Source organism: Protaetiibacter intestinalis, from assembly GCF_003627075.1.
Lineage (GTDB): Bacteria > Actinomycetota > Actinomycetes > Actinomycetales > Microbacteriaceae > Homoserinibacter > Homoserinibacter intestinalis.
Genome location: NZ_CP032630.1, coordinates 2,940,566 through 3,052,428, shown reverse-complemented (window position 1 = coordinate 3,052,428; position 111,863 = coordinate 2,940,566). Strand labels below are relative to the sequence as shown.

111 protein-coding genes, 2 tRNA genes and 5 pseudogenes (2 of these 118 running past the window's edge) are annotated in these 111,863 nt (G+C 67.6%); 53 read left to right on the top strand and 65 right to left on the bottom strand.

Annotated elements, in window-relative coordinates; genetic code table 11:
- The 4 genes in view from D7I47_RS14425 to der are tightly spaced (at most 11 nt apart) and all read left to right on the top strand, a layout consistent with a single transcriptional unit that may run on beyond the window.
- Positions 1–606, top strand: the 3' portion of a protein-coding gene (locus D7I47_RS14425) for a pseudouridine synthase (protein WP_120763696.1). 177 nt of this gene lie to the left of the window's left edge; 606 of the gene's 783 nt are visible here — the last part of the coding sequence; the start codon falls outside the window, past its left edge; its stop codon occupies positions 604–606.
- The gene (locus D7I47_RS14420; RefSeq protein ID WP_120763695.1) at positions 603–1,694 is read left to right on the top strand and encodes a prephenate dehydrogenase; all 1,092 of its coding nucleotides are present in this window, start codon (positions 603–605) and stop codon (positions 1,692–1,694) included. The genes D7I47_RS14425 and D7I47_RS14420 overlap by 4 nt, the downstream gene beginning before the upstream one ends.
- Positions 1,694–2,356 (top strand): (d)CMP kinase, encoded by a 663-nt coding sequence (cmk, locus tag D7I47_RS14415; RefSeq protein ID WP_120763694.1) that lies wholly within the window; start codon positions 1,694–1,696, stop codon positions 2,354–2,356. The genes D7I47_RS14420 and cmk overlap by 1 nt, the downstream gene beginning before the upstream one ends.
- Before the next feature lie 11 nt (positions 2,357–2,367).
- A complete protein-coding gene (gene der, locus D7I47_RS14410) occupies positions 2,368–3,909 on the top strand; it encodes a ribosome biogenesis GTPase Der (protein ID WP_120763693.1) in 1,542 nt (513 codons plus the stop codon).
- On the opposite strand, the gene D7I47_RS14405 is transcribed toward der, so the two are convergent.
- Positions 3,906–5,375 carry an MDR family MFS transporter gene (locus D7I47_RS14405; protein ID WP_120763692.1) on the bottom strand — a complete coding sequence of 490 codons (1,470 nt, stop codon included), beginning with the start codon at positions 5,373–5,375 and terminating at the stop codon, positions 3,906–3,908. The genes der and D7I47_RS14405 overlap by 4 nt on opposite strands.
- Positions 5,376–5,444: 69 nt before the next feature.
- On the opposite strand from D7I47_RS14405, the gene D7I47_RS14400 reads away from it, so the two are divergent.
- The gene (locus D7I47_RS14400) at positions 5,445–6,026 is read left to right on the top strand and encodes a TetR/AcrR family transcriptional regulator (RefSeq protein WP_120763691.1); all 582 of its coding nucleotides are present in this window, start codon (positions 5,445–5,447) and stop codon (positions 6,024–6,026) included.
- Positions 6,027–6,035: 9 nt separating this feature from the next.
- Here the strand turns inward: D7I47_RS14400 and D7I47_RS14395 are convergent, their stop codons facing one another.
- Positions 6,036–8,363, bottom strand: a complete 2,328-nt coding sequence (locus tag D7I47_RS14395) for a CotH kinase family protein (RefSeq protein ID WP_170154390.1) — start codon at positions 8,361–8,363, stop codon at positions 6,036–6,038.
- 8 nt (positions 8,364–8,371) lie between these two features.
- Complete coding sequence (locus D7I47_RS14390; RefSeq protein WP_120763689.1) at positions 8,372–9,349, bottom strand: phosphodiester glycosidase family protein; 978 nt, start codon at positions 9,347–9,349, stop codon at positions 8,372–8,374.
- 106 nt (positions 9,350–9,455) lie between these two features.
- On the opposite strand from D7I47_RS14390, the gene D7I47_RS14385 reads away from it, so the two are divergent.
- The 7 genes from D7I47_RS14385 (at position 9,456) to D7I47_RS14355 (ending at position 15,852) form a co-directional block, all read left to right on the top strand.
- A complete protein-coding gene (locus tag D7I47_RS14385; protein ID WP_120763688.1) occupies positions 9,456–10,409 on the top strand; it encodes an L-lactate dehydrogenase in 954 nt (317 codons plus the stop codon).
- Positions 10,410–10,636: 227 nt separating this feature from the next.
- The gene (locus tag D7I47_RS14380; RefSeq protein ID WP_120763687.1) at positions 10,637–11,749 is read left to right on the top strand and encodes an ABC transporter substrate-binding protein; all 1,113 of its coding nucleotides are present in this window, start codon (positions 10,637–10,639) and stop codon (positions 11,747–11,749) included.
- A 2-nt stretch (positions 11,750–11,751) separates the two neighbouring features.
- Positions 11,752–12,579 (top strand): ABC transporter ATP-binding protein, encoded by an 828-nt coding sequence (locus tag D7I47_RS14375; RefSeq protein WP_120763686.1) that lies wholly within the window; start codon positions 11,752–11,754, stop codon positions 12,577–12,579.
- Positions 12,580–13,398, top strand: a complete 819-nt coding sequence (locus D7I47_RS14370) for an ABC transporter permease (protein WP_120763685.1) — start codon at positions 12,580–12,582, stop codon at positions 13,396–13,398. It abuts the gene before it with no gap.
- Entirely contained in the window at positions 13,395–14,294 is a 900-nt protein-coding gene (locus tag D7I47_RS14365; protein WP_120764006.1) for an ABC transporter permease, read from the top strand. Before D7I47_RS14370 ends, D7I47_RS14365 begins: the two co-directional genes overlap by 4 nt.
- 27 nt (positions 14,295–14,321) lie before the next feature.
- Positions 14,322–15,428, top strand: a complete 1,107-nt coding sequence (locus D7I47_RS14360; protein WP_120763684.1) for an endo-1,4-beta-xylanase — start codon at positions 14,322–14,324, stop codon at positions 15,426–15,428.
- The gene (locus tag D7I47_RS14355) at positions 15,418–15,852 is read left to right on the top strand and encodes a GNAT family N-acetyltransferase (RefSeq protein ID WP_227000721.1); all 435 of its coding nucleotides are present in this window, start codon (positions 15,418–15,420) and stop codon (positions 15,850–15,852) included. Before D7I47_RS14360 ends, D7I47_RS14355 begins: the two co-directional genes overlap by 11 nt.
- Positions 15,853–15,948: 96 nt before the next feature.
- Here the strand turns inward: D7I47_RS14355 and D7I47_RS14350 are convergent, their stop codons facing one another.
- Entirely contained in the window at positions 15,949–17,202 is a 1,254-nt protein-coding gene (locus D7I47_RS14350; RefSeq protein WP_120763683.1) for an HNH endonuclease signature motif containing protein, read from the bottom strand.
- 99 nt (positions 17,203–17,301) lie between these two features.
- Complete coding sequence (locus D7I47_RS14345; RefSeq protein WP_120763682.1) at positions 17,302–17,826, bottom strand: adenine phosphoribosyltransferase; 525 nt, start codon at positions 17,824–17,826, stop codon at positions 17,302–17,304.
- Positions 17,827–17,871: 45 nt separating this feature from the next.
- Here D7I47_RS14345 and D7I47_RS14340 point away from each other — a divergent pair, with 45 nt between their 5' ends.
- Positions 17,872–18,114, top strand: coding sequence for a DUF4287 domain-containing protein (locus tag D7I47_RS14340; protein WP_120763681.1), 243 nt, complete (start codon positions 17,872–17,874; stop codon positions 18,112–18,114).
- Positions 18,115–18,158: 44 nt separating this feature from the next.
- On the opposite strand, the gene D7I47_RS14335 is transcribed toward D7I47_RS14340, so the two are convergent.
- A complete protein-coding gene (locus tag D7I47_RS14335; RefSeq protein WP_120763680.1) occupies positions 18,159–18,797 on the bottom strand; it encodes a GNAT family N-acetyltransferase in 639 nt (212 codons plus the stop codon).
- 109 nt (positions 18,798–18,906) lie between these two features.
- On the opposite strand from D7I47_RS14335, the gene D7I47_RS14330 reads away from it, so the two are divergent.
- From D7I47_RS14330 to D7I47_RS14320, 3 genes are all read left to right on the top strand, one after another.
- Positions 18,907–19,521: a TetR/AcrR family transcriptional regulator gene (locus D7I47_RS14330; RefSeq protein WP_157981747.1), complete on the top strand. Its 615-nt coding sequence runs from the start codon at positions 18,907–18,909 to the stop codon at positions 19,519–19,521.
- Positions 19,522–19,550: 29 nt separating this feature from the next.
- Positions 19,551–19,620: transfer RNA gene (locus D7I47_RS14325), tRNA-Pro, on the top strand.
- A gap of 21 nt (positions 19,621–19,641) precedes the next feature.
- Positions 19,642–19,715 (top strand) — tRNA-Pro (locus D7I47_RS14320).
- 207 nt (positions 19,716–19,922) lie between these two features.
- Here the strand turns inward: D7I47_RS14320 and D7I47_RS14315 are convergent.
- The 20 genes from D7I47_RS14315 to D7I47_RS14220 all read right to left on the bottom strand — a co-directional run bounded on the left by D7I47_RS14315 (position 19,923) and on the right by D7I47_RS14220 (position 37,870).
- Entirely contained in the window at positions 19,923–21,089 is a 1,167-nt protein-coding gene (locus D7I47_RS14315; protein WP_319592669.1) for a tyrosine-type recombinase/integrase, read from the bottom strand.
- A gap of 43 nt (positions 21,090–21,132) precedes the next feature.
- A complete protein-coding gene (locus D7I47_RS14310; protein WP_024357612.1) occupies positions 21,133–21,348 on the bottom strand; it encodes a helix-turn-helix transcriptional regulator in 216 nt (71 codons plus the stop codon).
- On the bottom strand, positions 21,345–21,908 hold the full coding sequence (locus D7I47_RS14305; protein ID WP_120764004.1) for a hypothetical protein: 564 nt from the start codon (positions 21,906–21,908) through the stop codon (positions 21,345–21,347). Before D7I47_RS14305 ends, D7I47_RS14310 begins: the two co-directional genes overlap by 4 nt.
- Before the next feature lie 15 nt (positions 21,909–21,923).
- The gene (locus tag D7I47_RS14300; protein ID WP_120763677.1) at positions 21,924–22,376 is read right to left on the bottom strand and encodes a single-stranded DNA-binding protein; all 453 of its coding nucleotides are present in this window, start codon (positions 22,374–22,376) and stop codon (positions 21,924–21,926) included.
- Positions 22,377–22,429: 53 nt separating this feature from the next.
- Positions 22,430–24,226 (bottom strand): type IV secretory system conjugative DNA transfer family protein, encoded by a 1,797-nt coding sequence (locus D7I47_RS14295; protein ID WP_120763676.1) that lies wholly within the window; start codon positions 24,224–24,226, stop codon positions 22,430–22,432.
- Positions 24,223–24,780, bottom strand: a complete 558-nt coding sequence (locus D7I47_RS14290; RefSeq protein ID WP_120764003.1) for a hypothetical protein — start codon at positions 24,778–24,780, stop codon at positions 24,223–24,225. The genes D7I47_RS14295 and D7I47_RS14290 overlap by 4 nt, the downstream gene beginning before the upstream one ends.
- Positions 24,780–26,327, bottom strand: coding sequence for an ATP-binding protein (locus D7I47_RS14285; protein WP_120763675.1), 1,548 nt, complete (start codon positions 26,325–26,327; stop codon positions 24,780–24,782). The genes D7I47_RS14290 and D7I47_RS14285 overlap by 1 nt, the downstream gene beginning before the upstream one ends.
- Entirely contained in the window at positions 26,324–27,160 is an 837-nt protein-coding gene (locus tag D7I47_RS14280) for a hypothetical protein (protein WP_120763674.1), read from the bottom strand. Before D7I47_RS14280 ends, D7I47_RS14285 begins: the two co-directional genes overlap by 4 nt.
- A gap of 52 nt (positions 27,161–27,212) precedes the next feature.
- Positions 27,213–28,673 carry an SCO6880 family protein gene (locus D7I47_RS14275; protein WP_120763673.1) on the bottom strand — a complete coding sequence of 487 codons (1,461 nt, stop codon included), beginning with the start codon at positions 28,671–28,673 and terminating at the stop codon, positions 27,213–27,215.
- A gap of 6 nt (positions 28,674–28,679) precedes the next feature.
- Positions 28,680–30,152 carry a conjugal transfer protein TrbL gene (locus tag D7I47_RS14270; RefSeq protein ID WP_193726489.1) on the bottom strand — a complete coding sequence of 491 codons (1,473 nt, stop codon included), beginning with the start codon at positions 30,150–30,152 and terminating at the stop codon, positions 28,680–28,682.
- A gap of 40 nt (positions 30,153–30,192) precedes the next feature.
- Entirely contained in the window at positions 30,193–30,462 is a 270-nt protein-coding gene (locus D7I47_RS14265) for a DUF6112 family protein (RefSeq protein WP_120763671.1), read from the bottom strand.
- A gap of 79 nt (positions 30,463–30,541) precedes the next feature.
- Positions 30,542–30,808, bottom strand: coding sequence for a DUF6112 family protein (locus D7I47_RS14260; RefSeq protein ID WP_120763670.1), 267 nt, complete (start codon positions 30,806–30,808; stop codon positions 30,542–30,544).
- A complete protein-coding gene (locus tag D7I47_RS14255; protein ID WP_120763669.1) occupies positions 30,808–31,983 on the bottom strand; it encodes a M23 family metallopeptidase in 1,176 nt (391 codons plus the stop codon). Before D7I47_RS14255 ends, D7I47_RS14260 begins: the two co-directional genes overlap by 1 nt.
- A gap of 14 nt (positions 31,984–31,997) precedes the next feature.
- On the bottom strand, positions 31,998–32,693 hold the full coding sequence (locus D7I47_RS14250; RefSeq protein ID WP_120763668.1) for a hypothetical protein: 696 nt from the start codon (positions 32,691–32,693) through the stop codon (positions 31,998–32,000).
- A 76-nt stretch (positions 32,694–32,769) separates the two neighbouring features.
- Positions 32,770–33,846 carry a ParB/RepB/Spo0J family partition protein gene (locus D7I47_RS14245; RefSeq protein WP_120763667.1) on the bottom strand — a complete coding sequence of 359 codons (1,077 nt, stop codon included), beginning with the start codon at positions 33,844–33,846 and terminating at the stop codon, positions 32,770–32,772.
- Positions 33,843–34,703, bottom strand: coding sequence for a serine/threonine-protein kinase (locus tag D7I47_RS14240; RefSeq protein WP_120763666.1), 861 nt, complete (start codon positions 34,701–34,703; stop codon positions 33,843–33,845). The genes D7I47_RS14245 and D7I47_RS14240 overlap by 4 nt, the downstream gene beginning before the upstream one ends.
- An 80-nt stretch (positions 34,704–34,783) precedes the next feature.
- The gene (locus tag D7I47_RS14235; RefSeq protein ID WP_120763665.1) at positions 34,784–35,215 is read right to left on the bottom strand and encodes a hypothetical protein; all 432 of its coding nucleotides are present in this window, start codon (positions 35,213–35,215) and stop codon (positions 34,784–34,786) included.
- A complete protein-coding gene (locus D7I47_RS14230; protein WP_120763664.1) occupies positions 35,212–35,868 on the bottom strand; it encodes a DUF2637 domain-containing protein in 657 nt (218 codons plus the stop codon). The genes D7I47_RS14235 and D7I47_RS14230 overlap by 4 nt, the downstream gene beginning before the upstream one ends.
- Positions 35,865–36,779 carry a bifunctional DNA primase/polymerase gene (locus D7I47_RS14225; RefSeq protein ID WP_120763663.1) on the bottom strand — a complete coding sequence of 305 codons (915 nt, stop codon included), beginning with the start codon at positions 36,777–36,779 and terminating at the stop codon, positions 35,865–35,867. The genes D7I47_RS14230 and D7I47_RS14225 overlap by 4 nt, the downstream gene beginning before the upstream one ends.
- Entirely contained in the window at positions 36,779–37,870 is a 1,092-nt protein-coding gene (locus D7I47_RS14220; RefSeq protein WP_450091339.1) for a serine/arginine repetitive matrix protein 2, read from the bottom strand. The genes D7I47_RS14225 and D7I47_RS14220 overlap by 1 nt, the downstream gene beginning before the upstream one ends.
- A gap of 562 nt (positions 37,871–38,432) precedes the next feature.
- Here D7I47_RS14220 and D7I47_RS14215 point away from each other — a divergent pair.
- Positions 38,433–39,361: pseudogene (locus D7I47_RS14215) on the top strand (integrase core domain-containing protein).
- A gap of 296 nt (positions 39,362–39,657) precedes the next feature.
- Here the strand turns inward: D7I47_RS14215 and D7I47_RS14210 are convergent.
- The 4 genes from D7I47_RS14210 to D7I47_RS14195 form a co-directional block, all read right to left on the bottom strand.
- Positions 39,658–40,329, bottom strand: a complete 672-nt coding sequence (locus D7I47_RS14210; RefSeq protein ID WP_120764002.1) for a TetR/AcrR family transcriptional regulator — start codon at positions 40,327–40,329, stop codon at positions 39,658–39,660.
- 78 nt (positions 40,330–40,407) lie between these two features.
- The gene (locus tag D7I47_RS14205; protein WP_120763661.1) at positions 40,408–41,223 is read right to left on the bottom strand and encodes an oxidoreductase; all 816 of its coding nucleotides are present in this window, start codon (positions 41,221–41,223) and stop codon (positions 40,408–40,410) included.
- A 39-nt stretch (positions 41,224–41,262) separates the two neighbouring features.
- On the bottom strand, positions 41,263–41,955 hold the full coding sequence (locus D7I47_RS14200) for an SDR family NAD(P)-dependent oxidoreductase (RefSeq protein ID WP_157981746.1): 693 nt from the start codon (positions 41,953–41,955) through the stop codon (positions 41,263–41,265).
- Between the two features lie 56 nt (positions 41,956–42,011).
- Positions 42,012–42,986: an aldo/keto reductase gene (locus tag D7I47_RS14195; protein ID WP_264371274.1), complete on the bottom strand. Its 975-nt coding sequence runs from the start codon at positions 42,984–42,986 to the stop codon at positions 42,012–42,014.
- Between the two features lie 566 nt (positions 42,987–43,552).
- On the opposite strand from D7I47_RS14195, the pseudogene D7I47_RS14190 reads away from it, so the two are divergent.
- Positions 43,553–44,675, top strand: a pseudogene (locus D7I47_RS14190) (IS3 family transposase).
- A 102-nt stretch (positions 44,676–44,777) separates the two neighbouring features.
- Here the strand turns inward: D7I47_RS14190 and D7I47_RS14185 are convergent.
- The 6 genes and pseudogenes from D7I47_RS14185 to D7I47_RS14165 form a co-directional block, all read right to left on the bottom strand.
- A pseudogene (locus D7I47_RS14185) lies at positions 44,778–44,930 on the bottom strand (IS3 family transposase); the annotation flags it as partial.
- A 16-nt stretch (positions 44,931–44,946) separates the two neighbouring features.
- Complete coding sequence (locus tag D7I47_RS15140) at positions 44,947–45,285, bottom strand: transposase (RefSeq protein WP_227000719.1); 339 nt, start codon at positions 45,283–45,285, stop codon at positions 44,947–44,949.
- Complete coding sequence (locus D7I47_RS14180; RefSeq protein ID WP_227000717.1) at positions 45,186–46,022, bottom strand: IS110 family transposase; 837 nt, start codon at positions 46,020–46,022, stop codon at positions 45,186–45,188. Before D7I47_RS14180 ends, D7I47_RS15140 begins: the two co-directional genes overlap by 100 nt.
- 198 nt (positions 46,023–46,220) lie before the next feature.
- A pseudogene (locus D7I47_RS14175) lies at positions 46,221–46,559 on the bottom strand (transposase); the annotation flags it as partial.
- Positions 46,560–46,655: 96 nt separating this feature from the next.
- A complete protein-coding gene (locus tag D7I47_RS14170) occupies positions 46,656–46,850 on the bottom strand; it encodes a hypothetical protein (protein ID WP_157981745.1) in 195 nt (64 codons plus the stop codon).
- Complete coding sequence (locus tag D7I47_RS14165; protein WP_157981744.1) at positions 46,844–47,059, bottom strand: hypothetical protein; 216 nt, start codon at positions 47,057–47,059, stop codon at positions 46,844–46,846. Before D7I47_RS14165 ends, D7I47_RS14170 begins: the two co-directional genes overlap by 7 nt.
- A 643-nt stretch (positions 47,060–47,702) precedes the next feature.
- Between D7I47_RS14165 and D7I47_RS14160 the strand changes: the two genes are divergently transcribed.
- The 3 genes and pseudogenes from D7I47_RS14160 to D7I47_RS15300 all read left to right on the top strand — a co-directional run bounded on the left by D7I47_RS14160 (position 47,703) and on the right by D7I47_RS15300 (position 51,379).
- A complete protein-coding gene (locus D7I47_RS14160) occupies positions 47,703–48,674 on the top strand; it encodes an alpha/beta hydrolase fold domain-containing protein (RefSeq protein ID WP_120763655.1) in 972 nt (323 codons plus the stop codon).
- A gap of 748 nt (positions 48,675–49,422) precedes the next feature.
- Positions 49,423–50,196, top strand: coding sequence for an IclR family transcriptional regulator (locus tag D7I47_RS14155; protein ID WP_405083442.1), 774 nt, complete (start codon positions 49,423–49,425; stop codon positions 50,194–50,196).
- A gap of 98 nt (positions 50,197–50,294) precedes the next feature.
- Positions 50,295–51,379, top strand: a pseudogene (locus tag D7I47_RS15300) (IS110 family transposase).
- A 448-nt stretch (positions 51,380–51,827) separates the two neighbouring features.
- Here D7I47_RS15300 and D7I47_RS14145 read toward each other — a convergent pair.
- The 4 genes from D7I47_RS14145 to D7I47_RS14130 form a co-directional block, all read right to left on the bottom strand.
- Complete coding sequence (locus D7I47_RS14145; RefSeq protein WP_120763653.1) at positions 51,828–53,048, bottom strand: glycerate kinase; 1,221 nt, start codon at positions 53,046–53,048, stop codon at positions 51,828–51,830.
- Positions 53,049–53,061: 13 nt separating this feature from the next.
- Positions 53,062–54,843 carry a glyoxylate carboligase gene (gcl, locus tag D7I47_RS14140; protein WP_120763652.1) on the bottom strand — a complete coding sequence of 594 codons (1,782 nt, stop codon included), beginning with the start codon at positions 54,841–54,843 and terminating at the stop codon, positions 53,062–53,064.
- Positions 54,844–54,927: 84 nt separating this feature from the next.
- The gene (locus D7I47_RS14135) at positions 54,928–55,806 is read right to left on the bottom strand and encodes a 2-hydroxy-3-oxopropionate reductase (RefSeq protein WP_120763651.1); all 879 of its coding nucleotides are present in this window, start codon (positions 55,804–55,806) and stop codon (positions 54,928–54,930) included.
- A 29-nt stretch (positions 55,807–55,835) separates the two neighbouring features.
- Positions 55,836–56,621, bottom strand: a complete 786-nt coding sequence (locus D7I47_RS14130) for a hydroxypyruvate isomerase family protein (RefSeq protein ID WP_120763650.1) — start codon at positions 56,619–56,621, stop codon at positions 55,836–55,838.
- Between the two features lie 192 nt (positions 56,622–56,813).
- Between D7I47_RS14130 and D7I47_RS14125 the strand changes: the two genes are divergently transcribed.
- The 6 genes from D7I47_RS14125 (at position 56,814) to D7I47_RS15125 (ending at position 62,261) form a co-directional block, all read left to right on the top strand.
- On the top strand, positions 56,814–58,292 hold the full coding sequence (locus D7I47_RS14125) for an FAD-binding oxidoreductase (protein ID WP_120763649.1): 1,479 nt from the start codon (positions 56,814–56,816) through the stop codon (positions 58,290–58,292).
- Complete coding sequence (locus D7I47_RS14120) at positions 58,292–58,726, top strand: GlcG/HbpS family heme-binding protein (protein WP_120763648.1); 435 nt, start codon at positions 58,292–58,294, stop codon at positions 58,724–58,726. Before D7I47_RS14125 ends, D7I47_RS14120 begins: the two co-directional genes overlap by 1 nt.
- A 31-nt stretch (positions 58,727–58,757) precedes the next feature.
- Entirely contained in the window at positions 58,758–59,531 is a 774-nt protein-coding gene (locus D7I47_RS14115) for an electron transfer flavoprotein subunit beta/FixA family protein (RefSeq protein WP_120763647.1), read from the top strand.
- A gap of 1 nt (position 59,532) precedes the next feature.
- Positions 59,533–60,522: an electron transfer flavoprotein subunit alpha/FixB family protein gene (locus D7I47_RS14110; RefSeq protein ID WP_120763646.1), complete on the top strand. Its 990-nt coding sequence runs from the start codon at positions 59,533–59,535 to the stop codon at positions 60,520–60,522.
- Between the two features lie 269 nt (positions 60,523–60,791).
- Complete coding sequence (locus D7I47_RS14105; protein ID WP_319592668.1) at positions 60,792–62,003, top strand: cytochrome b/b6 domain-containing protein; 1,212 nt, start codon at positions 60,792–60,794, stop codon at positions 62,001–62,003.
- A gap of 51 nt (positions 62,004–62,054) precedes the next feature.
- The gene (locus tag D7I47_RS15125) at positions 62,055–62,261 is read left to right on the top strand and encodes a TSUP family transporter (protein WP_227000713.1); all 207 of its coding nucleotides are present in this window, start codon (positions 62,055–62,057) and stop codon (positions 62,259–62,261) included.
- A gap of 341 nt (positions 62,262–62,602) precedes the next feature.
- On the opposite strand, the gene D7I47_RS14095 is transcribed toward D7I47_RS15125, so the two are convergent.
- The 6 genes from D7I47_RS14095 to D7I47_RS14070 all read right to left on the bottom strand — a co-directional run bounded on the left by D7I47_RS14095 (position 62,603) and on the right by D7I47_RS14070 (position 68,114).
- Positions 62,603–63,361 (bottom strand): helix-turn-helix transcriptional regulator, encoded by a 759-nt coding sequence (locus D7I47_RS14095; protein WP_227000711.1) that lies wholly within the window; start codon positions 63,359–63,361, stop codon positions 62,603–62,605.
- 229 nt (positions 63,362–63,590) lie between these two features.
- Positions 63,591–65,198 carry an ABC-F family ATP-binding cassette domain-containing protein gene (locus D7I47_RS14090; protein ID WP_120763643.1) on the bottom strand — a complete coding sequence of 536 codons (1,608 nt, stop codon included), beginning with the start codon at positions 65,196–65,198 and terminating at the stop codon, positions 63,591–63,593.
- Positions 65,199–65,221: 23 nt separating this feature from the next.
- Positions 65,222–66,340 carry a radical SAM protein gene (locus D7I47_RS14085; protein ID WP_120763642.1) on the bottom strand — a complete coding sequence of 373 codons (1,119 nt, stop codon included), beginning with the start codon at positions 66,338–66,340 and terminating at the stop codon, positions 65,222–65,224.
- The gene (gene rpmF, locus D7I47_RS14080) at positions 66,337–66,522 is read right to left on the bottom strand and encodes a 50S ribosomal protein L32 (RefSeq protein WP_120763641.1); all 186 of its coding nucleotides are present in this window, start codon (positions 66,520–66,522) and stop codon (positions 66,337–66,339) included. Before rpmF ends, D7I47_RS14085 begins: the two co-directional genes overlap by 4 nt.
- 484 nt (positions 66,523–67,006) lie before the next feature.
- The gene (locus D7I47_RS14075) at positions 67,007–67,432 is read right to left on the bottom strand and encodes a hypothetical protein (protein WP_120763640.1); all 426 of its coding nucleotides are present in this window, start codon (positions 67,430–67,432) and stop codon (positions 67,007–67,009) included.
- A gap of 130 nt (positions 67,433–67,562) precedes the next feature.
- Complete coding sequence (locus D7I47_RS14070) at positions 67,563–68,114, bottom strand: CGNR zinc finger domain-containing protein (RefSeq protein WP_120763639.1); 552 nt, start codon at positions 68,112–68,114, stop codon at positions 67,563–67,565.
- A gap of 152 nt (positions 68,115–68,266) precedes the next feature.
- Between D7I47_RS14070 and D7I47_RS14065 the strand changes: the two genes are divergently transcribed.
- From D7I47_RS14065 to D7I47_RS14045, 5 genes are all read left to right on the top strand, one after another.
- On the top strand, positions 68,267–68,710 hold the full coding sequence (locus D7I47_RS14065) for a VOC family protein (RefSeq protein ID WP_120763638.1): 444 nt from the start codon (positions 68,267–68,269) through the stop codon (positions 68,708–68,710).
- Positions 68,711–68,750: 40 nt separating this feature from the next.
- Positions 68,751–69,074, top strand: coding sequence for a hypothetical protein (locus tag D7I47_RS14060; RefSeq protein WP_157981743.1), 324 nt, complete (start codon positions 68,751–68,753; stop codon positions 69,072–69,074).
- A gap of 25 nt (positions 69,075–69,099) precedes the next feature.
- Entirely contained in the window at positions 69,100–70,398 is a 1,299-nt protein-coding gene (locus D7I47_RS14055; RefSeq protein ID WP_120763636.1) for a cytochrome c biogenesis protein/redoxin, read from the top strand.
- A gap of 80 nt (positions 70,399–70,478) precedes the next feature.
- Positions 70,479–71,912 (top strand): dihydrolipoyl dehydrogenase family protein, encoded by a 1,434-nt coding sequence (locus tag D7I47_RS14050; RefSeq protein WP_120763635.1) that lies wholly within the window; start codon positions 70,479–70,481, stop codon positions 71,910–71,912.
- Positions 71,913–72,157: 245 nt separating this feature from the next.
- Positions 72,158–73,204: a zinc-dependent alcohol dehydrogenase gene (locus D7I47_RS14045; protein WP_170154389.1), complete on the top strand. Its 1,047-nt coding sequence runs from the start codon at positions 72,158–72,160 to the stop codon at positions 73,202–73,204.
- Between the two features lie 5 nt (positions 73,205–73,209).
- On the opposite strand, the gene D7I47_RS14040 is transcribed toward D7I47_RS14045, so the two are convergent.
- On the bottom strand, positions 73,210–74,100 hold the full coding sequence (locus tag D7I47_RS14040; RefSeq protein WP_120763633.1) for a LysR family transcriptional regulator: 891 nt from the start codon (positions 74,098–74,100) through the stop codon (positions 73,210–73,212).
- A 110-nt stretch (positions 74,101–74,210) separates the two neighbouring features.
- Between D7I47_RS14040 and D7I47_RS14035 the strand changes: the two genes are divergently transcribed.
- Genes D7I47_RS14035 through D7I47_RS14025 form a run of 3 tightly spaced genes read left to right on the top strand, consistent with a single transcriptional unit; the run spans position 74,211 to position 77,436 of the window.
- Entirely contained in the window at positions 74,211–75,062 is an 852-nt protein-coding gene (locus D7I47_RS14035; RefSeq protein ID WP_120763632.1) for an isocitrate lyase/PEP mutase family protein, read from the top strand.
- Positions 75,063–75,104: 42 nt separating this feature from the next.
- Complete coding sequence (locus tag D7I47_RS14030; protein WP_120763631.1) at positions 75,105–76,496, top strand: MFS transporter; 1,392 nt, start codon at positions 75,105–75,107, stop codon at positions 76,494–76,496.
- 28 nt (positions 76,497–76,524) lie between these two features.
- Positions 76,525–77,436 (top strand): alpha/beta fold hydrolase, encoded by a 912-nt coding sequence (locus D7I47_RS14025; RefSeq protein ID WP_120764001.1) that lies wholly within the window; start codon positions 76,525–76,527, stop codon positions 77,434–77,436.
- A 635-nt stretch (positions 77,437–78,071) separates the two neighbouring features.
- Here D7I47_RS14025 and D7I47_RS14020 read toward each other — a convergent pair.
- From D7I47_RS14020 to D7I47_RS14010, 3 genes are all read right to left on the bottom strand, one after another.
- Positions 78,072–78,941 (bottom strand): IS110 family RNA-guided transposase, encoded by an 870-nt coding sequence (locus tag D7I47_RS14020; protein WP_227000709.1) that lies wholly within the window; start codon positions 78,939–78,941, stop codon positions 78,072–78,074.
- Between the two features lie 125 nt (positions 78,942–79,066).
- Positions 79,067–81,499 (bottom strand): glycoside hydrolase family 2 TIM barrel-domain containing protein, encoded by a 2,433-nt coding sequence (locus D7I47_RS14015; RefSeq protein WP_120763630.1) that lies wholly within the window; start codon positions 81,497–81,499, stop codon positions 79,067–79,069.
- A 65-nt stretch (positions 81,500–81,564) separates the two neighbouring features.
- The gene (locus tag D7I47_RS14010; protein WP_120763629.1) at positions 81,565–82,950 is read right to left on the bottom strand and encodes an MFS transporter; all 1,386 of its coding nucleotides are present in this window, start codon (positions 82,948–82,950) and stop codon (positions 81,565–81,567) included.
- A gap of 112 nt (positions 82,951–83,062) precedes the next feature.
- Here D7I47_RS14010 and D7I47_RS14005 point away from each other — a divergent pair, with 112 nt between their 5' ends.
- Together D7I47_RS14005 and mobF are read left to right on the top strand one after the other, a co-directional pair.
- A complete protein-coding gene (locus D7I47_RS14005) occupies positions 83,063–84,040 on the top strand; it encodes a LacI family DNA-binding transcriptional regulator (RefSeq protein ID WP_170154388.1) in 978 nt (325 codons plus the stop codon).
- A gap of 459 nt (positions 84,041–84,499) precedes the next feature.
- A complete protein-coding gene (mobF, locus tag D7I47_RS14000; RefSeq protein WP_227001000.1) occupies positions 84,500–88,045 on the top strand; it encodes a MobF family relaxase in 3,546 nt (1,181 codons plus the stop codon).
- A 25-nt stretch (positions 88,046–88,070) separates the two neighbouring features.
- Here the strand turns inward: mobF and D7I47_RS13995 are convergent, their stop codons facing one another.
- Entirely contained in the window at positions 88,071–88,481 is a 411-nt protein-coding gene (locus D7I47_RS13995; protein ID WP_227000706.1) for a hypothetical protein, read from the bottom strand.
- 80 nt (positions 88,482–88,561) lie between these two features.
- Positions 88,562–89,557: a DNA-processing protein DprA gene (gene dprA, locus D7I47_RS13990; protein WP_120763999.1), complete on the bottom strand. Its 996-nt coding sequence runs from the start codon at positions 89,555–89,557 to the stop codon at positions 88,562–88,564.
- A gap of 204 nt (positions 89,558–89,761) precedes the next feature.
- Here dprA and D7I47_RS13985 point away from each other — a divergent pair, with 204 nt between their 5' ends.
- The gene (locus D7I47_RS13985) at positions 89,762–90,193 is read left to right on the top strand and encodes a sulfate permease (RefSeq protein WP_227000704.1); all 432 of its coding nucleotides are present in this window, start codon (positions 89,762–89,764) and stop codon (positions 90,191–90,193) included.
- A 224-nt stretch (positions 90,194–90,417) separates the two neighbouring features.
- Here the strand turns inward: D7I47_RS13985 and D7I47_RS14830 are convergent, their stop codons facing one another.
- Positions 90,418–90,687: a hypothetical protein gene (locus D7I47_RS14830; protein WP_157981741.1), complete on the bottom strand. Its 270-nt coding sequence runs from the start codon at positions 90,685–90,687 to the stop codon at positions 90,418–90,420.
- A gap of 372 nt (positions 90,688–91,059) precedes the next feature.
- Here D7I47_RS14830 and D7I47_RS14825 point away from each other — a divergent pair, with 372 nt between their 5' ends.
- The 5 genes from D7I47_RS14825 to D7I47_RS13965 all read left to right on the top strand — a co-directional run bounded on the left by D7I47_RS14825 (position 91,060) and on the right by D7I47_RS13965 (position 95,050).
- Positions 91,060–91,557, top strand: a complete 498-nt coding sequence (locus tag D7I47_RS14825; protein ID WP_157981740.1) for an ATP-grasp domain-containing protein — start codon at positions 91,060–91,062, stop codon at positions 91,555–91,557.
- Positions 91,554–92,201 carry a hypothetical protein gene (locus D7I47_RS13980; RefSeq protein WP_157981739.1) on the top strand — a complete coding sequence of 216 codons (648 nt, stop codon included), beginning with the start codon at positions 91,554–91,556 and terminating at the stop codon, positions 92,199–92,201. The genes D7I47_RS14825 and D7I47_RS13980 overlap by 4 nt, the downstream gene beginning before the upstream one ends.
- A 278-nt stretch (positions 92,202–92,479) precedes the next feature.
- Positions 92,480–92,740 carry a helix-turn-helix transcriptional regulator gene (locus D7I47_RS13975; protein ID WP_170154387.1) on the top strand — a complete coding sequence of 87 codons (261 nt, stop codon included), beginning with the start codon at positions 92,480–92,482 and terminating at the stop codon, positions 92,738–92,740.
- The gene (locus D7I47_RS13970; RefSeq protein WP_120763625.1) at positions 92,733–93,914 is read left to right on the top strand and encodes a tyrosine-type recombinase/integrase; all 1,182 of its coding nucleotides are present in this window, start codon (positions 92,733–92,735) and stop codon (positions 93,912–93,914) included. The genes D7I47_RS13975 and D7I47_RS13970 overlap by 8 nt, the downstream gene beginning before the upstream one ends.
- Positions 93,911–95,050 (top strand): nucleotide kinase domain-containing protein, encoded by a 1,140-nt coding sequence (locus D7I47_RS13965; RefSeq protein WP_319592667.1) that lies wholly within the window; start codon positions 93,911–93,913, stop codon positions 95,048–95,050. Before D7I47_RS13970 ends, D7I47_RS13965 begins: the two co-directional genes overlap by 4 nt.
- A 9-nt stretch (positions 95,051–95,059) precedes the next feature.
- Here D7I47_RS13965 and D7I47_RS13960 read toward each other — a convergent pair whose 3' ends face one another.
- Both D7I47_RS13960 and D7I47_RS13955 read right to left on the bottom strand, forming a co-directional pair.
- Positions 95,060–96,052 (bottom strand): thymidylate synthase, encoded by a 993-nt coding sequence (locus tag D7I47_RS13960; RefSeq protein WP_120763623.1) that lies wholly within the window; start codon positions 96,050–96,052, stop codon positions 95,060–95,062.
- 6 nt (positions 96,053–96,058) lie between these two features.
- On the bottom strand, positions 96,059–96,682 hold the full coding sequence (locus tag D7I47_RS13955) for a hypothetical protein (RefSeq protein WP_120763622.1): 624 nt from the start codon (positions 96,680–96,682) through the stop codon (positions 96,059–96,061).
- 67 nt (positions 96,683–96,749) lie between these two features.
- Between D7I47_RS13955 and D7I47_RS14820 the strand changes: the two genes are divergently transcribed.
- The 4 genes from D7I47_RS14820 (at position 96,750) to D7I47_RS15280 (ending at position 100,657) form a co-directional block, all read left to right on the top strand.
- Entirely contained in the window at positions 96,750–97,556 is an 807-nt protein-coding gene (locus tag D7I47_RS14820; protein ID WP_157981738.1) for a rubredoxin-like domain-containing protein, read from the top strand.
- Complete coding sequence (locus tag D7I47_RS13950) at positions 97,553–98,014, top strand: TIR domain-containing protein (RefSeq protein WP_120763621.1); 462 nt, start codon at positions 97,553–97,555, stop codon at positions 98,012–98,014. Before D7I47_RS14820 ends, D7I47_RS13950 begins: the two co-directional genes overlap by 4 nt.
- Positions 98,015–98,273: 259 nt before the next feature.
- Complete coding sequence (locus D7I47_RS14815; protein WP_157981737.1) at positions 98,274–100,013, top strand: tetratricopeptide repeat-containing protein; 1,740 nt, start codon at positions 98,274–98,276, stop codon at positions 100,011–100,013.
- Positions 100,014–100,027: 14 nt separating this feature from the next.
- A complete protein-coding gene (locus D7I47_RS15280) occupies positions 100,028–100,657 on the top strand; it encodes a TIR domain-containing protein (RefSeq protein WP_120763619.1) in 630 nt (209 codons plus the stop codon).
- A 248-nt stretch (positions 100,658–100,905) separates the two neighbouring features.
- Here D7I47_RS15280 and D7I47_RS13935 read toward each other — a convergent pair whose 3' ends face one another.
- Positions 100,906–101,517 (bottom strand): NAD(P)/FAD-dependent oxidoreductase, encoded by a 612-nt coding sequence (locus tag D7I47_RS13935; protein WP_120763618.1) that lies wholly within the window; start codon positions 101,515–101,517, stop codon positions 100,906–100,908.
- Positions 101,514–102,959 carry an MDR family MFS transporter gene (locus D7I47_RS13930; RefSeq protein ID WP_120763617.1) on the bottom strand — a complete coding sequence of 482 codons (1,446 nt, stop codon included), beginning with the start codon at positions 102,957–102,959 and terminating at the stop codon, positions 101,514–101,516. Before D7I47_RS13930 ends, D7I47_RS13935 begins: the two co-directional genes overlap by 4 nt.
- Positions 102,960–103,034: 75 nt before the next feature.
- Between D7I47_RS13930 and D7I47_RS13925 the strand changes: the two genes are divergently transcribed.
- Positions 103,035–103,664, top strand: coding sequence for a TetR/AcrR family transcriptional regulator (locus tag D7I47_RS13925; RefSeq protein ID WP_120763616.1), 630 nt, complete (start codon positions 103,035–103,037; stop codon positions 103,662–103,664).
- Positions 103,661–104,281: a class I SAM-dependent methyltransferase gene (locus D7I47_RS13920; protein ID WP_120763615.1), complete on the top strand. Its 621-nt coding sequence runs from the start codon at positions 103,661–103,663 to the stop codon at positions 104,279–104,281. Before D7I47_RS13925 ends, D7I47_RS13920 begins: the two co-directional genes overlap by 4 nt.
- Positions 104,282–104,377: 96 nt before the next feature.
- Here D7I47_RS13920 and D7I47_RS13915 read toward each other — a convergent pair whose 3' ends face one another.
- Both D7I47_RS13915 and D7I47_RS13910 read right to left on the bottom strand, forming a co-directional pair.
- On the bottom strand, positions 104,378–104,593 hold the full coding sequence (locus D7I47_RS13915) for a hypothetical protein (protein WP_120763614.1): 216 nt from the start codon (positions 104,591–104,593) through the stop codon (positions 104,378–104,380).
- A gap of 192 nt (positions 104,594–104,785) precedes the next feature.
- Entirely contained in the window at positions 104,786–106,051 is a 1,266-nt protein-coding gene (locus D7I47_RS13910) for an NADH:flavin oxidoreductase/NADH oxidase family protein (RefSeq protein WP_120763613.1), read from the bottom strand.
- Between the two features lie 88 nt (positions 106,052–106,139).
- Between D7I47_RS13910 and D7I47_RS13905 the strand changes: the two genes are divergently transcribed.
- Positions 106,140–106,577: a MarR family winged helix-turn-helix transcriptional regulator gene (locus D7I47_RS13905; RefSeq protein ID WP_120763612.1), complete on the top strand. Its 438-nt coding sequence runs from the start codon at positions 106,140–106,142 to the stop codon at positions 106,575–106,577.
- Between the two features lie 16 nt (positions 106,578–106,593).
- Here D7I47_RS13905 and D7I47_RS13900 read toward each other — a convergent pair whose 3' ends face one another.
- Entirely contained in the window at positions 106,594–107,313 is a 720-nt protein-coding gene (locus tag D7I47_RS13900; RefSeq protein ID WP_120763611.1) for an SDR family oxidoreductase, read from the bottom strand.
- A 153-nt stretch (positions 107,314–107,466) separates the two neighbouring features.
- Here D7I47_RS13900 and D7I47_RS13895 point away from each other — a divergent pair, with 153 nt between their 5' ends.
- Entirely contained in the window at positions 107,467–107,817 is a 351-nt protein-coding gene (locus tag D7I47_RS13895) for a winged helix-turn-helix transcriptional regulator (protein WP_227000702.1), read from the top strand.
- Here D7I47_RS13895 and D7I47_RS13890 read toward each other — a convergent pair.
- Positions 107,778–108,422 (bottom strand): hypothetical protein, encoded by a 645-nt coding sequence (locus D7I47_RS13890; RefSeq protein ID WP_120763609.1) that lies wholly within the window; start codon positions 108,420–108,422, stop codon positions 107,778–107,780. The genes D7I47_RS13895 and D7I47_RS13890 overlap by 40 nt on opposite strands.
- Positions 108,423–108,614: 192 nt before the next feature.
- Here D7I47_RS13890 and D7I47_RS13885 point away from each other — a divergent pair, with 192 nt between their 5' ends.
- On the top strand, positions 108,615–109,097 hold the full coding sequence (locus D7I47_RS13885; RefSeq protein ID WP_227000700.1) for a nitroreductase/quinone reductase family protein: 483 nt from the start codon (positions 108,615–108,617) through the stop codon (positions 109,095–109,097).
- A 22-nt stretch (positions 109,098–109,119) separates the two neighbouring features.
- Here D7I47_RS13885 and D7I47_RS13880 read toward each other — a convergent pair whose 3' ends face one another.
- Complete coding sequence (locus D7I47_RS13880; RefSeq protein ID WP_120763608.1) at positions 109,120–110,451, bottom strand: threonine/serine exporter family protein; 1,332 nt, start codon at positions 110,449–110,451, stop codon at positions 109,120–109,122.
- Positions 110,452–110,459: 8 nt separating this feature from the next.
- Positions 110,460–110,741, bottom strand: coding sequence for a GNAT family N-acetyltransferase (locus D7I47_RS13875; RefSeq protein ID WP_120763607.1), 282 nt, complete (start codon positions 110,739–110,741; stop codon positions 110,460–110,462).
- Between the two features lie 41 nt (positions 110,742–110,782).
- On the opposite strand from D7I47_RS13875, the gene D7I47_RS13870 reads away from it, so the two are divergent.
- A complete protein-coding gene (locus D7I47_RS13870) occupies positions 110,783–111,271 on the top strand; it encodes a glutathione peroxidase (protein WP_120763606.1) in 489 nt (162 codons plus the stop codon).
- Positions 111,272–111,306: 35 nt separating this feature from the next.
- On the opposite strand, the gene D7I47_RS13865 is transcribed toward D7I47_RS13870, so the two are convergent.
- Together D7I47_RS13865 and D7I47_RS13860 are read right to left on the bottom strand one after the other, a co-directional pair.
- Positions 111,307–111,675: an RNA-binding S4 domain-containing protein gene (locus D7I47_RS13865; RefSeq protein ID WP_120763605.1), complete on the bottom strand. Its 369-nt coding sequence runs from the start codon at positions 111,673–111,675 to the stop codon at positions 111,307–111,309.
- On the bottom strand, positions 111,668–111,863 hold the 3' portion of the coding sequence (locus D7I47_RS13860; protein WP_120763604.1) for a protealysin inhibitor emfourin. The gene runs 158 nt beyond the window's last position; the window shows 196 of its 354 coding nt (coding positions 159–354); its start codon lies beyond the right edge, outside the window — the gene reads right to left on this strand; its stop codon occupies positions 111,668–111,670. Before D7I47_RS13860 ends, D7I47_RS13865 begins: the two co-directional genes overlap by 8 nt.

Sequence of the window (111,863 nt, the reverse complement as noted above, 5' to 3'; positions counted from 1 at the left end):
GGGGTGCCGATCCAGCTCGACACCGCCAAGCGCTACCTCATGCTCAACAAGCCGAAGGGCGTCGTGAGCACGATGTCCGACGAGAACGGCCGCCCGGACCTCTCGCGCTACGCCGAGCAGGCGGGCGAGCGGGTGTACAACGTGGGCCGGCTCGACGCCGAGACCACGGGGCTCCTCGTGCTCACCAACGACGGCGAACTCGCCCACGTGCTCGCGCATCCCTCCTTCGGCGTCGAGAAGACCTACCTCGCGACGGTGCGCGGCGTCGTCAAGCCCGACGCCCTCCGACGGCTGCGGCAGGGGGTCGAGCTCGACGACGGCCCGATCGCCGCGGATCGCGCCCGGGTCGTGGGGGAGCCCTCGGGCGGCCGCACGATCGTCGAGGTCACGCTGCACTCCGGCCGCAACCGCATCGTGCGGCGCATGCTCGCCGAGGTGGGGCATCCCGTGATCGAGCTCGTGCGACGCCAGTTCGGGCCGCTGCACCTCGGTTCACTCGGAGCCGGGCGGATGCGCGACCTCACTAAGGTGGAGGTCGGATCGCTGCTCGCCCTCGCGCGCGACGCGGCGGAACCCGACGCGAAGAACGCGAGAAGGAAGCCATGAACGACCGCCGCCTCGCCGAGCAGGTGCGCATCGTCGGCTCGGGACTGCTCGGGGCGAGCATCGGGCTCGGCCTCAGCGCGAAGGGCGTCGACGTCATCGTCGACGACGCCTCGCCCTCGACCCGCGCCCTCGCGATCGCCTACGGCGCCGGCCGCGCACCCGCCGTCGACGACGCCCCGGGGCTCGTCGTCGTCGCCGTGCCGCCCGATGTGACCGCCGACATCGTCGCGGCGGAGCTGCAGAAGTACCCCGACGCGCTCGTCACGGACGTCGCGAGCGTCAAGGTCGCACCCCTCGAGGAGCTGCGCGCCCGCGGTGCCGACCTCTCCCGCTACCTCGGCTCGCATCCCATGGCGGGGCGCGAACGCGGGGGAGCGGTCTCGGCGCGCGCCGACCTGTTCGTCGGGCGGCCCTGGATCCTCGCGGGCCACGACGCCATCAGCTACCGGCGGGCGGCCGCCATCGAAGACCTCGTGCTCGACCTCGGCGCCGTGCCGATCGAGATGGACGTGCACGATCACGACCGCGCCGTCGCCCTCGTCTCGCACGCCCCGCAACTCGTCGCGAGCCTGCTCGCGAGCCGCCTGCGCGAGGGCTCGGGCTCGGCTCTCGGGCTCGCGGGCCAGGGGCTCCGCGACACGACCCGCATCGCCGCGAGCAACCCGGCGCTCTGGGTGCAGATCCTCGGCGCGAACGCGGCCGAGATCGCGGCCGTGCTGCGGCCGCTGCGCGCCGAGCTCGACACCGTGATCGCGGCCCTCGACGACCCGGAGGCCTCGGCATCCCGCCGGACGATCGCCGAGGCGCTCGCCGCCGGCAACGACGGCGTCGCGCGCATCCCCGGCAAGCACGGCCAGGACAAGCGTTTCACCGCGCTCGTCGTGAAGGTCGACGACAAGCCGGGCGAGCTCGCACGCCTGCTCACCGAGATCGGCGAGGAGGGCGTCAACATGGAGGACCTCCGCATCGAGCACTCGCCCGAGACGAAGGTCGGCTTCGCCGAGATCTCCGTGCTGCCGGAGGCCGCGCACCCGCTCGCCGCGGCCCTCGAGGCGCGCGGATGGACGCTCATGGAAGCGGAACGGTGATGGCCGTCGTCGTCGCCGTCGACGGGCCCGCGGGCTCGGGCAAGTCGAGCGTGAGCCGCGCGGCCTCGCGCGCGCTCGGCTACGCCTTCCTCGACACCGGGGCGGCCTACCGCGCCCTCACCTGGCTCGCGCTCGAGCGCGGGGTCGACACCGCCGACGCGGATGCCGTGGTCGCGCTGCTCGGCGACTTCGCGTACACGACCGAGGTGACCGACGCCGGCACGGTGGTGCGGGTCGGCGACGCCGACGTCACGATCGCGATCCGCGAGCCGCGCGTCTCGGCGCTCGTGAGCGACGTCGCGCGCATCCCGGAGGTGCGGACGGCCCTCAACGACGCGTTCCGTCGGCTCATCCGGGCCTCGGATGCGCCCGGCATCGTCGTCGAGGGACGCGACATCACGACCGTCGTCGCGCCCGACGCCGAGGTGCGGATCCTGCTCACCGCCGACGAAGCCGTTAGGATTGCCAGGCGATCGGCCGAGCTCGCCCCCGGTGCCGCCTCCACGGCGGAGCAACTGCGCGAGCGGGACCGCCGGGACGCCCAGGTGGTCGACTTCCTGACCGCGGCGCCCGGGGTCACGACGATCGACTCCACGCACCTGGACTTCGCCGGCACCGTGCAGGCGGTCGTCGAGCTGGTGCACGACACGATCCCCCACTGACAGGACACGACATGACCGAGCGCGACCACGACCGCTCCGACGCCGAGTTCGACGCCGACGACGACTTCGACGCGATCGACCCGGAGCTCGCCGAGCGGCTCGCCGAACTCGACGACGACGTCGCCGAGCAGCGCGCCGCGTCGCTGCGCGCGGGACTGGCCGACTACGAGCTCGACGAGGACGACCTCGAGGTGCTCGAGGCCGCCGAGGCGGGACCCGACGGCATCACCTACCTGCCGGCGCTGCCGGTGCTCGCGATCGTCGGCCGGCCGAACGTCGGCAAGTCGGCGCTCGTCAACCGCATCCTCGGCCGTCGCGAGGCGGTCGTCGAGGACGTTCCGGGCGTCACGCGCGACCGCGTCTCGTACAAGGCCGAGTGGCTGGGCAGGCGGTTCACCCTCGTCGACACGGGCGGCTGGGAGCCCGACGCCCGCGGCATCAACGCCTCGGTCGCGGCGCAGGCGGAGGTCGCGGTCGACCTCGCGGATGCCGTGCTGTTCGTCGTCGACGTCAACGTCGGTGCGACGGCGACCGACGAGCACGTCGTGCGGATGCTGCGCGGTTCGAAGAAGCCCGTCATCCTCGTCGCGAACAAGGCGGACGACGCCATCAAGGACCCGCAGGCCGCGGAGCTGTGGAGTCTCGGCCTCGGCGAGCCGTGGCCCGTCTCGGCACTGCACGGCCGCGGGGTCGCGGACCTGCTCGACCACGCCATGACGGTGCTGCCGGAGGTGTCGGCGGTCGCCAAGCAGGAGATCGGCGGCCCGCGCCGGGTTGCGATCCTCGGGCGCCCGAACGTCGGCAAGAGCTCGCTGCTCAACAAGGCCGCGGGCGAGGAGCGCGTCGTCGTCAACGAGCTCGCGGGCACCACGCGCGACCCCGTCGACGAGCAGATCGAGCTCGGCGGACGCATCTGGACCTTCGTCGACACGGCCGGCATCCGCAAGCGCGTGCACCTGCAGCAGGGTGCCGACTTCTACGCGTCGCTGCGCACCGCCGCCGCGCTCGAGAAGGCGGAGGTCGCGGTGGTCGTGCTCGACGTGACCGAGCCGATCAGCGTGCAGGATCTGCGCATCATCGACCTCGTGCTCGAATCGGGCCGTGCGCTCGTGCTCGCCTACAACAAGTGGGACCTGCTCGACGACGACCGCCGCCGCTACCTGGAACGCGAGATCGAGCAGGATCTCGCCCACGTCACCTGGGCGCCGCGGGTCAACATCTCGGCCCGCACCGGGCGGCACCTCGAGAAGCTCGTGCCCGCCCTCGAGACGGCCCTCGAGAGCTGGGACACCCGCATCCCGACGGGCAAGTTCAACGCGCTCATCGCCGAGCTCACCGCCGAGCACCCGCACCCGGTGCGCGGCGGCAAGCAGCCCCGCATCCTGTTCGGCACCCAGGCCTCCACCCGCCCGCCGACCTTCGTGCTGTTCACGACCGGGTTCCTCGACCCGCAGTACCGCCGCTTCATCCAGCGCCGCCTGCGCGAGGTCTACGGCTTCGAGGGCACCCCGATCGTCGTCAACATGCGCGTCCGGGAGAAGCGCAAGCGCTAGGCCGCTTCCGCCTCGGCGACCTCCGCCTCCTCGAGGGTGGGCTCGTCGTGCCCGCGGCCGGGCAGCACGAGGCTCAGCAGCATGGCCGCGACGGCGACCGCCGTCGACACCCAGAACGCGACGTCGAAGGCGCGTGCGGCATCCTGCGGTCCGTGCACGACCTCCATGAGGCTCGTGAGCACGACCGCGAGGGCGGCGGTGCCGAACGCGCCGCCGACCTGCTGGGCGATGCGGGTGATCATGGTCGCCTGGGGGATCTCGTCGTGCTCGAGCCCCGTCATGGACACCGTCATGAGGGGGATGAGCACCGTGCCGAGGCCGAAGCCGCGCACGGCGACCGCGATCGAGAGCCACAGCACCGAGGTCTCGGCGTCGGCGAGGGCGAACGGCACCGTGCCGAGGGCGATGAGGGCGAAGCCGGCGACCGTGAGGGCGCGCGGGCCGATCCGCTCGAGCAGCACGCCCGCGACGGGGCGCGCGAGCAGCGAGCCGACGCCCTGGGGGATGAGCAGGAGGCCCGCCGCGAGCACCGTCTCGCCGCGCAGCACCTGCCAGTAGAGCGGGAACAGCAGCATCGCCCCGAACAGCGCGGCCCCGGAGAGCATGAGCACGCCGGTCGCCCCGGCGAGGGAGCGGTGCGAGCCGAGCAGGCGCAGCCGCACGAGGGCGCTGTCGCGACGGCGCAGCGACCACGCGACGAACGCGATGACGAGCGCGAGCCCGGCGGCGAAGGGGGCGAACACCTCGACGCGGCCGAGGCTGTCGCCGGATTCGACGTTCGAGAGCCCGAGCAGCAGCAGTGCGAGGCCGGGGATGAGCAGCACGAGCCCGACGACGTCGAGGCGGGCGCGGGTGCGCCGCGCGGAGTCGTCGGGCAGCTTCCAGACCGCGAGGGCGATGCCGACGAGCACCACGGGCACGTTCACGAGGAACAGCCACTGCCAGCTGAGGCTGCCGAGGATGAGACCGCCGATGACCGGCCCGAGGATCGGCCCGAGGGCGACGGGCACCGTGACGACGGCCATGATCCGCCCCATGCCGCGCGTGCGTCCGCCGGCCGCCTGCATGGCGAGCGACTGCATGAGCGGGAACAGGATGCCGCCGCCGATGCCCTGTACGACGCGGAACGCGATGAGGCTCGTGGCGTCCCACGCGGTCGCGCACAGCACGGAGCCGAGCAGGAACACGCTGAGCGCGATGATCCACAGCCGCTTGCCGCCGATGCGGGCCTGCGCCCAGCCGACGAGGGGGATCGCGGCGGCGAGGGCGAGCAGGTAGGCGGTCGAGATCCACTGGATCGTGGAGACCGGCACGTCGAACTCGCGGGCCAGCGAGTCGAGCGCGATGGCGACGATCGTGGTGTCGAGGATGCCGGCGAAGGCACCGACGATGAGGATCCAGGCCGTGCGCATGACGCCGGGCGGGATGGCGGTGTCGGCGGGCACGGGGGTGGGGCGAGCGTTCATGGGGGCGGCTTTCACATAAGAAACGTTTGTGTCTCTTGGGAAGATACGCCGATGCGATAAGATACGCAAGTGACTCTTGAGAAGGCGACGCGCCGCCGCGGCACGGAACTCGAGGACGCCATCCTCGACGCCGTCTGGGACGAGATCTCGGAGAAGGGCTACGGGGGCCTCACCTTCGAGGGCGTCGCGAGCCGCGCCCAGACGAGCCGTGCCGTGCTCTACCGACGCTGGCCCACGCGCGAAGAGCTCGTCCTGGCGGCGATCCGCCGGCTCGGCGCCCGCACCCCGACCGTCTCGCCCGACACGGGCAGCCTCCGCGAGGACATGCTCGCGCTGCTGCGCTTCTCCAACGAGCACCGGCTCGGCATGTGGGTCGTGCTGAGCGTGCAGCTCGCCGGCTTCTACGCGGAGACCGGCATCACCCCGGCCGAGCTGCGCACGCAGATGCTCGGCGAGCGGCCGAGCCTCGTGCCCGCGATCCTCGCCCGCGCCGCCGAACGCGGCGAGGCGCGGGCGGACGTCTCCGAGCGCGTCGCGCGTTCCGCCTTCGACCTGTTCCGCTCGGAGGCGATCCTGCGGCTCGGTCCGGTGCCCGACGAGGTCCTCGTCGAGATCGTCGACGAGGTGTTCCTGCCGCTCGTGCGCGCCTGAGGCGGGGCGTCAGCCGATCCCGAGCTTCGTGCGGATGGCATCCGCCTCGTCCGCGACCGTCGCGGCCGGCACGAGGTCGGCGGCACCCGCGTCGAGGGTCTGCTGCCAGTCGTCGACGAGCTCGGCGGCGACCCCGCTGTCGACGAGCTGCGCCTGCAGCGTCGCGGCCGCCTGGGCGTAGAGCTCCGCGAACGCGGGCACGTCGAGGAAGCGGTCGCGCAGGACGCTGCCGCCGCCCCGGCCGCCGCCACCCGCGCCGTCCTGGCGCGGCGCATCGCCCTGGCCGCGATCGCCCCCGCCACCCCCGCGATTCCCGCCGTTGCTGCCGCCGAGCGCGAGGTTCAGATCCCACGTGACGACCGTCGCGACGCCGGTGGCGTCGTCGACGTAGAGGTACCAGTTGTTGCCGGGGCCGTCGATGTCGTCGGTGTTCGACACCAGATCCTGGAAGGCGAGGTAGCGCGCGAAGGCGTCGACATCTAGGTGCTCGGCGAGCTCCGCGGCGAAGGTCGCGTCGTCGGACTCGTTCACGAACCTCAGGAACGAGATGAGGGCCGCCAGCTCGTCGTCCCCGCCCTCCTGGTCCCACGAGTCGGCGTAGGCGTCGGGATCGTCGCCGTGGTACTCCTCGTCGCCGCCGCTCTCGGCCTTGTACAGCTGGCCCGCGGCGCCGAACTCCTCCTCCGCCCACGCCCCGGTCGGGTTCTCGATCACGAGACGCAGTGCGGCATCCCCGTCGCCGACCGAGAACCGCACGGCGGTCGCGTTCTCGGCCGCGAGCCCGGCCGCCCGCAGCAGCCCGAGCGCGACCGCCTCGTTGAGCGAGGTCGCCGAGTCGTTGCCGCGCACGACGAGCTCGGTCTCGCCCTGGTAGCTCTGCTCGTCGACGTACTTGTCGAGCCGGATGATCCACGGGATCTCGGCGAGCGCCGTGTCGCTGTCGATCCGCCGCAGCGAGGAGTTGCCCTTGAGCTTGATGCCCACGTGGTCGATCGTCGTACCGTCGATCGTCACGTTGACCTCCGCCCAGTCCTTCTCGCCCGTCTCGAGGTACGTCGAGACGAGGCCCTCGAGCACGGCGTCGTCGGCGTCGACGCTCACCTCGTGCACGAGCGAGGTGTCCCAGAGATCCGCATCCGCGGCGGGGCTCGGCTCGGAGGCCGTGGTCGTCGAGCCGGAGGCGACGGCGCAGCCCGCGAGCACGAGCACCGACGCCCCGGCGACGGTCGCGCTCGCGGCGCGGCGGATGCGGTGCCCGCGGTGCGCCCGGGCCGGCCGCACCCGGCGGGCGAAGACGAGCACCCGCTGCACCGCGAAGGCGACGAGGAACAGCACGAGCTCGACCGTCACCTTGACGGCGAGCAGTGCGACGCCGAGGGAGGTGAGCGCGGCGAGGGCCAGATAGTTCACGCCGAGCACCATCGTGGCGAGCGCCGCGTAACGCAGCGCCTGGCCGCCCCACGATCCCGCGCGCGCCCGGAACACGTAGCGGCGGTTGAGCACGAAGTTCACCGAGCCGCTCACGAGCCGCGCCCCCACGACCGCCGCGAGCAGCGGCGCCCCCAGCAGCACGAGCCCCTGCAGCAGCACGACGTCGACGAGGAACCCCGCGAACGACGCCGCGAGGTAGCGCAGCAGGGGCCGCATGACGAGCGCCGAGTCGCGCAGCGGACGGAAGTGGCTCGCGGCGTTGCGCTCGAGGTAGACGGTCTCGATCGGCACCTCGACGACGGGCACTCCCGCGCCGCGGCAGGCCAGCAGCACCTCGAGCTCGTAGGCGAAGCGCTCGCCCGGAACCTCGAGCATCCACGCGATCCGCTCCGCCGGGATGCCGCGCAGCCCCGTCTGCGTGTCGCGCACGCGGTAGCCGGCGGCGAAGCCGAACAGTGCCGTCGACACCGCGTTCCCGAATCGGCTCCGCGCCGGCGTCCCGGTCCCGAAGGTGCGCGCACCCAGCACGAGGGGACGCCCGCCGGCATCCGGGTGCGGCACCCCGTCGGTTCCCCGCCCGCCCGGCCCGTCGAGCCGTTCGGCGACGCGGAGGATGTCCTGCGCGGTGTGCTGGCCGTCGCTGTCGGCCGTCACGACATCCGCGCCCGGATGGTGCTCGAGCGCGTGGCGCAGCCCCGTGCGCAGCGCCGCGGCCTTGCCGAGGTTGCGCGGATGCGTGAGCACCTGGGCGCCGAGCACGCGCGTCGCGTCGAACACGGCGCGGAAGGCGGGCCCCGAGCCGTCGTCGACGACGACGATCGCGAGCTCCGGTGCCATCCGCCGCAGCTGCGCGACGAGCGGGGCGAGCCGGTCGCCCGGCTCGTAGGCGGGGATGAGCACGATCATGGGCCGCCTCATCCCGCGATGTAGAGGATGTCGGAGGTGCCGCGCTCGCCGCCGTTGCTGGGCGAGTTGATCACCTCGCCGCCGAAGTACATGGTGGACGAGCCGCCGCCGTCGAGGTTGTAGGCGGTGCTCGCACCGAGGGAGATCATGATGTCGGCGAGCCGGCCGAGCGTCACGCCCTCGCTGTAGCCCTTCTGGCGTCCGTCGACGACGACGAACACGAGGTGGTTGTCGTCGATCACCCCCACCGCCGTGCGCGGCTGGGCGCCCTGGATGGAGTGGTTGCCGAAGTTGGTGTCGACCTCAGCCTCGTCGATCCCGTCGACCGCCTCGCCGTGCTCGACGATCGCCGGGCCGAAGGAGAGCGTGTTCCAGACGCCCGCGTCGAGCAGCTCCCGCGCGCTCGTGGCGGTCTCGTCGTACACCTCGACGTGGCCGTCGGTGTAGAAGGCGAGACCCTCCCGGGCGCCCTCGTCGCGGTAGATCACGCCGTTGCGGATCTCGATGCCCGTGTCGCGGAAGCCGTAGTAGTCGCCGTTGATCGCGAACACGGCGTCGTGCGCCGCGGCGATCTCGGAGGTGGTCTGGATGATGTTGGTGCCGAAGGAGTCGTCGGCGAACGCCGAGCGCAGCACGGTCGCATCCGCGAGCGTCACGTCGGCGATGTAGTAGGTGACGGTGTCGTCCCCGGAACCCGTGGTCACCGTCGAGACGGCGATCGTCGCGTCGTCGCTCGTGTAGGCGTCGGCGGTGAGGGTGCCGTCGTCGTCCGACACCGTCTGCGCGGTGCCGTTCCGCTGCTCGAGCGCCCGCACGTCGGAGACCTCGACGTGGGGGATGAGGAAGCGGTCGGCCGCCCACCAGACACCGCCGCCGACGACGAGGGCCGTCGTCGTGCCGACCGCGATGAGCACGGTGCGCCGGGTCACGCCGGGGCCGCGGTCGCGGCGGGTGCCGTCGTCCGGGGTCGGGGGCGTCGTCTCCATGCACCGAGGATGCGGGGGGAGCTTGAGCGGCGAGCCAGGGGAGTCTTGGTCGGGGCTGGGACTTCCGGCCTGTCGTGATCCGGGGGATCTCCGCCATGATCGGAGCATGGCCGTCATCGAGAACGCGAAGCTGTCCGTCATCGGCGCAGGCGCGGTGGGCACCTCGCTCGCCTACGCCGCGCTCATCCGCGAGTCGGCGCGCGAGGTGGCGCTCTACGACATCGACGCGGCGCGCGTCGACGCCGAGGTGCTCGACCTCGCGCACGGCACCCCGTTCACGGGCACCTCGCGCATCTCTGGCGGGGCAGACCTGGATGTCGTGGCCGGCTCGAACGTCGTCGTCATCACGGCCGGCGCCAAGCAGAAGCCGGGGCAGACCCGGCTCGAGCTGGCCGGCGTCAACGTGGGCATCATCCGCGACCTCATGCCGAAGCTCGTCGAGCGGGCCCCGAACGCCGTGTTCGTGATCGTCTCGAACCCGTGCGACGTGCTCGCGGTGGCCGCGCAGCGCTTCTCGGGGCTGCCCGCCTCACGCGTCTTCGCCTCCGGCACGGTGCTCGACTCGGCGCGTCTGCGCTGGCTGCTCGCCGAGCGGCTCGGGGTGGCGGCGTCGAGCACGCACGCCATGATCATCGGCGAGCACGGCGACTCGGAGTTCGCGCTGTGGTCGCAGGCGCGCATCGGGCCGGTGCCGCTCGGCCACTGGGATGCGGGCGGCGGGCCCCTGCCGCGCGCGGAGCTCGACCGCATCGCCGACGACGTCAAGAACGCCGCCTACACGGTCATCGCGGGCAAGGGCGCCACCAACTACGCGATCGGGCTCTCGGGCGCGCGCATCGTCGAGGCGATCCTGCGCGACGAGGGCGCCGTGCTGCCGGTGTCGAGCGTGCTCGACGGCTACCACGGCGTGAGCGGCGTGGCCCTCTCGGTGCCGAGCGTCGTGGATGCCACGGGCGTGCGCCGGGTGATCGACGTGCCGTTCGACGAGGACGAGCAGGGACGCTTCGCGGCATCCGCCGCCGCCATCCGCGCCTCGCTCGACTCGCTCGGCATCGAGTAGTCCGCGCCGCGCCCGCGCGCGCGAGCCCTGTTCGGGAGGATGACGCGCCGCGCCCGGACCCGATTCCCGGCATCCGGCGGCGTGTCGTCCTCCCGAACGAAACCCGGATGGCGGGAGGAGCGGGCCCGTAACGTGCCGGAAATACTCCGGCACGGATGGCGAAACGTGACAGGGATAGCGTCGGCGGCATCACATTCCCGCCCCGTCCCGAAGGGATCCGCATCCGCATGGCATCCAGCCCCGCGCACCGCACCGTCCGTCGCATCACCGCCGCCCTCGCCGCCTCCGCCGCGGCCGCGCTCGTGCTCTCCGCGTGCGCCACCGGCGACACCCCCGCACCCGGAGGCGACGGCGATGCCGCCTCCTACGGCGAGATCAGCGTCCAGTACTCCTGGATCAAGAACGAGGAGTTCGCGGGCGAGTTCTACGCCTACGAGAACGGCTACTACGACGAGGCCGGATTCTCGAACGTCATCGGCGTCTCCGGCCCCGACACCGGCGTCGCGAAGCTGCTCTCCGGCACCGTGCAGGTGGCGCTCTCCGACGCCGCCTCGGTCGGCGCGGCCGTCGCCGAGCAGGATGCGCCGCTCAAGATCATCGGCGCCACCTTCCAGAAGAACCCGTTCACGATCCTGTCGCTCAAGGACGGTGCGGACATCGCGACGCCCGAGGACCTCATCGGCAAGAAGATCGGCGTGCAGGACTCGAACGCGAGCGTCTTCCAGGCGATCCTCAACGCCAACGGAATCTCGCCCGACCAGGTGACGGTCGTGCCGGTCGACTTCGACCCGACCCCGCTCATGAACGGCGACGTCGACGGCTTCATGGCCTACCTCACCAACGAGGCGCTCACGGTGGAGCTCGCGGGCTACGACATCACGAACCTGCCGTACGCCGACAACGGCGTGCCCTACGTGGCCGAGACCTTCACGGTGACCGACCAGTACCTCGCCGAGAACCCCGAGCTCATCAAGGCGTTCCTGACCGCCGAGATCAAGGGCTGGACCGACGTCTTCACGAACTCGACCGACGACTCGGTCGCGCTCATCGAGAAGTACTACAACAAGGCGGCCGCCGACAACGCCGACGGACTCGAGTCGGTCTTCGGTGCGCTCGACCCGGTGAAGACCGGCAAGGGCCTGGAGGCGGAGAAGGAGCTCATCTCGACCGCCGACACGGAGGCGAACGGCCTGTTCACGATCACCGACGAGCTCAAGGCGCAGACGGTGGCATCCCTCGCGGCCGCCGGCTGGGAGGTGAGCGTCGACGAGCTGTTCGACACGACGATCATCGACGAGATCTACGCCGAGAACCCCGAGCTGAAGGCGTACCTTCCGTAATCATGGTCCTCTCTGCAACACCGGACGCCGGTGCCCAGGTCACCCTGGGCACCGGCATCCAGATCTCCGGGCTCAGCAAGTCGTTCGAGGTGGGGCGCGGGCGCACCGTGCAGGCTCTGCAGGACACCGAACTGCACACCGACCAGGGCTCGTTCCTGGCGCTGCTCGGGCCCTCCGGATGCGGCAAGTCGACGATCCTGCGCATCCTCGCCGACCTCGAGTCGCCCACGACGGGCGAGGTGCGGGTCGACGGTCGCACGCCGCACGAGCTGCGACGCGACAGCCAGCTCGGCATCGCCTTCCAGGATCATGCCCTGCTCGCCTGGCGGAGCGTGCGCGCCAACATCCGGCTGCCGTACGAGGTGGCCGGGGCGAAGGCGGATGAGGCGTACATCGACGAGCTCATCTCGCTCGTCGGGTTGACCGGTTTCGAGAAGGCCAAGCCCGCACAGCTCTCGGGCGGCATGCGCCAGCGCGTGTCGATCGCCCGCGCGCTCGCCCTCAAGCCCTCCGTGCTGCTGCTCGACGAGCCCTTCGGCGCGCTCGACGACATGACCCGGCAGAACCTCAACCTCGAGCTGCTGCGCATCTGGACCGAGAAGCCCGCCACGACGCTGCTCGTGACGCACGGCATCGCCGAGGCGATCTTCCTCTCCGACCGGGTCGCGGTGATGTCGCCGCGACCGGGGCGCGTGAAGGAGATCATCGAGGTGGACCTGCCGCGGCCGCGCACCCCCGACATGATGCGCTCGCCGGAGTTCCACGCGCTCGTCGACCGGGCATCCGAGCTGCTGTTCGGGGCCGACGGTCACGCCGAGGCGGAGTCCTAGGTGGCGCGGCGACGCATCCCCGGGTGGCTCGCGGGCATCATCGGCGCCGTCGTGCTGGTGGGGGCATGGTGGCTGCTGTCGGCCACGGTCTTCACGCCACCCCCCGGCACCGATTTCACGCCCGTGCCGAGCCCGCTCGCGGTCGTGCAGCAGCTCGTCGCCGACGGGCCCGCCGCCTACTGGAGCGTGTTCCAGGTGACGATCACCGAGGCGCTGCTCGGCTTCGCGTGGGGCAACGGCATCGCGCTGCTGCTCGCCTCGATCGTGCTGCTGCTGCCGAGGCTCGAACCCGTGGTGACGCAGATCGCGGTCGTGTCGTACTGCCTGCCGGTCGTCGCGGTCGGCGGCATCTCGATCGTCGTGCTCGGCGGCGCGAAGCAGCCCGGCGACCCCTCGGCGACCGCCATCTTCCTCGCCGCGCTCGCGGTGTTCTTCACGACGGTCGTGGGGGCGCTCGCCGGCTTCCGCGCCGCCGACCGCGCGAGCCTCGACGTCGTGCGGGTGTTCGGCGGCGGACGCTGGACCCAGCTCGTCAAGGTGCGGCTCATCGCGGCCTCGCCCGCCATCCTCAACGCCCTGCAGATCGCCGTGCCGAGCGCCTTCCTCGGCGCCGTGCTCGGCGAGTACATGGGTGCCACCGATCGCAGTGTCGGCATCACCCTCATCCGCCTGCAGGGCAACCTCGACTCGACGCGCGTGTGGGCCGTGTTCCTGCTGTGCGCGGCGGTCGCGCTCGTCGGCTACGCGCTCGTGGGGCTCGTCGCCCGCCTGGTGACCCCGTGGGTCACGGGTGCCGCGGCCCGGAGGTCGGCCTCGTGACGCTCGCGACGTTCGGCACGGTCACCGACCCCGAGGCGGATGCCGCGATCCGCCGCCGACTGCGGCGCGACCGCGGGCGCGCCTTCGGCCGCTCGGTGGGCCGCTCGCTCGGCAACGCGCTGCTGACGATCGTCATCGTGCTCGCCCTCTGGCAGGCCATCGTGAGCTTCACCGGCATCTCGCCGTACGTGGCGAAGGGTCCGCTCGACGTGTGGGACTTCCTGTTCGTCGACGAGCCGGGCGTCGACCCGGACCGCTCGGCGGCCGCGCACCGCGCGGCGCTGCTGCCGCTGCTCGTGACGACGCTGCAGGATGCCGCGCTCGGCTGGGTGGTCGGCATGGCGGTCGCGATCGTCCTCGCCGTGCTGTTCTCGCTGTCGCGGGCCGTGGAGGCCGGCGTCATGCCGCTCGCGCTCGTGCTGCGCACGGTGCCGCTCGTCTCGATCGCGCCGGTGATCATCCTGCTCACCGGGCGCGGCACCACGGCATCCGTCGCCGTCATCGGCTCGATCGTGGTGCTGTTCCCGGCGCTCGCCTCGGTCATGTTCGGCCTGAGCCGGGCGAGCCGCGAGAGTCTCGACCTCGTGCACGTCTACGGCGGCGGGCGACTGACCCAGCTGCGCAAGGTGAGCGTGCCGGGTGCGCTGCCGTCGCTGTTCGTGGCGGCGCGGGTGTCGGTGCCGGGCGCCGTGACGGGGGCGCTGCTCGCCGAGTGGCTGTCGACCGGCACGGGGATCGGCGGCATGATCCAGAAGTTCAGCGCCTCCGCGCGCTTCGACGAGCTGTGGGCCTCGGTGGCGCTCATCACCCTCGTGACGCTCGTGCTCTACAACGTGGTGCAGCTCGTGGAGAACCTCGTGCTCGCCCGGATGGGCATGGGCGCGTCGCTCAGCTGACGCATCCTCGGGGTCTACACTCGCCGCGTGCCCGCGACGCCTCGTCCCCTTCTCGTCCTCGCCCTGGCCTCCGCGCTCGCTCTCACGGCGTGCAGCGCGGCGGAGCCCGACCCCCCGACGGCGGGGCCCACGGCGCCCGCGGACGCGCGGTTGCGGGATGCGGCCCCGGAGGGGCTGCTCGTGGGCGCCGCGGTCGCGGGCGGCGGGCATCACGTCGACGCCGACTACCCGGACCCGTTCCCGAACGACGAGCCCTACCGCGAGCTGCTGGCATCCGAGTTCAGCTCGCTGACACCCGAGAACCAGCTCAAGTGGGAGTTCGTGCACCCCGAGCGCGACCGCTACGAGTTCGGTGCGGCGGACGCAATCGTCGCATTCGCGGAGGAGCACGGGCAGGCGGTGCGCGGCCACACGCTGCTGTGGCACAGTCAGAACCCCGACTGGCTCACGGAGGGCGAGTTCAGCGATGCCGAGCTCCGCGACATCCTGCACGAGCACATCAGCACGGTCGTCGGGCGCTACGCCGGCCGGATCGCGGAGTGGGACGTGGCGAACGAGATCTTCGACGACTCGGGCGCGCTGCGGTCGGAGAACCTCTGGATCTTGCGGCTGGGGGAGGGCATCGTGGCCGACGCGTTCCGTTGGGCGCATGAAGCCGACCCCGACGCGCGGTTGTTCCTCAACGACTACGGCATGGAGTCGGGCGGCCCGAAGGCCGACGCCTACCTCGCGCTCGTGAAGGAGCTGCTGGCCGAGGGGGTGCCGGTGGGCGGCGTGGGGTTCCAGGGGCACCTGGCGTTCGAGTACTCGGCACCCGGCGGCATGGCCGACAACCTGCGGCGCTTCGTCGACCTCGGGCTGGCCGTCGCGGTGACGGAGGCCGACGTGCGGATGCCGGTGGACGGCACCCCGACGAACGCGCAGCTCACGCAACAGGCGGAGTGGTTCGGCGAACTGCTCGAGGGCTGCCTCGACGCCGGCCACTGCACCTCGTTCACGCTGTGGGGCGCCCCCGACCGGTACTCCTGGGTACCCGTCTTCTTCCCCTCGCAGGGGGCGGCGACGCCCTGGTGGGACGACCTCAGCCGCAAGCCCGCCTACGACACCCTGTGGGGGATCCTCGATGCCCGGTGACGTCATGGATGCGCGGTTCCGGTTCTCGACGGACCCGGCCGACATCGATCGCGAGCGGGTGCACCGCTGGCTCAGCGAGGACGCCTACTGGGCGCGCGGTCGCAGTCGCGAGCTGCAGGACGCCGCCCTCGACGGCTCGCGCAACTTCGCGGTCGTCGACTCCGCGTCGGGGGAGCAGGTGGCGTTCGCGCGGGTCGTGACCGACGGGGTGACGTTCGCGTGGCTGTGCGACGTCTACGTGGCCCCCGAGGTGCGGGGCAGGCGTGTGGGTGTCGGGCTCATCGCGGGCGTCGCCGCCGAACTCGAGCGGCTCGGGGTGCGCCGCTGGGTGCTGCGCACCGCCGACGCCCACGGCCTCTACGCCCGCTTCGGCTTCGAGCCCCTCGCCGAGCCCGACACGTGGATGGTGCGCGAGGCCCGCTGACCGCCGTCGCCCCCGACGCCGTCGCTCCCTAGGTGGTCGAGGAGCGCCCGCCGGAGGCGGACGCGTCTCGAGACACTCGCAGTTCCTCCCCGGCGGTCAGCTCGCGTCGGGCAGGGTTGTGTACTCCCTGCCGAGGTAGGAGGTCCATTGCAGTACCCCGCGGGTGTCCTGGACGACTTTCCACCCGCCGTGGTGTTTCAGGGTGTGGTGTCCGCGGGAGAGGTGGGCGAGGTTGTCGTGATCGGTGGGTCCGTTCTGGGCGTGCCAGTCGCGGGTGTGGTCGATGTCGCATCGTCGGGTGCAGATGAGGCACATCGGGAACCGGCATGATCCGTCCCGGACCCGGAGCCATCGTCGTAATGGTTCGGGGATGCGGTAGCTGGTGCGTCCCATCGACAGCCCGGTCCCGGTGTCCGGGTCGGTGAGCATCCGATACAACACCGGTGCGTGCGAGGAGAGTTTCCGGGCGGTCGCGGCGTCGATCGGCCCCACCCCTTCCAGGTTGCCCGGTTCGCTGCCGCCGAGGAGAGTCGAGATCGGGACGGTGACGATCACGGTCGGGGTGATGCCGGCGAACGGTCCCATCGTGGTCTCCTGGATCGCCAACAACTCGTCCGGGTCCGCGTTCATGGTCTCCAACATGGTCCGACCCAACCCGAGGGTGGAGTCGCGTTCGAGGAGGGCGTCGATGAGCACGTCGACCCGCAGTTGGGTCAACGTCCGCGGATCCCCATCCTCCAAGGCGTGTCCGGCGGCGGTGGTGGCCTTCTCGTAGATCGCCGCCGCGTCGACCGCGTTCGTGTAGATGCCCAGGTATGCCATCCCGTCTCGGGCGGGTTCGAGCACGAGTTCTCGTCGGGTGTGGGCGGTGCGCACCCGTTCGACCATCGATTCTGGGTTCCGTCGCTCCCGCAGGCGGCGCACCTTCCTGCGGAACTGTGTCACCGTCACCGTCCCGGCGACCCCGAGCGCCACCCGCTCCACCGCTTCCCGGTCCACCGGGTCCAGTTCCGCGGTCTCGTCGATCAGCACCTGCGCGTGCCGATACGAGAACAACCCTTCCCCCAACGCGGCGAACGTTGCGGGCAGTTGCCGGGTCAGCATCCGCGACTCACCCAACAGCGTCTCGACGGCACGTTCCGGCATCCGCAACGCACACGCCAACTCCGCCCGCTCAGCACGTTCCCGCAACGGGGCAGCCGACGGCGGATACGCCACCGCGAACGCCTGCTCGAACTCCAACAGAGCCTCCGCACGCGCCGCCGACAGAGCATCCATCTGCGCCTGAATCGCCACGACACGACCCAGCGCGGCATCCGCCACAGCAACCGGATCGGGTCGTTCCTTCATGCCTCAAGGCCACACGAGACCCCCGACATTCAGGGACCGAAACAGGCCCTCAGAGGCCCGACGGCGGGAGCAATTCACACACCGTTACCCAGCTGTGACCTAACCCTGCTGCAGCGCCACGACCTCGCGCGGGGCGAGCCGCTCGCGTCCGCCGAGCCCCTCGAGCTCGAGCACGACCGCGGTGCCGGCGAGCACCCATCCGGCCCGCTCGATGAGCCGCTGCGAGGCGCCCAGGGTGCCGCCGGTGGCGAGCACGTCGTCGACGAGCAGCACGCGCGTGCCGGCCGGCAGCTGGCCGGCGTGCACCTGCAGCGTGGCCTCGCCGTATTCGAGTGCGTAGCTCTCGCTGAGGGTCGCGCCGGGCAGCTTGCCCGCCTTGCGCACGAGCAGCAGGCCGTGCCCGCTGCGCGCCGCCGCCGCGGCCGCGAGGGCGAAGCCGCGCGCCTCGACGCCCGCGATGACGTCGAATCCGCCCGCGAACGGGGCGACCAGCGCATCCGCGACAGCCGTGAGGGCGGGGCCGTCCGCGAACACCGGCGTCAGGTCGCGGAACAGGATGCCGGGCTCGGGGAAGTCGGGGATCACGCGGGTGAGGGCGTCGAGGTACGCGGTCGCATCGGTCACCGATCCAGGCTACGCGGATCGGATGGCCGGGTTTACCCTCGACGCATGACGCACCGTGTGCCCGCACCGTCGATCCGGCCGGGGGAGAAGCTCGCCGGACCGGCGTCGTACTTCCCGAGCATCGAGAAGACCTACGGTCAGCCGATCCAGCACTGGCTCGACCTCGCCGCGGATCGGCTCGACGGCCACCGGCACATGGAGGTTGTCGAGTGGCTCAAGGTCGAGCACGGGCTCGGCCACGGGCACGCGAACGCCATCGTCGGGTACGTGAAGGCGAAGCTCGCCTGAGGCCCGTGGCCGGGCCCGGGTCCGGGGCAGGGTGAGGGCCGGGGTCAGGCGGCTGCGGGTTCCTGCGTGCCGTGCGGGGACCGCAGCCGGATCATGCTCATCGGGGCGGCGCCCGGCAGGCCCGTGATGATGCCCTGGTCGCGGAAGCCGAGGCGGCGGTAGAGGCGTCGGTTCTGCGGCGTCGACGACTCCAGGTAGGCGACCTGGTGGGTTTCGTCGAGGGCGCGCAGGCGGGTCTCGAGCAGGGCGGATCCGACCCCGAGTCCGCGGGCGTCGGCGCTCACGCCGATCTCGCCGAGGTACCAGTGGGTGAGGCTCGGGCGTCGGCTCTCGAGGGTGCCGAGCAGGCGAAGGGCGCGGGGGAGGTTGCGCAAGCCGATGGCGCGCGCGAAGAGCGGCAGCTGGCCGAGCTGTCGCAGGAAGGTGCCGGTGCGGGCGCTGGGCGACTCCCATGCGGCGGCCCCGATGATCGTGTCGTCGTGCTCGGTGCGGGCGATGTCGACGACGCCGCGCGGGTAGGCACCCGAGCGCAGCAGGGCGAGGAACAGCATCCGCAGTCGCTCGCCGCGCTGCTCATCGCCCGGGATGATGCTGCGCATGACGGGGTCGTCGTGGAACGCGTCGGCGAGCACGGCGGCGGCGCCGGGGAGTTCGGATGCGGTGGCTCGGCTGACGCGGATCATGGGGTGCTCCTCTGCTCGTGGCTGTGGCTATGGTTCCGGTGGGAACTTTCGTCCGGGTGGATGAATCACAGTATTGACCAGATGGATGAAAGTTTGCTGTGATGGGTGCATGAGCGAGCGCCGCGAGTACCTCGACGTCGACACCCGCCGGGAGCGGCTGTTGGGTGCCGCCCTCGACGCGGTGCGCGAGGGGGGCGCGGCGGCCCTCACCCTGCGCGGCGTCGCGCAGCGCGCCGGCGTGGTGCACGCCGTCGTCAGCTACGCGTTCCGCACGCGGGCGGGGCTCGTGGAGGCGTTCCTGCGTCGGGAGGCCGAGCGCACCCTCGGAGACGTGTGGTCGCATCCGCTGCCCGAGGGCGGCTCGCTCGCGGATGCCGTGCGCGCCGCGCTCACCGCCTACGCGGACGAGGTGGTCGCCGACCCGGAGCGGGCGCAGGCGATCGCCGAACTCACCCTGCAGGCCCGCACGGATGCCGAACTGGCAGCCGCGCTCGCCGCCGAGCAGCACACCCTCCGCGCCGCGATCGGCACCCGGCTGGGGGAGTGGAGCGCCGCGAGCGGCGTGCCGATCGCGCCGTCGGTCGACACTGTGACCGCCGCCCTGCTCGCCGCGGCCGAGGGCCTCACCTCGTGGTGGCTGACCACGCGCGACACCGCGACGCTGCCGGATGTGGTGGCGCTGCTCGCGGGTGGCATCGGGTCGCGCCCGGACACGGTAATGTAGGGAGCCGTGCCGGAGGCGGCACGAAGCCACGGGCTGTGGCGCAGCTTGGTAGCGCACTTGACTGGGGGTCAAGGGGTTTATCCCCTCCGGTCGGCCCGGAATAACAGAAAATTGATGTCACGGGATGTGGCGCAGCTTGGTAGCGCACCTGACTGGGGGTCAGGGGGTCGCAGGTTCAAATCCTGTCATCCCGACAGAAAAGCCCTGATGAGAAGCCATTTTCATCAGGGCTTTGTCATGTCTGGCGACGGGTTTGTTGGTCCCCCTCTGGTCCCCTCGCCGACGAGCCGCTGCGTCTCCTCGGGCTCCGGACGGCTGTTTCGGGCGTTCGCAGGCTCCAACCTGTGGATAAGGGGACCAAAAGGGGACCAGAGCCTCCGATCGTGGCTCCTCGCTACCCGTCACAGTGACCTCGAGGCCTCGCGCCGGCTCGGTCTGCTGGCCTTGGCGGATCGGGCAAGGAAGGCGTTGGCCTGCTCCGCAGCGGAGGCGAGGTGGCGGTCGTCGGGGTGCAGGTATCCGCGTGTGGTCTCGACGGAGGCGTGGCCGAGGATGTCCTGGAGGACGTGGAGTGGGATGCCGGCGTCTGCCATCCAGGTCGCGCCGGTGTGCCTGAGGCCGTGCCGGGTGAGGTCGGGCAGGCCGAGATCGCTGACGATCTGGTCCCAGTTCGTCGCGTCCCGCACGGTCGCGGTCGTGAGAGCGCCGCCCTTCGGGCCGACCAGCAGCCGGTCCTCGGGCTCCTTCCCCTCCGTGAGCCGCTCAAGAACCGGTCGGAGCGGGTCGAGGATCGGGACGCGGCGCTCTCTCCGGCCTTTGGTCTGTTTCGTGATGAGCCCGCCTTTGCCGGGGTAGGTCTGCCGTGCGATCACCACGATGTTCTTGTCGAACCGGACGTCACCGGCCTGAAGGCCCGAGACCTCGGAAGAACGCGCGGCGAGGAGGGCGGCGAGCATGACGAAGTCGGAGTACGACTGGTGGACCTTCCCGCAGGCTTCAGCGAGCGTCGTCAGCGTTCCCATGTCGGGGATCGCTTGCGCGCGCGGGGAAGCATCCTCCGCCGGCTGGAGACGGAAGGCATTGCGGTTCAGGCTGCGCTTGGCACGGTTCTTCGCGGGGTTGATCGGGATGAGCCCGTCGCGCACTGCTTCATCGAGGACCCGCACGAGCGGGGCGATGGAGTTCTTGATCGTTGACGCCCCATGCCGCTTCTCCCAGGCGTCGATGGTGCGGTCGATGATCCCGGCGGTGATTTGCGTGACGGGCAGGTGCCCGAGAGCAGGCAGCACGCGGAGCTTGAGTCCGTACCCGTAGGTCTCCCCGGTTGAGGTGGGGTCGAGGCCGCGCGCCCATCGGTCGCCGATCGTGGTGACGAACTCGGTGAGTGTCATGGACACGTCCATGCCCTTGGCCGATGAATGCCGCAGCGAGTCGAAGAACTCGTGCGCTGCCGCCTCGTCGGCGACGATCTCGGAGCGGATGATGCGGCGTCTGCTGATCGGGTCCGTCCAGCGGGCACGGGCGCGGATGCCATAGGAGCGACGTTCCAGGTCGGTGGAGATCCTCACGCCGACCGGAGGCACCGGCTTCGGCTGCGCTTGCGGGAGCGGCTCAGCCTTCCGGGGCATGGCTGTGCTCCAGCCCCGCCAGCCAGGCGTCGACCGCGTCGATGCGGTACCGGGCGATCCCGCCCAGCCGCAGGAACGGCGGCCCCTGACCTGCGGAACGCCACCTCGACAAGGTCGACTCGGACACCTTGAGATAGGCGGCGATCTCGCGACTGTCCATGAGAGGCGAGACCACGATCGTGCCGCCGGTATCGCTCATGCGACTTCTCCGGTGTTCGGGTTGAGCCCGGCATAGAAGTCGTCCTCGGCCTGGCGGCGCGCGGCGACATCGTCGAGGACGAACTGCACGAAGTCCTGATCCCGGTGAGCGATGATCGTGTCCTCGACCGGGCCTGCCGGGTCCTCGCCGGGCCAGGTGGTTTGCCGGGTCGGGCGGTCTCGGTCGAGACGAGTTCCGGAAGCGGCGACCCAGTCGCGGAGCCGCTGGCGGGCGTCGGCGAAGTCGCGATGCCAGCCCAGCGGCGCGGAGCCGTTCTGCTCTGGATCGTAGGCGGACAGCCAATGCAGGTGCAGCGCGCTCAGCTCCCACAACAGCTCCGGGTGGCGATGCCAGAACGGCGGAACCACCGAAGCAGGCAGCCCGTAGGTGCGGCGCAGCCAGTCGACCCAGCGGTTCAGCTCCAGCCACTCGGCCTCCGCCTCCTCGCTGGTCAGGAGGTTCCAGTTGATCGGGTGCGGAGGCTCCGGGATCAGCGGCCCGTCGAACTCCTCGTCCAGGTCCGGCTCGTCGGTCTCGGGGGCGGTCTCGTGCTCGTTCATCACGGTCACGGCCGTTCAGAGCCCGAGCGCCGGGGCGGCGCCCGAGCTCTCGCGACGAGCCGCACTGGCCGCCTGTCCCACAGGCTCCTGCGTCGTGGCGGGCTGGCGGCGGGTGCGGTCGACCTCGTAGCTCGTGCGGGCGAGGTCGTGGCCGAGCTTCTTCGCGACGAACTCCTCGGCCTTGACCACCTCGCCTTCCGGCGTGGCGCGGTCGTACTCGCGGGTGTAGCCCTCGGCGACGAACTTGTCTCCCTTGGCGAGCCGGTCGTGAGCGCGCTCGGCGGTCTTCTTGAACGCCACGAGGTCATGGAAGGTCGTCTCGGTCTGCGTGAACGACCCGTCCGGCTCCTTGCGATAGTGCTCCTGCCCGATCTTGGCGTAGAACCGGGCATCGCCACGTTCCGTGTAGGTGAGCTGCGGATCGGAGGCGATGAACCCCGAGACGGATTCCTGCGTGTGGAGAGCCATCGGACTGCCCCTCTTTCTGACACCGGTGGCGACCCCACGACGGGGCCGCTCTGTCAGGCAGGTGCGCCAGGCGGCTCCTCCGAGCGGTGCTGCAACGTCGCCTCGATGTCGGCCCGGTCGGCGCGCAGCTCATTCGCGTCGGACCGGTCCGTCCAGGTCCGCATCCGGGTGACGATGGGCGGCGCGGAGCGCAACAGCACTAATGCAGTCCCAAACGGGAGGGTGCGGATCGTGTCGGGCGGCATGATCGGCACACGGCGGATGGAGCGTTGCGCGGAGCGGGAGCCGTGGTCTCCGACCGTGGTGGAGTCGGTCACCTCATCGCGTTCACCGATGAGCGTGGTCAGGTCGTGCAGGTCCTTGGAGTTCGACGCTCCGCCCAGGACGATCTTGACGATCGAGGCATCCCAGATCGCGCCGGCCGCGTTGTCCGACCACTTCTCCCGCGCCTGCGCGAGGCTTTGGAGCACGGGCATCGTCGTGATCCCGGTTCCGCCGCCCTCGGCCATGAGCGTCGGCAGCGACGGCAGCGGGGCGAGGTTGCCGACCTCATCGAGTGCGAGCAGCAACGGCGGGTCGAGGCGGACGCCGGGGCTGGTCGCTGCGAGGCGGCGGGCAGCTTCCACGACGTCTTCCACGAACGCAGCCACCAACGCAGCGGAGTTGTTGGCGCCGGCTCCGGTGGCCAGCAGGTAGAGGGTTCCTCGGTCGCGGAGGAACGCTTCGGGGTCGAAGTCCTCGCCCTCGCGCGGCGACACGGCATCCAGCACGCGCGGGTCTGCCAGCGCGGCGAGGGCAAGCGAGACGCCTTGCCAGATGGAGTCGCGCGTGCGGGGGTCGGAGTCGATCATCGCCTGCAACGAGTCCGCCCACCCGGTCGCGGCTCGCGGGTTCGCGGTGAGGATCGCCACCGCATCCGCGGCGGAGGAGGGGTCGAGAGTCCAGCGGAACAGCTCCGAGGGCGGCCGGTGATCGAGGGCGGCGGCATGGAGCAGCGCTTGGAGCGCAGTCCTCGTCTTGCCCTCCCAGAACCCGCCTCCCTCGACCCCGCCGGCCGAGAGACCGGTACCGGCGGCAAGGCCGGTCGCGCGGATCATAGCCGTCAAAGGGTCCTCACACCCGCGGACGGGTGACCACCTGAGCCCGGCGGGCAGGCCTTCGGCGAGGTGCTGAGGGTCGAACACCGCGACAGGGCCGATTTTCTGCCGGGAGCGGAGGGTCGCGGTCAGGTTGTCCGGGCGGGTGCTCGTCGTGACGACTGCGCCAGGGGCGTCCAAGATGGCGTTGATGACGATGTGGGCGCCCTTGCCGGATCGGGGCGGGCCGATCAGCAGGATGCTGTCCTCGACGGACGCCCACACGCTCGTGCCCCGTGAGGCGCCGATCCGGTAGCCGACGTCCTGCGGCCGCGGCTGGTGGAGCGAGGGCCGCAGGTGACCCGCTCGGCGCAGCAGCGCCGCCTCTGAGGCGGCCTTAGCGACTTCGCTACGGGTGGCGATCCCGGCGATGCGGTACGGATCGGTCTTTACGTGGCGGCCGTGCTCGCGGAAGAACCGCCACGCCCACCAGCCGGCCACCCCGGCCCCGAGGATGAGCACGATCGCGGTGATCCAGTACGCCACGGCGCTCAGGCCCGGTGCGCCGAGCGCGGTCGCTGGGTCACCGGGGTTCAGCAGCACACCCAGTCCGGCTTCGACCCCGCCAGTGGGCTGGCCGACGCCGGTGATCCAGGCGGTGACGGACCCGGCGCCGCGGAGGATGGCGGCGAGGACCGCGGTGCCGATGAGGATGCCGATGCCGAGGTTGCTCAGCTCGTCCCCGAGCGCCCCCGCGGGTCGGGGCGTGCTCATTCGGGGTGTCCGATCGTGAGGGTGCCGGAGACGCGGCCGAGCAGGATGACCTCGCGGATCGGGCTCCCGGCGAGCTGGCGGGATTCGACGAGGCCGCGCATGGTGCCGTCCGGGGCGGCATCCCCGTGGGCGATGACGACGGCGATCGCGACGTCCTCACCCGGCACGAACCCCTCCCCGTGCAGCACGACGAGATCCGTCGCTGGCCGGCGGCCTGGCGCCTCTGATGCCGGCTCTGGATCGGGCTCGGCGCGGTGACGTCGGCTCGGGGTGATGATGTCGGTGAACACGGTCCCGTCCGCCTCGCGCACCTCGACCCGCACCGGGGTGCAGCGCAGGTCGGTGAGCTGGTCGAGGACACGGGCGAAGTCTTCCCGCCGCCACGGCGGCGCAAACGGCTCCGGCTCGAACGGCGCCCCGTCGACAGTGACGGTCATACGGCCGTCCTCGGCGATGGCGATGGCGACGAGCGGCAGCACGACCGGAACCGCCTCGACACTCCCGTCTCGGGAGGCGGGTTCTCCCCAGGATCGCTTGTAGCGCGGCCGGGGCATCACGAATCCCGCCGATCGTTCGGGATTCCTGAACGCACGTCGAGATTCCTGAACTCATGGGAATCGCTCGTCATACGGCCGGTGGTGTCGAACGCGGCGAGCTCGGCCGGATGGAGCTGATGCTGCACGACGAAGCTGCGGTCCTTGATCCGCCACAACCCCTGACCGGTTCCGAGCCCTGGGAGCAGCTTCTGCTCGGTGCCGGTCAGCCCGAGCGCGAGGGCGGTGGAGCCGAGCTGGTCCGGCTCCTGCCGGTACACGATCCGGGTCTCCGCATTCGCCAGCAGCGACGAGGCGAGGGCGCGCATCGCGGTCCCGGCATCGCCGACGTTGTCCAGGTCGGAGAGCTTGTGGAAGATCAGCATGTTCGCGATCCCGAAGTGCCGCGCCAGCCGCCACTGGGCATCCATGCGGCGAAGCAGCGCCGGATACTGCATGAGCCGCCACGCCTCGTCGTAGATCACCCATCTCTGCCCGCCCGCCGGGTCGGACAGGGCGGACTCCATCCATGCGGACGAGCAGGTCATCAGCACCGAGATCAGCGTGCTGTTCTCCGCGACCCGCGACAGGTCGAGCGACACCATCGGCAACGACGGGTCGAACCTGACCGTCGAGGGGCCATCGAACAGGCCTTGGAGGTCTCCAGCGACGAGCCGACGAAGCGCGTGGCCGACAAGACGACCGTCTTCCGCAAGCCGCCCGTCCTCATCGTCCGCCGTGTTGGGGCTGAGGATGCGGTCGACGACCATCGGCAGGATCGGCACCTCGGCGCTGCGGACGGCGTCTCGGAGGGCGAGGTCGATCGCGGTGTGCTCCAACGGCGACAACGGACGGTCCAGCACGGTCTCTGCGAGGGCGCCGATGAGGTCGCGGCGGCGGGACGCGACCTGCATCGCCCACTCCGCATCCGACACCGCAGACGGCCGGTGGCCCTCATCGAGCGGGTTCAGACGATTGCGCAGGCCGTGGCCGAGGATGATCGCCCGCCCGCCGACCGCCTCCGCGACCGCCGTGTGTTCACCCTTGGGGTCGCCGGGGACATAGACCCTGCGTCCGAACGGCAGGCTGCGCGTGTACAGCGACTTCGCCAGGGATGACTTGCCGGAGCCGACGATCCCGGCGAGCACCACGTTCGGCGCGGTGATGAGGCCCCGCTGATAGAGCACCCAGGGGTCGTAGACGAACGATCCGCCGCTGTAGAGGTCCTGGCCAACGAAGACGCCCTGGTTGCCGAGACCGGCCTCGGCCAGGAACGGATACTGGCCGGCGAGCGTCGCGGAGGTGTCTTGGTGCTTGGGGAGCCGGAACCGGCCCGGCGTCCGCAATGCCGCAGGTCCGGCCTCGCCGGCGGGGGGCAGGTAGCTCGTGTTGCGACGTTCAGCCTGCTCCGCCTCCCACTTCGCCCTCGCTTGTACCTTGCGATGCCGGCGGGCATCGGTCTCGACCTTCGCCGCCGCCTGCCGGCGGGCCTTGCGTGCCCGGCGCCGCTCGCCTTCGGGCCCGACGAGCACAGCGGTGTGCAGGCGGCTGTCGTCCTGCCCGATCACAGCGCCAGCCCCCGCCCCTGCGCGGAGGCGGCGCCGGGGCGGCGGGCGAACCAGTCGATCCCGTCTCGTCCCCGGCTGACCGCGGGGCCGACTGCACGCGTGGACTTGTGCGCGGCGCGTTCCGCTTCCCTCCCAGACTCCGATGCGGGTGCGGAGGCCGGGGTGTCGATGCCGAGGAGTGCCGGGTCGGGCACGGTGTCGTGCTTGCGCAGCAGCGAGACGTGCCCGAGGAAGGGGTTGTAGGTGAGCGTGTAGGCGTCTCTGGTCGCGACCTTGTCGAGCGCACCTGTCGGGGGCTCGTCGTAGACGTACCCGTTCTCGAGCGCGGCCTGGGTGGTCTCCGCTCCGTAGTCGTGCCCGGCCAGGTGCTCGATCGCGGCATCCGTCCCGTCGCGGTCGATCAGGTCCAGCACCTCGTCGGCCTCGGCGCCTTCCAGGAACACGACGCTGACCCACCGCCTCGCCGGGCCTTCCTCGACGGCAGGTGCGCGGTGCCAGGCGATGCGGCCGGACTGCTGGGAGGCGGTGTCCAGCCGCCACTCCACGGTGTCCAGCAGGGTGCCGGCCTGGTGCAGCTCGTCGGCAGCCGCGAGGGCCGAAGTTGCGCCAGCGGCCTGATTCCCGGCATCGTCGTGCGCCCTGGCGCGGGCGTTGATATGGGCGGCGGCGAGCTGGTCGAGCACTTGCCGCAGCGACCTGACGCCGGCGAGCAGCTCTCCCATCACCGGGTAGGTGCCGGCGGGGCTCTCGAACGTGCGGGTCGCATAGGCCAGGCCCCGCAGCGCCGCGGACGCCTCAGCGGCGTCCGCGAGCGGGTCATCGAAGGTCGGCATGATCAGGGCTCCTCACAAGAAGGCGTGACGGTTGATGAGCAGGTGCGCCGAGTCAGACCGGCCGGCACAACGGCAGCGCGGCAGCGGTGAACGACTGCGCCTGCTGACCGACGAGCCGCCTGGTCTCGCAGGACGCTTGGATCGCCGCCTGCTCGACCGCGGCCACCGCCGCGTCGAGCTCGTCCACGGTCGGCGCGGACACGGAGACGAGGCCGGAGACGCGCAGGACGCCGTGCCCAGCCGTCAGGTCCGCCTCCTGCTGGAGCACGTCGTCCAGCTCCGCGCTGCTGGCCGCGTCGTCGATCTGCCCGATCTTGCGCCGCTGGGCCGCATCGGAGATGAGTTCGGTCTTCTTCTTCCGCAGGTCCCGGGCGGCCTGGTCGGCACGGACCGGGGTGTAGTGCAGGGCGAGGGTGCGCAGGATGCCGTTGGACAGCACGAGCGGCGCGAGAAACCCGGGATACACCTGCGAGCGAGGCCACTCGGTGATCCACAGCACCGCATGGTGCGCGGAGTCTGACCGCAGCCGGTCCCAGGTCTCCGTGACCGCGACCGGTCCGGCCGTCGCCAGGTCACGGCCGAGGTCCCCGTGCCGTTCCAGCGCGGGCGCGGCGGCGGGGTCGTAGGCCGAGCGCAGGACGACGGCGACCTCGCCAGGCGTCAGCCACCCGGTCGACGTGAGCTCGGCCGCGCGCAACGCCGTGGTCAGCGTACTCATCTCCTGCCGCAGCACCGCGGCCGCACCGCGAATCCCGCCACCGCTGGTACTGATCTGCCGGGCGGCGGCCTTCATGTCGAGCGCGAGCGAGATGGTCGTCGCGTGGCGTTCTCCGGCCGGGCCGGCGCGGTCGATGAGCTCGGCGTAGGTGGTCGCGGCCCAGGAGCCGTCATCAGTGCTGTGCGTGCGCCACCACTCCGCCAGCCCCGTGCCCGAGTCCGGCAGGGTCCGCTCGGACACCTGAATCCGCGCGATCCGCCCGGAACGGCACGCGGCGGCCAGCACGCGGCCCCACCCGGAGACCCGGCGCTGCTGCTCACCCAGATCAAGCAAGACGAACGCGGGGTGGGAGACGCCGAGGATCGCGGTGAGGGTCTGGGCGTGCGGGTCGTGGATCATCGCAGCTCCGGTCTCGGGGTCCTCCCACTCCCGCAGGCTCGCCGCATCTCCAGGGAGCGCGAGGGTTCCGGCGGGGCGGGGCTTGATGACGCGGCGCCGGTAGACGAGCTGCCCGAGGTAGGTCCGGGCAGCCCAGCGGGCGAGGATCGGCACCCACTCGATGACTTTCCGCCCGCCCGCGGGGATCACCGCGAGCAGGGCGCAGGTGCCCCAGATGGGTGTAGTCCAGGCGAAGCCCATCCCGCCGGCGGTGTAGAGGGCGAAGACGACCGTGAGCACCGCGATGCCGAGGACGATGAGCTGCGGCAGGGACAGGCCGAGCATGATGCCGCGCTTGGCGAGCCGGGAGAACTGCACCGGCGCCAGCGGGTAGTCGCTGTTCGAGTTCGTGACCATCAGGTGTTACTCCTTCCCGGCCGGGGTGGACGATGGCGGAGGCGGCGGGTCCTGCCGGCGCCGAGGCGCGGGCGAGGACTCTGCAGGGCCGGGAGAGGACGGCGTGGCCGGAGGCGGAGTTGACGATGCGGGAAGCGGCGGGGTGCCCTGCGACGGCGGCGGGGATGTCTGTTCGGCCGCCGCGCTGGCCTGACTGTCCGCCGCGCCGCCTACCGCTTTGCCTGCCTTCGGGCCAGCGGTCGCTGCGCCCTTGACCACGGCGGCTCCGACGACCACCGCGGCACCGACCGGCCCCGCGGCCGCACCGGCACCAGCGCCGGCAGCTCCGGCGCCCGCTCCAGCCCCTGCCCCTGCTCCGGCTCCGGCTGATGCGGCGGCGCCGGTGCCCGCCGTGCCCGCTCCCGCGCTGGCAGGAGCCGCGGCCGACGCACCCGGAGGGGGTGGGGGCGGTGCTGAGCCTCCGCCCGCGCCGCCTCCACCGCTCGGGGGCTCGCTGCCGGGGTCGGTGCCGCTGTCGAGGACCTTCTTGGCCGTGTCGGCCTGCGGGGCGGACGGCACCGGCACGGGCCGGTTCAGCGCGGACTTCGCCTCCTGCTCGGACGACATCGCGTGGTACATGTCGAAGCCCACGAACGACAGGAACTTGTAGGTGATGTAGGGCGCGAACGCCGCCACGAACATCAGCACGACGCCCGCGATCGGGGCGGAGATGGAGGCCAGGTCGGCCTCGATCGGGGCCGAGACCTGCCCGATCGCGACAAGGAAGATCACGACGAGGACGAGCTTGGAGAAGATCAGGGCGATCACGAACGCCGCCCACTTGGCGAACCAGCCCTTGGTCGCATCCCACGTGGCCCCGGCCAGGGCGACCGGACCGAACACGACCGCCACCAGCAGCAGCGCCTTGCGGATCAGCAGCGAGAACCACACGATCGCCGCCGCCGATATGGCCAGGCCGGCGAGGAAGATCATGAGGATCGCCCCGACGCCAGGGCCGCCGATGTTGATGGCGCCGAGGGCGACGGCGAGGAGCCCGATCTGGGTCCCCATCCCTTCCATCGTGTTGCCGGTGGCCTGCACGATCCCGACCGCGAGCTGATCGGTCACCTCCAACAGCAGCGCCGTCAGCGTGATCACCAAGAAGCTGCCGAGGACGGACTTCGCCAGGCCGAGCGCCGCACGGCTGAGCGCGGTCGGGTCGCGGTGGACCAGGCCGGTGATGAGCTGGAGGCAGAAGAACACGAGCATCACGAACACGGCGACACCGAAGAGGACGTTGTAGACGCCGACGTACTCGGGGCTCGTGACGTCGACGAGGGTCGTGGTGTCGAACACCCACCACACGGCCTCGAACAGCCACGCCGCCGCCCCCGCCATCGCCTGGGCGAGCCAGTCGAACGGGGCCGCGATCAGCGATGCGGTGCCTTCGCCGACGGCGTCGCAGACGGAGGAGATGACCGGGACGTCGCAGACGCTCACCGCGCCCACCCCCGGAGGCGGGCTGTCGTGGCCGGGGTCATCAGACGGCCTGCCCGACGCCCCAGAAGAAGTTCACCAGCGTGACCGCAGCGCCGCAGATGATCGCCGCGCCGCAGGAGACGAGGACCCCGACCTTGCCGCGGCTGGCGAGGTGGGGGTTGCTGCTGTTCGAGCCGAGACCCCAGACGATCGAGGAGACGATCAGGGCGAGGACGGAGAGGATCAGGCCCACCGTCATCACGGCGCCGACGATGATGCGCAGCTGCTCGATGCCCGGAAGGCCCGAGCTGTTGGGGTCGATGTCGATCACGGTTGTGCTCCCTTGACTGGTCGAGACGGGGTTCTCGACGGTCAGGTGCGCACGCGCCCCCAGCAGCAGGCGGGGACGGTCAGAGCCGGGTGCCGAGGTCCAGCAGGAAGTTGAGCCACGCGACCCCGGCGCCCGCCAGCGCCGCGGCTCCGACCGCGACAAGCAGGCCGGTGCGGGCCTTGGTCGCTGCCTGGTAGTTGCCGGAGGCTCCGCTGATCGCCCAGATGATGGCGCAGAGGATTAGCATGAGCACCGCGGTGACGAGCACGAACGTCAGCAGCGCGCCGACGACGGAGCGCAGGTCTGCGGCGCCGCCCACGCCGCCGAAGTCGGGGAACACGTCCATCACGCACCCCCTGCGGTGCAGAGGGCGGGGGCGGCATCGCCGCCCGCAATCCCTTCGGCACCGTGTTCGGTGAGCCAGGCGTCGGAGTCCACCGGGTCCGCTCCGGCGCCGCCGGGGTGGATCTGCAGGTGGAGGTGCGGGCCGGTCGAGTGGCCGGAGGAGCCGACGTCCCCGATGTGCTGCCCGGCGGTCACGGTGTCGCCTTCGGCGACATGGATGCCGTGCTGCCACATGTGCACATACATCGACGCGACCCGCTCACCGCCGACGGTGTGCTCGATGACGATGACCCCGCCACCTGCGTCGGTGTAGTTCGCGCGCACCACGACGCCATCGGCGACGGCATAGATCGGGGTTCCATCGGGGGCAGCGAAGTCCGAGCCCGCGTGGAAGCGACGTTCCCCGGTGATCGGGTCGTTACGCCACCCGAACGGACTCGTCCGCACCCAGGCTCCCTCGGGAAGCGGGAACACGATCCTGGTCGTCTCCGGCACGACCGGTGTCTCATCCCCGCCACCGTGGCCAGAGGGCGCGGGGCGGGTGAGCGCGGCGAGGATCGCCTCAGCGACCGGCTGATAGTTCTGATACCTGTCCGGGTAGGCGCTGACCTCGACGGCCTGCGCGGCCTCGCCGGGGTCGAGCTGCTGCCAGCCCGGGATGTCAAGCAGCCCCCGCGGGGACGGGTAGTTCGGACCGGACTCCCCGCCGTAGAACGCTCGAGCCTGGTAAGCCGAGTCCATGAGCTCGGCGACCGTGCCCCACCCGGACGCAGGGCGCATCTGGAACAAGCCGAGGCTGTCGTGATCCGACCCGTTGCCGTCGTTCGGATAATCCGCCGACTCGGGGTAGGCGCTGGTGTTGGCGAGCATCCGCAGGGTGGATTCGGTGAGCGCGGCCATGAGCGCGATGAGCACCCCGTCGCGGCCGACGCCGGCGGTCTGCCCGCCGACCGTGATGATCGTCGCCGCGTGCGTGAGCTGTTGCCGGTTCAGCGTGACCGTCTCGCCGTTGCGAGTCGTCGCGGTCAGCGAGTCCGGGACCGGGCCGACCGCGAGTGAGCCGGGCGTGCAGACGGCGGCGGTCGCGGAAGTGCCACCGAGCGTGGCGACACCCAGGAGGGCCGTGGAGGGCCCGATGAGCAGCAGGGTGAGTGCGAGGACGGCGAGCTTCTTCATCACGACGCTCCCGGCTAGTGCAGCGGGTTGTCGAGCTCGGACAGCCGCAGCACCTCGCACGAACCCGATGCCGCGCCGCGGCCGGGCGTGGGCGGGGTGCAGACGAGGAACACGGTGAACGCGACCGGGCGGGATGCCTCCACCGGCGTCGTGCCCCAGGTGCCGTCGCGGTGCCTCGTGCCCTCGAAGGTGTAGGCGGTCGCCCCGGCCGGGATCTGGCCGGGTGCGGCCTGGTCGACGGCGGTCTCCCACGCCTCCGGGATGAACACCTCGTCGATGGTGAGCCACTGGCGCGTCGCATACTGGCGGAGCTGCGCCCATGCCTCCGTCGTCGGGAGGTAGGCGCGCACGTCGCCCACGAACGCATCCGCCTCGGAACCCTGGGCGGCATCCGCGAGCACCTGCGCGTAGTCGGACGGCGTGTGCCCGGTCGCGGTGTCCCAGGTAAACAGGGCGGTCGCGACCGCGCGGGCGAACGCCTCCGGGCCGAGGTTCTGCCGCAGCGGCTCCAGCTCACCGCCCGGCGTCGGGCCGGGCATCACCGGCGCCGTTGTAGAAGGACGATCGCTCGGTGCCGGGCCGGCCGGGGCGGCGGGGCCGTGGACGAGTCCGTAGATGCCGATGCCGACGAGGACCAGCAGGGCGAGGCCTGCGGCGGTGGCGGCGATCAGCAGGCGACGACGGCGACGGTCATCAGGAGCGGGGTCCATGAACAGGGGTCCTTCCCGGACGGCAACAGGGATGCGTGGTTGCCAGGAAGGTGCGCACCACCGCCCCCCGCTCTGTTCAGGCGGTCTGCTCGGCCCGGTCCTGCCGTGAGGAACGGGCGGCGTCAGTGAACGCGACGGTGCCGGCGATGGTCTCCTCGAACCGTGCCCATTGCTCGGTGGTCAGTGCGGGGCCGACCTCGGCGGGGTCGTAGTGCTCCCACCACGAGGCCATGTCGTCCCACGTCGCGGTGAACACGCTCAGCGGGAACGGCACCGGGAGACCCGGCACCACCGCCGTCAGCGCGGGCCGCTTCGCCTTCCTGCCGGTCATCTTGGCGGCCTTGACGCGGGCGAGCGCGGCCTGCGCCAATTGCTCCAGCTCCGCGGCCTTCGCCTCCCGCTCCGCGGCCCGCACCGCATCCGCTTCGGTACGGGCCTGCTCGCGCAGCTCGGCGGGCTGGGCCAGGTCGGCGGCGAGCTGGTCGAGCTCCGCCAGCGACAGCTCCGCGTTCACGCGCAGATGCGAGGGATAGACGCTACCGCCGGTCTTGATCCGCTCGACCTCCTGCGCGGCGCGCGCCCGCACCGCCTCGGGCTGGGAATCGTCCGCGGCGAGGTCTTCCAGCCGGCCGATGCGCTCCAACGTCGTGTATGAGGCGCGGCCAGTGACCATCCGAGCGGCCTGCGCGCGGGTCTTGCCCTGCTCAATCCGCGGTGGTGCCAAATTGGCACCACCGCCTTCTGCGCCGTCGGCGGACGTTTGGAACCGGGCGGCCTCCTGGCGGCCGGCGGCGTCCTCGGCCAGCAGGGTCTTCAGTTCGCGGTATAGAGCGGCAGCTTCGAGCTGCGTGAGGGGCTTGTGGAGCTGGTTGTCGTCCTGCTCCGCCATGAGCTGCCCGAGCCGGTCGGAGACCCCGGACCGCACCCACACGTTGACGGTCTTGATACCGAGCAGCTTGATCGCCGCCAGCCGTCGGGCGCCGCAGATCAGGTGCCCGTCCAGGGTGACCGTGATCGGCTGCAGCAGCCCGTGGCGACGGATCGACTCGACCAATGGGGTCAGGTCGCCGTGGTCGTGCCGGTGCCGCGCGCCGACGATGATCGAATCGACCGCGCGCTCCAGCTCGATGCGTCCTTCCAGCGGCGTGCTCATGACCCGCCGCTCCCGGCATCGAATCTGGGTGCAGCGAGCCCGGCGGTGATCACGAGGTCGTCGTCCGTCAGCAGCGCGCGCAGCGGCTGGCCGATCAGCAGGCGGCGGAGCATTCCGCGGCCGGCGTTCGTGTGTGCGAGAGCCGGGTCGGGAACGCCGAGCACGACCCGCAGCAGCGCCGTCCAGGATGCGCCGGGGAGATCCAGTAGGGCGCGGGCCTGCCGGTCGCGGCGCAGCACCTCGAACGCCGATGCGCGCGAGGACGCCTCCGTGAGCCGGGCAGTGACGTACTCGACCGCGGCCCGCGCGGTCTCTGGCTCCCACCCGACCCGGGTGAGGAACGCGATCGTGTCCTCGATGGCGGTGGCGACGTTCACCGTCCGCTCGGGCACCGCGTCTCCGTCGTCGGGCTCGTCGTCGGTGAACGGGTCGAACCGGAACGCGGGGTGGTAGTCCGGCAGCGGGTTCTCCCGGTCGCTGAACCGCTCCGCATCGTGGAACACCGAGTAGCGGGGCCGGCGGGCCTGGTGGACGGAGCACAGCAGCCCGTTGCCGCGCTCCTCCGCGGTGCACGTCACCTGCACCGCCCGCGTGATCACCCCCCACGGGTCCTCCGCCCGGCGGGTCGCGGCACCGCGCATCGCCTCGAATGCCGCAGACGCCGCCTCCCACGGGTCCAGCCCGTGCTTGCGGGCCAGCGCCGCGTACTTGCTCGACGCATGCTCCATGAGCGCAGCGGCCTCCGGGTCATGGCGCCACGCTCCGCGCCCCGCCTCGTGGAGGCGGGTGAGCAGGGCGCGCAGCGCCTCCGAATCCTCGAATCGTTCCCGCCGGTCGCGGGCCGTGGCAGTCTCCATGACGGCACCTCCTGACAGGCAGGTGCGCACACGGCCCCCAGCGGCCTCGCTTCGCGCCGTCGCGCCGGGGGCGAACATGGTTACCCGAGCCCGATCCCGGAGCGCGACACCCAGGAGTAGTGCTCCCCGGACCCACGGCCGAACGCCGTCACAGGCGGCAGCTTCCGGGCACGCTCGCTCACGAACCGGACACCAGTGCGCGCCCCGGTCCGCGTCGCCCGGTACGCCTGGCCGGGAACCCGGCGGGAGCGACGCGCCAGCTCAGCCTGGAAGTCGATACCCCGCCCCGCGATCCGGGCAGAGCGGGACGCCATCAGGTCGGTCGGGCGCACCCACTCCACGCCCGGCCGCTGCTTCTTCGCCGCCTCCGTGGCGCCTTGGGTCAGCGACGGGTCTCGGTGCCGGGCGAGCGCCGAGGTATCCCCTTCCCGCGGCGTCTCGTCGCGCTCCCGCCGGTCCGGCTCGCCCTCGACCTGCTCGTGGAGAGCGGTCGTGTGCTGGTCGTCGTTCATGGCGTCTCCTTCTCCTCAGCCGTCGTCAGTGCGGGCGGGACGAACCAGCGGCCCACCGTGGATGGGTGCACGCCCAGATGGCGGGCGATGGCCTTGTTCGACCAGCCCTGCTCCCGCAGGCGCGCCGCGAGCTCCCGGCCTACCTGGCGCACAGGCGCGACTGCCGGCGGCGCCGGTGCAGCATCAGGCATGTCCTCATCAGGCGCAGACTCCTCGGCGGGCTCGATACTCACGGGAAGTGGGCGAGTGAGAATCACGGTGAGGTGTGTGATCGCCAGCAGCACCAGCGGCGGTACCGCCGCGACACACGCGGCGAGCACGCCCGGCACGTCGGCGTCGGCCGCGACGACGGCGTGGACCGCGTTCGCCGTCACCGACACCAGTGCACCGGCCGCGAGCAGCAGCCACGGGTACCAAGCCGACCGCTGGCCCGCGAGGGCGACGACAGCGACCGTCGCGACGACGATGATCCCGTCGACGATGAGCGGCCACGCCCAGGCCTGCCCGGCATCTACGCCCGAGCGGCGAGCGAGGTCTGCGAGGGCGGTGAACGAGAGCCAGAACGCGCCGGCCGCGATGAACACCGTCCCGGCCACGGCCGTCACGACCGCGACCCGCCCGCCCCGCGGCCGTACGGTCGTTGGCGGATTCATGAGAGCACCTGCCCGGTGAGCTTCGTCGGCTGGCGCGGGGCATCGCCCTGTCCGACGACGGATGCGGGCTGGACGTGCGTGGCGCGGTATGCAGAGCGGATCGTGGTCTCGATCTCCCGTTGCGGGAGGCCGACCTGTTCACCGGCCGGGGCGAGTGCGTCGACCATCTCGGGCAGTGACAGGCCCGCCTCCGCGAGACGGCACGATGCCCAGAACAGGCCGCGGTTGCGCTCGCCTTCGTCGCGCATTCCGACCCACGCGGCCAGCCGTGCGGCATCCTCCGAGCGGATCGGGCCGCGCACCCGGTGCGGGGCAGGATCCGGGCGCGGGTCGAGGAAGTCCCGCAGCCGATCCGCATCGACCGGGGCGGGCGCCCGGTCGGCGCCGGCGACGAACTCGTAGGAACCGGTGCCGGTCACGGCCGAGGGCGGGGCGATGATGTAGCCGCCGTCGCCACGGAAGTCCACATGCGCCTTCGCCGCCTGCCAGGACCGCTGCGGCCGGTCCGTGTCGGCCGGGAAGTAGAAGTGCGCCCCGCCGGACGCCGACCTGACTACGGCCAGCCACCCCGGCACGAGACCGGCGCGGCGGGCGCGCTCGAATGCGGCGACCCCGTCGCCGCCGGGCTTGCGGTCCACGTCGACGACCTCGACCCCGGAGACAGCACCGGTCGGGACGCCGATGTTCGCCGACGGCCACCGCCGCCACCATGCCGTCACCTGGCGAGCGTCGGTGGTTGCCGCGTGGAAGCCGCCGGGCTGCGCTTCCGGGTTCTCCTCATCGGGCTTCAACAGCGGGTTCTTCGCGCCCGGCACGCACGGCAACACAGGCACCCCAGCAGCCGCGAGCAGCGCGGCGGCCTGCGGCAACGGAAGGGCCGACACCGAGGAGAGGACGCTGGCGACGCTCATCACAGGCTCCTCATCGCCACGTCCGCAGGACGCGACGAACGCGCCAACTCGACCGGCACCGACTGGGGTGCGATCCGCTCCGAGCCAGCCACACGCGAAGTCCCAGCCGGCTCACTGGACAGGCCGGGCGGGTCGCCCGTGTCGACCTGAACGGTGGGCAGCGCGTCGAGAATCGTCACCGCGATCTTGCGGACTCGCTCGCCGGTGGCCTGCACGACCTCGGCCGGGTCCTTGTCCTTGACCGTGCCCGCCCAACCCGAGACATACGGGATCGTGTAGGCGGCGGTGTCCATGCCATGCGCGGCACCGATCATCAGCGCCACGGACTCGGCCTCGACCTCGCCGACGCCTCGATGCCCGGTCGCATCCGGATTGTCGGGGCCGTGCAACATCACATGCGCGAGCTCGTGCGCGAGAGTCTTCACCTGCGCGGCCCCGTCCATGTTCGTCCGCACCGCGACCCTGCGCGCCTGGAAGTCGGTCAAGCCGTTCGCGCCGTGAATCATGCCCTCGTGCTCGACCCGCAGCACCGCGAAGCCCTCGGCCGCCACCAGCGCCGATAGCCCTTCCCATAAACCGTCCGGTGCCTGGCCTCCCAGCAGCGTCGGCGCCGGGCGTTCAGGGATCGGCGGGCCGTCGGTCATCGAGACGTCCCAGACACGCACCGGAATCGCGCGGACCATCTTCGACCGGACCGTTTCTCCGGGCTTCGGCTTCTCGTACCTGTCCAGGCGGCGCCATGATCCGGGGTTCTGCGGTGCCGCGGACGCGAACCGCGCCATCAGCGGCGCGAAGATCTGCATCGACCCGCCCGCCAGCGGAGAGTGACCCAACGCCTTCCACTGCTTGTAGCCGGCCACGAACGTCGGCTCCGGCACGCTCGTGCGCCCTGCCTCGTAGAGGTCGATGTGCTGCGCCCAGATCAGCAGAGTGTTGTTGAATGACTTCGCACGGAACCGCGCCGCGAACTCGAGCGCACGCTTCCAGTCCTCACCCGAGACGAGCTGTTCGACCGCAGCCGCTAGCCGCTCATGGAGTCGTTCGAGCTTCGCATCTCGTGCAGCCCGCGCCTCCTCGTCCCTCGCCATCATCGACCTCCTCCCAGTATGGGCCGGAGGCGTGTGGCCGGTGGCCCTTGCGACCATGAGGTGCGCCGGGAGCCCCAGAGAAGGCGGACGAACTGCCCGTGCAGTTGGTCAGGTTCTGCTCTGAGCCCGACGACATAATCTGACTATCGCGACAGGTCAGAGTTCGCTTTATATTGAGTCTCGGGCGGTCAAATCGGGTTCAGCCGCGAGCAGATCGAGATCACACCACTGCTGCGGGGAACGCTGAGTTGAGCATCGAGGGTGAACTCCCGTTGCTCGGCCTGGGGTGCCGGGTTGGCGAGTCTGTTGCGGAAGAGGAGCGGCTCATCACGATCCAGGCTGTGGCCGGGGTCCGAAGCCGCCGGCTTCGAGCAACGACCGGGAGGTCGAAGAACGCTAGTACGTCGGTGGCCCGCTGACGCAAGGTTCGGCCAAGGCAGGCTAGCTAGTTGTGATGTCCAGGGACGTTGTTGCGTGAGTCGCGTGTGAGCGGTTGACGGGTGAAGGCCTCCCGTTGCGAGAGTGGAGTTGTCTAGAAACCGCTCACGCATCCCAGGAGGCCTTCGTGCCCCACGCTAACGCTGCTCTCACTCCTCGCGCTCGCTTACGTCTGGCGCGCCTGATCGTCGATGACCGTTGGCCAGTGACGGTGGCGACGAAGATGTTCATGGTCTCGCCGCCCACGGCCCGCAAGTGGGCGGCCCGATTCCGCGACAAGGGGCCCGCGGGGATGGTTGACAGATCCAGCCGGCCTCGTTCGATGCCGACGAAGACGCCTCCGGCGCTGGTGAAGCGGATCGTGAAGCCGCGGTGGCGTCGCCGGTTGGGGCCGGTCCAGATCGGCGGCGAGCTCGGCATCCCGGCGTCCACGGTCCACGCCGTGCTCGTGCGCTGCCGGATCAACAGGCTCAGCCGCATCGATCGGGTTACCGGTGAACCGATCCGCCGCTACGAGCACGATCATCCGGGATCCCTGATCCATGTCGACGTCACCAAGTTCGGCAACATCCCTGACGGCGGAGGGCACAAGTTCCTCAGCCGACAGCAGAGCAAAGCCAACGCGCACGCGCAGGCGCGTCGGACCGGTGAACGCGGTCGTGAATACCGGCCTCGTATCGGGACCGCGTTCCTGCACACCGTGATCGATGACCACTCCCGCGTCGCCTACGTCGAGATCTGCACGGACGAGAAGGCCGTCACCGCGATCGGCGTGCTCGAACGCGCCGCTCCTACGCCTGGCGAGATGCATGCGCCGAACTCGGGATCACACACAAACGGACCCGCCCCTACCGACCGCAGACGAACGGCAAGATCGAGCGATTCCACCGCACCCTCGCGGACGGCTGGGCCTACGCCCGCTTCTACGCCTCCGACACCGACCGCCGCGAAACCTTACCTAGCTGGTTGCACTTCTACAATCACCACAGGATCCACTCCGCAATCGGAGCCCCGCCCATCAGCAGACTCAAAAACCTGCCTGGACATCACACCTAGTCGAGGATGCCCGCGTGAAGGGCATCGGTCGAGCCGCTATCCGACCGCGACGAGCCCAAGCTCGTGCAGACGGCTGAATAGTGTCAGATTAGGGCCAGCGAGGGTACCGTGGCGCACGTCGAGTTCTTCCAGACGGGCAGCATGAGAACTCCCATCATCGAGAGACCTCGACCCACCCCGGCTACCTCACCGCTACCTCCTCATCTGCGAAGCGACAGAAAGCCCCATAAAGAGGGGTTGCGCCCTTGCCCGGTGCTCTCCTGAAGAAAATCTGTGTCGTCAGTGGGAAGAGATGACTATCCGGCACTCCGGGCGCGCATGCTTTCCTGGACCATGCCGTCGTAGATGAGCTTGAGGAGCCGCGACGTTCGCCTCTCGAAGTCGACCTTCGAATGCTGAAGTCTTTCATCTTCCAGTGCCTCGAGAACGGCGTTGGAAGGATTCGAGAACGGCCAGAGCCCGGCGACGACGATGATGGCAGAGGAGACTAACTCCCTAGTGGCGCTTAGTTTCAGACCAAGACGTGGTGTCAGCTGCGCGGCTAGTCGTTCTTGAGCTGCGCCATTCGCGAGCTTGAACTCGCGGACATCTGGTGTCGGGATGTTCCGTTCCAGTTCATTTCCGAGCGCCGCGACTAGCTCGCACAGCAGAGGGCGTCGTGACAGCGAACTCGCCCAACCATCGATCACCTCTCCGGGCGTGGCGTTTCGCGCTGGTAGTTCTTTGGCTAAGTCGTCAATCCAGAGGTCGAATTCGGTGTTGAGGACTTCGAAGAAGATTGCTTCTCGTGTCGGGAAGTAGCGAATCACATTGGACTTAGACAGACCGATGCGGCGGCTCAGCTCCCGGAGGCTGATTTCCCGCAGCGGGGCGGTAGCAAGCATCTCGCGGGCTGCAGTCAGAATCGAGTTGCGACGCTGCTCCTTCTGCTCGGGTCTGCGTGCGCGTTCGAACTCGGTGCTTGTCATGGTCTCCATCTTCGTCGCTGGATTGGGCCGTGGGCTGATGCCAGGATATGGCGTCAGCCCACGGCCCAATTGAGAAGGTCATACAGATGTGCTCACGTCGTGCCATCGTGCGTCGGATGCGGCGAGCGCTTCTGCGGCCATCGCCCCGACGCGGACTGCGTCGCGCCCGAGTAGGAGACGGACCGGGGGCTCATCCGCCTCGGAGATGTCGAGCAGGATCTGCGCGACGCGGGCAGGGTCACCGGGCTGGTTGCCGTTAGACGTACGCATCCGGTCGATCACTGGCTGGATCACCGATGAGTACGCATCGCTCACCGGAGGCGTTGCCATTGAAGAACCTGCCCAGTTCGTGCGCATCGCGCCAGGCTCTGCGACAGTGATGCGGATGCCGAAGGCCCGCACCTCTTTCGCCAATACCTCAGAGAATCCGCCGACGGCCCACTTTGCTGCCTGGTAGGCGCCGAGCCCCGGGCCGCCGACGCGGCCGCCGACGGAAGAGATCTGGATGATGTGTCCCGCGCCCTGTGCGCGCATCACGGGCAGTACGGCGCGGGTGACGTTGACGACCCCGAAGAAGTTGACCTCAACCTGATTACGGAAGACGTCTTCCGCCATGTCTTCGATCGCGACGACGTCGGCGTAGCCGGCGTTGTTGACGACGACGTCGATGCGACCGAAGCGCTTGAGGGTCCTATCTATCGCGTCGCGTACGGAGGGGCCGTCTGTCACGTCGAGTGCCAGCGGCAGGATGCGGCTCCCGTACTGAGCCGTTAGGTCACTCAGTGAGTCGATGTTCCGAGCGGTGGCGACAAGGTTGTGGCCTGCGGCGAGGACGGCTTCGGCGATGCTTCGGCCGAGGCCGCGCGAGCTGCCTGTGAGGAACCATGTGTTCATCGTTGTTCTCCTTCTGTTGGTTCTGTTGGTTCTGTTGGATCAGGACAGGTATCCGCCGTCGACGGCGAGGTGTGCCCCGGTTATGTATGAGGCGTCATCGGATAGCAGGAAGGCCACGGCTGTGGCGACCTCGCGCCCGGTTCCGACACGTTGGGCCGGGATGCCGGAGGCTATCCGGGCGACTTCCTCCGGGTTGCTTTGCTGGCGCGGTACGGCGATGACTCCCGGCTGAATCTCGTTGATGCGGATGCCTTGCGCGGCCCATTCGATCGCGGCCGAGCGGGTCAGTCCTCGGATGGCGTGCTTGCTTGCGCTGTACGCCGGACGTCGCGCGAAGCCGCGGTCGGCGAAGACGCTGGAGATATTCACGATCGACCCGCCGCCAGAGCGCAGCATGGCGGGAACCTGAAATTTCAGACCGTGGAAGACCCCGGAGAGATTGATGCCGATTGTTGCATTCCATTCGGCTTCCGGCAGGTCGGGCAGATCATGGAAGGTACTGGAAACTCCCGCATTGTTGACAGCGAAGTGCAGCGAGCCGAAGCGTTCCTCGGTCGCTGCGACGGTGCGCTCGACATCGTCGGGATTGCTCACATCGCCCGGGAACACCGCTGCGTCCCCGCCGCGCGCTGTGATGTCGTCGGCAACCTGTTGCAGGGGAGCCAGCTGGCGTCCGACCAGGCTGACCTTGGCACCGCGTTCGGCAAGCAACCGCGCGATGTCAGCGCCCATTCCGGAGCCCGCGCCTGTGACGTAGGCAACTTTGGTGTCGAAAGGTCTGCTGGGATTCATTCGTTTCTCGCTTTCGATTGTTCGTTTTCTCGTCGTGGGTGCCGGGTGCCGTAACGTTCCCCGGAGATGCGTGCCGGGTCGAACATCGTGGAGAGCATCGCGATATCGTCGGCGCTCAGTCGCACGGCGCTGGCTGCGAGGTTCTCCGTTATGCGTGGAAGGCTGCGGCTACCGGGGATGGGGACGATGTCGTGCGGCTGGGCGAGCAGCCAGGCGAGAGCCACCTGGCCGGGGGTAGCGTCGCGTTCGCGGGCAAATCGCGACAAGTCCTCAACCAGCGCGAGATTGCGGGCCATGTGCTCCCCTTGAAAGCGAGGGAGCGTGGAACGAAAGTCAGACCTGTCGAAGACTGTCGTCGGGCCGAAGGCGCCCGCCAGCATGCCGCGTCCGAGCGGACTGTAGGGGACAAGAGTCACGTCGTGCTGACGTGCAGCCGCAATCACTTCCGTCTCTATGCTGCGCTCCCAGAGCGAGTACTCGCTCTGGAGCACAGCAATGGGATGCACGGCGACAGCGCGCCGTAGCGTGTCTGCATCGATCTCGCTCAAGCCGATGGCGCGGGCTTTGCCCGTGGCGACGAGTTCGGCCATCGCGCCGACCGTGTCTTCAATCGGTACGGTCGGATCGAGTCGATGGTAGTAGTACACGTCGATGTAATCGGTACGCAGGCGGCGCAGGCTCGCCTCGATTGCCGATGAGACGTATTCCGGACGGCCATCGAACAGGCTCGTTCCATCGCCCGTCGGTCGTGCGGAGAACTTGGTCGCAACCACGACCTCGTCGCGTCGCCTGTCGAGAGCGCGGCCGAGGAGGCTCTCGTTGTGCCCGAATCCCGGCACGGGCGCGCCGATCTCTGAACTACTGGCACCGTAGAAGTCGGATGTATCGAAGAAGTCGACCCCGAGGTCGATCGCCTGGCGGATCGTACGTAGTGAGACGGCATCCTCGGCAGTTCCGTAGAACTGGGACATACCCATCAAACCGAGGCCGACGGCGCGAACACTAACTCCGCTGCGCCCCAACGGTCTGCGCGCGTGATTCTTCTGTTCCAGGATCAGCTCCTATGTTTAGAGTCCATTGGTCTCTAAACATAACAGACCGGTGGACTGTTGTGCAAGTCTTTCCTGATTGTGAGATCAGCTGACGCAGATTCACACTGCCTTGCCGCCGGAGATGGGCGTGCTACAGACCGCTCGCGGGGCCGACTGCGCGGCGGTACGTGGTGGGCAGAGCGCCTCGTTCATATCGCACGCTCGGGGCTCCGGGGTATGCAAAGGCGAGGAACGATTATCGCGCCACGCGCGGCGCGCAAGCACGGGAGGTTTGCCACTACAGCGACGCGCTCTCGCGCGACTGGTCGTATGTGTGCTTCTATGCTCCGGAGCGGGTCAGGCGAGAGAAGCTCGGTTGGTTGTGACGCACTGCAATCCACGAGCGACTGGGTCTGCTAAACGAGCTGGTGAAAGTGTGACCTGCCCCACGGGAAAGGTTCCAGTTTGGTGGCTAGTTGGTGGCCTGATCCGGAAGGCTCATCGTCATGCCCCGTCCGTACCCGCTGGAGTTTCGTGCTCGCGCTGTAGCGCTCGTGCGTGCCGGCAAACAGCCCAAGCAGCCGCCGTGGAACTCGGCATCCACCCTGTCACGCTGTCGAACTGGATCCGCCAGGACGATATTGACAATGGCCGTCGGCCTGGTGTGCCGTCCTCGGAATCAGCCGGGCTGCGCGCGGCGAGGCGTCGCATTCGAGAGCTCGAAACCGAGTTGCTGTTTGTCCGGCAGGCGGCGAAGTTCCTCGACGAGGAGCGTCCCCGCCCAAAAGACTCTTCCCGGTGATCGACCGTCTTGCTGATGCCGGGATCCCGATCGACCGCTGTTGCCGCGTCCTCGGGGTTACCAGGCGGCACTACTACCGCGTGAAGCGGACGCCCCTTGAGCAGTCCGAGCTGCGCCGGCAATGGCTGACCGGTCTGGTCCGCAAAGTGCACGTCACCTCGCGGGCACCTACGGATACAGGCGTGTCCATGCCGAGCTGACCATGGCGATGGGAGTCAGCGTCAGCGAGCGGACAGTGCACAAGCTGATGCGTCTGGCCGGGATCTACGGGCTCCCCGGCCCATCCGCACCAAGCGGCTCCGTGGCGTCGTGACTGCGGACGATCTCGTGAACCGCAAGTTCGCCCGGCCTCGGCCGAAGGAGCTTTGGGTGACGGACATCACGCAACATCGCACGCAAGAAGGCTGGGTCTACTGCGCCGCAGTCCTCGACGCAGACAGCCGCCGGATCATCGGCTGGTCGATCTATTCCAAGCAAGATACCGCACTCGTCATCAAGGCACTCGACATGGCTATACGGAACCGCCGCCCCACGGAACACAATTCACCTCCTGGCTTCTCGGAGAGAAGATCTGCTCCGCCGGGCTCCTGCCTTCATTGGATCCATCGGTGACGGGCTGGACAACGCGATGATGGAAAGCTTCTGGTCATCGATGTATCGAGCTGTTGAACCGGAAGAAGTGGAAAACCAGAGTCGAACTCGCCAACGCGATCTTCAAATACATCGAGATCTTCCACAACCGCGAGCGCCGTCACTCCGCCCTCGGCTACCACACCCCGATCGAGTACGAGACACTCGACATCAACACCATCCCCGCCGCGAGCTAGCTGTTCTTCCCCGACTGGCACCAAATCCGTGGGGCAGGTCAGTTTCGGATAAGCCGCGAGGACCAGGTTCTGGTTCATGATGGTCTCGAACTCGATCGGGGTCTAACGGCCCAAGCGGGCCTGTCTGCGGCGCCGGTGATAGGTCTTCTCGATCCACGTGACGATCGCGATGCGCAGCTCGTGCCGGGTGCGTCAGGAGCTTCGGTTGAGGACATTCTTCTGCAACATTGCGAAGAACGATTCCATCGCCGCGTTGACGCTCCTATATCTGTCAAGCGGCGATTCGGAGGGGCGGGCGGGCTTCGCGGATGGGACGCATCGCGGCCCAGAGCTCTCGGGCGAGGAGCCTTTTCAGGCAGCGGATGATCTCGGATTTCGTCTTGCCCTCGGTGATCCGGCGGGCGACGTAGGCCTTGGTCGGCTCGTGGTGCTGCATGCGGACGATGACGACACGGTAGAGGGCGGCGTTAGCTTGCCGGTGGCCGCCGCGATTGAGTCGGTGACGTGTCGTCATGCCCGAAGACGCCGGGATCGGGGCGACGCCGCAGAGTCTCGCGAACGCGGCCTCCGAGCGGATGCGTTCGGGGTTGTCGCCGGCGACGATGAGCATCTCCGCGGCGGTGTCGGGTCCGACGGCAACGCCTTCGCGAGGTCGGGAGCAACCAGCGAGGTCAACTCTGCCAGGAGCTTCTCGTGGTCGGAGATCTCGGTGTCGAGCACCTCCCAGCGTCGAGCGATCGACCGGAGGGTGTGCTTCGTTGACGCGATGATGCTCGTCACTCTTCCTGGGCGAAGGGCTGCGCAGCGGTGGATGAGTGCCATCTTCGTGAGAGGTTGCAGCTCCTGCCGCAGGTCGTCTGGGGCGTTCACGAGGACCTGCTTGAGGCTGATCATCGCGGAGGTCCGCGCCTTGACGGCGACGTCTTTTGCGACCTTGATCTGGCGAATCATCTCCACCGTCCCGTCGGCTGACTTCGGGACCGCGGTGGCAAGTCCCGCGAGAACCGCTCTGGCGGCGTTCTCCGCGTCGATCGTGTCTGACTTGCCGCGCAGTCGCCGGTCACGACGATCCGTGCGCATCACCTCGAGGGTCCCGACCCCGCGGTGACGGACTGCGCCAGCGAGGCCCGCCCCATAGGAGCCAGTGCCTTCGATCCCGAAGGTGAGCTTCCCGCCGAACGATTCGCCCCAGTCGATCAGCTGGCCGTAGCCACCGGAGTCGGCGGCGAACGACCGGCGGTCGAGGACCGCGCCGAGTTCGTCGACGGCGACCGCGACGCGGACGTGTTTGTGCGTGTCGACACCGACGACGACTCGACGGTGAGAGGGGACGTGCTGCATGCTCATAGTGCTCGCTCCAACCAGACAGGGTGAGTGACGCTGGCCGGTCGGGTGGACGGGACTGTGATGGGACTGTTGCAATCAGGCCCCTATGAGGTCACGCCCGCCCGGCCAGCACCACGAGGGTGATGCGCCTCCCGGCGGACGACAGATCAACAGCAAGGACACCCAGACTTCGAGGTCAGTCGTCAGCAAAAGTCAGGCCGCCAGGATGCACTCGACACTCTCACAGTCGCCCGCAGCTCCCACTCGGCCCATCGATCCGACGAGCCCGTGACGGTTCAGCGCGTGCCCGAAACGACGACTTTGGAGCTGGCTGCCTCAGTCGGTGTGAACGACGCAGCCGGCGACGTCGCCGCGTCCCGCGAAGGCGTTCTCGACCGCAGCGACGGCCAGCGAGGATCGCATGCGGTCGCTGATCGAGTAGCCGACGATCCGGTTCGAGCAGACGTCCTTGATCGCGCAGAGGTAGAGCTTGCCCTCACCGGTCCGGTGCTCGGTGATATCCGTCAACGACAACTCGTTCGGCGTGCTGACGGTGAAGGCCCGCTGGACGCGATCGTCGAACACGTGTGGCCCGGGCCGGCCCCCCTTGCCGCGCTTCTTGCCGAGCACCGACCAGATCCGCATCTCGCTGCACTACTTCCAGACCGTCCGATCGGAGACGTTGAACCCGGCGTCGCGGGCCTCGTCGGCGAGGAACTGATGCCCGAACTCGGGGTCCTTAGCGTGGGCCTCGATCAGCACGTCGGTGAGATGAGCCTGCGCCCAGTCACGGTCAGTCGTCGGCGACTCGAGCCACCGGTCTTGCGGCTGACGAGCGATCTTCAGCACCCGCACGTCACCGCGACCGGCACCCGGACGGGCGCCGTCTTCGCGGCCAGCTCGCGGACGAGCGGGGAGATCATTTTGAGGAGCTGCCGAGGCGCGGGTAGGCCTGCGACAGATACGCCGCTGCTTTCCGCAAGCACCTCGTTCTCCTGCTCCAGGAACCGGATCCGCTTCTTCGCGTCCCGCAGCTCATCGGTCTCTGCCTTCGCCACGCCGGGCTTCACACCAGTTTCGACGTCGGCTTGACGCATCCAGTTCTGAAGGCAGGTCTCGCTGACCCGAAGTCCTAAGCGACCTTCCGCAACGGCACTCCTGGATCCCGATCACGAGCGACTGCGACGACATCCTCACGGAACTCGTGGGGATAGGGCCTGTGCATGATGACATCCTCCCAGCGGCGCCTCCCACACCATAAATCAGGCGTCACCTACTCGTTCAGCAGACTCACTGAACTCCGCGCTCGATCATGGCTCATCCGTCTTGCGACTCGGCGAGCTCTGCTGGCCATATCCCCGGTGAAGAACGTACCGCGAGACATGCCAACTGGCCCAGGTCGGTTGGGGGTTACTTCCAGCGTACGGAAAAAGCATTCCACAACCGATTCGATCTGATGTATGCTCGGGTCCTAGAGAGATAGATCTCGTGGAGGGCTCGTCAATGTCGATCTGCCTATTTGATGCTTCTGGTACTCATGTGGTTGGTATCTGTGCTCCTCGCGCTCGCCGCGAAGGGCCCCCTCGCCTGCGATATTCAGATGGCAGGTCTGCGTGAGATAGTCGAGCGCGCTCGCCTCCACATATGGGTGCACCTGGCACCTTGCCCGACCACGCTCAATCAACGAAGAAAGAGATACTCATGACGACCGTTGTTCCGCTCGCCAACGAACCCCAGTTTGACCCGCAGCTTGCCGAACTCCTGCCTGCCCTTAAGGGATTTGTCCCCGTAGGGATGACGATGGAGCAACTCGAGTACTTTCGGGGGATGCCCCAGCCGTCTATCGAGGAACAGATTAATGGTCGACCTGTGACATCGGTTGATCACACCATCCGCGGCTATAACGGTGACGAAATCGTTGTCTCGGTTATCTCTCGGGAAGATCATCAGGAGGCGCGCGGAGGTGTCTTGGGGATCCACGGCGGTGGGATGGTGATGTGCAACAGGTTTGCTTCTGCGTATCCCCTCATTGACTGGGCCATGGAGCTCGACATCGTCTCTGTGACAGTCGAGTATCGATTGGCGCCTGAGCACCCGTATCCATACGGCGTCGAGGATTGCTACGCAGCGCTCGAATGGATGCATGCCAACGCCACAGAACTGCGGATTGACCCCGAGAAGCTAGTTGTATTCGGGGGCAGTGGCGGCGGCGGTCTTGCCGCCGGGACGACGCTACTCGCACGTGACCGTAAAGGTCCGAAGCTTCGGGGTCAACTGTTGCAGTGCCCGATGATCGACGATCGCAATGAGACACTCTCGGCCCACCAATTCGACAACGTTGGTGTCTGGGACCGCACGAGCAACATCACTGCTTGGGACGCAATTCTGGCCGGATCGCGGGGGCAGGAAGATGTGTCCATGTATGCGGCCCCTGCGCGGTCAAAGGACTTGAGTGGACTGCCACCGACGTTCATCGATGTCGGAGGGGCGGAGGTCTTCCGAGACGAAGCGATCGCGTATGCCACAGGAATCCTGAATGCTGGGGGAGAGGCAGAACTCCACGTGTGGGGAGCGGCGTTCCATGGCTTCTACGACATCGCTCCCAATTCGGCGGTAGCGCGATCCTGCATCGCTGCGCGCGACCAGTGGATCTCACGTATTCTTTCACGCTGACGGGTCGGATCCGGCGGCGGGCCCTGTGTGTCTATTGAATCTCTGCACTTGGCCGAGCCACCAGTTCGCGGCATCAAGATGTACTGACCTGGATCGTTGCTGACGTAGGAGAAGTCTCCGGCGTTGAGTTGGAGCTGTATAACAGTTCTACTGCTCGATCACACCGAGGCTTCTCGTTTCCCACGCTGCTGGGCGGCTGACTCCGGCCAGCAGGTTGTTCATGGTTCAGCGCATCCGGTCAGGGCTGCGGTTGCGCATGTCGCTGCGGAAATCGATATCTCTCGCACGACAGCGTGGCTGTGGTGGCGTCGGTTCCGGGACCGCGGGCCCGCTGGGCTAGCATCGCTCACGTGCACTCGCACAGACGGCGGCGCGCCTGGAGGCGAGGGTGAGGATTATGCGCAATCTCGTCCGCCGTAGCCCGCTATTCATTGCCGACAGGCTCGGTTTGCAGGTTTCGACAGTGGGACGGGTGTTGTGTCGTCACCGCAGCCTACGCCCGCTCCTGCACCACGAACACTGAGCGCGCAGCAGGCTTGCAGAGCCAGCTGGACTACTGCAAACCTATACAGGGTCCGCGTCGGCATCGGGGGCAAGACCCCATCGACTGAACTAGCAACAGTGGAAGTCAGCATCAGTACAGCTAGAGGTTGGGTCACGAACTGTTGTGAACCTACCGCGAATTGGGGCCTCATGGATAGCTATTTCCGCATTATGGATATGATCGTCATGGACGAGAGGAATCGCTGTGGCTAGTGCGGATGGTGGAGTGCAATCGGTTGAACGGGCGTTCGATCTGCTGGAGCGGATTACGAGGACTGGGGGCGAGGCGTCGATATCGCAGCTCGCGGAGTCGACACCGCTTCCGTTACCGACGATTCATCGCCTTCTTCGCACGCTGGTCTCGTCAGGGTACGTGCATCAGCTTCCGAGCCGCCGATACGGGCTGGGGCCGGGGCTGATACGGCTGGGTGAGGTTGCCAGCCGGCAGTTGGGCGCATGGGCACGCCCATACTTGACCGACCTCGTTGAAAGCCTCGGGGAGACGGCAAACTTGGCGATCCTCGACGGCGACATGGCAACGTATGTGGCGCAGGTTCCATCCGCTCACTCAATGCGCATGTTTACGGAGATCGGCCGCGGCGTGCACACTCATGCTTCGGGTGTAGGGAAGGCGATACTCTCGCAACTGGACGATGAGCGGGTGCGCTCGGTGGTGGGGCGGGCGGGCATGCCGACCCCCACACCGCAGACTATCGGGAGTGTCGATGCTCTCATCGAGGAACTCGCTCGGATCCGCGCTCGGGGCTATGCAATCGATGATGGTGAGCAGGAACTGGGTGTACGGTGCTTCGCGGTGTCTGTCCCCGGTATGCCGACTCCGACAGCGATCTCGGTGTCCGGTCCCGTCACGCGGGTCGACGACGCGTTTGCTGCGCGTGCGGTGCCGCTCCTTCTGGAGACTGCGCGGATCATCGCCGCAGACACGCGCGCAGACCGGAGCACTGCGACCGGCGCCTAGACGCTATGAGTTTGAGCCAGGGGCCTCCACTCGCGTAGACCGTGGGTTGCGGGCCGGTGTTGTGGCTTGCCGAGCCACATACGTGAGGGAGGCTCCACTTGATTTCTGAGCGTACGAGTGTCGGGCTGGATGTGCACGCGCGCGGTACGGTCGCGGCGGCGATCGACGAGCGGACGGGAGAGCTCGTGCAGCGGCGCATGGGCTCGGGAACGGATGGGGTCGTCGCGTGGGTGACGAGCTTGCCGCGTCCGGTCGCAGCGACCTACGAGGCGGGGTCGACCGGGTTCGGGGTTGGCGCGCGCTCTCACAGCTGCCGGAGCGCGGTGCGCGGTCGCGGCTCCGACGAAGCTGCAGCGTCCGGTGGGCGACCGGGTGAAGACCGACGCGCGCGACGCGGTGCATTTTGCTCAGCTGCTGCGGTTGGGCGAGACCGTCGAGGTGGCGGTCCCGAGCATCGAGGCGGAGTCTGCCCGAGAGCTGGTGCGGGCACGGGAGGGTGCCAGCGGTGATTTGATGTCCGCCCGTCACCGGGTCAGCAAGCTGCTGCTGCGGCAGGGAGTCCAGTACTCCGGTGGGAAGGCATGGACTGTCGCGCACGACGCCTGGCTGCGTTCCCAGCGGTTCGAGCTGGTCGGGTTGCGGGACGCGTTCGGCGCCGCCTACGAGGCGATGATCCAGGCCGTCGACCGCCGTGACGGACTCGACGCGGCGATCACGCGCATGGCCGCGGACAGCGTGTTCACCGACGCCGTGAACAGGCTCTGCTGCCTGAGAGGCGTGTCCACGTTGACCGGGGTTCGGCCTCGCGGTTGAGATCGGCGACTGGACGCGGCTGGACGGGCACCGCATCGGCGCCTACGTCGGCTTGACCCCATCGGAGTCATCCTCCGGCGCGTCCCGCGCGCTGGGTGGGATCACCAAGACTGGCAACGGGCATGCCCGACGGCTGCTGAACGAGGCGGCCTGGCACCATCGCCCCGCCTACCGGCCGACCTCGCCGATCATGCGCGCCCGGTGGGACCGCGCCAGCGCCGCAGCCAGGGCGCGAGGGCACTCCGGCAACCAGCGACTCCACGATCGCTGGGTCAAGTTCGAGGTCCGGAGGAAGCGCACCGTCGTCACCAACGCCGCAATAGCCCGCGAGCTGGCCTGCTGGTGCTGGTCCCTGGCCGTTATGACCTGACAGGTCCCCGAGCCTCCGGTCGTTGATGGTGGTGACGGCGGCGTCCGGGCGACTCGCGACACGCCCTATGAGTAACCCGGATCCCGGGTCACGCTCGATCTCTAGACTCGCGTGAACGCCCCGCCGAACAAGCCGTCATGCGGTAACCAGACCCGCGCATTTCAGAGTGGCAACGCGTCGAACACGACACGCGCGTCACTACCCGAGACGACCGGAACATGCGGACGCCGCAGCCGACGGGCACGGCGTCCGCTCACCCATGCCCCTTGACAAAACCACTCACGTATCAGGTCGTGAGCGGGGAGCATCCTGCTTTCAACGCCTGCAGACGAGGTCGAGGGGCCATCAGAACAGTTGGTAGGCCGCTTCATTGCAGGGGAGGCCACGACTTGGGGAAGCCTCTTGTGACGAAGCTACTCACAGTAGTTCGCTGCCTTTGAACCGTGAGCTACATGGCGCGGTCATTGCTTCGGTGCGGCATCCAGCGGCGGCGGCGTGTAGCAGGTTGCGCTTGGGGTGGTGGGTGCAGACGGTGAGCGATATCTTGACCGATGATGCGGCCGGTCTGCTCAATAAGTTCAGGCGCCCGCGTGATCGCGTCGGCGGCGGTGGTCGCGAGAGTGGTCAACGAGTACGCCTTCTGGATGCCGACGTATTCAAGCGCGTCGTTGTCGAGCGATGTGCGGCCGCAGACAGCGATAACAGGGATCCCGGCATGAGCCGCGACGCGGGCGACACCGATCGGGGTCTTGCCAGCGAAGCTCTGCTCATCGAGGCTGCCCTCGCCCGTGATAACGAGATCAGCGCCAACGATTAAGTCAGCGAGACGGGCAAACTCGAGAACAATATCGACGCCGGGCCGACGCCTGGCGTGCAGTGCGACGAGGGCTGCATAGCCGACGCCACCTGCGGCTCCGGATCCCGCACCGCGGGCCGCGGTCTCCGCGACCGGTCCGATAACGGCAGCAAGTCGGTTGACGTATCGTTCTAAGGCGAGCTCGAGGAAAGAGATGTCGAACCTGGACGCCCCCTTCTGCGGGCCGAACACCGTCGCGGCGCCGTTGGGTCCGAGGAGTGGGTTGTCCACATCGCTGGCGAGCACGATCTGTGCCTCGCCGAGCCGAGCATCGAGGCCGGACAGGTCGACCTTGTCAAGGGTAATCAGAGCGCCGCCACCAGGCCTGATATCGCTCTCATCCGCATCGAGGAACCGCGCGCCAAGCGCGCGCAGGACGCCGGTGCCGCCGTCAGTGGATGCGCTGCCGCCGATGGCGAGGGTGATGTGCCGGGACCCGGCGTCCAGCGCGGCCCGGATCAGTTCCCCGGTGCCTTCGCTGGTCGCCCCCAGCGGGTCCAGGATCCCGTCGGGCAGCAGGTGCAGCCCGGACGCGGCCGCCATCTCGATGACTGCTTCGTCGCCGCGGACGGCGAACGCCGCGGTCACCGGCAGACCGGTCGGGCCGGTGACGACCGCAGTGCGCCGTTCGAACCCCGCGGCGACCGCCGCGTCGAGGGTGCCTTCACCGCCGTCAGCGACCGGCACCCCGATCACGTCGATCGGATACCCGGCTTCCGCGGCCGCGGCACGCAGACCGATCTCGAGGTGCCGGATCACATCCGGCGCCCAGAGGGACCCCTTGAACTTGTCCGGGGCGATGACCACACGCATGGGAGTGGTCCCCTCAGACCCGGACGGCGAAGGTCGCGGTCGGTGCGTCGGCGTCGGTGACGGCGAGCTCTTCGAACTCGTTGACCTTGTCGATGTCGGCGCCGGCCATGGAGATGTTCGTCACACGCTCCAGGATGACTTCGACCACGACCGGCACCCGGTGCTCGGCGAGCAGATCGCGGGCAGCCTCGAATGCGGCACCGAGCTGGGCGGGGTCCTTGACGCGGATCGCCTTGCAGCCCAGGCCCTCGGCGACGGCGATGTGGTCCACGCCATACCCGTCGGTCTCGGGTGCGTTGACGTTCTCGAACGCGAGCGACACGTGGTAGTCCATGTCGAAGTTGCGCTGCGCCTGCCGGATGAGGCCGAGGTAGGAGTTGTTGACCACGACGTGGATGTAGGGCAGGTTGAACTGCGCGCCGACGGCGAGCTCTTCGATCATGAACTGGAAGTCGTAGTCACCGGACAGCGCGACCACGGTGTCTTCCGGCTTGGCGCGGACGACACCGAGTGCGGCCGGCAGGGTCCAGCCGAGCGGGCCGGCCTGGGCGGCGTTGATCCACCGGCGCGGGCCGAATACGTGCAGGAACTGGGCGGCAGCGATCTGCGACAGCCCGATCGTAGACACGTAGGTGGTGTCCTTGCCGAACGCCTTGTTCATCTCCTCGTACACCCGCTGCGGCTTGATGGGGATGTTGTCGAAGTGCGTCTTGCGGTGCAGCGTCGCCGCCCGCTCCGCGCTCTCCGCAGCCCACTCCGAATAGTCGGGCAGGGTACCGGCGATCGAGCGTTCCCGGGCGATCTCGACGAGGCCCTCGAGGGCGGCGCGGGCGTCGGAGGTGATGCCGAGGTCGGGGGAGAACACCCGTCCGATCTGGGTGGGGTCGATGTCGATGTGCACGAAGGTGCGTCCGGCGGTATAGACGTCCAGGCCACCGGTGTGCCGGTTGGCCCACCGGTTCCCGATGCCGAGGACGAAGTCGGACTCGAGGAAGGTGGTGTTGCCGTACCGGTGCGAGGTCTGCAGGCCGACCATGCCGGCCATCAGCGGGTGCTCGTCCGGAATCGCGCCCCACCCCATCAGGGTGGGCACGACCGGCACGCTGAGGATCTCTGCGAGCTCGACGAGCTTGTCGGACGCGTCGGCGTTGATGATGCCGCCGCCGGCGACGATCAGCGGGCGCTGTGAGGCCGTGAGCAGGTCGAGGGCCTTTTCCAGCTGGTAGCGGGTCGCCGCGGGCTTCTCGATCGCGAGGGGCTCGTAGGCGTCGATGTCGAACTCGATCTCGGTCAGCTGCACGTCGATCGGCAGGTCCAGCAGCACCGGTCCGGGGCGTCCGGACCGCATGATCTGGAACGCCTTCTGGAACGCGCCGGGGATCTGGCCGGGCTCGCGGACGGTGAACGCGTACTTGGTGACCGGCTTGGCGATGGATTCGATGTCGACGGCCTGGAAGTCCTCTTTGTGGAGCTTCGCGACCGGTGCCTGCCCGGTGATGCATAGGATCGGGATGGAGTCCGCCCACGCGGCATACAGGCCGGTGATCATGTCGGTGCCGGCGGGACCGGAGGTGCCGATGCAGATGCCGATGTTCCCCGCATGTGCACGGGAGTATCCGTCGGCCATGTGGGAGGCGCCTTCGACGTGGCGGGCGAGGGTGTGCCGGATGCCGCCGTGGGTTTTCATCGCGGAGTAGAACGGGTTGATCGCCGCCCCGGGCAACCCGAAGGCTTCGGTGGCGCCCTCCTTCTCGAGGATCAGCACGGCGGCGTCGACGGTGCGCATTCTGGTCATGATGTCTGCTCCCTTCGGAGCGAAAGATGTGGTCTACGGGTGGGTGGCCTGTGGTGGGTGTGAGGCCGTGGTGGCGGGGCGGTGTCAGTCCCGGCCAGAGAGCTCCAGCACCTGCTTGAAGAGTGCGGAGTGGTCCAGCCCGCCGTCTCCTCGCTGCACGGTGGCGGCGACGAGCTGGGCGACGATGGCGCCGAGCGGGATGATGACGCCGGCTTCGCGGGCGGCGGCGGTGACGATGCCGAGGTCCTTGTGGTGCAGGGCGAGCCGGAACCCGGGGTCGAAGTTGCGGTCCAGGAGCTTCTGCCCCTTCTGGTCGAGGACCTTCGAGCCGGCGAGCCCCCCGCCGAGGACCTTGAGGGCGGCTTCCCGGTCGACGCCGTGCGCTTCGAGGAACACGACCGCTTCGGCGAGGGCCTCGATGTTGACGGCGACGATCAGCTGGTTGGCGGCCTTCACGGTCTGCCCGGACCCGGACGGGCCGACGTGCACGATGGTCTTCCCGATCGCGGAGAGCACGTCGTGGGCGGCGTCGACGTCGGCGCGGATGCCGCCGATCATGATCGACAGGGCGCCGTCGATCGCGCCCTGCTCACCGCCGGAGACCGGGGCATCCAGCGGCCGCAGGCCGGCTTCGCGGGCCTCGGTGGCCAGGTGTCGGGCGACGTCGGGGCGGATGGTGGACGCGTCGATCCACAGCGCGCCGGGGGCGGCGTTCGCGAACACCCCGTCGGGGCCGCTGACGACCGCTTCGACGTCGGGGGAGTCGGGGACCATGGTGATGATCACGTCCGCGCCGGTGGCGGCTTCGGCGACGCTGCGCGCGGCGTGACCGCCGGCGTCGACGAGCTTCTGGATGCGCTCGGGGCTGCGGTTGTAGCCGGTGACGGTGTGCCCGGCCTTGACGAGGTTGATGGCGATGGGCAGGCCCATGATGCCGAGGCCGATGACGGAGATGTTGCTCATGTCGGGTTCCTTTGCGAAGACGGGACGGGTCAGGCGGTGAGCCAGTCGAAGGCGGTATCGGCGGGCTGCTTGTACTCCAGCCCGATCGGCCCGGTGTAGCCGAGCTCGATGCTGCGGTCGATCCACGCCTTCAGGGGCAGATCGCCGGTACCCGGGGCGCCGCGGCCGGGGGCGTCGGCGATCTGGATGTGCCCGAAGTCGGGCGCGTGCGCTTCGATCACCGCGGCGACGTCGTCGCCGTTGACGGCCAGGTGGTAGAAGTCGGCGAGCAGCTTGATGTTGTCGACACCGGCGGCCTCACGGACCCGATCGATGACGGCGAGGGCATCCGCGGCGGTCAGCAGCGGGTACCTGTCCGCACCGCTGACCGGCTCCAGCAGCACGATCCCACCGATCTTCGCGACCGCGGTGGCGGCGGCGGCGAGGTTCTCCACCGCGAGCTCGTCTTGGGCTTGGGGGGAGACTCCGTCGAGACGGTTGCCGTAGAGGGCGTTGAACGCGCGGGTGCCCAGGCGCTGACCGATGCCGACGATGACGTCGATGTTGTCGCGGAACTCGCTCTCCCGGCCGACCCAGGAGACGAGACCCCGGTCACCGCCGGGCATGTCGCCGGCGTTGAAGTTCAGCCCCGTGAGCTGCACGCCCGCGTCGGTGATCGCGGTCTCGAACCGGTTGAGCTCGGCGTCGCCGGGCACTGAGCCGGGGAACGGCCACCAGAACTCGACCGCGTCGAAGCCGGCGTCTTTCGCGCGCTGCGGCCGCTCGAGCAGGGGGAACTCGGTCAGAAGGATCGAGCTGTTCACCGTGTACGTCATTGGACATTCCTCCTCGAATCCGGAAAACGCGCTGCTTCCGAATCATGGAAATAAGTTCTTGTAGTTCGGAACTATAGAACGAGGATGAGTTCGTCGTCAATCAAAACTTCCATTATCTGGAAGAAGACTTCCAAAATAGGTACATTGGGTGCTACCGTACTTCCATTCCCGGTCAAGGAAGGACCGCCAACGATGATTCGCAACGACGCGCGCACCCTGGAAGAACTCGTCGCCGCACTGCCCCCGGAGGTTGTGATCACCGACCCGGCGAGCATGGACGCCTACCGGTGGGATCGCGCCAACGATCCTGGCGCCGGCGTCCCGCTGGTCGTGATCCGCCCCACCTCAACCGAGGAGGTGCAGACCGTCGTGAAGATCGCCGCGGCCAACGGCACCCCGATCGTCCCGCGCGGGGCGGGCACCGGACTGTCCGGCGGCAGCACCGCGGTGCATCGCGGGATCGTGCTGTCGGTGGATCGGATGAACACCATCGAGGTGGACCCCGTCACCCGCACCGTGATCGCCGGCCCGGGTGCGCTGAACGCGCAGGTGAAGGCCGCGGCCGCCGCGCATGGCCTGTGGTACCCGCCGGACCCGTCCTCCTATGAGATCTGCTCGATCGGCGGCAACGTCGCGACCAACGCCGGCGGCCTGTGCTGCGTGAAGTACGGCGTGACCACCGACTACGTGCTCGGCATCACCGTCGTCCTCGCCGATGGCCGCGCGGTCAAGCTCGGCGGCCCCCGGCTCAAGGACGTCGCGGGCCTGTCGCTGATGAAGCTGTTCGTCGGCAGCGAGGGCACCCTGGGCATCTTCACCGAGGTGCAGCTGCGGCTCATCCCCGCCCAGAAGCAGCCCACCACGCTGGTGGCGACGTTCCCGACGCTGGATGCTGCCACCGATGCGGTGCTGGCCATCACGCAGAAGATGCGCCCCTCCATGCTCGAGTTCATGGACCAGGCGACCATCAACGCCGTGGAGGACGCCACCAAGATGGGCCTGGACCGCGAGGCCGCGGCGATGCTGATCGCCCAGTCCGATGAGGCCGGCAGCGCCGCGCTGGAGGAGATCACCCGCATTGAGGAGATCTGCAACGCCAGCGGCGCCAGCGAGTGCTACGCTACCGACGACCCCGAGGAAGGCGAGGCGTTCGTCGTCGCCCGCCGCATGGCGATCCCCGCCATTGAACGCCTCGGCGCCGTGCTGCTCGAAGACGTCGGGGTGCCACTGCCGCGGCTCGGCGATCTGGTCACGGGGATCGCGGAGATCGCGGCCCGCAACGAGGTCACCATCGCCACGATGGCGCACGCCGGCGACGGCAACACGCACCCGCTGATCGTGCTCGACCCGACCGACCTCGCCCAGCAGGAACGCGCCCACACCGCCTACGGGGAGGTCATGGACCTCGCCATCCGCCTCGGCGGCACCATCACCGGCGAGCACGGCGTCGGCAGGCTTAAGCGGCCCTGGCTCGCGGACTACCTCGGTGAGGACGTCCTGGAGCTCAACCACCGCATCAAGAACGCGCTCGATCCCGACGGCATCCTCAACCCCGGATCGGTGCTCGCCCCCGCCGGAGCGACGCCGGCCCCCGCACAGGCGACGCTGAGCCCCGAAGGCTCGGTGGAAGGCGCCGAAGGATCCGTCCTGCCCACCCCAGGAGAACAGTGATGCTCACCCACACGTCCACCCCGACCATCACCTACGGTGCGGCCGCACACGCCGTCGCTCTCGCGATCGACGAGGGCGCCCGCCGCGGCATCCCGGTGAGCGCGACGGTGGTCGACCCCGCCCTCGGCCTGGTCGCGTACGGGCGTGCGGACGGCACGACCCCGCACAGTGTGGAGACCAGCCGCCGCAAGGCGAACGCCGCCGCCTCCACCCGCCGCCCCAGCGCCGCGGTCCCCCCGGCTCTGGCCGTCGCGCTCGAGCACGGCAGCGGCGGCCTGCTGACCAGCATTCCGGGCGGGCTGCCGCTCGCCTCCGACGGCGTGCACGTCGGTGGTCTCGGCGTGGCCGGTGGCCCGCCGCAGCTGGATGCCGAGATCGCCGCCGCCGTCCTCACCGCGATCGGTGCCGACCAGGACACCGCCACCGGGTCCTGATGCACCCCTGGAGAAGAACGGGAGAAGGCCGATGAAGATCATCGTGCTCGCCAAAGAAGTCCCCGACACCTACACCGAACGCAAGCTCAACCTGGAGACCGGGCTCGCCGACCGGGACGCGAACGACCGCGTCCTGGACGAGATCACCGAACGCGCCAACGAAGTCGCCGTCTCCTACGCGGAGGCCCACCCCGGCACCGAGATCGTGCTGGTCTCCGTCGGTCCGGACTCCGCCCCCACCTCACTGCGCAAAGGACTCGCGATGGGCGCCGACCGTGCCGTGCACGTCGTCGACGACGCCCTGCTGGGCGCGGACCTCACCCTGACCGCCGAAGTGCTCGCCAAGGCGATCGAACACACCGGCTTCGACCTGGTGATCACCGGGGACGTGTCCACCGACGGATCGGCCGGCCTGATTCCGGCCATGCTGGCCGAACGGCTGGGCGTGCCCAACGCCACAGGCCTCAGCAGCGTCGAGCTCACCGACACCCAGGTCCAAGGCGACCGGGAGACCGACGGCGGCACCTACACGGTCGCGGCGACCCTGCCGGCGGTGATCTCCATCACCGAGCGCCTGCCCGACCCGCGCCTGCCAGGGTTCAAGGGGATCATGTCGGCGAAGAAGAAGCCGTTCGAAACCCTCACCCTCGCCGACCTCGGCGTCGACGCGGACGCTGACGTGCCCCGGTCGATCATGATCGCCGTCTCCGAGAAACCAGCCCGCGCCGCGGGCATCAAGATCGTCAACGAAGGCGACGCGGGCAACCAGCTCGCGGAGTTCCTCGTGCAGAACAAGCTGGTGTGACATGCCCGAACCCACGACCGACCCCATCCTCGTCCTCCTCGACGTGCTGCCCACCGGTGAGCTCGGCGCCAGCGCGGCGGAGCTGCTCGGCGCCGCCGCCGGCCTCGGCACCCCGGTCGCCGTCGCCGTCACCAGGCCCGGCCACGGGCAGACCGTCGCGACGGCCGCCGCCGCGCTCGGTGCCGCCCGCATCCTCACCGTCGAATCCGCGCAGATCGGCTCCGCGCCGACGATCCCGCTCGTTGACGCCCTCACGGCCGCGTACGAGCAGGTCGCACCCGCTGCGGTCCTCATCTCCAACGGCCCCGAAGGGCGCGACGTCGCCGGACGGTTCGCCGTCCGCACCGGCAACGCGGTCGCCGTCGACGCCGTCGGCGTGCACCGCGACGCGGAAGGGATCGTCGCCCGCCACTCCATCTACGGCGGCTCCTACACGGTCGACTCGGCCGTCACCTTCGGCACTCCAGTGATCACGATCCGCCGCGGCGCCATCGAGGAACGCGCCGCCGCCGTCGCCGGCCCCCAGATCGAGACGCTCACCATCACCGCATCTGATGCGCGCGCGACACAGATCGAATCGTTCACCGCGGCGCAGGCCACCTCCACGCGCCCCGAACTGCGTGTGGCCGCCAGGGTCGTCTCCGGCGGCAAGGGCGTGGGATCCAAGGAGGACTTCGCCCTCGTCGAGCAGCTCGCCGACGTGCTCGGCGCGGCCGTCGGCGCGTCCCGGGTTGCGGTGGACTCCGGCTACGTCCCGCACTCCTACCAGGTCGGTCAGACCGGGGTTTCGGTGACCCCGCAGCTGTATGTCGCGCTCGGGATCTCCGGCGCCATCCAACACAAGGCCGGTATGCAGACCGCCAAGACGATCGTCGCGATCAACAAGGACCCCGAGGCGCCGATCTTCGAGATCGCCGACTACGGCGTCGTCGGAGACCTGTTCCAGGTCGTGCCGCAGCTGATCACCGCGCTCGAGGCGAAGAAGAAGTAGCCCCGCCCATGGCACTCCACGACACGGCCCGCCGTCAGGGCCTGCCGCGCACACCGGGCGGTGGCCCCTGGCCGCCCCGAAGCCTCGCGCACACCGCCGCGGCTGTGGCTCCCGTGGCGGAGCTTCACACCGCCGCCGCGCAGGATGCACCCGCCGTCGCTGCGCTTGTCGCGACCGCCGATGCGCCCGCACGGACGGTGCGTCAGGGTCTGCCCCGCGTCCCCGGCGGCGCCCCATGGCCGGAGGCGGCAACGCGAACCCTCCCTGCGGTGACCACCCCCGCCCCGGTCGCGGCAGCCACGGTCGCACCCGTGCCGGCGGCCGCCGCGCCCGGCAGCACCGTCCTGCAGCGTCGAGGGCTGCCCCGCACCGCGGGCGGCGAACCGTGGCCCGCGGCCCGCCCGATCCCCGTCCCGGTGACGGCTGCCCCCGCTGTTGCCGCGGAGCCGATCCCGGCACCCGACGTCTCCCTCGCCGCGCCCCCCTCACCCACGACGGCCGCGGCAGGCGCCTCCGCCGTGCCGCCGGCGCCGCGACGCATCTACCGTGATCTTCCCCGCGAACCCGAACGGGAACCCCGCCGGTATCGAGGACGCACCGCCGGACAGTGGGCCGGGATCGTGATCATCGGCGGCGGTGGCCTGCTGTTTGCCGGGGTGATGGCCGTGCTGTTCGTGCGGTGGCTGCTGAGCACCCCGCCGCTGCAGGATTTCCTGACCAACTACCCGGGCGAGTATCACCTGCCGGAGTGGGCGCCGGTCGGCATCCCGACCTGGCTCAGCTGGGCGCACTTCTTCAACGTGTTCCTGATGGTCCTGATCATCCGCTCCGGATGGCAGATCCGCACCGACCAGCGGCCGAGCGCGTTCTGGACCCCGAAGTGGAACCCGCAGCGCAAGATCAGCCTCACCATCTGGTTCCACCAAGCCCTCGACCTGCTGTGGATCCTCAACGGCGTCATCTTCGTGGTGCTGCTGTTCGTCACCGGGCAATGGGTCAAGATCGTGCCCACCAGCTGGGAGGTGTTCCCCAACGCCCTCTCCGCCGGGCTGCAGTACGTCTCGCTGGACTGGCCCACCGAGAACGGCTGGGTCAACTACAACAGCCTGCAGCAGCTGACCTACTTCGCCACCGTCTTCCTCGCCGCGCCCCTCGCCGCCGCGACCGGGGTGCGGATGTCGGGCCTGTGGCCTGGGAACGCCCCGAAGCTGAGCAAGGCGTACCCGGTCGAGGTCGCCCGCGCCATCCACTTCCCGGTGATGCTCTACTTCGTCGTGTTCATCATCTTCCACGTGGCACTCGTGCTGGCGACAGGGGCGCTGCGCAACCTCAACCACCTGTATGCGGGGCAGGACGCCGTGAACTGGACCGGGTTCTGGATCTTCGCAGCCTCGATCGTCGTCATCATCGGCGGCGTGATCGCCGCCCGCCCACTCGTCATCGCTCCCATCGCCTCCCTGTTCGGTCGCGTGGGGCGTTGACCTTCAGAAGAGAGGACCGTGCCATGCAACCTAGCGGTGGCAGCCAGGCTAGTGAGCCTGCATGTGCTCGTCGGACTCATCGCTGTCATCTCCGGCCTGTTCGGAATCGGTGGTGGTGTTCTCGTCGTGCCCGCTCTGGTGCTGCTGCGCTACGAACAGCGCTGTGCGACCGGCAACTTGCTCGCGGCGATCATCCCCACGGCCACCGTCGGCGTGATTTCCTACGGCACAATCGGCGACCTCTGGGTCCCACACTGATCCGGGCCGCCGGCGCCGTCGTAGGTATGCAGGGCGGCTCCCGACAGCTGCCCCGTGTACCCACCATTGCCTTGCGCTGACCTCCGCGACTCTCGTGGTCGAGGTGGTCGTCGATTAGTTCCTGGTCGCCGCCGCTCCCGACGGCGAGTAGCTTGGCGCAGAGACCTGGCTGCATGGTTGGACAAGAGCCTGGACACCCGTTGATCGGCAATGTGATCTTCGCGATCTTCCTCGCTGTGATCGCTGTCCATATCTCGATGCGCGCTATCAAGAGGATATGCGAGGAGCGACGCCCGACTATGGGTCGATTGCCAGCTGTGAGTGCTCCTGTCTACACAGTCTTAAACGTCTGGGAACTGGAGTATTGACTGGCTGGTGCGTTTCCGGTATTGCCTTGGCGAGACGCCAAGGTGTTGCTGGAAGACCCGCGCTGCATAGCTCCGGCTGCTCCAACCGACCTCACGTGCGGCCTGCTGGACGCTGATGCCCGTGGTACGCAGCAAGAGCGCCATCCGCTCGGTTCGGATCACCCTGAGGTACGCGAGTGGCGTCCTTCCGTGCGCTTCTACGAAGATTCGGCTGAGCTGTGCTGGAGAGAGATAAACTTCGCGTGCCAGGTTTGCCAAGGTCCATCGATATGAAGGCGATCCGCGCAGCTTCGCCGCTGCCACGCGAGCCTCCTCTCGAAGCGGACGGGGAAGCCGCGCCCATCGTTCCTTGAGAGCTGGCGTGTGTCGTTGCGCGGGCGTTATTTGGCGCTTGGCCACATGAACCTGCGGCGCCACAACGTCCAGAACTTCCGAGAGGAGAGCCTGGGCTCGATAGAAGAGCAGTCCCCGAGCACGCTGACCGAGGTCGACGAGCGCGTCTAGGCGCAGCCCGAGAATCGCCACTAGCTCTTCGCTGAAGCGAAAGATCTGGATGGGCTCACCATAGAAGTCCGCGAGCAACTGCGATGCATCGAGACGATCGATCATGTGCCCGGCGTGTTGCCAGAACACCTGGTCCACCAGGTAGTCGCGATCGAGATACAGGACTGTTGCGACGAGGCTACCAATCGGCTGGGTGCCGCAAAGTATGTTCGCCCCCAAGACTGCCACGTCTCCCCGCTCAAGTCGACGTTCGCCGAATTCGCTGTGGAAGATTGCTGAGCCCTCGCGAATGAACGCAAGGCGGACCCCGTCGTACGCGACAGGCGGGACAACGCTAGTGAGCACATGGTGGCGCGCGTAGATCGGCGTTCGGCGATGCTCACGAGCAGGAGGAAGTACGTCGGGAAGTGGGTGACTCGCCTCCTCCTGCGCTCGTGCTCGGGGCCGATTCAACGTGCTAAACGCTCAGCTCTCGGCGCTGACGCATCCGCCCCTGCTCATCGAGTTCGAGGATCGTCTCAACGCCGATCCGCTCCAAGAAGGCGAAGTCGTGGCTGACAATCAGTAGTGCGCCGCGGTACGCGTCGAGGGCTTCGGCGAGTTGTTCGACGCTGGTGATGTCGAGGTTGTTCGTCGGTTCGTCCATGATCAGCAGCTGGGCGGGGGGGTCGGCCAGGAGCAGCCGGGCGAGGGAGACTCGGAATCGTTCGCCGCCGGAGAGCGTGCGCACTGGGCGGTCGACGCTGTCGCCGCGTAGGAGCAGTCGGGCGAGGTGGTTCCGGATCGTGCCGGCCGGTGTCTCGGGCGCGACGGTCTGCACGTTCTCGATCGCGCTGGCGTCGTCGTCCAGCCCGTCGAGACGTTGTGGTAGGAATCCGACGAGGTCGGTGACTAGCCGGCCGTGGGGGCGCCCGGGAGCAGGATCGGTTCGTCGGAGGAGCTGTTCGATGAGGGTTGACTTTCCGGCTCCGTTTGCGCCGATGAGCGCGACGCGTTCGGGGCCTTGGATGACGATGGTCCGGCCTTCGTCCTCGATCTCTGCCAGGCGTCGCCCGCGGGGGAGGTCGGGGTCGGGCAGGATGAGGTGGATGTGCTCGTCGTCGCGGACTCGCGCGTCGGCCGCGTCGACCGCGGCCTGCGCGGACTGGACTTTGTCGTCGAGGGTCGACCGTAGCGATCCGGCGGATGCCTGTGCCTTGCTGGCCCGGTTTCCGGCGAGGATCTTGGGGATGCCGCCGTCTTTCTGGGTCTTTTTGCCGGTTCGTTCGCGTCGGGCGAGCTTCGTCTCAGCTTCGACGCGCTGCTTCTTCTCCACCTTCAGCGCCTGCTGGGCGGAGCGTGCGGCCTGCACTGCGGCGGCCTGCTCCTGTTCCTGATGCTCCTTCCACGCGCTGTATGACCCGCCGAACGTATCCAGCCTTCCGCCATAGAGCTCGGCGGTGTTGTCCATATGCTCGAGCAGTTCGAGGTCGTGGCTGACGACGATGAGGGTGCCCGGCCATTGGTCCAGAATGCCGGCCAGTTTCTCGCGTGTTGCGCGGTCGAGGTTGTTGGTGGGCTCGTCGAGCAGGGTAATCGGCGTGAGGAGAAGGCGCAGACCTGTGATCGCGATAAGCATCGCTTCCCCGCCGGAGACCTCGGCGATCCGACGGTCAAGATCGGCGGCGGAGAACCCGATCTGGTGCAAGGCTTCGTCGGCGCGGGAGGTGATGTCCCAATCGTCGCCGATCGTGTCGAAATGGTGTTGATCGATGTCGCCGGACTCGATCGCCCTCATCGCGTCGAGGATCGGCTGGATGCCGAGCAGATCGGCGATGGTCGTGTCGCTCTTGAGCGTGAGGTTCTGCGGCAGGTAGCCGACCTCCCCGCCGGTGTCGATGTGACCGGAGGTCGGCTGCAGTTCGCCCGCGATCAGTCGGAGCAGGGTGGATTTGCCGGCGCCGTTGCGGCCGATCAGGCCGGTTCGGCCCGTGCTGAAGGTGCCGTTGACGTGGTCGAGGGCGGTGGCGCCGTCGGGCCATTCGAAGGTCAGATCGCGCAGGGTGATGGCGGATTTCGTAGACATGCTGTGTTTCTCTTTCTCTGTCGTCAACCGCCGGCGGGCGTGACGGGAATCAGTTCTTTGTCGATGGGGGCAGACGCCGCTGAGGGCTGGGTGAGGTACTTCGCGTGGAGCTGGCCGCAGGCCGCATCGATGCCGGTGCCGAATTGGCGCCGCCTTGTCGCGCGGATGCCACGAGCGGTCAGTTCGTGCACGAACTCGTCCACCCGGTTCGACGAGGGCGCGTGATACTCGGGAACGGCGCCGGCGGCCTCGTTGTAGCGGATGACGCTGACGTGGAACAGCTCCGGCCGGGAGCGCTTGTGGATCAGTTCGGCTAGAGCCGCGAGATGGTCGTCGCTGTCGTTGACGCCTGCGATCAGCAGGTAGGCGAGATATACCTTTCTGTGGCTCGTGGTGGCGTGCCGGTCGAGGATGTCGAGGTTCCGTGCGAGCGGGAATCGCTCCTCGAGTGGGATGATCTGTTCCCGCTGGTTCGGGAATGGCGAGTGCACCGAGAGCGTGATCGTCACCTGCGGGTGCTCGTTCACCAGACGTTCCAGGTTCGGGGCGAACCCGACCGTCGACATCGTGATCCGGCGCGCCGACATGCCGGCATACGCCTGATCGGTCAGTAAGGTCAGCGCGTCGAACACGTGCGGGTTGGCGAGCGCCTCACCCATGCCCATGAAGGCCACGCTTGCAGGCCGTTTCATGCCCGCTCGCGTCCAGCGTGGGTGCATCACTTGCGCGACGATCTCATCCGCGGTGAGATTGCGAATCAGCCCGACTGCGCCGGTCGCGCAGAACGTGCAGCCCAGGCCGCACCCTGCCTGTGATGAGATGCACATCGAGTCCCATCCGGCGCGGTAGTGCGAGACGACGGTCTCGATGCGCGCGCCGCTGTCCGAGGCGAACAACACCTTTTCGACCTGTTCATCGCGCTGCACCTCCAGCGCCGTGAGCGGGTGCAGCCGTGGACCGAACCGCTCGGCGAGGTCGTCACGTAGCCTCGCAGGGAGCGCGTGGACGTCGGCGAAGGTCTCGGCGGTCGAAGCTTGCCAGGCGGTGATGAGCTGCCGGAACCGGAACGCCGGCTCGCCGGCGTGGGCAAGGTGATCGCGGATACGCATCCAACGGCTCCTCGTGGTCAGGATGGTGTTCATGTGTCACCGCCCGTCGGGGGCAGGACCCTGCGGCCTCGGTAGAAGCCGCAGTGCTGGCATGCGTGGTGTGGCGGCGTGGCCTTTCCGCAGGCGGGATTGGCGCAGGTGGTGAGCGCGGGCGCGGTGGCCTTCCAGTGAGCGCGGCGATGGTGGGTGCGGGAACGTGACTTGCGGTGCTGCATGGCGGTGTCTTTCGTGTGCAGGTTGCGGGCGCCAGCGGAACTGGCAGGACAACCGACAACGGACCGTGCAGATGCAGCGAGAGGGGTCGCGCCGCTGGCCGGCATGAGGCCCATCCGATGACGATGAGCCGTTGCTCGAATGTCACGGAGAAGACTGATGCGCTCCGAACAGGCGGACTACGCGTTCGCACTGGTGCACTCGGGACCGAAGTCGGTGCGATGCGAACATGCCGGTGAGGACTGCACATGCGTCAACGTCCCAGATCGGGACGGACGAGACATGTGCGTGCGTTGAGAAACGATCGTTCACTGATGCGGATGACGTCCGCACGTGTGACAGCCACCGGCAGTTCGGTGGCTAGGCTCTGTCGACCTCAATCGTTCCCATGAACCCCACTCTACCAGCCGCGCTGCGTATGACCACAACGCACGACAATGCGCCCCGCGCAGAGCGACGGGGCGCATTGTCCGGGTAAGGGGAAAGTCACCGCGCCTGGAAGGGGACGGCGACGTTTTTCTTCAGGGACGACGCGGCGAGGGGGAGGATCGCGGCGAGGATCTTCTTGCCGAAGGCGGTGGGCGTGCGGGTGAGTTCGACATCTACCTTGGTTCCGCCTTCGACCGGCGAGAACTGGAAGGTCCAGCCGCCGCCGGGGCCGAACACCCTCGACTCGAGCGTCGTGATCTCGACGCGTCCCGTGTTCGTGTCCCATTCGTAGCGGGCGCGTTCCCACGCCGCGGCGGTGCCCTCGGTGACTTCTGCCCAGTTCGGTCCGATCGAGTGGACCTGGAGATGTTCGGCGTCGATCGTCGGCCAGGCATCGGCTCGGGCCGGTCCGAAGTCGGTGAGTATCTTCAGCGCGTCTTCGGGAGTGAGCGGCGAGGTGAGGGAGAAGCGGACCGTGGTCATGAGGGGAGCCTTTCAGAAAGTAACTGTTTAGAACGGTGACGACTATGACACGGCTTGAAGTCACCTGTCAAGATGGTGACGCACATTTGGGCAGACGCGGCCGAGGCGTCCCCGAGCGTTGATGTGCTGGTCAGGCGTCGGTGTTCGCGCGCTGGCGTGCGCGGTAGGCCTGGGCCTTCATGCGGCTCCCGCAGGTCGCCATGGAGCACCATTCGCGGCGGTGGCCGCGGGAGTGGTCGAGGTAGATCTGGGTACACTCGGGCCGTCCGCACTCGCGCAGGAGCGTGCCCTGCTCGCCGCCGACGATCTCGACGGCCTGTCTCGCCAGGTCGCAGAGCGCCTGGTCCGCGGTTCCAGTGCGTGACCATCCGTTTGCGCTCAGGACTGGACGCAGTGGTGCGCCGGCGGTGGCGGCGTTGACGACGGCGATCGCATCCTCCGGAAGTGGTCGCTCGTGAAGGCGGGCCCAGGCGAGCGTGTAGATCGCCTCTCGCAGTTCGAGTGCCGACGCGAGGTCGCGCTCGTCGGGATCGACACCGTTGGGCATCAGCCCGGACTCGGCGAACCAGGCGTCGAGATCGGAGACGGTTGCGAGCTTCTCTGTGGGTTCATCGTTTCGGCGCGCGCGCAGTGTGCCGACGAAGTCGAGGGCGAGCGTGCCGCATGGGAAGGCGTGTCGCATGTCACCACTCTAACCGGTTCCCGCTATGGAGGAGTCGAATCTAGTCACCATCTTGACAGGTGACGCGGTCGTGTGTCAGTGTCGTCACCAGTTAGGACAGTAACGGGTGGCTATCGGTGGTAGCGCTCGACGAACAGAAGGAGTGAAAGATCATGGAGCTCAAGTTTGAGATCGCCGTCATCCCGGTCGCGGACGTGGACCGGGCCAAGGACTTCTATGTGGGCCTCGGCTTCCGCCTCGACGCCGACTTCTCGACCGAACGTGGCTTGCGAGTCGTTCAAGTGACGCCTCCCGGCTCGGAGGCGTCGATCATCTTCGGCGACAAGCTGACGACTGCGGTCCCCGGCTCGTCGCAGGGACTGCACCTGGTCACGTCCGACATCGAGGAGGCCAGGAGGGAACTGATCGCCGCCGGCGCGGAGGTCAGCGAGATCTGGCATGACGCCGACGGGATCTTCCACTGGGCGGGGGAGGCGAACCGGGTGCCGGGGCCGCACCCGGATGTCGACAGCTACGGGACCTTCGCCTCCTTCGCCGACCCGGACGGCAATGACTGGACGATCCAGCAGGTCGTCACCCGTGCACCCGGACGCTGACCGACCGTCACTGACCGAGACCACGGACGAGGAGAAGAGCATGTCGAAGCTCACTGCGCAGGACCAGGCGGCCCTCGCCCGGTATCTGCACATCCTGCGCGACGCCGGACCCGGGGTGGACTCGCGGCTCGTCGAAGCCTTCGAGAAGCTCACCCCGGTGCAGCTCGACGCGCTCGTCGAGCTCACGCTGGAGGAGTCGACGACGGTCACGACCGAGGAGCGCGCGGTGCCGCCGGCGATCGGGGCTAATACCTCGTCGAAGAACGCAGCGCTGGAGCAGCCGCAGGAGAAGAGCCGCGGCCGGTGGTGCGCATGGTTCGGGGACAGCTGGACCTGGGCATGGGTCCTGCTGCTCCTGGAATGAACCGATCCGCGAAAGGAAACCACTCATGAGCGTTCTTCTCCTCGGCCTTCTCGGAGGCCTCATCACCGGCATCTCGCCCTGTGTCCTCCCGGTGCTTCCCGTGGTCTTCCTCACGGCCGGTGCGGGCGCATCACGGCCCGGTGGCGCGCCCGAAGCGATCCAGGCGCCGCGCAGCCGGCCGTACTGGGTGATCGGAGGGCTGCTGGTCAGCTTCACCTTCGTCACCCTCGCCGGGTCGTCGCTGCTCGCCCTGCTGCCGATCCCGCAGGTCACGATCCGGTGGATCGGCATCGCCGCTCTGCTGCTGATCGGACTCGGGCTCCTGCTCCCGGACGTGCAGCGGGTGATCGAACGCCCCTTCCAACGGCTGCTACGACGCGCACCGGAGAACACGGGCAACGGCTTCGGAACGGGGCTCGCCCTCGGTACGGTCTTCGTCCCGTGCGCAGGCCCGGTCCTTGCGGCGATCGTCGTGGCCGGTGCGACCGGAACTGTCGGCGCGGACACCGTCCTCCTCGCGCTCTCCTTCGCCGTCGGCGTCGCGATTCCGCTGCTGGCGTTCGCCGTCGCGGGCAACCGCGTCGCGCAGCGCATCCGCGGATTCCGGCGCCGCGAGCGCGGCATCCGCGCCCTCGCCGGCGCAGCAACCATCCTCATCGCCGGTGCGCTCATCATCGATGCTCCGCAGGCGCTACAAAGCATCATCCCCGACTACACGGCGAGCATCCAGAAGTCCCTCATCGGCGACGAGAACCAGACGACCCAGGAAGCAGACTCCCTCCGCGGATGCGCGAGCGGTGCCGCCGAACTGCAGAACTGCGGCCCGGCTCCGGCGATCACCGGAATCACCACCTGGCTGAACACTCCCGACGGCAAACCTCTGACCGCAGAGAGCCTCACGGGCAAGGTCACCATCGTCGACTTCTGGACGTTCGACTGCATCAACTGCCGACGCGCGATCCCGCACGTCACCGCCTGGTACGAGCAGTATCACGATGTCGGTCTGGAGACCATCGGCGTGCACTCGCCCGAGTACCCCTTCGAAAGAGAACTCGCGGGTGTAAAGAGCGCTGCCGCCGACCTCGGTATCCATTACCCGATCGCCGTCGACAACGACTTCACGACCTGGGACAGCTTCTCCAACAGCTACTGGCCCGCGCTGTATCTCATCGACGCCCAGGGGCAGGTCCGCCACGTCGCCTACGGAGAAGGCGCTTACGACGAGACAGAAGAACTCATCCGCGAACTCCTCGTCCAAGCCGACCCCGACGTCGACCTCCCGCCGCGCACCGACGTCCCCGACCTCACCGCAACCTGGTGGTGAGCGCCGAAGCGCCGGCGCTGACGCCAGGGATCGTCGCATCATCCGTCACACAGAACCGAACCCAGAACAAGGAGAAACCCATGAACCGTAGAGAGACCGACGTGATCGTGATCGGCGCCGGCCCCGTCGGAGAGAACGTCGCTGACCGCGTCGTCCAGGGCGGACTGGAAGCCATCATCATCGAGGCAGAGCTCGTCGGCGGGGAATGCTCGTACTGGGCATGCGATCCGTCCAAGGCACTGCTGCGGCCCGGACAGGTGCTCGAGGCCGCGCGTGCCGTGCCCGGCGTCGCCTCCGCCATCACCGGGACGCTCGACGTCGACGCAGTCTTCGCGCGACGTGACGCGATCACAGACGGATGGTCGGATACGGGTCAAGTCGCCTGGCTGAACGGCGCCGGAATCGAACTGATGCGCGGTCGCGGCCGTCTCAGCGGAGAGCGTGAGGTCACTGTGACCGATGCCGACGGCAAGCAGACGGTGATCACCGCGCGGCACGCCGTCGCCGTCGCCACCGGATCCGTGGCAGCCATTCCCGGCATCCCGGGCCTGGCCGAGGCGAAGCCCTGGTCCAGCCGCGACGCGACCAGCGCTCACGAGGTGCCGCCCCGTCTCGCCGTGATCGGCGGCGGTGTCGTCGCGACCGAGATGGCGACCGCTTTCGCGAGCTTCGGAAGCGAGGTGACCATCCTCGCCCGCCACGGCCTCCTCGGAGGAACGGAGGAGTTCGCCGGAACCATGCTCGTGGAGAACTTCCGCGCCAACGGCATCACCGTCCACACCGACACCTCCATCTCCCGCGTCGATCGCGACGGTGACCAGGTGGTGATCCAGACAAACGCGGGAGAGATCATCGCGGACGAAGTCCTCGTCGCCACAGGCCGCGCTGCAGCGACATCCGACCTCGGACTCGACAACGTCGGCCTGACCCCGGGCGCCTGGCTGGACGTCGACGACACGCTCCGCGTGCACGGGTTCGACTGGCTCTACGGGGTCGGCGACGTTAACCATCGCGCACTCCTCACCCACCAGGGCAAGTACCAGGCCCGTGCCGCGGGAGACGTGATCGTCGCACGCGCAACTGGCCGAAGGGTGTCGGATGCCGCATGGGGTGCGCACGTCGCCACAGCCGACCATCTCGCCGTCCCGCAAGTGGTGTTCACCTCACCCGAAGTCGCATCCGTCGGCCTCACCGCGGCACAGGCCACCGCCCGCGGGCTCGAAGTCCGCGTCATCGACTACGAACTCGGCCATATTGCCGGCGCGGCCCTGCAGCGCGAGCACTACCAGGGCCGGGCGCGCGTCATCATCGACGAGACCCGACAGGTCATCGTCGGAGCCACCTTCGTCGGCCCCGACGTCGCCGAACTCGTACAAGCGGCGACCATGGCGATCGTCGGCGAGATCCCCCTCGACCGGCTCTGGCACGCCGTCCCCGCCTTCCCGACCGTGAGCGAGGTCTGGCTCCGCTTCCTCGAGGCATACGGACGACCAGGTGTGAGACACCGTGTTTGAGCGCCGAACCGTACATTACGCAGCTATCCCGCAACGTGAAGGCGACTCGAGGTCCCCTTGACCCCGACGGCCGTCCGCCGACGCGGGGAGCTTCTGCGCAGAACCTTGACTTGTAGAGTCACGGTTATCGCGTTAATGCGTCATTCCCTCATCGTGGGTTTGCCGCCTAAGGTGACTGCGAGATCACCGGATCCGCTGCGAAGCGGTAGATCAGAGGAGAAGCGATGACAACTGTTCCCCAGACGATGAAGGCACTCGTCAAGTACGCGGCTGAAGCAGGATCGATGGAGATCCGCGAATACCCCGTACCTGTGCCTGGCGCCACGGAAGTTCTCGTGAAGGTGAAGGCATGCGGGGTTGACAAGGGCGGCGACCTTTACATCTGGAAGTCGCATCCGGTGATGAAGTTCCGTGTGCCGGTTATCGTTGGCGCTGAGAACTGCGGCGAGGTGGCGGCCGTCGGTTCAGCCGTAATGGATTGGAATCCGGGTGATCGTGTCACCGCGGAGGTCGTGATTGGCAAGGAAGGCGGAGGCAAAGGCAGCCACGGCGACACCGCCTACCTCTTTCAATCTGAGAAATGGGATCTCGGTCGCAACGTCGATGGTGGGTTCGCCGAGTACTTCGTCGTGGACCAGCGTTTCCTGCATGCCATCCCTGATTCCGTCAGCTGGCGTGCGGCAACCCTCTTCGAGATGGCTGCCGTCGCAATACGTAACCTCCTGGAGGTCGTGCAGATCCCCCGCGATCGAAGAGTCGCGATCATCGGGCCGGGGCCGATCGGCCAGATCTCGGCCCAGATTGTGCGATGGCTGGGCGGAACGCCCGTGATCTTCGGGCTTGAGCGGGATGCCGACCGCTTCGCACTGGCCTCGTCCTTAGGCTTCCGTGAGCATGTCATTGTCGACCGCCCCGACTTCGACGCGCAGGTGGCGCGGTACGGGGAAACGTTCCCCTATGTGGTGGAGGCAAGCGGTGGTGTTAACGCGTTGCCGCTTGCCATTCAGCTGGCCTCTGTCCAGGGGACTGTCGCTGTGATCGGCGGCAATGCCGCCGAGACCCCGGTCTCGTCAGGTTGGTTCCTGATGAAGGAACTGACGATGAAGGGTTCATATGCCCACACCTGGTCTAGTTGGGAGAAGGTGGCCGAACTCGCTGGCTCGGGGGCGCTCGACCTTGAGCCGCTCTACACGGGCTCATACTCCCTCGAAGACTGGGAGGTGGCCTTCCGTGAGGTCGACACCGATCCGTCGATCATCAAGGTAGGGCTCTGCCCGGGGGAACTTATCTGACCTTTTCAGTACTCCACGGGTGACATGAACGCGATGCGCGCCTGAGCGAGGATTACGCCGAGATCGTCGAGCCCCTCCCGCTCGCGCAACCAGGCCAGATGAGTTGTGTAGCGTACCGTCTCCGGAAGCGGTCGTATGACAACACCCGGCCCTTGGACAGTGATGTGAAGAGGCGACTCGGGGTTGAACATTGTAAAGGCGGCGACCCCACCATTGGCCACCTCAAAACGGAATCCCCCGATCACGGGGGTGCGGTCTTCGCTGACCGAACGGGCGGCGGTCACATATTCCTCGAACATATCCCGGTACGCGATGTCTCCGACCATGAGGTCGAGGTCGCGGAGATGGTACGGCAGTACGACGTCGATGGAGCGGTGCTCAGGCGTATCGGGGAGTGCGACCGCCGCCTGCTCCACCATGACAGGAAGATAGGCGATACGCGGGTCGTCCACGGGCTCGGAGATCACCGCGAGCGCGATGTCGCCGATGAGCAGTTGCTTAATCTGCTCTCGAACAGGATTCGCTCTGAATTTCACGCGCAGGCGGGGCGCTGCTGGCTCGAACACTCGCTCGATGAGCATAGCCGTGAAGGACGCCGGCACGGAGCGAATTCCCACCGCGAGTTCAGAGTTTCCTGACGCACGAAGGTTCGTCAGATAACTGAGGGAATTGACGCGCGCCAGGATGTCCTGAGCCAGGGGCAGGAGCGCCACTCCCGCCTCGGTGAGCTCGACGTTGCGAGTGGTGCGCGTGAGTAGCGCACAACCAACTTCACCTTCGAGCTCGCGGATGGCCCTGCTCAGCGGGGATACAGCCATATGTAGGGACGCCGCCGCGCGAGTGAAGTTTAGTTCGTGAGCCACGGCCAGGAAGTACTGGAGATGTCGCAGATCCATGATCGATTGTAACACTGGCGGTCATAGTCCCTTCGAGAATCGGCCATTCCCACATCTACCTGTTGCTCATACATTGGGCCTGCAACCTCAACGATGAAGGGCAGCACATCATGTCGATCTCCATCCCCACACTTGGTAGCGTGATGACTCAAGGCACGCCCCTCGTGGCGCCGACGATCTACGACGGTATTTCGGCCCTTGCGGTTAGGGAACTCGGTTTCCAAGCTGCCTATGTGGGTAGCCAGCCCACGTCGGCGACCATGTATGGGCTGCCTGACATTGGCTACGTGAGCCTCAACGACATGGCAGACCAGGTCCGGCGCCTTGGCGCCATCACGGAGATCCCCCTCATCGTCGACGGGGAGGGCGGATGGGGAAACCCGCTGCACGTCACTCACTCTGTCAAAGTGCTCGAGCGCGCCGGTGCGGCGGGCATCCAGATCGAAGACCACCTGTGGGGCAAGCACATCGACATTCAGACCGTGCTGCCCCTTGGCGAGTCGATCGACAAGATCAAAGCGGCGGTCGATGCGCGGTCGTCCGAGGAGACGCTCATCATTGCACGATCCGATGCGATGCCCACTGAGGGACTCGAGGCCACCATCGACCGATTGCTGGCGTTCGAGGAGGCGGGGGCAGACGCACTCTTCATGGCTGCACCTGCCGTCGATGCGACACACGAGCGGCTCGTCTCTCAGAGCAACGCCTTGATCGTCTCGCTCAGCGACGAGCAGCTGAGCTCACAGCAACTCGGCGACCGCGGCGCCGACATCCTCATTTACTTCGTGGTCACTCCTTTGGCAGCCACGTCCGGCATCCGCGCGGCACTCTCCGCTCTGGCACTCGAGGGCTCGACCCACTCCGTCGACGCCGTCCTTGGTCCCCTTGCCGAGTTCGACAAATTCACCGGGATCGAGCAGGCGCGGGTCGAGGCCCGCCGGTTCGGCCTGCTCAAGAGCTGATCCACACCACCGCGCTCACAACGAGAGAGCAAAGGAGCTTTCATGACAACCTCGAACGCTGGCGCCGCTGCGGCGGAAGCACCGCAAGACTCCACCCGGCGTGTCGCGGCGAGAGCCGCTCTCGCCGGCGGCGTCGGAACCTTCATCGAGCACTACGAGTACGGCCTGTACGGCTTCATCGCAGGCATCGTCATCGGCCCCCTATTCTTCCCCAGCGAGGACCCCGCCGTTGGCCTGCTGGCTTCCTTTGCAGCACTCGCTGTCGGCTACGTCGCGCGTCCCTTCGGCGGCATCGTGCTTGGTGCTGCCAGTGACCGATACGGCCGACGCCCAGTGCTTGTCTTCACCCTCCTTCTAATCGGGGTTGCGACAGCGGCAATCGGCCTGCTTCCGACATATGCTGCCATCGGCATCTGGGCGCCCATCCTGCTCGTGCTGATGCGCCTCATTCAGGGGTTTGGGGCCGGCGCGGAGCTCGCCGGTGCAATCACCATCATCAACGAGAGCGCGGTCCGCAAGCGTAAGGCAGCGCTGTCCGCCGTCGCTATGGCGGCTGTTGGCCTCGGCGGAATCAGCGCCAATCTGCTCACCACGTTGCTGGGATCCACGATCTCGCCCGAGGCTTTCCTTGAATGGGGATGGCGTATCCCCTTTGTCCTGGGCGCGGTGTTGACCGTTGTCGGGCTTATGCTACGCCGCACCATGCACGAGTCGCCGGAGTTCGAGAGGGTCAAGGCGGAGCGGGCTGCAGGACTCATCCCGCCTGCGAAGCTCAACCCGTTCGTGGCAATGGGTCGTGCGGTCAAGGCCAGTCCGCGCAACTGGATCTCAGCGTTCCTACTCCCGTCCGGCTTCAACGTCACCGGATTCATCGTGGCCGCATACAGCATCAGCTATGTGGTCGGCGTGCGCCAACTGCCACTCAACCAAGCCCTGCAGATGTCGCTCATCGCGATCAGCGTGGGACTCGTTGCTCTTCTCCTGTTCGGTCTACTGGGCGACCGCATTGGGACGAAGCGAGTCATGTACATCAGCATTGTCGGCGGCGTGCTTTTTGCTTTTCCTTACGTCGCCATCCTCGCCTTCGGCGACATCGGCATGATCGCCCTCGGCAGCGTCGTGATGTATATCTTCGGCTGGAGCGCCGGAGCCGCCGCGCACACGGTCGTGATGCCAGCTCTCTTCAAGACTGAATATCGCGCCTCAGGGTTGTTCTCCGCCCGCGAGCTACAGGGGGCCGTCGTCGCCGGGCCGTCGGCGCTCATCGCGGCCGCCCTTGTGGTGGCCTCGGGGGGACAACCGTGGCTGGTCGGGGCATACATCGTGGCCGGCCACCTCGTGTCCCTTATAGGAATGCTCGTGGGACGTCCGTTCCTCGGTGCAACCGAACTCGAATCGACGCCCTCCCTTCGAGGGTGGAATCCGCGTGATTGATATCCCCGTACTAAAGAAGGTGAGAGCCATGACACCCCTCGACGACCTCTTCCCTGGCTACGACTCCGTCGTCGTCCCGACAAGCGCTGGTGCCATCTCGGCCCGTGTCGGAGGCTCCGGCTCCCCAGTGCTTCTGATCCACGGTCACCCGCAGACGGGCGTGATGTATCACCGGCTCGCTCCCCGGCTGGCCGTGAGCCATACGGTCGTCGTCCCCGATCTGCCCGGATACGGGGAAAGTGAGGCTCGCGAGCCCGATGCCGCGCATGGCCCCTACGACAAGAGGTCGATGGGGAATGCTCTCGTCGAGGTGATGCACAGCCTGGGCCATGACCGGTTCGCGGTCATCGGACACGATCGGGGCGGTCGAGTCGCTTATCGACTTACACTCGACCATCCCGAGAACGTGACGAAACTGTCCGTGCTTGACATCGTCCCGACGCTCGAGGTCTGGGACAGCTGGGATCGCGAGCGGGGCATGCAGCTCTACCACTGGACGATGCTCGCTCAGCAGTCGCCGATTCCCGAGACGCTCCTCAAGGACTCATCAGTCGACTGGCTCAATCTGATCTTGTCGTGGGGAACTACCGGCACGTTCGGTGACTACTCCGTATTCGATGAGAGGGCTCTTGACCACTACAGAGCTTTCATTCGACAGCCCGACCGCATCCGGGCCATCTGCGAAGACTACCGCGCAGGCGCCACGACCGACACCGAGCACGACGAGGCTGACCGAGCGGCCGGAAAGATGATCCAGGCCCCGGTCCTGGTTCTCTGGGGAGTGCGTGGAGTGCCAGCCAATCACGATGTCACACCCGTGGATATCTGGCGTCGATGGGCGGTGGATGTCCGAGGTGAAGCTCTCAGATGCGGGCATTTCCTTCCTGAGGAGGCGCCTGAGGCTACGGCGGAGCCCCTGTTGCGGTTTCTCTCCGACTGAGGTCGGAGTAAAAATGAACGCTCGAACCGGCTTTGGCTGGCGGAACCAGATCCTTTCGTTCTCGTCGCTCTTTCTGCGTTCACAGAGCCCACCTCGGCATCGACGGCAAGAATCCAATCGCCCGAATCAACAACGACCCGGGTCAGTACACCTGAAATGTACTGTCTTCTTGTCAAGAGGGCATGGTGAGGCGCCGTCCGGGTGGTCCCGGGCGGCGCCTCTTGCTTCGCCGATCGGGCTGGTCGGAGCGTGTCTTCTCGACGCGCGGTCAGTCTGATATTCGCGGGTTGGTTACCGCAGGACGGTTCTTCAGCAGGAGCAGGACCGGGTGTTTAGGAGCGAGCGTTATCAGCCAGAGCTGGCTGTTCATAGGTGTATCGCGGGTCACTGCTCGCGCTGCCACCGGTTGTCCCTTTCGGCGAAGCGGCTTCAGGGTCTCAGGTGTCCATGACTGCCAACGACCAGCACCAGCCGGCGAGTTCTCTTGCAACGGCGATGTTCGCGATCGTGGGGCGCTTGCGGCGTTCGAGGAACCGTGCCCACCGTTCATGGAGTCGGCGGTTGCCGAGATCGCCGCGTTCTCGAGCCGCTGCGGGAGCTTGCTCCCACCGCCCGCGGATGACCGCGCCGACGTGCTAGCGGGGGCGATGATGCCATGCCGCTTCGACGAGCAGCCGGCGGGTATGTCCGTTGCCGGTCTTGGTGATCGGCCCGTGCACCCGCGACTGTCCGGACGAAAACTCGGAGGGCACGAGCCCCACGAACGAGCCGATGCTGTTTCCGGTGAACCTGGTCCAGTCGCCGACCTCGACCGCCAGAGCGAACCCGGTCAGCGTGCTCACTCCGCGCAGACACCCCAGGCGTCGGACGAGCGGGGTGAACTCGCTATCGGCGGCGAGCTGCTCGATCGCCCGGTCCAGGCGGTCGCGGCGCGCCTTGATCTGCAGCACTGTCTCGTACTCCGCGTCGAACGCGGCCTGCGACGCCACTCCGCTCAGCCGCTGCTGGCTGAGCCAGCGATCATGCTTCGTCGTCCACGCAGCGCCGTCGTCATAGACGATCCCGTGCCGCAACAGCAGCTTGCTCAATCGGTGCCGGGCGCGCATCAGATCGCCCCGGCAATCCTCACGCGCCCGCACCAGATCCCACGCCGCTTCCTGATCGGCCGTCGGCACTGCCACCGCAGTGATCTCGTCCAGTCTCAGCAACCGCGCCAGATGCACCGCGTCCCGAGCATCGGTCTTCACCCGGTCACCGGACGGGCGCTGCAACTTCGACGGCGCCGCGACCACACACTGGACGCCAGCGCTGGTCAGCGCGCGATAGAGCCCGAACCCTGTTGGCCCGGCCTCATAGGCCACCGCGACCGAGCCGGGCAGGCCGCGCACCCACTCCAAGATCCTGTCGTTGCCCGGCGGCAACTTCGTCTGGAACAACTCGCCGGTCACGCCATCGATCGCCGCTGCCGCGACGAAACGGGCGTGCACACCGAGCCCAACACTCATGCGCTCAGTAAAGACGGGGCCTCCCGCAACTGTCGGACAGGCCTGGCGGACCACACCCACGAGTCTTTGTGAGAGAGGCCCCGTCCCGCGACCCCCTTCACCAGAAGGCGGCCACTACATACCGACTAGCCGGCTGAGATGATCAGCTCATCGCTTAGGCCGTCGGCCGAGCGTACCCGAATATGGATTTCGCCGATGCCGGTGGGGCGTACTACGGCAAGGGCCCGCCCGTCGAAGGTGGTGTGCACCTGATCGGTGAACGATTCCGCTGTCGATGGAGCGGCTGAGCCGAAGCCTGCTAGTTCGCCAGCGCCGGTGACCTCGATTTCGAGAAGCCGATCCGAGTCGAGCATGCGGATGCCCGATGCATCTTCGATGGTTACGGTCACGTAGGCGAGGTCGTCTGGTCCAGCTGAGATCGCTGGACGGTCGACGGCCAGAACCACGCGGGCCGATGCGCTGGCCGACTGGAGACCCACGGTTTCCGTCGCTTCGCCCGCTCGCCAGGCCACGGCGAGGAGTTCGCCGGGTTCGTAGCCGAGCTCGAACTCGGTGCGGAACGCGGTTGCCGCTCCGCTCGGCTTCCGGCCGAACGAGCGGCCGTTCAGCACGAGCTCGACCTCTTCGGCATCGCTGTATACCTCGACAGTTACCGGGTCCCCCGGTGCAGCTGACCATGACCAGCTCGATACGGAATCCGACCACGACCACGGCGTGAGAATCGCCGGGGCGCCGTGAAAGCGCGGGCGCTGCACTGCGATGTAGGGCTCGCGGCGCAGGCCGAACACGATCTCCCGGTAGAACGAGGCCGGGCGGCGGTCCCCGATCAGATCCAGGTCGCCGCACCACGCAGTCAACCACGGATAGGCGGCTGCGATGCCGTTCGCCAGTTCGCTCCCGCTGTGCGCCACGCGGCCGAGGCCCGCCTCGCCGAGGTAGTCGATCCCGGTCCAGGTGAAGTCTCCGATGACGTGCGAGTTGCGGAGTACGAGGTCCCAGTTCCTCGCTATCTGGGCAGGGAAGGTTTCCGAACCCACGAAGATGCGGTCGGGGTGGCTCTGCAGATCGGCTTCGTAGCGAGTCTCGCCGTAGTTCAGTCCGACGACGTCGACCACCGAGAACGATTCGGCGAGCCGGCGGGTCACCGAATCGGAGCTCGTCACTTCACCCATGACAGTGCCGAGCTGCGTCATCAGTGTGTTGATGCCTATGGGCTCGTCGGCGGACGAGGCAGAATGGCGCAGTTCGTCGAGCACTGAGAGCATTCCGTTGATCCCGTTGGTGACCGGGCGGGTGGGGTCGAGGGTTCGCACCTTCTCGGCGAGGTGGCGGCCGATCCGGGAGCCCATCGGGGTGCCGGTGTCGGGGATCTCGTTGCCGATCGAGTAGAGGATGACGCTCGGGTGGTTGAAGTCCTTGCGCACCATCGACTCTACGTCGCGTTCCCACCACTCCGGGAAGGCCAGGGAGTAGTCGAAGGGGTTCTTCGAGAGCGTCCACATGTCGAATGTCTCGTCCATCACCAGCATCCCGAGCCGGTCGCACGCCTCCAGCATCGCGCGGCTGAGCGGGTTGTGCGACGCGCGGATGGCGTTGAACCCTGCGGCCTTCAGCAGTTCGACCCGCCGTTCGTCGGCACGGGGGATCGCCGCTGCGCCGAGCACGCCGTTGTCGTGGTGGATGCAGGCGCCGCGGAGCTTGACTGTACTGCCATTGATGCGGAGACCGTGTGAGGGGTCGAGCTGGATCGTGCGGATGCCGAAGATGCATTCGGTCGAGTCGATGTCGACTCGCGTCTGGTCCGGGCCGTCGCCGAGCGCCGTTCTGACCCGATAGAGCTGCGGGGTCTCGGGTGACCAGAGTCGCGGTTCGGTGTCGTACACGCGATGGCGCACCGTCTCGGAGCTGCGCGGCGCCAGAGTGACCGGTGCAGCCGTTCCGCGCAGCGTCCTGCCGTCGGGGGCGACTATCTCGTGCTCGACGAAGACTGTCCGGGTGGTGGTGGCGTCGTTGCGTACTTCGGTGCTGATTGCGATCACGGCGCGGTGGGCGTCGACATCCGGGGTTGTCACCCGTACCCCATCGGGCACGATGTGAGTGGTGCCGCCGACGAGGAGCGTGACCCCGCGATGGATGCCCCCACCCGAATACCAGCGTGAGTCACGATGGATGCGTGCTTCGACCCGCACCGTGTTCTGTTCGCCGAAGCGAAGGAACGGCGTGGCGTCCACGATGAACTCGCTGTACCCAGCCGGCCGCTGCCCCGCCCATTGCCCGTTGATAAACACGACGGCGTCGCGATATACGGCTTCGAATAGCAGCTCGACCCGGCCGCCGCACCACTCCGCCGCGGCCTGGAATGTCTTCGAGTACTCGAAGACCCCGCCGCTGTAGTGGCCCGAACTGGGTCCTTCGCCCGCGGTGGAGCGCTGAGTGTCGAGCATCGCGTCGTGGGGCAGGATCACCGGTCGAGGCTCGTCCGCCGTCCCGCCGTATTCGGCGAACAGCGCGGGTGCGGGACGGACGGACCAGTTGGTGTTGAAGGGCAGACGGAACACGATCTCTTTCCAGATGGGGGCGGCGGAGTGCGGCGGACGGGGAGACGTCGAAGCGGGACCAGCGGTCAGGAGCTGGGGGCGGCGGCGTTCCGTGACTGCAGGAACTGTCGGATCGCGAGACCATGCTTCTCGACATCGAGGAACCAGATGGCGACGGCCGTGAGCGCGAGCAGGGCGATCGGCGCGTATATATAGGCGAACTCGATCGCCGAGATGGCGGAGGCAGGTTGCTCACGCAAGTCGGCGTCGTAAGCGCCGAACGCGAGGATCCAGCCAGTGCCCGCAGCGCCAAGGCCGGCGCCGATCTTCTGGCCGAAGACGACCGCGCTGTATGTGAGGCCGTCGATGCGCACGCCAAACTTCCACTCGCCGAAATCAACGACGTCGGCGACGATTGCGAACAGTGCCGCCGAGAACGGGATGCCGCCCACACCGCGGATGAGCAGACCCGCGAGCACCACGCCGAGATTCTCGGGGGCGATGGCGACCACGATCGAACCGGCGATCTGGATGGCGATGCCGGCCAAGAACATCCGGCGCTTGCCGAAGCGACCTACAAGAGCCGGCATGAACACGATGCCTATAAGCAGCGGCGCCAATGCCGCCAGCGAGAGCGTTCCGAAGGCCGCCGGGTCACCCAGGATGTCGGCCGCGAAGTAGACGCCGGCCGCCTGGTTCATGCCGTTGAAGAGGTAAAAGCCCACGAATAGTGCCGCCGCGAGCCAGAAGTAGCGGTTGCGGAAGAGGAAGCCGAGCAGTTCCTTGACGGGGCGCCGGGTGCTGCTGAACTCGTCGGTCGGGCGCAGTCGCTCGCGGGTGCCGAAGAACACGGTGAGCAAGGCGCCAAGGCCCAGTACGGCATAGATAGAGGCCGTCGTGGTCCAACCCTGCTGGCCGCCGCCGAGCGCCCCGACGAGCGGGAAGGTGGCGTACGAGACCGCGAGGGTGGTGGCGATGGCAGCGAAGAAGCGGAAAGTCGTGAGCGTGACACGGGTCGTGGAGTCGGGGGTCATCACCGAGAGCAGAGCGCTGTAGGCGACGTTGGAGGCAGTGAAGAAGACCGCCATCACGAGGGCGTAGGTGACGAAAGCCCATACGACTTTGCCGGTGTCGTCAAGGCCGCTCGGCACGCTGAACATCAGCACGAAGCACATCATCAGGGGTAGCGCACTCCAGAGGATCCAGGGGCGGGTCTTGCCCCAGCGGGTCTTCGTCTTATCGATGAGCACGCCGACAACAAGGTCGACAACGCCGTTAAGCAACTGGCCGAGCAGGATCGCTGTGCCGGCTATGGCGGCGCCGATGCCTGCGATATCGGTGAAGTAGAACAACACGAAAGAGGTCGCCGGGGCGAACACGAGGTTCGATCCGATGTCTCCGGCGGCGTACGAGAGTTTCTCTCGCATCGAGACCCGGCCAGAGAGTGGTGGCGCGGACGTCTTAGTGGTCATATCAACTTCCTTGTCGAGACGGGAGTACGATGTTCTACGTGATTGTCACGTGACAATGACACGCTATGCGGACAATTGTCACGTGTCAACTTCGCTTCGCTACGCTGGAAGTATGAAGGTCGAGGGTATGCGGCGGAGACCGCCAACCAGCAAGGACGTGGCGCAGCTGGCTGGGGTGTCTCGCTCCACCGTCAGCCAGATCTTCAACCGAGGAAGCGACCGCTTCGATCCGGCTACGGTCAAACGAGTCACCGACGCGGCCGCCGAGCTCGACTACCGGCCATCGCAGGCCGGCCGCAATCTCGCCAGCGGCCGCAGCAGCACCGTGGTGGTGCTCGTTCCCGACACCACCTTCAGCTACAACCTGCAGGACATGGTCGACCGGATCACCGCCGACGTGCAGGACTTCTCGATGAACGTCGTACTCCGCTTCTTTCGCATCGGCCGGGACGATGTCACTCCACTGCTGGAGATGCAGCCTTTCGCCGTGATGGACTTCGCTGGTCTCTCGCCCCGGGACGTTCAGCGACTGGCGCGTAACGGTACGGCGGTGGTACCGGATGACCGCAGGTCGATCAGAGTCGGTGTCGACGACGTGGGGCGAGCCCAGGTCGACCTGCTGGCTGAGTGTCGCGTCGGCCGCCTGCTTTACGCGCGACTCCGAGACGAGCGTAGCGATCCCTACGGTCCGCCTCGCGCCGATGCGGTGCGGCGGCGTGCCGAAGAGCGAGGCCTGCCGAAACTCGAGATCGTGGAGGTTCCGCTCGACGTTGAAGGCGCGCAGATCGCTCTCGCACCGTACTTGGTCGATGGCACGGCGATCGCCGCCTACAACGACGACGTAGCGATCGCGGTGCTCGGGGCGTGCGTCGATCTCGGTTTCGATGTTCCCCGCCAGGTGCGGGTGGTCGGAGTCGACCACACCCGCATCGGTCAACTCGTGCGACCGCGTCTGTCGACGATCGCGATGAAAGGCGAGGAACTCGTTGACGAGGTCGTCAAGCAGCTGCGGGCGGTGGCGGAGCATCGCGACGTCCCCCCCATCCGGGTGACCGGCATCGCCCGGCCGGTTGTGGGAGACACGACCTGAGAGCGGACTTGGATTCTAGTGCGAGGGGTGGAAGAAGATACTCGCCTTCTGGTGAGGCGCCGATCGCCGGGTGGCCATGGCAGTGGGCGAAGACGTGGGAGGTTGGCTAGTTGATCTCCGAAAACACACGGAGCGGGCGTCGAAGATCTCATTGACGGCTAGCTCGGGTCTGTCGTAACCAGAGAACACCGACCCCACCCACAGATGGAAGCTCCAGTTCGCCTTGTTCTGCTCGCGCACGAGATCTCCGGTATTTCGGTGATCTCCGGCCGTCGCCGCTACGGCTTCTGATTGGGCTGGTCACCTGCCAAAGTCGTTGTCGCGGACCTTTTCTCAGAGCCGCCGGGCCTTTTCTCAGAGCCGCCACGCCTCTTGCAGATCGAGGTTGAGCCCGCCGTCAGCGGGCCGTCTGCTCACCTTGTGAGCAGACGGAGAGGGGCGGCCGGGGTGACGGTCTCGATGCGCGTGATGTCGGCGGGCGACGGTTACAAGTACCTGCTGCGCACCGTCGCGGCCAGCGACGGCGATAGGTCGCTGTCCACCCCGCTGACGCGTTACTACAACGCCGAGGGCACCCCGCCGGGCCGCTGGCTCGGCGCCGGGATCGCCACGCTCGGCAGTGGGCGGATCAGCGCAGGCGATCACGTCTCCGAAGTGCAACTCCAGCTCCTCGTCGGTATGGGCCGTGACCCGATCACCGGGGAACCGCTTGGCCGTGCATATCCCGAGTACCGAACTGTGGCCGAGCGGATCGAGGCGCGCAGCGAGGCGCTTGATCCATCCCTCGGGCCGGCGTCACGTGCGGAGGCGGTCGCGGCGATCGAAGCGGAGGAGGCCGCGCGTGGGACGCGACGGGCGGTTGCGGGGTTTGACTTCACGTTCTCGATCCCGAAGTCCGCGAGCGTGCTGTGGGCGGTTGCGGATGCCGGGACGCAGATGTTGATCGCGGACGCACATCATGCGGCGGTTGCGGAGGTGGTTGCGTTCATGGAACGGGAGGTTGCAGCCACGCGCGCGGGCGCAAGCGGCCGCGACGGCGCGGTTGCACAGGTCGACGTCGCAGGTCTGGTCGCCACCGCGTTCGACCACTATGACAGCCGGGCGGGCGACCCCCATCTGCACACGCACGTCGTTATCAGTAACAAAGTCCAGGCCGTCCTTGACGGGAAATGGCGGAGCCTGGATGGGCGGCCGATGCACGCGGCTGTCGTCGCGCTCTCCGAGCTGCACGAGGCGGTCTTCGCGGACCACCTCACCCGGATGCTCGGCGTCTCTTGGGAGGTGTGGGATAAAGGTCGCGACCGGAACCCCGCGTGGGCGATCACCGGGGTGCCGGAGGCACTGGTCAAGGAGTTCTCCACTCGTGCCCGGCACATCGACGCCGAGACCGACCGCCTTATCGAGCGTTACGTCGAGACTCATGGGCGGCGGCCGTCGCCGGTGACGATCATGAAGCTCCGCGCCCAGGCCACGCTCTCCACTCGGCCGGAGAAGGAGGTGCGGTCGCTGGCCGCCCTCACGGCTTCGTGGCGGGAACGGGCCGGGAGGGTGCTCGGGTCGGATGCGACCTCGTGGGCGCGCGGCGTGACGGTGAACGAGGAGCCGTTGCTGTTGCGCGCCGACGACGTGCCTTTGGACGTGATCGGCTCGCTCGGGGTAGACGTCGTGGCTGCGGTCGGGGAGAAGCGCTCCACTTGGCATCGCTGGAACCTCACCGCCGAGGCCGCTCGGCAGACAATGGCCTACCGGTTCGCGTCGACCGAGGATCGCGAAGCCGTCGTCGGAATGGTCGTTGACGCTGCCGAGGCGGCCTCGCTGCGCCTGACCCCGCCGGAGCTCGCATCCAGCCCGGCGGAGTTCCGTCGTCCGGACGGCACGAGCGTGTTCCGTCCGAAGCACTCCGCGCTGTTCTCCTCCGAGGTGCTGCTGGCCGCCGAAGACCGCCTCCTCGAGCGCGCCCGCACTACCACGGCGTCGACGGTGTCGCTGACCACCGTCGAACGAATCACGAAACGGCCCGACAGCAAGGGCCGGGTGCTCGGTGACGACCAGGCAGCCGCGCTGACGAAGATCGCGCTCTCAGGCCGGATGGTTGATGTACTGGTCGGCCCGGCCGGTGCGGGGAAGACGACGGCGATGTCGGCATTGCGACGGGCATGGGAGCACGAGCACGGGCACGGCAGCGTGGTCGGGCTCGCGCCGTCCGCAGTCGCCGCGCAGGTCCTGGCCGATGACCTCGGCATCCAGACCGAGAACACGGCCAAGTGGCTCGACACCCACGACCGCACCGGCGAGACGTTCCGCAAGGGACAGCTCGTCATCGTCGACGAGGCGTCACTGGCGGGCACGCTCTCCCTCGACCGCATCACCACATTGGCGGCGGAGGCCCGGGCGAAGGTGCTGCTGGTCGGGGATCACGCCCAGCTTCAGTCCGTCACCGCCGGGGGCGCGTTCTCCCTCCTCGTCCGCGACCGCGACGACGCCCCGGAGCTGGTCGACGTGCACCGGTTCATCAACGTGTGGGAGAAGACCGCATCCCTCGCTCTGCGGCACGGCCGCACCGACGTCATTGGCACCTACGCCGAGCACGGCCGCGTGATCGGCGGGGAGACCGAGGAGATGATCGACGCCGCCTACACCGCCTGGCGCGCCGACACCCTCGCCGGGCGCGCCAGCGTCCTCGTGACCGACTCCAGTGAGTCCGTCCAAGCGCTCAACAACAGGGCGCGGGCTGATCTGATCCTCGACGGCACCGTGAACGCCCGCCGCGAGGTCGAGCTGCACGACGGCACGAGAGCCGCGACCGGGGATACCGTCATCACCCGCCGCAACGACCGCCGCCTGTGCACCGGCCGGTCCTGGGTCCGTAACGGCGACAGGTGGAATGTCACCGAGGTCCGCGACGACGGCGCCCTCACCCTCCGCCGCGCAGGCAAGCGATGGGGCGCATCGGTCGTGGTCCCGGCCAAGTACGCGGCCGAACATCTCGACCTCGGCTATGCCGTCACGTCTTACCGGGCGCAGGGAATCACGGTTGACTCCTCGCACGTCCTGGCGGATGCGTCGATGACCAGAGAGACGTTCTACGTCGCCATGACGCGCGGCCGCGAGCAGAACATCGCCTACGTCGCCGTCGACGAGCCCGACCCCGCCCACGATGGTCCGCATCCCGGCGACGACACCGAGGTGACCGCCCGGAGCGTGCTGTTCGGGGTGCTGAAGCATGTCGGTGCCGAGCTGTCGGCGCACGAGACGATCACTGCCGAGCAGGACACCTGGTCCTCGATCGCGCAGCTCGCTGCCGAGTACGAGACCCTGGCCGCCGCCGCACAACACGACCGTTGGGCCGCGCTCATCCGCTCGTCTGGGCTCAGCGACGACGACGCAGACGACGCGATCGCTTCACCCGCATTCGGAGCGCTGACCGCCGAGCTGCGGCGGGCAGAGGCGAACCAGCACGACATCGAGGCCCTGCTGCCGCGCCTCGTGCGAGCGCGTGGGTTCGCGGACGCCGATGACATCGCGGCCATCCTGCACTACCGCGTCGTTAAGGCGACCGCGCGGCCGGCGGGGTCCGGTCGCGCGCGGAAGGCACCACGCTTGATTGCAGGCCTCATCCCCGAAGCCACCAGCACCGTGCCGTCCGAGATGCGGCAGGCGCTGACCGAGCGACGCGACCTCATCGAGACCCGGGCCGACGCGCTCCTCGATACCGCGCTCAACGAGAAGCACGAGTGGACCACGAACCTCGGCTTCCAGCCGAAGCAGGCGCGAGCGGCGCACGCATGGCGGAACGCGGCTCGCACGATCGCTGCCTACCGCGACCGTTACGGCGTCACTGGGCCTGCACCCCTCGGAACACCCGCTGAGGCCGACACGCAGAAGCTCGACGCTGCCCGCGCCCGCGCCGCGCTCGACCGGGCTAAGAACCTCGCCCAGGCCGAGCAACCCGACCAGGAACGTCCGCGCCGCATGGGAGCACAGCGAGTCGGACCGTCGTTGTAGTCGGTGCCGTGCGGGGCCGGGGCGGTCAGGCGGTGCGCGGGTAGTCGATGGTCAACAGTGAGTCGTCCTTCAGTCCGCGGAGCACCTGCTCAGTCACCTCGCTGATCGTCACGGCTTTCGCATGCCGGGGAGCCACGTCATCGTCCTGCGGGCTCCATGCCCGAAGGACGGCCAGGCGGCTGGCATGCGGAACCTGGGTCGGCAGTTCACGGAGCCAGGTCAGCCAGTCTTCGGTCGCTATTTCGCCGTCAACGGGGTCGTCGCTGCCTCGTCCGATCAGGGAGTCGCAGTCGCACATGCGCTGAGTCAGCGTGAACACGACCGAGCTCGCGCGCACGCGGCTTGACGCGATCCGAAGCTCGGAGACCTGCGGTGCGACGCCGATCTGCTCGGCGGTGAACCGCTCGAACTCAGGCGTGAAGGCGGCGGCGTTCACCGCCCACAGATTCGTCGCACACATGCCTTCATCTTCGCACCGAGCGGTCATGCGCTCTCGGCTCGATGCGCGCCATCGAGCTACAGGACGCGCCCCTGCCGGTGAGGAGTTCGAGCGATGTCTGGTTCGCGCTCGACCGCCTGCCCGCGACCACGTGCGGGCGGGTCAAGGAGCGCGGTGACGTCTGTGGCACTGGTGATGAGCGACGCGATGCCTTCGCGCAACAGCCGGTGCGTGCCGGCACTCGACACGCTAGTCACCGGGCCGGGGACTGCGCCGACGGGACGGCCGAGCTGCGCAGCGCGGGCAGCGACGTTGAGGGAGCCGGAGCGGTAGCCCGCCTCCACGACAACGGTCACACCGGAAAGGGCGCCAAGGATGCGGTTGCGGGCGAGAAACCGCCACTTGGTCGGCGTCGCGCCGGGCGGCATCTCGCTGGCAAGCAGCCCGAGATCTCCGACTCGTTCCAGCAGCTCACGGTTACCGGACGGGTAGAGCCGATCCAAGCCGCCGACCACCACGGCGAGGGTCTGCCCGCCTGTGGCGAGCGCGGCTCGGTGTGCGGCGGCGTCGATGCCGTAGGCGCCGCCGGCCACGATGATTCGTTCGGCATGAGTCAGATCGGAGGCGAGCTCGCCTGTGACGTGCTCGCCGTAGCTTGTGGCGGCGCGGGCTCCGGTGATCGTCACGCGATCGCTCAGCGGCGCGGTGAGGAACGAGGATGCGCCGCGCACCCACAGGGCAGTCGGGGCACGGTCGCTCAGGTCATTCAGGGCGGTCGGCCAATCGTCGTCGCCGGGGATGAGGATGCGCAACCCGAGACGGTCGCTCTCCGAGAGTGCCTGCGTGACCGTGCGGGCATCGATTCGTGGGGCAACCTTGTTGCGCCACAGCCCGGCCTCGACCGCATCGACCTTCTTCGGGAACGCGCCGGTACCAGCTGCCAGGCGCACAGTCTCGACCGCGCCAACCGCTGCGAGGAGCCTGCCCGTCACCGCGTCGTCGGGCTCCAAGGTCGTAGCCAGAGCAACCCGTCCGGAGCGTTCGTCCTTGGCGAGAGAAGTGATCGTGACCATGCCCGGCTCCCGTCCGTGTGTGCCAGATAGGTGCACGAGCGCCACCCGAACGAGCGGGCGCACCTCTTACGGATGTCGCCGGGGAGTCGTACCCTGGGAGCGAGGCAGATTCCTCCTTGATATGGCGTCCCACTACGGACAGGCCTTCGGGCCACTCTCTACGCACTGTCTCGTCACCTGACCGTGCCACGAGAGGACAATGCCATGATCCGGCTGCTCTGGGAGCTCAGCGCCCATGCCCGCTACTACCTGCGGCGCTACATGCCGACCAACATCGCGCTCGACGCGATCCGTACCCGCCGTGGTCTGAAATGGGGCCTCCCGGCGATGCTCCTCGCCGCGCCATATCTCCTCGGCGTGTACTACTGCGTCACCGTGGTCGAGGACGGCGGCCCCGGCTGGCTCAACCTCGTCGTGCTCCTGTTCTGCTGGAACGCGCTCAAATTCCTCGCGATCGGCCCGATCAGCGTCATCCTGATCGTGCGCATCCGCATTCGGGAAGCCTTCGCCGGCCGAGGCGCGCTCCGCCAGCGAGAGGCGTTGGAGTCAGCCGAGTCCGCAACAGCCGGCACGGTTGAGGGACGGAACCACGGCGGAAAAGACCTAGCCCTAACGACGAGGTTGACGGGACACTGAATACGCTCCGCGAGGCAAGCTTACCTGTCGGAGCGTCCCGGTAGAGTGTGACCTATCATCTACATCAACTCAGGGAGCTGCGATGAGTACCTCAGAATCCTTGTTCGGGATGCTCGCTGTCAGCGGGCAACGTCCGGAGCCTGAGCCGCGCCCTCGGCCCGCGCCCTCGACACTTACGGCTACGATCGAGACCTCCGATCACGGGTTCGGATACGTTCCGACGATTATCTCCAGTGTTGGCTGATGCCGCTTCGAGCTGCCCGGCGATCACTGTTCGTCGAACTCGCCCGCTCGTCGCCGATCAGAGCGGAGCGAATGCGCGGCACGGCGACGCTCACCGAGTCCATCGAAACGTCCGATTCTGACGAGTCAGTTGCTCCTCTCGTCTTGACCTCTCGCCAGTAACCTTGGCTCTTGAAGCACCGATCATCATCGGACATCGAGAAGACCCGCACGTTGTAGTAGTTGCAGATGCGCTTGTGGCGCGTGGCCACGGACCGTTCATAGTCGATCTGGAGTCGATCATGGATGATGGCGACGGTTCGGGACTCGTGATTGGCGACACCGGTTGCCTCGTGAACGCGGAGGGAGAGTCGATCGACCTCGATCGTCCCCGCGCCGGATGGTTGCGGCGTTTTCACCGTGCTGATTGGGGCCTCGGGGTTGAAACCGGTTCGGTGGAGGCTCTGGAATTGGGCACGTGGCACTCGGCCTACTCATGGCTGATAGATGCGGCCAACGTCAGCTGGGTTACAGAACCGCGTGCGCTTAGAGGCGCCGAGTCGAAACTGACCCAGTGGCGGACGGCGCGGACACTCGGTGTCCCTTACCCTCGAACGATGGTAACCACGAGCAGAAGCGCTGTCGTGGCTGCCTTCTCCGAGGAGGTGGTGGTCAAGCCACTCGGGACCGGTCAGTTCGTTGCCGCCGGCGACGTCAAGACCGTGTACGCCGAACCAATGATGCCGGACGATGATCGCTTGCGCGCCTTGAGTTCTGCGCCCTTCATCATCCAAGAACGCCTGCATGCATCTAGGCATCTCCGCGTGGTGACCGTTGGAGATCGCGTATGGGCGGCCGCTCTGGACGTGCAAGCGAGCGCTCCAGCAGATTGGCGACAGAGTTCGGCTAATCACTCGGATTTCAATGAAGTCAACGATGTGTCGCCGATTGTTCGGGATGGGGCTGTAGCGGTCGCGCGAGAGCTGGGGTTGGGTTACACAAGTCAAGACTGGATTCAGGAGCCTGATGGCAAGACGTTCCTCATCGATGTGAATCCGGCTGGACAGTGGCTCTTCTTGCCTCGCGTGATTGGCGCCGCCGTCGCCGAAGCGATCGCAGATCTACTACTCGTGACCTCATGAGTATGGCGGAGCTTCGTGACGAAGCGCGCATGGTCGCAAGCACAGTAGCTGGACTCCTCTTTGGTAGAACCGTGTGGCTACCGGAAGAGGAGGCGCCCGACACGAAGTGGATTGATGCGACTCACAAGCGAAACATCACCGTCGTTCGCGATATCTATCAAGATCGTTTGAAATCCGAATCGGAAGGCGTCGAATCTGTGCGGCGCCGTGCTGAGTTCGCGCTCACCGCGATTATCGCTGCGGTAGGGCTCAGCGCAGGTGCTTTCGAGCGGCTTTGGGCTGTCACTCCGGACTCTCCCTGGCCGCTCATCATCTGGATTATTGGTGTTCTAATCGTCGTCCTTTCTATCCTGATCTTCGGGGGCGTCGCGGTATCGAAGAAGGTTTTAGGCGTCGTGGACGTCAAAGAATTCGCCCACCTCAAGGACGGACAGCGCGAGGAGCTTCGTCAGTACGTCTGGGCAACGTACGTGACGTCAAGGACACGTCGCGCGATGGTCACGGTCTTCCGTGATGGGTTCCTGATCGCGTTGCTTGGCTTGGTATTGCTCGCAGTCGCTCACGCCGTATCGTGGGCAGCTCCGCTGGATGACGCTCCCGCGCCCGTAGTCGTCAACATCATTAGTCCTTCTCCCACTCCATAAATGGACGTCGAAGTGACTACGTTCACAGGGTTTTGGGTCCGAGAAGGTGTCGGTCGGCGCCAGGAACCCGCTTCAAGTGTCAGGGGTGACATGAGACGACCTGTATCGACGGGTGGGCTGTCTGCGAAGATGGCAAACGGCGGACCTTCCGGGGGCGTGGGGTCGGACGCATCGCCCGATCTGCGTGACCCGTCCATACCGCAACAGCGGTTGCGTGCCTCGTCTCGAGAAGCACCCGGACGGCATCGCTGCGTGTCATAGGCTTTGAGACTGTAGGGATGAACGAAGAACAACGGTCCAACCCTCACGGTCTCGAACCGCTCCTGAACATCGACGAACTCGCCGGCTACCTCGGCGTGCCCGTCTCCACTATCTACGACTGGCGTACCAACGGCAAAGGCCCGCGCGCCTACCGCTTCGGCAAGCGCATCATGTTCGGTATCACCGACATCCGCGCCTGGATGGACACCATGCGCGAGCCCGCCGCCCCTTCCGGGGCTGCCACCTTTCCTGGAGCGGGGGAGGGAGCGCGTGGGTAGGCCCCGCACACCGATCGGTACCTTCGGCGTCATCGCCATCCGCGCCCGGCCGAACGGCAACCACGTGGCCCGCGCCCGGTACCGGGACTGGGACGGGAGCAACCGACTCGTCCAAGCCACAGGGCCCTCACGCGCTGCCGCGGAGCGCAAGCTCAAGCAGAAGCTCGCCGAACGCTCCCTCTACCAGCCCGGATTCAACGGGATGAGCGCCAACAGCTCGTTCCCAGAGCTCGTCACGTACTGGCTGGAAGACATGGAGATCGAAGACCGCCTCTCCCGAACCACGAGGAATCTCTACGAGCGGGACATGCGCGCCCTCGTCTTCCCTGCATTCAAAGACCTCACGCTCCGGGAGATCGGGGTCGCCCGTTGCGACTACTTCCTCAAGCAACTCGCCAGACGCAGCTACAGCCGCGCCAAGCACGCCCGCGTCGTTCTCCGACTCGCGCTTGCGCTCGCGGTCCGACACGAGATCCTGCCCCGCAATCCGATGGACCACGTCTCCCGGCTGCACCGGAAGAAGACGATCCCGGACGCGTTCACGATCGGCGAGGTGCAGGAGATCCGTGCCGCGATCAAGGCCTGGGAGTCCCGGCGGATAGTGGCGGGTCCGAGGCCGGATCGGCAACTCGGGCAGATCGTCGAGGTCATGCTCGGCACCTCCGCCCGCATCGGCGAAGTCCTCGCCATCCGCCTCCAGGATCTTCACGTGGATGACCCGATCCCGACGGTACGGATCGCCGGGACGATCATCAGCCGCAAGGGTGAGCCGACGCACCGGCAGGATCATCCGAAGACGGATCGCTCGGTTCGCCGCGTCGCACTGCCGTCGTTCGCGATGCAGGCGATCCGCTCGCGCCTGCTGCGTAGCAGCGACACCGAACCAGGCGCGCTGTTGTTCACCACGCGGGTCGGGACCCCGCACACGACGAACAACATCCGTCGGCTCCTGCGCGACGTGATGGACGCGGCCGGGATCGAGAACGTCACCCCGCACCGCTTCCGCCGCACCGTCGCCACGGTTGTCAACGACGCGCAAGGCGCGCTCCTCGCCTCCGAGCTCCTCGGGCACACCGACCCGCGGATCACGATGCAGCACTACATCCAGCGCAGCGAGACCGTGAACCCCGCCACGGCTGAGCATCTCGAGCGGGCGTTCGGGACGGCAGGATGAGGCCTGTCGCGGGCCGAGAGGCGTGCGATCCGATGGGGTGTGCCCCCGCTGCTGGACTTGGCGCGCCTCCGAGCTCGGCAGGGCTGTCCATGGCAACCTTGAAAGAAAGTAATGACCCACGGGACGGAGTGCGGATGCGCCGCGTACGAGTCGGTCGTCACAGCGTTCAGGTGTCCGAGGTTCTCTCCTCCTACTGGCATTTTGCTGCTGAGCGGCAACATGTCTATCACGCGAGGTTACGAGGAGAACCGGGGCCTTGGACCGATGATCCGGTTATCTCGCGGTTTCGCTTTACGAACGCGTATCGCGCGGCTGACCGTGTCTCACAGGACTTGATCCGCGTAGCTTACGAAGGCTCTCAGAACGCAGCTGACGTTGTGCTTCGGGTCATGCTCTTCCGCTTCTTCAACAAGCCATCGACGTGGGAGGCGCTGGAGTCACGGTTTGGCGAGATCACGGCCGATTCGTTCGACGTCGATACGTTCAGTGGTGTTCTCGATCTTCTGCTCGCGCGCGGGGAAAGGGTGTACTCAGCGGCCTACATCGTCCCGCCACCGCCCTTCGGCGCAGCTCGTAAGCACCGCAACCATTTGCTACTGATCGAGCACATGATGAGATCAGGAGTGGTGGCGCAGGTCGAGGCTGCCAAGTCGCTTCGGGAAGTGTTTGAAACGATTGCGTCGTACCCGTCGCTGGGTCCTTTCCTTTCCTATCAGCTTGCGATTGACCTCAACTACACTTCGGTCATCGATTTCGATGAGAACGACTTCGTTGTCCCGGGCCCGGGTGCACGCAGCGGGTTAGCGAAGTGCTTTCCAGATCTCAATGGTGCATCCGCTGAAGATGTGATTCGTTGGATGGTCGATACACAAGAGGACCAGTTCGACCAGAACGGAATCCAGTTCAGCGATCTCTTTGGTCGCGCGTTGACTCTCATTGATTGTCAGAACCTCTTTTGCGAGACGGACAAGTACGCACGAGTGATGCATCCTCACATCCGTGGCGTCGGCGGCCGTAGTCGGATCAAGCAGCAGTTTGCGCCTCACGGGCTGCCTGCGACACCGTTCTTTCCGCCTAAGTGGGGAATTAATGAGCGCGCTTCGGCCGATCTCGCCGAGCCTGCGGTGACTGCCTGAGCCCGGTTTTCAGTGCTGCTGGTGGTGGCGACGACCAAAGTACTCGGTCGCTGCGGCCGTCAGGCCACTGTCCCCGACTTCTCTGATCAACTGATTAAGAAGATCAGGGTCGGCTCCGCGTTTCGCTACCCAGAACACGTCGATCATGCGAATGTAGGCAATCAGGAGGGGGTCAGTCAGGCGACATTCGAGCTGCTTGAGCTCGTGCCCGGAACGCAACTGAGCTTCGAGCCGCATCCATTCTTCGAACTCACCGCTTGACCTTTCCCAGTCGGTATCGAATCGCGCCTGTGACTCATCATTGGGAAGCTCGCCCGAGCTCGGCTGTGCGAGCACGACCTGGGAGGCTTTGTCAAAGTGCCGCTCGTACAGGTGCAGAGAGGAACTGAAGAAGACGAGGCGGCCGGGATCGTGGCCGAGCCAACGGGCCATCATTTCGAGCAGTAGGGTCCACTCGAAGGTGTTGATACCCGAGAACCCCCACCAGATATCGGTACTGCGCGCCGCCACATGAAGGTCGAGGTGCCCGTCTCGGACTATGAAGTGGAGCCAGTTGTTGCACGGAATATCGCGGCTGGCGACGAAGTCGCGATCTGGGTCGTAGATGCTGATGACCGCACGCCGAGAGGCCGGGTCGGAGCGGAGGATCTTGACAACCTCCGAGAGCTGGTCGACCCCGTTCCAGTCGCGTAGTCGCGGACCGTAGCCTGCTCTCCACGTAACCCCGTCGTCAGAAAAATCGGAGGCGCGCCTCAGATACGCTCCAAGGTAATCCAGATCGTTACGTCCGTAGATCACCCACATGCTCTCGGCGATGGAGGCAAACACATTGTTGTGCCGGTGGGGCACGATGACATGCCGGGCGCGAACGTTTGAGATCTCGATGAGCCGAGCGCGCAACTCACGTGTGGTCTCGCCGCGGACCTCGATGGTTTCACCGGCGTCGATGATGCATCGCAGTTCCTCCATGAACGCGGTTTGGGCATCCTTGTAGATAGTCACGAAAGGTCACCGTGCTTGTCCCAGGTAAGCAAGCCCACGTTCGAGGAGGCTTGCTGTTACCAAAGCGTATGTTGACTCTTCGCTGCCGCTCGGAATGACAACCGCGAGATCAGAGTGCTCTTCGATGAGCGCACGGTAACCCGCCTCTACGCCCTCTGTGTTGTTGCCGTCAACATGATGGGGTTCAAGGAATACAAACACGACCGATGGGACGATAGGCGCCCAGATCGTTTTGATGAGCTCGCGAAAGCTCCCCTCGGACAACCCAGATTGCTCCACCGATCCGCCGTACCACCCGTAGGCGAGGGTCGACCACCACCAGCGATCGAGGATCAACGACTGCATCTCGACCGCCCGCTCGAGTTCTCGGATCGACTCAGCGTGACACGCAAGATGCGCGAGTTGCTGCGCCAGACCCGACGTGGGTCTCTCGTCGGCGGTCGCGCCCTCCAACGCCATATACACGCTCTTGGTGAAGGGAGTGAAACCGCTCGGCATGTGGGCGAATACCGTCGAACTGTTCCCGACCGCAGCTCGGAGTCGCTCCAGCTGCGTCGACTTCCCGGTTCGGTCGAGTCCCTCGAAGACGACGACGGCACCTGGTCGGATGACGAGGCTTGTCTCAGACATCCCAGCTCCTCCGCTCCATCCAGCGTGGCTCCCGGGATGTGTCAGAGGTCACCCCTAGCATCAAGGTATGCGAGATGACGGGGTTATGGCGGGAGGCGCGACGGCGCGTCGCCTCGGCGACCCGTGGCGAGAGCTATCGGACGCTGGACGTGGATACCTCTCTGTCTACTTTTCGGAGCCTCTCGCCCGATGGCCGGTTCGCGAGATCACTCGGCCTGCAGACAACAAGAGTGACCCAAACATCGAGACCGGAACCTACGGGCTGTTCTCCACCTGTGAACCATCGATGCGAAACCGCATCGTCAACGACGGCGCGGCGACCGTGTTTTTTCTTACGACTAGAAGGAAGCACCAAGGTCGTGTTGTGTCCGGCTACTACCACGTCGGCTGGTACACCGAAGGTACTCAAGGGGCAGTGAATCGCGACTACGCTCTCGCGGCGGCAACCATGCGCTTCATTGAGCCCATCCTGGCGAGCGACCTGCCCGAACCGTTGGCGACAATCTGCTCTGCTCAGTTCCGTACGATGAAGCCGATAGACGTCGCTACGACTTCAGAACTCCGTAAACTCTGTGACAATCGGCCAGACCGCACTGCAGATTACCTGAGCGAGGTGGCCCGCGTCGAGACATTTGCCCGCGCCCGATCTGGATATGCATACCCATCGTGGGGGAGGGAGTTCGGCTTCACCTGGGACGACGCCGCCGGCTATTACCAAACCGATGCAGAACTGTCCAAGGTTCCGAACAGCTCGAAGAACCGCAAGTGGCGATGCCGCGAGTGCGGTTACGTCATCAAGAGCGGCGCTCTACTAAAGAGATGCCCGCTTTGTAAGCAGATGGCGACTCTTGCGCCAGCCGAGGAGGACGCATGACCCGTCGCGTATTCATCAGCTACCAGCATGCCGACCAGATGAAGGCTCGCGGCCTCAACCTGATGACCTACAACAAAAACGTCAACGTGGACTTCACTGGACGACACTTACTCGACCCCGTAAAGAGCCAGAACTCCGACTACATCAGTCGGAAGATCAAGGAGAAGATCAAGGGGTCATCGGCGACGATCGTGCTCATCGGCAAGGAGACGGCGCAGAGCGAGTGGGTCGAAAAAGAGATCCAATGGAGCAAAGAGCAGGGGAAAGGGATCATCGGCATCCGTATCGACCCCGATGCTACTGTGCCCGAAGGGCTAACAGAGTATGGTGCCGAGATTCTCGACTGGAGCTCGCCATCTGACGTCAACCAGTTCGACGACGCGATCGAACGAGCGATCGCTGCCACCTCTCGGGGCAAGAGTATGCCGATGAACACGCCAACCACATGCGGCCGATGAACTTGATAGCACCCCAGGCACGCATCGCGGGGCGTCCTACATCGGAGGTAGCCAAGTGATCATTCTGTACGCGGGAGTTCAGGCCGATGAGGTTGGACGAGCAGTGGCTCGGTTGCCCGAAGGGTCCGAGGAGGAGCTTCTGACACGGCTCAGAGGGCTCTTTCAATCGCTTCAGCCAAGTCGCTTGGTTGGAGCACTGGCTTCTGGTTCAGACATTCTCTTTGCTCGCGCGGCGTTGTCGGAGGGTATTCCACTACGCGTGCTCCTGCCCTTCGCGAAGGAGGATTTCAGGAGAACTAGCGTTGAGCCAAGGGGCGCTCGCTGGCTCGCACATTTTGACCGGATAGTCAGTGACGTGGCCGTCGATTTAGTAGAAGGGGATCGTCCAGTCCAAGAGACCGCGGAAGCGTTCAACGAACACAACCTCGCCATGCTTGACGACGCCGGCGCATTGGTTGAAGGAACGGACGAACGCGTCTGGGTCGTCGCTATCCGCCCGACGCCCGACCCAGGGGCGCCGACGGTCACTGACAACCTCGTTCTACGAGCCGAGGAGAGGGGGCATTTCGTGTTGGATTTGGCTCCCATTCATGACCAAGTATCGGCTTTCATCGTCATGCCCTACGGGGTTAAAAAGGATGTTCGTACCGGGAAGAAGGTGGACTGCGATCCGGCGTTTCACAGGGTTTATCGTCCGCTGTTGGAAGATGCTGATATTAGCTGGAACAGGGCAGATCTCGAGACCGACAGTGGAATCATACACTCGGGCATGATAGCGGCCTTAGCGAATTCTGACCTCGCATTGGTTGATCTTACGGCCACGAATTTCAATGTCGCGTATGAGCTCGGCGTTAGACACATATTCGCAGACCGAGCTACCGTTCTGATCAATCCACATGTTGAAGGGCACGCGCGCTCCGCCCCACCCTTCGATATCAACATGATCCGCATTCATTCATTCACGCGCGGGCAGGCGGTTTCGGATACGCAAGCCGAGGAAGCAATTCGAGCCCTGCGACCTGTTATTGAACGCGTGACCAGTGAACTCGAAGTGGATAGTCCAGCGCATAGCTGGTTCGATCTCGCCGCGTTGACGAGACCCTACTCGCAGCTCTCGCAGGTCGCCGCCGCGTTAACCGTTGAGAACGGGGCGCGCGACAGGATAAGTGTGGCGATCAAGTCATCTGACGCGGTCGCGATGAAGGCTGCAGCGGAATGGGTAGCCAGCGCGACGGAAGTCCACGAAGGGCTACGTCGCAGCCTCCGGATCGAACTGGCTATTGGACTGCATGCGGAAGGGGCCTACGAGGACGCACGGGCGCTACTAGAACTCACTCAGCCAACCCCAGATGATCCGCTACATCGAATCTGGCTTCAGGAGAGCGTCATGGTCTACCGACGCTTAGGGGAGGATGCACAAGACCCCGAAACCAGGCAGGAGCTCTGGCGCACGGCTCGCACATATCTTGAGGACGCCGAGAAGGCCGGGTACGCGGACTCTGAGACATACGGTAGCTGGGGAGGACTGATCAAACGAGAGCTAGAGAAGCAGCTCGACAGCGGGGATCCAGCCGTTGCGGTGAGTCTTTTCCGGGAGATGGCAGAGAAGTATCGTGCCGGCTTCGAAAGCGACCCTAGCTACTACACGGGGGTCAACCTGCTTATGGCACTTCGCCTCGGCGGGCGGGAGAGAGACGATTCCTTTCGAGAGGAATTTAACGAGGTTCTCACGGTCTCCCGTTTCCTCAATAGGCTTGCGATTGCGGACGGGCCGACTGACTACTGGGCACTTGCAACACGCGCGGAACTGACGCTGCACGAGTGTCTTGAAGGCGGTACGCCTGTTGACGAGGTTGCGGAACAGTACGCGGAGGCGGCTCGGCATGGCAACGCTGATCAGGTTCGATCCACGAAGTACCAACTGGGCTTCTTGGCTAGGTATGGCGACCCGGAAGATGTTATTGAACGGCTCAGGGCAGTAATAGAGCAGGCGCGTTAGGAGAATCTGTGGGCATGTACAGTTCGCGCACCCTGGGCGCGCTACGGGAGTTGGCTGCAATAACACGGCAGTACCAAAGTATTGCGGAGGGGGATCGAAAGACAGCATCGTCGCCTATTCGTCATAAAGTGTTTATTAGCTATCACGCAGTGGATGCGGTGGAGGTTCTCGAGTTCATTGAGGGGAACACCGATGTTTTCATACCGCGAGCTATAGGCATGGAAGAAGATGGCTCCGACATCATAGATTCGACGAACGTCGCGTACATCCGTCAAACGATCAAGTCCAAGTTCCTGCGGGACTCGACTGTGACTCTCGTGGCGATTGGTGAGTGCACCTGGGCTCGAAAGTTTGTGGACTGGGAGATATATACGAGCCTTCGTTCGGACCCCACTCCGAACGGGCTTCTAGCAGTTCAGCTCCCGTCAGTCGCTGGGTCTAGCCCTAGCATCCCCGCGCGGTTGTCGGCCAACCTTGCGCCTAACGGCGAGACGGGTTACGCGAACTACTACGTTCCGCCCACGAGCCAGAGCTCCTTGAGAAGCTGGATTCAGGAAGCCTTCGATGGACGAACCTCTCGCGCATCGTTGCTCAAGGTCGGCGGCAAGTTGCGCGAGCGGAACTCGCCATGCGAACCGCAGTGAATGTCCTGTCAACCAAATGCAGGTGCTTCCGGGCGACGACAGTGCGCTGGTTTGAAGGCGGAGCGGTTGGGGTCCGCATTGAGGGGGACCAAAAGGGGACCAGAATCATGAAATCCATGCGTCTCGTGACGTGCTCTGCATGATCTGAGACCCGGAAACACGCGGATTTTGGCCCCGGCGTATGCGTCTGGACGCCTGGGGGTCAAGGGGTCGCAGGTTCAAATCCTGTCAGCCCGACCAGTACAGGCTTATTCAAACCTATGGACTGAATGACCCTGTGCGGTAGTGAAGGAGAGCCTTCCGCAGAAATGCGGGAGGCTCTCTTCGTTTTCTGCTGCTTCTCGGTCATCTCGGCGAGGCGGTGTTGGGCGCGCCAGTCGTGGAGGGTGGAGCGCGGACGTCGGGCCGGTAGCGATGAGTCCGATGCGCTGGTCGCGGATCTCCCAGCCGTGGCAGTACGGACAGTGAACGACATCGTGACCCCAACGCTCGCGCAGTCCCGCTATGGGTGGGAACTCGTCGGTGACGCCGGTCGCGATCAGCAGGGTGCCTGCGGCGAGGGCGTTGCCGTCCGCGAGGTGGACAGCGAATCTGTCGGGATCAGGTGAGACGGCGACGACTTTCCCGTGGACGATTTCACCGCCGAAGGATGCGACTTCGTCGCGTCCGCGTGCGAGGAACTCGAGCGGGTTGATCCCTTCGAGTCCCAGCAGGCCGTGGGCAGCGACCGCGGGTGCGTTTCGGAGTTCGCCGTTGTCGATGATGCTCACGCTGCGCCGTGCGCGGGCGAGCGTCAGTGCGGCACTCAGTCCCGCTGGACCTCCGCCGATGATGATGATCTCCCGATCGGGCCGTGTCATGACGACTCCGCCGATTCGGGCTGGGTGGGGCGACGCAGGAAGACGGCAACCGGGATAGCCGCGCAGCTGATGAGTGCTCCGATGAGGAAGGCGAGTTGGACGCCGCCCGCGGAAGCGGCGGGTGTTCCTGTTCCGGAGGTGGCACCGAGGCTGAACAGGGTCACGAACAGTGCGATGCCGGCGGCCCCGGAGACCTGCTGCAGAGTGTTGACGATCGCGCTGCCGTGAGGGTACTGGACCGGGGTGACCGAACCGAGCGCGGTGGTCATGAGGGGAGTCACCATGAGCGAAGTGCCGACGCTGAGGAACAGGTGCATGGCGATGACGAGACCGACCGGGGTCTCGCCTCCCAGAGTCGAGAGGGCGAACATGGCGAGGGCGACGACGATCGAGCCGGGCAGGATGAGCACCCGAGGGCCGACTTTGTCGTAGAGGGCTCCGACGAACGGCGCGAGCAACCCGGAGAGGATTCCGCCCGGTAGGAGCATCAACCCGGCGACGTGCGCGGGCTCACCGAGGACCTGCTGGATGTAGAGCGGGAGCAGGATGAGGGAACCGAACAACGCCATCGAGACGACGACGATCGCGACGGTCGACAAGGTGAACGCACGGTGGGCGAACACACGGACATCGAGCAGCATCCTGTCGGTGTGCCGCAACGCCAGCTGACGCACGATCAGGGCCGCGAGCGCGGCGACGCCAACGGCTAGCGGCAGCCAGATCCCGAAGCTGCCTTTCGCGCCACGCGGCTCGCCGATGCTGACGAGGCCGTAGATGAGGCCTGCGAACCCCAGCGCCGACAGCGCGACGGAAAGGATGTCGAATCGTGCATGCGAAGTGGGCGTGACGTTGCGGAGCCAGCGTGCACCTGCCGCGATCGCAATGAGCGCGATCGGCAGGACGATCAGAAAAATCCACCGCCAGCCGAGCCCGCTGAGGATCACCCCGGACACTGTCGGGCCGATCGCAGGGGCGACAGCAGTGACGACAGCGACGAGCCCCATGCTGCGTCCCCGCTTGTCGGGCTCCACGAGATTCATGACCGTGGTGAACAGCAGAGGCAGCATGATCGCCGTCCCGGTCGCCTGCACGATGCGCGCCACGAGGAGCAGCTCGAATATCGGGGCGATCGCCGCGAGCGTCGTTCCCAGGGCGAAGAGGCCCATTGCGGTGAAGAAGTTGCGGCGCAGCGTGTAGCGCTGCAGCAGCAACCCGGTCACCGGGATCACCACCGCCATCGTGAGCATGAACGCTGTGGTCAGCCACTGCGCGGCGCTTGCCGTGACCCCGAAGTCGGCCATGATCGGCGGGATCGCGACTCCCATCGCGGTCTCGTTGAGAACGACGACGAAGGCCGAGACGAGAAGCAGTCCCAGCGCGAGCCCGGCCCTACGAGGCGGGTCCGTCGAGGGACTTGGTTTGATGTTGAGGGTGTTTGCCATCTGATATCTCCTTGCGGCACTTGCGCCTAAACTGGTACTGAGTACCATAATAACACGGTGTGCTAAAATGGGACCATGAACACCCATCGACCATCAGCCACCCCAAACCTGCGGGAACGCCGCAGACGGGAGATGGCGCGCTCGATCGCGAATGCCGCGGTCGAGCTGTTCGAGCGCAACGGGGTGACCGCGACGACTGTGGAGGACATCGCCGCGGCAGCCGGGATCTCCCGCACGACGTTCTTCCGCCACTGCCCGGGCAAGGAAGCCGCCGTCCTCGTCGACGACGGCGGCTTCGAGGCGGAGCTCGTCACAGCGGCAGAGTCCTCAACGACCGACAACCCCCGCCGCGCCCTCGACGACGCCTGGAACTCCATGACCGACGCATTCGACGCCGACCCAGAGGGCTACGACCGCTTCCTCCGAGTACGGCGGCTCATGAAAGACAACCCGTCGCTGGTCGCAGCCGGCCTGCAACGCAACGCTGCCCTGGCCGAGCGCATCGCTCAGGCACTGCACGACAGCGCAGGCCTGCCCCAACTCGACGCTCACGCCGTCGCTGAGAGTTTCGCCGCGATGATGCACCTCACCTTCGACGAATGGGTGCGCCGTGTCGACCAGAAGACCGCAGGCGTCACGTTGCGCACCGTGCACGACGACGTCGTCGCCGCATTCGCGCGCGCCACTCAGGAGCGCGCTTCATGAGCGAGACCTTCGACAAGAACTTCTGGGAATCGCATTGGAACCACGATCCCGGTCACGAGCGGCAGCTACTCCCCGCGAACCCCTACCTCGAAACCGAGCTCGCCGGCCTCACCCCCGGCACGGCACTCGACGCAGGATCCGGCCAGGGAGCCGAAGCGATCTGGCTCGCCTCCCACGGCTGGAACGTCACAGGCGCCGACATCTCCGCCCACGCTCTCAGCCAAGCCCATGCGCGTGCAGCCGCCGAAGGTATCGATGTGAACTGGGTCGAGTCAGACCTCAGCATCTGGCAGCCGAAGGAGTCCTACGATCTCGTCACCACCTTCTACGCTCACCCCACGATCCCGCAGTTGGAGTTCTACGACCGCATCGCCGAATGGGTCCGTCCGGGCGGCTCGCTCCTCATCGTCGGCCACCTCCACACAGACAGCACCCACCACCACCACAGCACACCCGCCCATGCTTCAGCCCGCGCGGCGTCCGTCGCCGAAAGGCTGACCGCCTCGGGTTGGCGGATCGACACTGCAGAAGAGCGAGAACGTCTCGTCCAAGATCCGCTCGGACGCACCATCCCGATCGCGGACTTCATCGTGCGTGCCACACGCGACCTGACGTAGAGCAAGGTCGACGGACCTCCGCTTTCAGCGTGTCATTGCGTCGCCTCGTTCGGCGTTCGCTCGTTTCAGCCCCTCAGCGAGTGCTGCTATCGGTGGCTACGCCTTTGCCGTGACGCGGTCGCGGAGAATCTCGACGATGTTCGTGCGGTAGCGATCTCGGACCCGGTGCTTGACGCCCTTCTTCATCTCCCCGACGAGTTTCTGAACGGACTCACCGTGGCGGAAGGTGCCGCCCGCAGCGAAATAGGCACGGAGCCAGGCATCGACATCGAGCGGATAGCCCGCTGCTGTGAAAGCCCGGACCAGCTGCACGGCTGCGTCCTTGCCCTTGCCGGAGCCGAGCCCGGAAGGCGATTCCAGGAGCGGCGATGACGAGGCTCCCGAGGTGCAATCTCGCCGCTCGCTCCTGCGATTCGCTGCAAATCTTCCGTGCTGATCCCCGTTGCCGAATATGTGGAACAGAGGTCAATAAGGCCGACCGAGAGCCCTGGTGAGAGGCAACTTTCACCAGGGCTTCGTCGTTTCTGGGTGGGACCCGCCGGCTCTCGCCGACCGCCACAGCTTGTACCTGCGGCGCGCGGCGCTCCGGTGCGCGAGGTCGAACAGCAGGGCAACGGTCGACGGCATCGCCGGGCGGCGCGAGCCGTGCGGTGCGGGGCAGCGGAAGTGCCGGTGGATGACCGCCTGCCGGGCGGCGGACGCGAGCGCCTTGTCCCGGATCCGCACGACCGGGTACGGCACGTCTCCCTCGTGGCCCGCGAGCCAGTGCTTGGCCGCGCTCGTCGACACCCCGAAGGCCGTCGCCACGCCGACCAGGGCCGCTCCGCTGTCGAGCACCGTCTGCGCCACGGAGCGGCGACGGATGCCGCCGGTCACCATGATCGGCATCGTCGCGTGCTGGATGAGGTCCCGTGCGAAGTCGAGGAAGTACGCCTCCCGGGCGAGCGTGCGACCATCGGCCGCGTGCCCCGAGGTCGCCAGGCTCTCGATGCTGCCCCCGGAGAGCTCCACGAGGTCCACCGCCTGCTCTCCGAGCATCCCGATCACCTGCCTCGCGTCATCGACGTCGAATCCGCCGCGCTGGAAGTCGGCCGAGTTCAGTTTCACCGCGACGGCGAACTCCGGCGCCACCCTCGCCCGAACCGCCCTGACCACCTCGATGAGGAGTCGGGCGCGGTTCTCGAGCGAGCCGCCCCAGCGGTCGTCGCGCCGGTTCGTGAGCGGCGACAGGAACTGGGAGATCAGGTAGCCGTGCGCCGCGTGGATCTCGACTCCGTCGAAGCCGGCCTGCTCGGCGAGCGCCGCCGTGGTGGCGAACCGGTCGATGGTCTCGGCGATGTCGTCCTCGGTCATGGGCCGCGGGGTCCCGAACATCGTGGACAGGCCGCCCAGGTCGACGCGGACGTCCGACGCGGACCACGTGACGGGAGCCAGATCCTTCTGGACGACCCGTCCGGGGTGGTTGATCTGCATCCAGACGCGGGCGCCCCCGGACCGGGCCGCCGAGGACCACGCCCGGAACGCCGAGAGGTCGGAGTCGCGGTCCAGGACGACGTCCGCCGGCTGCGCGAGCGCCCGTGCGTCGATCATGACGTGTCCCGTGATGAGCAGCCCGGCGCCACCGCCCGCCCACGCGGAGTACAGCCTCAGCAGGGCGGGTCCCGGCTCCTGCCCGGGCCCCGCGAGGTTCTCCTCCATCGCCGCCTTGACGATCCGGTTCGCAAGAACCGTTCCGTTGGCGAGCACCAGGGGGTCGGAAAGGTGGGTCATGTCGGTCAGCCTCCCAATGCTTCGAGTATCGAAGCTCTCAGGAGGCTAACATCGTTCGAGCCTCGAACCAAACTGGTAGTTTGCAGGTATGCAGCAATCGGATCTGGTGCGCGCGGTCGTGGCCAACCATCACATCTTCATGCTCACCAGCGAGAGGATCGCGGCCACCCTCGCCGCCCACGGTCTCACCCAGGCGACCGCCCAGGCGCTGTGGGCGATAGACCCGGACGAGACGCCGCCCTCCATGACCACGATGACGGAGCGCCTGTTCTGCAACGCCCCCAACCTCACGTTCGTGGCGGGGCAGCTCATCAAGCGGGGGCTCGTGTCGCGCTCCGTGGATCCCGCCGACCGGCGCTCGAGGGTGCTGTCGCTGACCGAGGAGGGTCGGCGTGTGCGGGCGGACATCGTTCGCGTCACCCTGCAGCAGTCGCCGTTCGCCGCCCTCGATCCCGCGCAGCTCGCCACGATCGCCTCGATCACCGACGAGGTGCTCGCCCACTCGGTCGCCGAGCGCGAGGGTTGAGGCGGCGGGCCTTCCGTCACGCGTGACGCGCCCCTCCCTCCACGTGGATCGTCTCGCCCGACACGAAGCCGGCCGTGAGGAGCCAGAGCGCGGCCTCGGCGATGTCGTCCGCGGTGCCCGCGCGTCCGACCAGGTTCGCGGCGGCGGCGCCCTCGAGGAGGCCCTGCTTGGTGTCCGCGCCGAGGGCGTCCCAGGTGCCGGAGTCGACGATCCCCGGGGAGATCGCGTTGACCCGCACGGGGGCGAGCTCCACCGCGAGGTGGGCGGCGAGGAACTCGACCGCCCCGTTGCTGACGCCCATGATCGTGTAGGGCGGCGACGGCTTCCACGCCGCGATGCCGGAGAACAGCACGATCGAGCCGGTCGGCGGCAGCAGCGGTGCGAAGTGCTTCGCCACCAGGAGCGGCCCGAACACCTTCGCGTCGAAGGCGCCGACCATGCTCGGGTAGTCGAGCTCCGACACCGGCGCGTTGTGATGCGCCGACGCCGTGATGACGATGTGGTCGACCGTGCCCAGCTCGGCCGCCGCCGCCGCGATGTCGGCCTCGTCGGTGAGGTCGAGACGGATCGCGCTGCCCCGGGGAAGCTCGGAGGCGACCGCCGACGCCCGCTCCGCGTCGCGCGCCGCGACGACGACCGCGGCCCCGGCATCCGCCGCGCGGCGGGCGATCGCCTCTCCCAGGTACCTCGATCCGCCGATCACGAGGACCTTCTTGCCGCTCAGTTCCGAACCCATCGCTCGCCTTCCTCTCGCACTCGCCGACCCACCCGGCCGGCCTCTGCCAGCACGGTATGCTTTCGATACCGGTATCTTCAACGTGACCGAACGGCGGGAGGGACCTTGGGCAAGGCGTACGACGTGATGGCCGCGACGTGCCCGAGTCGAACGGTGCTGCATCGCATCGGGGCGCGCTGGACGGTCTTCGTGGTGACGGCGCTCGCAGACCGCACGATGCGCTTCGGCGAACTGAAGGATCACATCCAGGGCATCACGCCGAAGGTGCTCACCGAGACCCTGCGTGCGCTGGAGGCCGACGGACTGGTCGCGCGAAGCGAGTTCGACGTGCACCCGCCGCGTGTCGAGTACGCGTTGACCCCGCTCGGGCAGTCGCTTCGGGTGCCCCTGCAGTCGGTACGCGAGTGGGCGGAGACGCACGTTCCCGAGATCCACCGCGCCCAGCGTGCGGCGGAGGAGGCCCGCTACCCGGCGAGCGACTCGTCGTCGGCGTCGAACGCGTAGTCGCGCGGGGGAGCGGCGGGCGCGGGCGGCAGCGCCGCGTGCCGCGGGCCCGACACGGGCACCGGCGGGGCGGACGGGGCGGGCAGGATCGCGAGCACTTCGCCCACGACGCCCGCCGGGGCGGATGCGGCCGCGGGCGTGTCGGGGCTCTCGAAGCTCTGCACGGCGGCACGGGCGGCGGCGACCTTCGCGGCGGCCAGCCGCGCGGCCTCGAGCGCCGCGGTCGCCTCCGCCTCGGCGGCGAGGGCCGCGGCCTCCGCGTCGGCGAGGCTCGCGGGACCTGAGGCGACGGCGACCCGCCGTCCGACGAACGGGGCCTTGGTGAGCAGCCCGCGGCGGCGGGTGCCGGTGAGGAGGTCGCCGCCGGAGAACGCGATCTCGTAGACGTGGTGGGCGTTGCCGCGCGACGACCCCGCCGAGAGCAGCTCGAAGCGCAGGACGGCGCCCGAGGCATCCACCCGCGCCGGGCGTCCCTGCGCCTCGGGGTCGGCATCGCGCACCGCGAGGGCGCTGCCGTTGTCGAAGAACTCGACGCGGCCGGCCCAGCCGCCGCGTCCGCTCTCGCCGAGGAAGAGGTCCCACTCGCCGAGGATGTCGCTGGTCATATCGTCGCCTTCCGGTAGACCGCGACGGTGCGGTGGTGAACTCGCACCGCCAGTCAAGAGGGCCAATGTTCCAGGCGCGTTACGGGTAGGCCCTCCATCCGCCCCCAATACGAGGGGTTTTCGCCCTGGCGCGCCATCCGGCGGCGCGTCAGGCGACCGGACTAGCGTGGTCACCACCCGATCAGGAGCCCTGTGATCACCGCACGTCCGTTCCGCGCCCTCGTCGCGCGGTTCACCCGCACCCGCTTCTTCCGTCGCTTCGGCCCGCGGATGATGCCCGCCCTCGAGCGGTTCGCGAGCTGGATCACGCGGGGGCGCGGCGGGCCGATCAGCGGCGCGATCGTGCCCTCGCTCGTACTCCACACGACGGGCGCGAAGTCGGGCGAGCCGCGCGAGACCGACCTCATGTGCTGCCCGATCGACGACGGCGTCATCCTCGTGACGGGCTCGAACTTCGCGCGCCCCGAGCACCCGGCCTGGACCTGGAACCTGCTCGCGCATCCGGATGCCGAGATCGAGTACCTCGGCGAGCGGATCCCCGTGCGCGCCGAGCTCGTCGGCGACGATGAACGCGAAGAGGTGTGGCGCACGCTCGAGGACCAGTGGCCCGGATACCGGGGCTACGAACGCAGCTCGGGTCGCGTGCTGCGGGTGTTCCGGCTCATCCCGCGCTGAGGTCGCACGCGCGTGTGCCCGCTCAGTCGCGGTGTGACGACCACAGCGAGTCGCGCGTGCCGGGGATGAGGCGCCGCCACAGGCCCCCGCGTTCGTGGTCGGCGATCGCCGCAGGCAGTTCGACGGTGAAGTTCTCGATGCCGCGCGCGCCGCTGCGCACCGCACTCGAGACGGCGCTGCCGACGAGCACCCCGAGCGCGACTCCCAGCACGCCCGCGAGCGCGGCCCAGAACACGTCCATGCTGCTGCCGCCTCCCACCACCGAGGTCAGCCCGATGACGCTCGCCGCGCCCGGCACGAGCAGCCAGAACGCCGGCAGGAAGGTCAGCTGGGCGGGCGCGCCGCGCCGCAGGGTCTCCACCCAGAGCACGAACGGCGTCACGACGAGCGCCCCCGAGAACCCGCTGAGCGCCGGCCCGAACAGTGCGCCTCCGGCGGTCTGCCCGCCGTACGCCACCAGCAGCGCCGCGAGCACCCAGCCGAAGGTCGCGGCGGGCGCCGAGAAGTGCAGGTAGTTGCCCACCGCGAGCAGCAGGATGCCGACGAGCGCCACCCACCAGGGGAACTCGTCGGCGACCGGCGCGTAGTCGTAGCTCGTCGCCCCCATCACGGCCCCCGCCGCGAGGATGCCCGACGACAGCAGGGCGAGGGTCACGAGCCCCGAGACGAGCCGCGCCGATCCGGCCACCGCCTGGCCGGTCGCGAGCTCTCGCGTCGCGTTGGCGAGCATGCCGCCCGGCAGGAAGGTCACGAGCGGCGCGATGAGCAGCAGCAGCGGGCTGCCGATCTCGAAGCGCTGGGCGAGCCAGAACACGACGATGCCGCACGCGAACGCCGCCGCCACCGGGAACACGAGCTGCAGCGCGGGCGAGCGCACGAGCTTCACGAGCCCCACCAGCAGACCGAGCGCGGCGCACAGCGCGAGCCCCTGCCAGGTGGGCACGAGCAGCAGCGACAGGCCGGCCGTGAGCACGGCGTGCCCGAGCACCCGCACCGGCCAGGCGAAGCGCGGCCGCTGGGCGCCGATCTCGTTGAGGCGGCGGATGCCGTCCGCCGGGTCGAGATGACCCGCCTGGGCGAGCTTCAGCAGCCCGTGCAGCGCGGCGATCTGGTCGAAGCGGAACTCCACGACCGAGCCGTCGCGCACCATCCCGCGGCCCTGGATGACGCCGTCCACCTGCACGAGCACGACGGTCGGCAGGATGATGAACTCGGTGTCGCCGACGCCGTAGGCGCGCGCCACCCGGGTGAGCGTCGACTTCACGGCGTCGACCGACTCGCGGGCCGCGATCATCGCCCCGCCGATCCCGAGCAGGAACTGCCGCAGCAGCTGCGCGTCGTCGGGGCTCGCCACGGCGTTCCTCAGCCGGCGCGCGACGCCGCGCGCTCGGGGTGGGCGTCGAACCACTCGGCCACGTACCAGCAGGTGGGGGTGATCTTCCGGCCCGAGCGCTCCACGTCGTCCACCGCGAACTCCACGAGCTGCGCCGCGTACCCGTGCCCGCGTTCGGACGGCACGGTCACCGTGTGGTGGAACACCACGGATGCGCCCTGGTCGCGGTACTCGAGCACGCTCACGAGGGCGCCGTCGCGCCGCAGCGTGTAGCGGCGGGCATCCGGCTCGTGGGCCAACTCGATCGCCATGCACCCAGCGTAGGCACCTCGGGGCCGCATAGCCTGGAGCCGTGAGCATCCGTGACATCCCGCTGACCACGATCGACGGCGACACGACGACCCTCGCCGCGCTCGGCGACAAGGCCGTCATGGTCGTGAACGTCGCCTCCCGCTGCGGCAACACCCCGCAGTACGAGAAGCTCGAGGAGCTGCAGAAGCAGTACGAGGACCGCGGGTTCACCGTGCTCGGCTTCCCGTGCAACCAGTTCATGGGTCAGGAGCCGGGCTCCGCCGAGGAGATCAAGGAGTTCTGCTCCACGACCTACGGCGTGACCTTCCCGCTCATGGAGAAGACGCGCGTCAACGGCTGGCACAAGCACCCGCTGTACGCCGCCCTCACCCAGGTGCCGGATGCCGAGGGCAAGGCCGGGCGCGTCACCTGGAACTTCGAGAAGTTCCTCGTGGCCCCCGACGGTTCGGTCACCCGGTTCCGTCCGAAGACGCAGCCCGACGCCCCCGAGGTCATCGCCGCGATCGAGCAGGCGCTGCCCGCAGAGTAGAGCCGCCGAGTAGGCCCCGCCGGTTCCGCCGCCGCTCAGTGGCCGCGGAGTCGCTCGATCTCGCGACGGTCGCGCTTGGTGGGGCGGCCCGCGCCGCGGTCGCGCACCGCGAACACCGTGCGCTCCTCCTTCGGCGGGGGAGCGGGCGTGAGGTCGTCGAACGCCGCCGCGGCGAGCGCCGCGCTCACCCGCTTCACGAGCAGCTGGCGCACCACGAGGATGCGCGTGCCGTGGCCGGTCACGACGCGCACCTCGACGCCCGGGCGCACCGTCTGGGCGGGCTTCGCGTTGTCGCCCGCGATCTTCACGTGGCCGGCCTTGCAGAGCGCCGTCGCGGCCGACCGCGACTTCGTCACCCGCACCGCCCACAGCCACGCGTCGATGCGCACCCCCGGCTCAGGCATCCGCGCCTCCCCGGCGGGCGCGCACCGGCTCGCCCTCGTCGCGCACGCGCTCGACGAGCTCGCGCCACGGGCCGCGCATGGCCGTCTCGGGCACCTCGGCCCGACGCTCCGGCTCGGGCGCGTGCACCTCGATGCACCAGGTGAAGCGGTCGGCGCCGTCGGGCACCGCACCCTCGTCCCACGGGCAG

Coding starts and splice junctions, on each gene's coding strand:
- D7I47_RS14420 (WP_120763695.1), top strand. CDS start 603: ATGAACGACCGCCGCCTCGCCGAGCAGGTGCGCATCGTCGGCTCGGGA.
- cmk (WP_120763694.1), top strand. CDS start 1,694: ATGGCCGTCGTCGTCGCCGTCGACGGGCCCGCGGGCTCGGGCAAGTCG.
- der (WP_120763693.1), top strand. CDS start 2,368: ATGACCGAGCGCGACCACGACCGCTCCGACGCCGAGTTCGACGCCGAC.
- D7I47_RS14405 (WP_120763692.1), bottom strand. CDS start 5,375: ATGAACGCTCGCCCCACCCCCGTGCCCGCCGACACCGCCATCCCGCCC.
- D7I47_RS14395 (WP_170154390.1), bottom strand. CDS start 8,363: ATGATCGTGCTCATCCCCGCCTACGAGCCGGGCGACCGGCTCGCCCCG.
- D7I47_RS14390 (WP_120763689.1), bottom strand. CDS start 9,349: ATGGAGACGACGCCCCCGACCCCGGACGACGGCACCCGCCGCGACCGC.
- D7I47_RS14385 (WP_120763688.1), top strand. CDS start 9,456: ATGGCCGTCATCGAGAACGCGAAGCTGTCCGTCATCGGCGCAGGCGCG.
- D7I47_RS14380 (WP_120763687.1), top strand. CDS start 10,637: ATGGCATCCAGCCCCGCGCACCGCACCGTCCGTCGCATCACCGCCGCC.
- D7I47_RS14375 (WP_120763686.1), top strand. CDS start 11,752: ATGGTCCTCTCTGCAACACCGGACGCCGGTGCCCAGGTCACCCTGGGC.
- D7I47_RS14355 (WP_227000721.1), top strand. CDS start 15,418: ATGCCCGGTGACGTCATGGATGCGCGGTTCCGGTTCTCGACGGACCCG.
- D7I47_RS14350 (WP_120763683.1), bottom strand. CDS start 17,202: ATGAAGGAACGACCCGATCCGGTTGCTGTGGCGGATGCCGCGCTGGGT.
- D7I47_RS14340 (WP_120763681.1), top strand. CDS start 17,872: ATGACGCACCGTGTGCCCGCACCGTCGATCCGGCCGGGGGAGAAGCTC.
- D7I47_RS14335 (WP_120763680.1), bottom strand. CDS start 18,797: ATGATCCGCGTCAGCCGAGCCACCGCATCCGAACTCCCCGGCGCCGCC.
- D7I47_RS14330 (WP_157981747.1), top strand. CDS start 18,907: ATGAGCGAGCGCCGCGAGTACCTCGACGTCGACACCCGCCGGGAGCGG.
- D7I47_RS14310 (WP_024357612.1), bottom strand. CDS start 21,348: ATGAGCGATACCGGCGGCACGATCGTGGTCTCGCCTCTCATGGACAGT.
- D7I47_RS14305 (WP_120764004.1), bottom strand. CDS start 21,908: ATGAACGAGCACGAGACCGCCCCCGAGACCGACGAGCCGGACCTGGAC.
- D7I47_RS14300 (WP_120763677.1), bottom strand. CDS start 22,376: ATGGCTCTCCACACGCAGGAATCCGTCTCGGGGTTCATCGCCTCCGAT.
- D7I47_RS14295 (WP_120763676.1), bottom strand. CDS start 24,226: ATGAGCACGCCCCGACCCGCGGGGGCGCTCGGGGACGAGCTGAGCAAC.
- D7I47_RS14290 (WP_120764003.1), bottom strand. CDS start 24,780: ATGCCCCGGCCGCGCTACAAGCGATCCTGGGGAGAACCCGCCTCCCGA.
- D7I47_RS14280 (WP_120763674.1), bottom strand. CDS start 27,160: ATGCCGACCTTCGATGACCCGCTCGCGGACGCCGCTGAGGCGTCCGCG.
- D7I47_RS14275 (WP_120763673.1), bottom strand. CDS start 28,673: ATGGTCACGAACTCGAACAGCGACTACCCGCTGGCGCCGGTGCAGTTC.
- D7I47_RS14260 (WP_120763670.1), bottom strand. CDS start 30,808: ATGGACGTGTTCCCCGACTTCGGCGGCGTGGGCGGCGCCGCAGACCTG.
- D7I47_RS14255 (WP_120763669.1), bottom strand. CDS start 31,983: ATGAAGAAGCTCGCCGTCCTCGCACTCACCCTGCTGCTCATCGGGCCC.
- D7I47_RS14250 (WP_120763668.1), bottom strand. CDS start 32,693: ATGGACCCCGCTCCTGATGACCGTCGCCGTCGTCGCCTGCTGATCGCC.
- D7I47_RS14245 (WP_120763667.1), bottom strand. CDS start 33,846: ATGAGCACGCCGCTGGAAGGACGCATCGAGCTGGAGCGCGCGGTCGAT.
- D7I47_RS14240 (WP_120763666.1), bottom strand. CDS start 34,703: ATGGAGACTGCCACGGCCCGCGACCGGCGGGAACGATTCGAGGATTCG.
- D7I47_RS14235 (WP_120763665.1), bottom strand. CDS start 35,215: ATGAACGACGACCAGCACACGACCGCTCTCCACGAGCAGGTCGAGGGC.
- D7I47_RS14230 (WP_120763664.1), bottom strand. CDS start 35,868: ATGAATCCGCCAACGACCGTACGGCCGCGGGGCGGGCGGGTCGCGGTC.
- D7I47_RS14225 (WP_120763663.1), bottom strand. CDS start 36,779: ATGAGCGTCGCCAGCGTCCTCTCCTCGGTGTCGGCCCTTCCGTTGCCG.
- D7I47_RS14220 (WP_450091339.1), bottom strand. CDS start 37,870: ATGATGGCGAGGGACGAGGAGGCGCGGGCTGCACGAGATGCGAAGCTC.
- D7I47_RS14210 (WP_120764002.1), bottom strand. CDS start 40,329: ATGACAAGCACCGAGTTCGAACGCGCACGCAGACCCGAGCAGAAGGAG.
- D7I47_RS14205 (WP_120763661.1), bottom strand. CDS start 41,223: ATGAACACATGGTTCCTCACAGGCAGCTCGCGCGGCCTCGGCCGAAGC.
- D7I47_RS14200 (WP_157981746.1), bottom strand. CDS start 41,955: ATGGGCGCTGACATCGCGCGGTTGCTTGCCGAACGCGGTGCCAAGGTC.
- D7I47_RS14195 (WP_264371274.1), bottom strand. CDS start 42,986: ATGTCCCAGTTCTACGGAACTGCCGAGGATGCCGTCTCACTACGTACG.
- D7I47_RS15140 (WP_227000719.1), bottom strand. CDS start 45,285: ATGCTCATCGTCGCCGGCGACAACCCCGAACGCATCCGCTCGGAGGCC.
- D7I47_RS14180 (WP_227000717.1), bottom strand. CDS start 46,022: ATGAGCATGCAGCACGTCCCCTCTCACCGTCGAGTCGTCGTCGGTGTC.
- D7I47_RS14160 (WP_120763655.1), top strand. CDS start 47,703: ATGACGACCGTTGTTCCGCTCGCCAACGAACCCCAGTTTGACCCGCAG.
- D7I47_RS14145 (WP_120763653.1), bottom strand. CDS start 53,048: ATGCGTGTGGTCATCGCCCCGGACAAGTTCAAGGGGTCCCTCTGGGCG.
- gcl (WP_120763652.1), bottom strand. CDS start 54,843: ATGACCAGAATGCGCACCGTCGACGCCGCCGTGCTGATCCTCGAGAAG.
- D7I47_RS14135 (WP_120763651.1), bottom strand. CDS start 55,806: ATGAGCAACATCTCCGTCATCGGCCTCGGCATCATGGGCCTGCCCATC.
- D7I47_RS14130 (WP_120763650.1), bottom strand. CDS start 56,621: ATGACGTACACGGTGAACAGCTCGATCCTTCTGACCGAGTTCCCCCTG.
- D7I47_RS14125 (WP_120763649.1), top strand. CDS start 56,814: ATGATTCGCAACGACGCGCGCACCCTGGAAGAACTCGTCGCCGCACTG.
- D7I47_RS14120 (WP_120763648.1), top strand. CDS start 58,292: ATGCTCACCCACACGTCCACCCCGACCATCACCTACGGTGCGGCCGCA.
- D7I47_RS14115 (WP_120763647.1), top strand. CDS start 58,758: ATGAAGATCATCGTGCTCGCCAAAGAAGTCCCCGACACCTACACCGAA.
- D7I47_RS14110 (WP_120763646.1), top strand. CDS start 59,533: ATGCCCGAACCCACGACCGACCCCATCCTCGTCCTCCTCGACGTGCTG.
- D7I47_RS14090 (WP_120763643.1), bottom strand. CDS start 65,198: ATGTCTACGAAATCCGCCATCACCCTGCGCGATCTGACCTTCGAATGG.
- D7I47_RS14085 (WP_120763642.1), bottom strand. CDS start 66,340: ATGAACACCATCCTGACCACGAGGAGCCGTTGGATGCGTATCCGCGAT.
- rpmF (WP_120763641.1), bottom strand. CDS start 66,522: ATGCAGCACCGCAAGTCACGTTCCCGCACCCACCATCGCCGCGCTCAC.
- D7I47_RS14075 (WP_120763640.1), bottom strand. CDS start 67,432: ATGACCACGGTCCGCTTCTCCCTCACCTCGCCGCTCACTCCCGAAGAC.
- D7I47_RS14070 (WP_120763639.1), bottom strand. CDS start 68,114: ATGCGACACGCCTTCCCATGCGGCACGCTCGCCCTCGACTTCGTCGGC.
- D7I47_RS14065 (WP_120763638.1), top strand. CDS start 68,267: ATGGAGCTCAAGTTTGAGATCGCCGTCATCCCGGTCGCGGACGTGGAC.
- D7I47_RS14060 (WP_157981743.1), top strand. CDS start 68,751: ATGTCGAAGCTCACTGCGCAGGACCAGGCGGCCCTCGCCCGGTATCTG.
- D7I47_RS14055 (WP_120763636.1), top strand. CDS start 69,100: ATGAGCGTTCTTCTCCTCGGCCTTCTCGGAGGCCTCATCACCGGCATC.
- D7I47_RS14050 (WP_120763635.1), top strand. CDS start 70,479: ATGAACCGTAGAGAGACCGACGTGATCGTGATCGGCGCCGGCCCCGTC.
- D7I47_RS14045 (WP_170154389.1), top strand. CDS start 72,158: ATGAAGGCACTCGTCAAGTACGCGGCTGAAGCAGGATCGATGGAGATC.
- D7I47_RS14040 (WP_120763633.1), bottom strand. CDS start 74,100: ATGGATCTGCGACATCTCCAGTACTTCCTGGCCGTGGCTCACGAACTA.
- D7I47_RS14035 (WP_120763632.1), top strand. CDS start 74,211: ATGTCGATCTCCATCCCCACACTTGGTAGCGTGATGACTCAAGGCACG.
- D7I47_RS14030 (WP_120763631.1), top strand. CDS start 75,105: ATGACAACCTCGAACGCTGGCGCCGCTGCGGCGGAAGCACCGCAAGAC.
- D7I47_RS14025 (WP_120764001.1), top strand. CDS start 76,525: ATGACACCCCTCGACGACCTCTTCCCTGGCTACGACTCCGTCGTCGTC.
- D7I47_RS14020 (WP_227000709.1), bottom strand. CDS start 78,941: ATGAGTGTTGGGCTCGGTGTGCACGCCCGTTTCGTCGCGGCAGCGGCG.
- D7I47_RS14010 (WP_120763629.1), bottom strand. CDS start 82,950: ATGACCACTAAGACGTCCGCGCCACCACTCTCTGGCCGGGTCTCGATG.
- D7I47_RS14005 (WP_170154388.1), top strand. CDS start 83,063: ATGAAGGTCGAGGGTATGCGGCGGAGACCGCCAACCAGCAAGGACGTG.
- mobF (WP_227001000.1), top strand. CDS start 84,500: ATGCGCGTGATGTCGGCGGGCGACGGTTACAAGTACCTGCTGCGCACC.
- dprA (WP_120763999.1), bottom strand. CDS start 89,557: ATGGTCACGATCACTTCTCTCGCCAAGGACGAACGCTCCGGACGGGTT.
- D7I47_RS13985 (WP_227000704.1), top strand. CDS start 89,762: ATGATCCGGCTGCTCTGGGAGCTCAGCGCCCATGCCCGCTACTACCTG.
- D7I47_RS13980 (WP_157981739.1), top strand. CDS start 91,554: ATGAGTATGGCGGAGCTTCGTGACGAAGCGCGCATGGTCGCAAGCACA.
- D7I47_RS13975 (WP_170154387.1), top strand. CDS start 92,480: ATGAACGAAGAACAACGGTCCAACCCTCACGGTCTCGAACCGCTCCTG.
- D7I47_RS13965 (WP_319592667.1), top strand. CDS start 93,911: ATGAGGCCTGTCGCGGGCCGAGAGGCGTGCGATCCGATGGGGTGTGCC.
- D7I47_RS13955 (WP_120763622.1), bottom strand. CDS start 96,682: ATGTCTGAGACAAGCCTCGTCATCCGACCAGGTGCCGTCGTCGTCTTC.
- D7I47_RS14820 (WP_157981738.1), top strand. CDS start 96,750: ATGCGAGATGACGGGGTTATGGCGGGAGGCGCGACGGCGCGTCGCCTC.
- D7I47_RS13950 (WP_120763621.1), top strand. CDS start 97,553: ATGACCCGTCGCGTATTCATCAGCTACCAGCATGCCGACCAGATGAAG.
- D7I47_RS15280 (WP_120763619.1), top strand. CDS start 100,028: ATGTACAGTTCGCGCACCCTGGGCGCGCTACGGGAGTTGGCTGCAATA.
- D7I47_RS13935 (WP_120763618.1), bottom strand. CDS start 101,517: ATGACACGGCCCGATCGGGAGATCATCATCATCGGCGGAGGTCCAGCG.
- D7I47_RS13930 (WP_120763617.1), bottom strand. CDS start 102,959: ATGGCAAACACCCTCAACATCAAACCAAGTCCCTCGACGGACCCGCCT.
- D7I47_RS13925 (WP_120763616.1), top strand. CDS start 103,035: ATGAACACCCATCGACCATCAGCCACCCCAAACCTGCGGGAACGCCGC.
- D7I47_RS13920 (WP_120763615.1), top strand. CDS start 103,661: ATGAGCGAGACCTTCGACAAGAACTTCTGGGAATCGCATTGGAACCAC.
- D7I47_RS13910 (WP_120763613.1), bottom strand. CDS start 106,051: ATGACCCACCTTTCCGACCCCCTGGTGCTCGCCAACGGAACGGTTCTT.
- D7I47_RS13905 (WP_120763612.1), top strand. CDS start 106,140: ATGCAGCAATCGGATCTGGTGCGCGCGGTCGTGGCCAACCATCACATC.
- D7I47_RS13900 (WP_120763611.1), bottom strand. CDS start 107,313: ATGGGTTCGGAACTGAGCGGCAAGAAGGTCCTCGTGATCGGCGGATCG.
- D7I47_RS13890 (WP_120763609.1), bottom strand. CDS start 108,422: ATGACCAGCGACATCCTCGGCGAGTGGGACCTCTTCCTCGGCGAGAGC.
- D7I47_RS13875 (WP_120763607.1), bottom strand. CDS start 110,741: ATGGCGATCGAGTTGGCCCACGAGCCGGATGCCCGCCGCTACACGCTG.
- D7I47_RS13865 (WP_120763605.1), bottom strand. CDS start 111,675: ATGCCTGAGCCGGGGGTGCGCATCGACGCGTGGCTGTGGGCGGTGCGG.